This is a genomic window from Streptomyces sp. A0958 (assembly GCF_004795035.1).
In the GTDB taxonomy this organism is placed as follows: domain Bacteria; phylum Actinomycetota; class Actinomycetes; order Streptomycetales; family Streptomycetaceae; genus Streptomyces.
The window spans coordinates 1-112,156 of record NZ_SSBK01000023.1 but is presented as its reverse complement, the minus strand read 5'-3'; the positions used below and the strand labels follow the sequence as shown (position 1 = coordinate 112,156).

The window sequence follows — 112,156 nt, the reverse complement described above, 5'->3', positions numbered from 1 at the left end:
CCTGTTCCAACAGCGGAGCTCCTGTGGTGAGGATGTCTTGGAGTGACATTCCTCTTCTACAGCAGCTCCGCTGCCTCGTTCACCAGCCTTGACGAACGACCTCCACGCCTAACTGAACGGCGTTGCTTCTAGGCCCTCAGGCGCGTTCGGGGGGCTCCGGGACCGCTGCCGGGAACAGGCTCTCGGGCAGCGTGAGGTTCCATGCGGTGATCACCGGATGGCCGTGCTCCGTGCCGAGGCGGGACACGGCACCCGTCGCGAGCTGGAAGAGCGTGCCCTCGGCCGGGGTCAGGCCGAGGTAGCGGGCCGTCAGGACGCGCAGGAAGTGGGAGTGGGCGACGAGCGCGATGTCCTCGTCACCGGCCCACCCGGCGGCCTCCGCGACCTCGGCCAGCACCCGGTCGGCCCGGTCGCCGACCTCCGCCGGGGTTTCGCCGGGGTGGGCCGCGGGGCCGGCGGCGACCCCGTCCGTCCAGAGGTTCCAGCCGGGGCGGCCGCGGTGGATCTCCTCCGTGGTGATGCCCTCGTAGCCGCCGTAGTCCCACTCGCGCAGCTCGGGGGTGACGCGGGGCGCGGTGAGCCCGGCGAGTTCGGCGGTGCGCCGGGCCCGGACCAAGGGGCTGACCAGGGTGAGCGCGATGGCGCGGTCCGCGAGCAGCGGCGCGAGGGCCCGGGCCTGCCGTTCACCGAGGAGGGTCAGGGGCAGGTCGGTGTGGCTCGTGTGCCGTCCGTTGCGGGACCACTCGGTCTCACCGTGCCGGATCAGGATCAGCTCGCCCATGTGAAGGCCATCCGCTCTCAGTGCTGTTACCGCTCACGTGCTGTCGACGGTACGAACCCGCCGCTCCACGATCGCATTCCGGCCCCGGACCGGAAGGGCGGGCGCGCCCGGGAGTGCCCTGATACGGCTAGGGACTGTCCGGCGGCAGCCACGGGCGACCACCGACCGCCGACACGGCAGCCACCGGTGCTCCGCTGCCGGGGGGCGGTGGCTGCCGAGGGCCGGTGGCCGGTGGCTGCGGTGGCCGGCGGCCGCCCGTGGCCGCCCGTGGCCGCCCCGTGGCTGCCGCCGGGCCAATCCCGTTTCGCCTCCGCTCAGCCCCTGACCACGTCCACCTCCGTGTCGCCGACGACCACGACCTCGTACGGCCGGTCCGTGTCGGCGGTGACGCGGAGGATGCCGCCCTCGCGGACCACCTCGTACGTGGCTGCGGGGGCGCCCGTGAGGTCGGGGACGGTCACCGTGCGGGTGAAGTCGCCGGCGCCCTCGGGGGCGTACACGCGCAGCTCCAGGTTCTCGGTCCAGTCGCCGTCCGGGCGGGAGGTGTCCGCGCCGAGCGGCAGGACGGCGCCGGGGCGGACCAGCAGCGGGAGGCTGTCGAAGCCGTAGGTGCCGCGGTGCCAGGCGGGGCCCGTGACGGTCTCGCCGGTCAGCAGGTGGGTCCAGGTGCCCTCGGGGACGTAGTACTCGGTGTGGCCGTCCTCGCTGAAGACCGGGGCGACCAGGACGTCCGGGCCCAGGAGGTACTGGCGGTCCACCGTGCGGGCGGCCGGGTCGTCGGGGAACTCCAGGAGCATCGGGCGCATGGTGGGGACGCCGGTGCGGTGGGCCTCGACGGCCGCCCCGTACAGGTAGGGCATCAGGCGGTGCTTGAGCTCGGTGAACCGCCGGGCGACCGCGACCGCCTCGTCACCGAACTCCCACGGCACGCGGTAGGAGGAGGAGCCGTGCAGCCGGCTGTGCGAGGAGAGCAGGCCGAAGGCGAGCCAGCGCTTGAAGACCGCCGGGTCGGGCGTGCCCTCGAAGCCGCCGATGTCGTGGCTCCAGAAGCCGAACCCGGACAGCGAGAGGGAGAGGCCGCCGCGCAGGGACTCGGCCATCGCGCCGAAGGAGGACCAGCAGTCGCCGCCCCAGTGCACGGGGAACTGCTGGCCGCCGGCGGTGGCGGAGCGGGCGAAGAGGACGGCCTCGCCCTGGCCGCGCTCCCGCTCCAGGAGTTCGAAGACGGCCTTGTTGTACAGGTGCGTGTAGTAGTTGTGCATGCGCTCGGGGTCGGAGCCGTCGTGCCAGACGACGTCGGTGGGGATGCGCTCCCCGAAGTCGGTCTTGAAGCCGTCCACGCCCTGGTCGAGGAGCGTCTTCAGCTTGCCCTGGAACCAGGCGGTGGCCTCCGGGTTGCTGAAGTCCACCAGGGCCATGCCGGCCTGCCACATGTCCCACTGCCATACGTCGCCGTCGGGGGTGCGGACGAAGTAGCCGTTCGCCGCGCCTTCCGCGTACAGGGGGCTCTTCTGCGCGATGTACGGGTTGATCCAGACGCAGATCCTCAGGCCCTTGTCCTTGAGGCGGGCGAGCATGCCGGCCGGGTCGGGGAAGGTCTGCGGGTCCCACTCGAAGTCGCACCACTGGTACTCGCGCATCCAGAAGCAGTCGAAGTGGAAGACGGAGAGCGGGATGCCGCGCTCGGCCATGCCGTCCACGAACGAGGTGACGGTCGCCTCGTCGTAGGAGGTGGTGAACGAGGTGGTCAGCCACAGGCCGAAGGACCAGGCCGGGGGCAGGGCGGGACGGCCGGTGAGCGCGGTGTAGCGGGCCAGCACATCCTTCGGGGTCGGCCCGGCGACGACGAAGTACTCCAGCGTCTGGTCCTCGACGCTGAACTGCACCTGCCCGACCGCTTCGGAGCCGACCTCGAAGGAGACCTTCCCGGGGTGGTTGACGAAGACGCCGTAGCCGCGCGAGGAGAGGTAGAAGGGGACGTTCTTGTACGCCTGCTCGCTGCTGGTGCCGCCGTCCGCCTGCCACATGTCGACGACCTGGCCGTTCTTGACGTACGGGGTGAACCGTTCGCCGAGCCCGTGGATCGTCTCGCCGACGCCCAGCGCGAGCTGGGCGAACATGTGGTGGCCGCCGTCGCCGGTCGTGGCGAAGGCGGTCCCCTTGCGTCCGGCGGCGGTCAGGAGCCGGCCGTCCGCGTCGAGGAACTCCAGGCCGAAGCCGCCGGCGGTGGGGAGCCTGAGGGTGAGCGGGCCGCTGGTCAGCTCGGCGGCGCCGCCGTGGTCCCGGGCGGTGGCCGGGGCGTCGCCGGTGGCGCCGGGCAGGGCGAAGTCGGGGCCCGGGTGACGCTTGCCCGCCAGGTGGGTGACCCGGACACCGATGACGCCTTCGGCGGGGGCGTACGCCTCCACGGTGATCAGGGGGGCGTTCAGCGTGTCCCCGCGCCGTGTCACGTGCTGGACCGCGGCGTAGGCGGTGAGCCGGTCGGCGTCGAGGCGGAGGTCGCGGAGTTCGGTGGCGTACGAGGCGTGGACACCGTCTCGCATCTGCCAGAAGCCGTCGGTGAACTTCATGGGGGGTCCGTTCCTGTGGGTCCTGATTTTGATCGTACACAAAACAAATATTTTTCGAAGCGCTTCGATTCACCCGGCGAAGGCTGTGAATCCGCCCGAGTCAGGCCCTCGACACCCCTCGCGAGCGGGCATGTTGCCCCTATGTGACGCGCGTGTCACCAGGACGGTCTAGAAACGAGCGCCCGCATGCCGTATTAGTACTGGCAGCAAACAAATCGGTCGGACGGCAGCGCAGCCGCCCGGGCCCTTGCCGACAAGAGGCAGCAGAATGTCGAACCGCTTCACCCCCGGGGTCGCCGTCCCGCTCACCGTCGTCTCCGCGCTGATCGGCGGTGTGGTCCTGTCCGGCTGCGGCCAGCAGCGGGACCCGGACGTGTACACGGTCCTGAACTCCTCGACCGACGAGTCCTACCACCGCTGGGACGCCCAGACGCTGGCCCGGTGCAGCAAGCAGCTCGGGGTGACCATCGAGCAGCAGAGCGTCCCGGCCTCGCAGGTGATGACCAAGGCGCTGCGGATGGCGTCGTCCAAGTCGCTGCCCGACGTGCTCCAGCTGGACGCCTCCGAGATGCCGACGTTCGCCGAGGCGGGCGGGCTGATCCCGCTGAAGGACCTCGGCCTGACGACGCGGGACATCCCCGAGGGGATCGTGAACTTCGGCTCGTACGAGGGGACGTACTACGGGGCCGCGCGCACCGTGAACACGCTGGCGCTGTTCTACAACAAGGACACGCTCGACAAGGCCGGCCTGAAGGTCCCCACCACCTGGGCCGAGATGCGGGAGACGGCGAAGAAGCTGACCCAGGGCAAGCGGTACGGTCTGGCGCTCAGTGCGGGCGGCGCCGAGGACGGCGTCTTCCAGTTCACCCCCTTCATGTGGTCCAACGGCGGCGACGAGACGAAGCTCGACAGCCCCCAGGTGGCCGGGGCGCTGGACTACTGGAAGAGCCTGCTGAAGGACGGCTCACTGTCCAAGTCGACGGTCAACTGGACCCAGGCCGATGTGAACGACCAGTTCATGGCGGGCAACGCGGCGATGATGATCAACGGCCCATGGCAGGTCGAGACCCTGAACTCCAAGAAGGGGCTGAACTGGGGCATCGCCCAGATCCCGGTCCCGAAGGCGGGCGACGACTCGGTGGGGCCGCTGGGCGGCGGCGTGCTGACCGTGCCCAACACCGGGGACAGGGAGCGGGAGGAGACGTCCGCGAAGATCATCGGCTGCATGTCGGGCGAGCAGGAGCAGATCACCTACGCCATCAACAGCTGGATGGTCCCGGCCAACCAGAAGGCCGCCGCCGTGTGGCGTACGAAGGCGCCGGAGCTGGCGGCCCTCGCCGACCAGGTCGCCACGGCCCGTTCGCGTACCGCCAAGCTCGGCGCGCGGTGGTCGTCCGTCTCCCTCGCGCTGCAGAGCGCGTTCCAGTCCGCCCTGACCGGTGAGCCGAGCGAGGCCGCCCTGGCGCGTGCGCAGAAGCGCGCGACGAGCGGGAACTGAGGTATCTGAACCATGTCGACCACCACCGCTTCCGCAGCCGCAGTCCCGGCGCCCGCCTCGAAGAAGGCCGCGAAGCCGCCGAACCCGGCCCGCATCCGGCGCCGCAGGCGGCTCGCCCAGTGGGGCTTCATCGCCCCCGCCGTCGTTTTCATGGCGCTCTTCTTCGGCTACCCGCTCGTCCGCAACATCGTGATGAGCTTCCAGGACTACTCGCCGTCCACGTTCTTCACGGGCAAGTCCCCGTTCAACGGGACGGACAACTGGAGCAACGTCTTCAACGACGAGCTCTTCGGCAAGGCCCTGTGGCACACCGTCCTGTTCACGATCGGCTCCCTGATCGGGCAGTTCTGCATCGGTCTGGGCCTCGCCGTCTTCTTCAGCCGCCGCTTCCCGCTCAACGGCATCCTGCGGTCGTTGATCCTGCTGCCGTGGCTGGTGCCGATGGTCGTCTCGGGTGTCGTCTGGCGGCGCATCCTCGACCAGGACACCGGCGTCCTCAACTCGTTCCTCGGAACGATCGGCGTCGGCGGCGACACCCCGTGGCTGACCAGCACCAGCATGGCGCTGATCTCGGTGATCCTGGTGAACATCTGGATCGGCATCCCGTTCAACATGGTGATCCTCTACGGCGGCCTCCAGGAGGTCCCCAAGGAGCTGTACGAGGCCGCCTCGCTGGACGGCGCCTCCGCCTGGCGGACGTTCCGCTCCATCACCCTGCCGATGCTCCGGCCGGTGATCACCGTGGTGCTGGTGCTCGGCTTCATGTCGACGGTGAAGATCCTCGACCTGATCCTCGCGCTCACCGACGGCGGCCCCGCGGACTCCACACAGACCCTCGGCACCCTCACGTACCAGAACTCCTTCGTCCAGCTGGACTTCGGAGCCGGTGCCGTGGTCGGCAACATCCTGATCCTGATCTCCGCCGTCTTCGCGGTGTTCTACCTGCGGGCCAACCGCAACGAGGGGAAGTGACCGGCATGGCGAGCACTGTGCGTACCCCCGCCGCCCCCACCCGTCTCACCGGCCGGCCGAAGCGGCGCTGGGGCGCCATGGTCTTCGGCATCCTGGTGCTGTGCGTGATGCTGTTCCCGCTGTACTGGATGGTGAACACCGCGCTCCAGCCCGAGTCCGGGCTGCTGGAGGTCAACCCCTTCCCGCACAGCCTGGACCTGTCGGGCTTCCGCTCGGCCCTCACCGACCAGGGCGGCAACCTGCTGACCTCGCTGGCCGTCGCGCTCGGCGCGGTGGCCATCTGCCTGGCGATCTCGGCGCCCGCCGCCTACGGGCTCGCGCAGTTCAAGCTGCGCGGCACCAAGACCATCGTCTTCGGCACGCTGATCACCCAGATGGTGCCCGGCATCGTCATCGCCAACGCCCTGTACAGCGCGTACGTGGACCTCGGCCTGGTCAACTCCTACGCCGGTCTGATGCTGGCCGACGCCTCGCTCGGCATCCCGTTCGCGATCGTGCTGATGCGGTCCTTCATGGTCGCCATCCCGCGCGAGGTCATCGAGGCCGCCGAGGTCGACGGCGCCGGCCGCTTCCGTACGTTCGTGCGGGTGGTGCTCCCGATGAGCCGCAACTCACTGATCACGGCGGGACTGTTCTCGTTCCTGTACGCGTGGAGCGACTTCATGTTCGCGCTGACGCTGAACACCACGGACGACGTCAAGCCGATCACACTGGGCATCTACCAGTACATCGGCGCCCATGTCGGCGACTGGGGTTCGGTGATGGCCGCCTCCGTGCTGTCCGCGATCCCCGCCGCGGTCCTGCTCGTCCTCTCCCAGAAGTACATCGCCGCCGGAATCACCGGCGGCTCGGTCAAGTGAGGGTTTCCATGACTGACTTCCCCGTGTTTCCGCCCGGCTTCGTCTTCGGCGCGGCCACGGCCTCCTACCAGATCGAGGGTGCCGCCCAGGAGGACGGCCGCGGCCCGTCGATCTGGGACACCTACAGCCACACGCCCGGGAAGACGGACGGCGGTGACACGGGTGACGTCGCCTGCGACCACTACCACCGCTACCGGGAGGACGTGGCGCTGCTGCGCGAGCTGGGTGTCGGCTCGTACCGCTTCTCGATCGCCTGGTCCCGCATCCAGCCGGACGGCTCGGGACCGGTGAACCCCAAGGGCCTGGACTTCTACTCACGGCTCGTCGACGAACTCCTCGAAGCGGGCATCGAGCCGGCCGCCACGCTCTACCACTGGGACCTGCCGCAGGCCCTGGAGGACCGCGGCGGCTGGCGGGTACGCGAGACGGCCGAGCGGTTCGGCGAGTACACGGCGATCATGGCGGAGCACCTGGGCGACCGGGTGCCGCGCTGGATCACGCTGAACGAGCCGTGGTGCAGCGCGTTCCTCGGCTACTCGGTGGGCCGGCACGCGCCGGGCGCGAAGGAGGGGCGCGGCGCCCTGGCCGCCGCCCACCACCTGCTCGTCGGCCACGGCCTGGCGATGAAGGCGCTGCGGGCGGCGGGGGTCCGGGAGGCGGGCATCACGCTCAACCTGGACCGCAACGTCCCGGCCACCGGGTCGGACGCCGACCTGGCCGCGGTCGTCCGCGCGGACACCCAGCACAACCTGGTGTGGACCGAGCCGATCCTGGCCGGCCGCTACCCCGCCACCGAGGAGGAGACCTGGGGCGAGCTGATCACCGGGCAGGACTTCCGGCGTGAGGGCGACCTGGAGCTGATCTCCCAGCCCCTGGACTTCCTGGGCATCAACTACTACCGCCCGATCGTGGTCGCCGACGCCCCGCACCGCGAGCCGGACCCGGCGCTGCGGGTCGCCACCGACAACCGGTACCGCGAGACCGAGTACCCGGGTGTGCGCAGGACCGCGATGGGCTGGCCGGTCGTCCCGGAGTCCTTCACCGACCTGCTGACCGCGCTGAAGGAGACCTACGGGGACGCGCTGCCGCCGGTGCACATCACGGAGAACGGCTCGGCTGAGTACGACACCGTGGAGCCGGACGGGTCGGTGCGCGACGCGGACCGCGTCACGTACCTGCGTACGCATCTGGCGGCGCTGCGGGCGGCGATGGACGCCGGCGTCGACGTGCGGGGCTACTACGTGTGGTCGCTGCTGGACAACTTCGAGTGGGCGCTCGGGTACGCGAAGCGGTTCGGCATCATCCGGGTCGACTACGACACCCAGGAGCGCACGCCGAAGGACAGCTACCGCTGGTATCACGGGCTGATCGCGGCGCACCGGGCCTGATCCGCGGACACGGACACGACTTCGCCCTGCCGGCCGCGATGCGCGGCGGGCAGGGCGTTGTCATGCGGTCGCTCAGGTGCGCCGTCGGGCCCACGCGGGGCTGACGAAGGCGATGAGGACGGCGGCGACGCCGATCTGGAAGACGTGCCTGATCCAGTCGATGCCCCCGGTATCGCGTACGCCGAAGGCACTGGCGAGGGCGTTGCCGACGAGGGCTCCGACGATGCCGAGGAGAACCGTCAGCCAGAGGGGGATGGGCTGGCGGCCGGGAATGACGAGCTTGGCCAGCAGGCCGATGATGAGTCCCGCGATGATGGCCCACAGAAATGACACGACAACTCCTCTTCTTCCGCTGTCCTGAGAGTTTCGGGAAGCTAACGTCCGCTTGCCCGGCCCGCGCCGGTGTACGCATCCCGCTGTCAATGACTGGCCGCCGGTCCCCCGCAACGTCCGCATACCGGGGCGAAGACGCAGCGTTGGCCTCATTTCGCCAAACCCTTGGAGACGTGAGGGAGTCGTGAAAGGATCACCCTCAATTCCGTGGCGTGTCCCCGTATCCCGCGGCGCGTCACGCCTCGTCCCACCACCCATGGAGAACACACGTGGCCAAGATCTCTGGCCGTCGGACCGGACGGGCCGCCACCCGTCTCGCCGCCGCCGCGATAACCGCGGCCCTGGTCGGCACCGGCGCATCCGCCTTCGCCGCCGAGCCGGGCGACGCTCCCCTGTTCGGTCTCGCCGGTCTCGACAGCTCCGGCGCCTCGTACTACTACACGCCGAGCGGTGACGGCAGCCTCGAAAAGCGCGTCCCGCTCGACACCGGCTGGAAGGACGTCAAGTTCGTCGGCCGGGTGGACAACAACGCGGACAACATCGCGGACGGCCGCTGGCAGGTCGACACCAAGGGCGACATCTACTACTACGCCAACGACAACTCCGCGGCGAAGAAGGTCGGTTACGGCTGGGACATCTACAACACCCTGGTCTCCGTCGGTCAGTTCGGTGGCGCCGAGGGCGGTGACCTGCTCGGCCGCGACGCCAAGGGCGACCTCTACCTCTACCTGGGCTACGGCGACGGCACGGTCACCAAGCGCATGAAGGTCGGCTACGGCTGGGACATCTACACCGACATCGCCGGCAACGGCGACCTGAACGGCGACGGCAAGAACGACCTCGTCGCCCGCGACAAGTCCGGTGTCCTGTGGCTCTACAAGGGCACCGGCAACCAGAAGGACCCGTACGCCAAGCGCACCGAGATCGGCAGCGGCTGGAACGCGTACAACACCATCTTCGCCGCCGGTGACCTCAACATGGACGGCATCACGGACCTCGTCGCGCGCAACGCCAAGGGCGAGTTGTACCTGTACCGGGGCACGGGCAACGCCGCGGCGCCGTACAAGCCGAAGGCCATCATCGGCACCTCGGGCTGGAACACGTACCGCCTCTTCTTCTGATCCCGGCCACACGGTTACAGAGTCATGACGAAACGTGAAGGTTTCGCGTCCGAAATCGTGACACGATTCGGCTGAATCGGTGGCCCGCCGCCTCCGTGCGGCGGGCCACGTCCCACTTCACGATCCATGGAGTACTTGTGGCCAAAACCACTGGCCGGCACTACACACGCACAGCCGCTCGCGCGGCAGCCGCGGCGCTCACCGCCGCCCTCGTCGCCACCGGCACCTCCGCCGTGGCCGCCGACGCCCCGCAGCCGTCGCTCGGCGCGGCGGCGGACCAGCCGGCAGCGGCCTCCTCGGCCGCCACCGCCACCCCCTCGTTCGCGCTGTACGGCGTGAACTCCGCGGGTACCGCCTACTCGTACAATCCGAACGGCAAGGGCGGCCTCACCGCCCGCGAGGTCTCGGGTTCGGGCTGGCTCGGCGTCAGCGCGATGATGCAGGTCGACAACCAGGTCGACGGAGAGAGCGACGGCCTCTGGTTCCGTGAGACCAACGGGGACATGGGCTACCTGAAGTTCGACGCGTCTTCGGTCAAGATCGGCTACGGCTGGAACATCTACAACAAGCTCGTCTCCCCCGGTCAGATCGGCGGAGCCGCGGCGGGTGACATCCTGGCCGTCGACACCAAGGGCGACCTCTACGTCTACCTCGGGTACGGCGACGGCACGGTCACCAAGCGCATCAAGGCCGGCTACGGCTGGGACATCTACAGCGAGATCGCCGGCAACGGCGACCTGGACGGCGACGGCAAGAACGACGTCGTCGCGCGCGACAAGTCCGGCGTCCTGTGGCTCTACAAGGGCACCGGCAACCAGAACGCGCCGTTCGCCAAGCGCACCAAGATCGGCAGCGGCTGGAACACGTACGACCGTCTGATCTCCACGGGCGACGTCGACCTGGACGGGCGTACCGACCTCATCGCCCGCAAGGGCGGCGAGCTCTACCTGTACAAGGGCACCGGCAACGCCGCCGCCCCGTACAAGCCCAAGGCGAAGATCGGCACGAGCGGCTGGGACGGCTACAAGTTCCTCTTCTGAGCCGTCCGGTAGTTCCCTTCCGGAACATGAGAGAGGGCCGCACCCCCGTCGCCGGGGGTGCGGCCCTCTCGTCGTGCCACGAGCACGTTCCGTTCCGATCGGAAGTAAGGCTTTCGTGCCCATGGCCGTGACACGATGTGGTCGAATCTGTGTTCCACTCCCAACCGGGGGCGGACGCACGGTTCCTGACGACCCATGGAGTCTTCGTGGCCAAGACCACTGGCCGGCACCACACACGCACAGCCGCTCGCGCGGCGGCCGCGGCGCTCACCGCCGCCCTCGTCGCCACCGGCACCTCCGCCGTGGCGGCCGACGCCCCGCAGCCGTCCCTGCGCGCGCGGGCGGACCAGCCCGCGGCAGCGGCGGCAGCAGCCACTCCGCGTTTCAATCTGTGCGGCATCGACAGCAATCTGTTCCGCGTGTGCTTCGAGTCGACGCGCGAGGGCGGTTTCGTCCCCGACAACAGCGAAGAACGTGGCTGGAGCGGCATCCGTGCCGTGGTCAAGGTCGACCACACGGGGGACGGCCGGCCCGACGGGATCTACACCTTCGGAAATTCCGGCAGCGTCAACTACCGCCCACCCAGCGAGCTCTGGGGCGACGACGTCGGCTACGGCTGGGACATCTACAACATGACGTTCTCCCCCGGCAACATCGGCGGGGACGTGCCCAGCGACATCCTCGCCCGCGACTCGAAGGGCGACCTCTACCTCTACCTGGGGTACGAGAGCGGCAAGCTGGCCAAGCGCACGAAGGTGGGCTACGGCTGGGACATCTACACCGCTTTCGCCGGCAACGGCGACCTGGACGGTGACGGCAAGAACGACTTCGTCGCCCGCGACAAGTCCGGCGTCCTGTGGCTCTACAAGGGCACCGGCGACGCGGACGCCCCGTACGCCAAGCGCACCAAGATCGGCAGCGGCTGGAACACGTACGACTGGCTCATCTCCACCGGTGACGTCAACCGGGACGGCCGTTCCGACCTCCTCGCCCGCGACAAGTCGGGGGTGCTGTGGCGGTACGAGGGCACCGGCGACGCCGCCGCCCCGTACAAGCCCAAGGCGAAGATCAGTGGCGGCTGGAACATCTATTCCTTCCTCTACTGAGCGACCCGTCGGCTCCGGAACATGAGAGAGGGCCGCACCCCCGTCGCCGGGGGCGCGGCCCTCTCGCCGTACTGCCGCTGATCCCTACTTGCGGATCAGGCTGCGGAGCACGTACTGCAGGATGCCGCCGTTACGGTAGTAGTCCGCCTCACCGGGGGTGTCGATGCGGACGACGCCGTCGAACTCCACGCCGGTGTCGGTGGTGACCTTCACCGTGCGGGGGGTCGTGCCGTCGTTCAGCTCGGTCACGCCGGAGATGGAGAAGGTCTCCTCACCGGTGAGGCCGAGGGTCTCGGCGGTCTGGCCCTCCGGGAACTGGAGCGGCAGGACGCCCATGCCGATGAGGTTCGAGCGGTGGATGCGCTCGTAGGACTCGGCGATGACGGCCTTGACGCCGAGGAGCGCGGTGCCCTTGGCCGCCCAGTCGCGGGACGAGCCGGAGCCGTACTCCTTGCCGGCCAGGATGACCAGCGGGGTGCCGGCGGCCTGGTAGTTCTGCGAGGCGTCGTAGATGAACGACACCGGAGCGCCGTCCTGGGTGAAGTCGCGGGTGTAACCGCCCTCGGTGCCCGTCGCGATCTGGTTGCGCAGGCGGATGTTGGCGAACGTGCCGCGGATCATGACCTCGTGGTTACCGCGGCGCGAGCCGTAGGAGTTGAAGTCGCGGCGCTCGATGCCGTGCTCCGTGAGGTACTTGCCGGCCGGGGTGTCGGCCTTGATCGCACCGGCCGGGGAGATGTGGTCGGTGGTGACCGAGTCGCCCAGCTTGGCCAGGACCCGGGCGCCGGTGATGTCCTCGACCGGCGAGGTCTCCATGGTCATGCCCTCGAAGTACGGGGGCTTGCGCACGTAGGTGGACTCGGAGTCCCACTCGAAGGTGTCGCCGGTCGGGATCGACAGCGCCTGCCACTGGGCGTCGCCCGCGAAGACGTCCTGGTAGGACTTGTTGAACATGTCCTCGCCGATGGCGTTCGCCACGACGTCGTTGACCTCGGCCTCGGACGGCCAGATGTCCGCGAGGTGGACCGGCTTGCCGTCCTGGTCGACGCCGAGGGCGTCCTTGGTGATGTCGACCTTCATCGAACCGGCGATGGCGTACGCGACGACCAGCGGCGGGGACGCCAGGTAGTTCATCTTGACGTCCGGGTTGATCCGGCCCTCGAAGTTGCGGTTGCCGGAGAGCACCGAGGTCACCGCGAGGTCGTGCTCGTTGACCGCCTTGGAGACCTCCTCCGGCAGCGGGCCGGAGTTGCCGATGCAGGTGGTGCAGCCGTAGCCGACGAGGTTGAAGCCGACCTTGTCGAGGTACGGGGTCAGGCCCGCCTTGTCGAAGTAGTCGGTGACGACCTTCGAACCCGGGGCGAGGGTGGTCTTGACCCACGGCTTGCGGGTCAGGCCCTTCTCGACCGCCTTCTTCGCCACGAGCGCCGCGGCGACCATGACGTACGGGTTCGAGGTGTTGGTGCACGAGGTGATCGCGGCGACGGTGACGGCGCCGTGGTCCAGCTCGTACGTGGTGCCGTCGGGGGCGGTGACGGGGACCGGGTTCGTCGGGCCCGCGGCGCCGATGGCCGGGGAGTCGGAGGCCGGGAAGGACTCCTTGCCCGCCTCGTCCACGCAGTCCACGTAGTTGCGGACGTCCTGGGCGAACTGCGCCTTGGCGTTGGCGAGGACGATGCGGTCCTGCGGACGCTTCGGGCCGGCGATGGAGGGGACGACCGTGGAGAGGTCCAGCTCCAGCTTCTCGGAGAAGTCGGGCTCGGCGGACGGGTCCAGCCAGAGGCCCTGCTCCTTGGCGTACGCCTCGACCAGCGCGACCTGCTGCTCGTCACGGCCGGTCAGGCGCAGGTACTTCAGCGTCTCGTCGTCGATCGGGAAGATCGCGGCGGTGGAGCCGAACTCCGGCGACATGTTGCCGATGGTGGCGCGGTTGGCGAGCGAGGTGGCGGCGACGCCCTCGCCGTAGAACTCGACGAACTTGCCGACGACGCCGTGCTTGCGGAGCATCTCGGTGATGGTCAGCACGAGGTCGGTGGCGGTGGTGCCGGCCGGGAGCTCGCCGGTCAGCTTGAAGCCGACGACGCGCGGGATGAGCATGGAGACCGGCTGACCGAGCATCGCGGCCTCGGCCTCGATGCCGCCGACGCCCCAGCCCAGCACGCCGAGGCCGTTGACCATGGTGGTGTGCGAGTCGGTGCCGACGAGGGTGTCGGGGTACGCCTGGCCACCCCGGACCATGACCGTACGGGCCAGGTGCTCGATGTTGACCTGGTGGACGATGCCGGTGCCCGGGGGGACGACCTTGAACTCGTCGAAGGCGGTCTGGCCCCAGCGCAGGAACTGGTAGCGCTCCTTGTTGCGGCCGTACTCCAGCTCGACGTTCTGCGCGAACGCCTCGTTGGTGCCGAACTTGTCGGCGATGACGGAGTGGTCGATGACCAGCTCGGCCGGGGCCAGCGGGTTGATCTTCGCCGGGTCACCGCCGAGCTCCTTGACGGCCTCACGCATGGTGGCGAGGTCCACGACACACGGCACACCGGTGAAGTCCTGCATGATCACACGGGCCGGCGTGAACTGGATCTCCTGGCTGGGCTGAGCCTGGGAGTCCCAGCCGCCGAGCGCCCGGATGTGGTCGGCCGTGATGTTCGCGCCGTCCTCCGTGCGGAGCAGGTTCTCCAGCAGCACCTTCAGGCTGTAAGGGAGGCGCGCGGAGCCCTCGACCTTGTCCAGCTTGAAGATCTCGTACGACTCGTCGCCCACGCGCAGCGTGCTGCGGGCGTCGAAGCTGTTCGCCGACACGACAGTCTCCTTCATCAATGTGCGCGTAACTCCGCGCCGCGCCTCGCCACGGCGGACGCGGCGTGGTGCCGCCTCGGACCACCGGGCCATCCGCTAAGGTAAGGCTTAGTTAGGTAACCCTTACCGTGCGGCGGCCCGCTGTGCGCCTTCGGCATATATCTCGATGTCGAGATAACTCTAGTACATGACCGCTGACGGGTCATGTCCGGGCGCCCTGGTACGCCGCGCATCCGAGCGTGACACCAGAGCTACCTGCGTTTTTGCCCGCGACACGGATACCCGAACAGCCTCAGGGGGAGGTACGGCGACGGATCAGCCCCTTGCCGGCCGGGCCGCCGACGCCGGTGCCGCGCCCGCCCTTGGGGCCGGGGCCCTTGGGGCCGGGGACCTTGGGGCCGGGGACCTTGGGGCCGGGGGCCGCCACCGCGACGGGCCCGCCACCGCGACCGGCCCGCCACCGCGACCGGCCCGTCGAGGGCCGCTTGTCGCTGCCGTGCCGGTACACCACCTCCTCGCCCCCCTCACCACATCCGGCACACGCCTCTCACCCGAACGGCACACCCCCACACGGGCGCCATCTCATATCTGAGATAGCCTGCCGACATGTCAGATGACTACCTCGTACGTATCGGCAAGCTCATCCGTGACGCCCGTCAGCACCGGGGCTGGACACAGAGCCAGCTCGCCGAGGCGCTCGGAACCAGCCAGAGCGCCGTGAACCGCATCGAGCGCGGCAATCAAAACATCAGCCTTGAGATGATCGCCCGCATCGGTGAAGCACTCGACAGCGAAATCGTGTCGCTCGGCTACGCCGGCCCCATGCATCTGCGCGTGGTCGGCGGGCGCCGGCTCTCCGGCGCCATCGACGTCAAGACCAGCAAGAACGCCTGCGTGGCGCTGCTCTGCGCCTCACTGCTCAACAAGGGCCGTACGGTGCTGCGCCGGGTGGCCCGCATCGAGGAGGTCTACCGCCTCCTCGAAGTCCTGAACTCCATCGGCGTGCGCGCCCGCTGGATCAACGACGGCACCGACCTGGAGATCGTCCCGCCGGCCCAGCTCGACATGGACGCCATCGACGCGGACGCCGCCCGCCGCACGCGCTCCATCATCATGTTCCTCGGCCCGCTGCTGCACCGCATGGACGCGTTCAAGCTGCCGTACGCGGGCGGCTGCGACCTCGGTACGCGCACGATCGAACCGCACATGATCGCGCTGCGCCGCTTCGGCCTGGAGATCGCCGCGACCGAGGGCATCTACCACGCCCGGGTCGACCACTCCGTCACGCCCGGCCGCCCGATCGTGCTGACCGAGCGCGGCGACACCGTGACCGAGAACGCCCTGCTGGCCGCCGCCCGCCACGACGGCACCACGGTCATCCGCAACGCCTCCTCCAACTACATGGTCCAGGACCTCTGCTTCTTCCTGGAGGCGCTGGGCGTACGGGTGGAGGGCGTCGGCACGACGACGCTCACCGTCCACGGCCTGCCCTCCATCGACGTGGACGTCGACTACTCCCCCTCCGAGGACCCGGTCGAGGCGATGAGCCTGCTCGCCGCCGCCGTCGTCACGGAGTCCGAGCTGACGATCCGCCGGGTGCCGATCGAGTTCCTGGAGATCGAGCTGGCGGTCCTGGAGGAGATGGGCGTCGACTGCGACCGCACCGCAGAGTACGCGGCGGACAACGGCCGCACCCGGCTGGTCGACCTGACGGTCCGCCCCTCCAAACTGGAGGCGCCGATCGACAAGATCCACCCGATGCCGTTCCCGGGCCTCAACATCGACAACGTCCCGTTCTTCGCGGCCATCGCCGCCTCGGCCCACGGTCAGACCCTGATCCACGACTGGGTCTACGACAACCGCGCCATCTACCTCACCGACCTCAACCGCCTCGGCGGCCGCCTCCAACTCCTGGACCCGCACCGCGTCCTGGTCGAGGGCCCGACGAGGTGGCGCGCGGCCGAAATGATGTGCCCGCCCGCCCTGCGCCCGGCGGTGGTGGTCCTGCTCGCGATGATGGCGGCGGAGGGCACGTCGGTGCTGCGCAACGTGTACGTGATCAACCGCGGGTACGAGGAGCTGGCGGAGCGGCTGAACTCGGTGGGGGCGCAGATCGAGATCTTCCGGGACATCTGAGGCACCTCCGGAAAAGTTCCACCGCACCCCTCTTGACCTGCATAATGCAAGGCCAGAGAGGCTGCGGTGGCACCTCTGGGACTTTTCTGGGACTTTGGCCGGGGCTCGACGCGATCAGCCTCCCGCACTCGCGCCACGACGTCGGCCGGCATCTCGGTGTCGAACGACAGGTCCGTCCACGGCAAACTCTTTCCCTGTCATTCGATCGAGTAGAGGTCAGAACGCTGTGGCCGAGCGCTGTTGTCACGATCGGCTTGATCCACCTCCAGAGTGGTGAGGTCGTTCTCGATGCCGAGGACGGTCCCGTCGTCAGCGACGCCGACATACAGGTTTCCGCCCTCGCCGTTCAGGAAGCCGCAGACGGCCTTGACGATGTTATGCCGTAGCGACTTGTCGGCCTCTCGGGTATGGACGTTCCAGCGGGCGCTAGCCTTGAACTCGGTGCCCTGGGACTCGCCGGCGGCGATCATGTCGGCCGGGGTGGTTGGAACATACACAGGGCGTTCCCCTGTGAGGGTTTCGAACGCTTCCCGCACGACTTTGGCGATTAGCCGGCGCCGCCGTTCCAGGAAGGTGAAATAGTCAAGCTGTTCCCAGCCGACCGGGAGCGCGTGCCACCGTACCTGCCGCTCGAGCACCTTCGGGTCCATCGCATACGTGATCCTCGGCCAGTAGTCGCGTGGTGCGTCGGTGTTGGGCAGCTCGTCCGCCGGCCACGTCACGTAGGCCATGTTGGCGATGGCATTGACTTGGCGCCGGTCCGTGATACCCATTCCGGCGAGCGCCTTGCGGTGGAACAGGTTATCCCGGCCGACAGCCTTGGCGGGCTGGACTGAAGGGTCCAGCAGATCACGGATTCGTTGGTCGCCGAAGAGCATTTCGGCGTCGAGGATATTGAGCGCCGCCTGGTAGGCGAACAGCACTGGTGAACGCGATGAGGATGTGTCCAGCCGGTTCGGGAGGGAGATGTCCCAGTAGTCGCCGGTGAAGTTCGCAGTGATGATCCGGTCGAGTTCCGCGGTGAAGGCTCGGCCGTCACCTGGCAGCAGACTGCCGATCCGTCCCAGGTCAAACTCCATCTGTGACTCCGGCGAGTTGGAGTATCGGCCGGTGGTGTGCGCCATGAAGAACCACCGTGCGATCACGGGACGGAGTTCATCGACCGGCAGTCCGAAGTCGTGGCGCCCGATCAGCCAGATCGTGTAGCTGTACAGCAGGGCATTGTCGGAGGTGATCATCTTGCGACTGCGGAAGCCGGCTGCCGTGACGCACTGGAAGAACTCGTGCCAGCTGGTCAGGTCCAGGACCTTCGTGTGTGCTTGGGCGAGGCGGTTGAACTGCTCCTGCCGTCGAGTGGCGGTGACCTTGCCGGTTTCAAGATCCTTGCCTCGTAGGACGCTGTAGACGTGCTGCAGCCGGGCGCGCCTGAAGGCGACAGCGACAGCTACGCGCAACAGTTGGTCTGGGCTAGGGTCCAGAAAGGCGTTTCGAGGGCTCGGACCGGGGAGTCCTGCTACCACCGCGCCGCGACTGAAGCCTTCGAGCTGGCGGCGGCCCTTCTCTCAATGCACTGACATCAGGGTGAGAATGAAGTCGGACTGGTTGAGCTTCACGCCTTCGGAGTTGATGCGCACAAAGATGTCGGCGACCTGCTCCTCGTTGGCCGAAGCACCCAACTCCACAACCTGGAAGCGGAACTCGTGCAGGTCCCGGACCCTATCTACGCGTTCTTCGAGCTCATCCTTGGCAGCGTCCGACAAGGGCTGGCCGATGGCCTGTTCGAGCCGCTGGAAAAACTGCCGGACGGTGGGTTTGTAACCGCCCTGGGCCCATAGCGCGGTGATGTCCGGAATGAAGTGCGCGTCGCGCTCGATCGCCGCGTCCGTGACCTCGAACGTCTGGTCCTCTGGACGGAACGCGATGCGAACGTTGATCTCGTCGAAAGACTTAGTGACGATCTTGCGCCCAGTGAGGACAGCGAACAGGGCGGTGAGCCGCTGCTGCCCGTCAACAACCAACAGCTGAGGCGCCCGATCACCGGCTTCCGTTCCGATCTGTCGCGTCCCCACCTCAGCGCCGGTCTCCCAGAACATCAGGGTGCCGATCGGGTAGCCCCGATACATCGAGTCGAAGAGATCGCGGGTCTTCGCCGCGGACCAGACGAACGGGCGTTGGATGTCGGGGAGTCCGATACGGCCGCCTTCGATGTTCTCGATCAGATGCCGGAGCGTGTAACCGGTGTCGCGATACAAAGTGGGTGGCACAGCCGAGGGCTCCTAACGCCCGAAGGCAACTGGCCGGCGGAACGACCAGAGCGTGGGAACAGCATCAGACTTCTACCACGCGGGTACACCACAGCGCAGGGCCAACGGCGCTCCCCCCAAGGACGAATTCACGGCAGCGGGACCCAACCAGGCCAATCTTGAGGGGGCACAGGGATAAGCCTCGTCGTGCGTCACGCGATCTCGTCGAGAGGACATCGCACGAACGTTTCGCGGACCGCGGTACCGAATCGACGGACGCGGCAACGAGTAACCCTCACGTCGACATCCCTGCGGGGTGTCCGGGGCTGCCTGCCCCGATCGCAGCGGGGCGTCCCATGCGCAGGGCTCGCACGTCGGTTCTCAGCCAGCGTACAGTCCGATCCAGCCGCTCACCTCCCTGACCTGCTTCAGCCCCAGCAGAGGACGCGGCCGCCCGTCCTAGACTGTCCGCATCCGCGTACGCCGTCGGCCGGACGCGGCCTCCCCGTGCGTCCGGCTCCTCCGGGACCGCCCGCACCGCCGACAACAGCACGATCAGGTTCGACAGGGGTGGGGGCACGGCCGTGTACGAGCTGAACGAGGAGACGGACCCGGCGCTACTCGGCCCGTTCGAACTGCTCGCCGTACTCGGCCAGGGCGGAATGGGCCGCACCTACCTCGGGCGCAGGCTCCCGCTGGAGCATCTGGGTCCCGAGCTGGAGGCCGGGTATCACCTGACGGAGCTGGACGAGTCGGCGCAGCCGGTGCTGGCGGCGGTGAAGGTCATCAAGCCGTCGAAGCTGCGGGACAGTTCCGAGCACTCCGAGGAGGAGACCAGGGCTCGGTTCGCGCAGGAGATCGAGACGATGCGTACGGTCGCCAGCGCCCGGGTCCCGGCGTTGCTCGGCGCCGATGCCGAGGCCGAACAGCCCTGGCTGGCCATGGACTACGTCCCCGGCCCGACCCTCCACAAGCTCGTCCACGCCTGCGGCCCGCTGGCCGTGGGACCGTACGGGGCGCTCGGACTCGCCCTGGTCGACGCGCTGCGCGCGATCCACGGCGCCAAGCTGCTGCACCGCGACCTCAAGCCGGGCAACATCGCCGTCGGCCCGGACGGTCCCGTCGTGCTCGACTTCGGTCTCGCCGTGCTCACGGAGCGGGACAGCGACGCGGCTCTCACGAAGACGGGTACCGGCTTCGGCACCCCGTCCTACATGTCTCTGGAGCAGGCGAGGGACGCCAAGCACGTCACGGAGCCGGCGGACATCTACTCGCTGGGGGCCGTGCTCTTCTTCGCTGCCACGAAGCGGCCGCCGTACCCGTACGGTCCCATGCCCACCGCCCCGAAGTGGGACGGTGTGTACGGGCCGTGCCTGCCGCTGCTGGGCCGGATTCTCGTACAGACGGCGGAGCAGCGGCCGTCCCTGGACGAGATCGCGAGCGACCTCCGCCAGCTGCTCATCGATCACGGGCTGACGGAAGAGGCCGCCGCGGACCAGCTGCGGAGCCTGGTGGCGGAGTCCGGGCTGACTCCCGAGCTCCCGGCGCGGGCGCTGTCCGATCTGCCGGACCCCGGGGTCCGGCAGGCGGCCCAGCAGGCCGTGGACGACGGGGGCGCTCCGGACAGCCCATGGGCACCCGACCTGTTCGACGAGTTCCTGGAGGCCGAGGCGCAGGTCCCGGCGCCCCTCGCCCCGGCTGCCGAGCCCGCGCCCGGTCCCGCCGGATACGTGCCGACCGTGGTGGACCCCGCGGCGCAGCCGCCTCCGGAAGCCGTCGCGCCGGTGCCGGCGCAGCCCGGGGTGACCAGCTACGACCTGGCACCCCCGCAACCGCACGCGGTGCCCGAGTCCGAGGTGGTGCCGCGCCTCGCCCGGGACGCCGCCGAGCGGCTCCGCAGGGCGTACGCGCACAGTGGACACCTCTGACCGGCCGCACGGGCGCCTCCCGGGCCTGGCGCAAGCAGCGTTCCCAGGCCGTCTAGGCTTCAAAAGGGCCCCGTAGCCCCCTCCTCACCGGTAGGAACAGAACCTCGTACGTGCCCGGGTCCGGCGCGCGTCCCGCCGGCCCGTCGAAAGGAACCACCCGCCATGCCCGACGCAGCGTCCGAACTCTCCTCGGGCCCACCCCCCGCGGGCACGGTGATCGAGGTACGGGACGAGGAGTGGCTGGTCCGCAGCAGCGGCCGGACCCCCTCCGGCGAGATCGTGATCGAGGCCACCGGCGCCTCCGAGCTGGTGCGCGGGCACCGGGCGCGCTTCCTGACCTCGCTCGACGGCATGCCGCGCGTCCTGCGCCCCGAGAACACCAGGCTCGTCCACGACGGGTCAGAGAGCTTCCGCCTCAGCCGGCTTTTCCTTGAGGCCGTGCTGCGCAAGACCCCGCTCCCCCAGATCGAACGCCGCCTCGCGCTCACCGAGGGCTTCCTGCTCGATCGCATGGACTATCAGCTGCGCCCGGCCGAGAAGGCTCTCGCGAACCCGCTGCGGCCACGCCTGCTGATCGGTGACGTGGTCGGCCTGGGCAAGACCCTGGAGATCGGCATCCTGCTGGGCGAGCTGATCCGCCGGGGACGCGGGGAGCGCATTCTCGTGGTCACTCCGGCGCCGGTGCTGGAGCAGTTCCAGCACGAGATGTGGACCCGTTTCTCGCTGCCCCTCGTCCGCCTGGACAGTGTCGGCATCTCCCGGATCGAGCGGAAGATCCCCGTCGGCCGGAACCCGTTCACGTACTACAAGCGCGTCATCATCTCGATGGACACCCTGAAGAACGCCAAGCGTTACGGGGCCTGGCTCCAGGGCATCGAGTGGGACGCCGTCGTGATCGACGAATCCCACAACCTGATCAACCGGAGCAGCGACCGCCGCGTGCTGGCCGAGCTGCTCGCGAAGCAGACGGACGCGCTGGTCCTCGCGAGCGCCACCCCGCACAACGGTGTGATGCGGGACTTCACCGGTCTGGTCCGTCTGCTGGACCCGATGGCGGTCACGGACGAGCAGCACCCGAAGGCGTCGGAGCTGCACCACCTCATGCTGCGCCGTACGAAGGTGAGCACGGAGGTGGCCAAGGCGTTGCACGACTCCTGGGCGCCTCGCGGCGCGTCGGAGCCGATCCCGTGCGCGGCGGGCGAGCTGGAGGAGCGCGTCTTCGCCGAGCTGACCGGGAGCTGGCTCGGGAGCCCGGACCCGCACGGGGCCGATCATCTCTTCCCGTACGTGCTGCTGAAGTCCTTCCTGTCCTCGCACCGGGCGCTGTTCGCGACGGCCCGCAAGAAGCTGTCCGGTCTGGGGTACGCCCTGCCCGAGGGCCACAAGCACGTCACCGATCCGCCGCTGACCGGCGCCGAGGCGCACTCGCCGGTGCCGGAGGTCGCCTCGCTGGTACGGCTGACGGAGCTCGCCCGCGAGATCGAGCGGGCGTCGACGGCCGGACCCGGTCCCACAGCCACGGCCAAGCTCGCCGCCCTCGTCTCCTACCTCCGGAAGATCGGGGTCGGTCCGGGCGGCCGGACCCGCGCGGTCGTGTTCTCCGAGCGCCGCGAGACCCTCAACTGGCTCGGGACGGTGCTGCCCGCGCTGCTGGGCTGGCGAAAGCGTGAGGACGGCGAGGCAGCCGTCAAGGTGATGCACAGCGAGGTCTCGGACACGGTCCAGATGGATTACGTGGACGAGTTCGCGCGGGCCGGCAGCGACGTACGGCTGCTGCTGACCGGCGACGGCGCCTCCGAGGGTGTCAACCTGCACCGTCAGTGCCACCACCTCGTCCACTGGGACCTTCCCTGGAGCCTGATCCGTGTCGAGCAGCGCAACGGCCGCATCGACCGTTACGGGCAGACGGAGAACCCTGAGTTCCGGGCGCTGATCCTGCGGAGCGAGGTCGGGGGCGCCCTGGACGACCGTACCGTCGCGGAGAAGGTCCTCGCCCGCGAGGCCCGGGTCCACGAGGTGCTCGGTGCGGTGGAGGCCGCCACGCGGGAGGACGACTGGGACAAGGAGGAGCGCCGCGTGATGGAGGCGCTGCTCCGCGAGGCCCCTCCGGAGGAGGCGGTCGCAGACCTGGAGGCCGTCGATGTGGAGGCCCTTGCCCAGGGCGGGGGTCTCGGCGAGGAGTTCCCCGTCGCCCGGCGGACGATGAGCGAGTTCGGCACCGGCCCCGCACCGGCGGACGAAGACGGCGCGGGCCCGGGCACGGGCTTCGACGCCGAATTCGACTTCGATCTGGACATGGACCTGGACGACTACGGGTCCGACGCGCAGGACGAGCCCGTCCCGGCGCAGGACGGCCGGGGCCCGGCTCCGGAGGAGCCGGGCGTGCCGACCGTGGACGAACTGCGCCTCTTCGACACCGCACCGGAGCGCAACCGCCTCCTGTACGTACGCACCGGGCTGGAGGAGCTCGCCCGGCTGGAGTCCCTCCGTCTCGACGCCACCTTCCACGGCACCGACCTGAGCTTCGACACCCCCGAGGACCTGGCCGACCGGCTCGACGTCCTGCCGTCCGGCTATCTGCGTGACCAGAACATCGCCCGCCGGATGAAACTGACCTTCAGCCGTGAGGACGCGGCCGACTCCCTCAAGAGAGCACGGGAGGACTCGAACTCGACCTCCCTGTGGCCGGACGCCCACTACGTCGGCGAGCTCCACCCCGTCGTCGAGTGGATCACCGACAAGGTGCTCGTCCAGCTCGGCCGTCAGCAGGCCCAGGTCCTCCAGGTCGACCCCGCCCGCGCCTCCTCGCCGGTGGTCCTCACCCAGGGCGTGTGGTCCAACGCCGAGGGCCGCCCGACCCTGGTCGCCTGGCGCGCGATCGACCGGCTCGACGGGCCGGAGCCGCGCGTCCGGGAACTCACGCCGCAGTTGCTCGCCGACCTGGGCATCGGGCCGGACATGCCCGACCACTACACCCCGGGCCCCCTGGAGAACCTTCAGCGGCTGGTCCCGGAGGCGGTGGCCGTGACCCGCCGCGAACTCGACGGTCTGCGCGAGATCGCCGACCGGGAGGTCGACGCCCCGCTGCACGCGTACGAGAAGCAGGTCAACGACTGGCGGCAGGAGCTGCTTCCGGGCTTCACCCGCTCCACCCGCGACGAGGCGGCGGACCGCCTGGCCGGGGCGGCCGCCCGGCTGCGGACCTCGGGCGAGCCGATGATCCGGGTCCTGGCCGTGCTGGAGCCCGGCGCATGAGCCCTCGTCCCCTCGACCTCCCCACCATGAACAGCGAGCAGGAGCAGCAGGCGTGACGTTCGACTCCCTGATCAACGAGCGCGAGTACCTCCCGTCCTTCTACCTGGACGACATCCTGCCGAAGCAGCTCGCGAGCGGCCCCCTCAAGCAGTGGTCGGCGCGCGAACGCCAGGGTGAGGCCACGCCCCGGCAGAACCTGCGCGATCTGACCCGCCCCTACATGGACGTCCGGGCCGTGCTCGCCCCGGACGCCGAGAAGTACAACGGGCTGCCGTACGCACCGGCGGTCGCCGCGCAGGCGGCGGCCGCGGCCGTGCTGAAGGCGGTCGGCCCGGACACGGAACCGCCGGCCTTCCAGCCGCTGCAGGAGCCCGAGGCGGAGGCCGACAGCACACCCGAGGGCGAGTGGCGGGGCGCGCTGGACGGCTGGCACGAACGCCTGCTGAAGGCGCTGGGCTTCGACCCGCGTCCCGGGCACTTCACCGCCCGCACCCCGACCGGTCCGATCGCCGTGCCCGTGGCCCACGCGGAGCCCGGCGTCGTCGTCCTGGCCGGTGGTTTCGCCGAGGACCTGGACGCCACACGCGGCGACGGCCCGGCGAACCTCCTCGCCGCACCGGTTCGTCTCTCGGCCTCGAAGACCCTGACGACCGTCCGCGAGCTGGCCTCCTGGGTACTGAACGCGGACAACGCCCCGCGCTACGCGCTGCTGCTGTTCGGCGGGGTGCTGATCCTCGCGGACAAGCAGCAGTTCTCCCGTGGCCGCTACCTCGCCGTGAACCTGGACACCGCCCTCCCCCGCAAGGCGGCCAAGGGGGCCAAGGCCAACGAGATCGACCTGATCGCGGCGGTCTTCGCGGCCTCGTCCCTGCGCCCGGCCGAGGACGGCTCGGACGACGAGATCGCCAAGCTGGTCGCCGAGTCCCGGGACCACTCGGTGGGCGTGACCGCGGAACTCCGCGTCGGCCTCCAGAAGTCCGTCCAGCTCATCGCGAACGAGGTGCTCGGGCGGGCGCGCACGGAGTTCGGGGTCCACCCGGATGACCTGCCGGAGTGGCTGCCCGGCGCCCTGCCGGAGCACGGCGACCTGCCGCGCCTGCTCACCGAGGAGTCGCTGCGCTACCTGTACCGCATCCTGTTCCTGCTGTACGCCGAGGCCCGGCCCGAGCTCGACATCCTGCCGGTGAAGAGCGAGGCGTACGCCTCCGGATACAGCGTGGCCCGGCTGCGTGAGCTCGTGGTCCAGGAGAAGCTGGGCAGCGCGTCCCGCGACGGGTTCCACTTCCACGAGTCCCTCTCCCTGCTCTTCGAGAAGGTGTTCAACGGCCACCCGGTGGCGAACACGGTCACCGACCGGAGCGCGCCCGTCGAGGAGGCCCCGGAGCTGGCCGAGGACGACGGCCACGAGAGCGTACGCATCGAGGCGCTGCGCTCACGGCTCTTCGACCCCACCTCGATAAAGCTGGTCGGGCAGCGGATCGACTACCCGGAACCGACCCGTCGCGACGGCTCACCGGCCCCTGCGACCCCCCTGGACCTGCGCCTGCGCAACAAGGTGCTGCACCAGGTCCTGCGCCATCTGACCCTGGTCGAGGGCAAGGGCAAGGGCCGGGGCGGGTTCATCAGCTACGCCAACCTCAGCATCAACCACCTCGGCGCGGTGTACGAGGGCCTGATGTCGTACACCGGTTTCATCGCCGAGAAGCCGATGTACGAGGTCGCCAAGGGCGGCAACCCGGAGGGCGGGTCCTGGCTGATCACGACCGACCAGGTCCGCAGCGGGCTCTACTCGGACGCGCCGGGCGACAGCGTCTTCGTCAAGGAGGACGCCGTCAACCCTGAGACGGGCGTGCCCGACTCGGTGGTGCACGAGGTCGGTTCGTACGTGTACCGGCTGGCCGGCCGGGATCGGCAGACCAGTGCCTCGTACTACACACCGGAGTCCCTGACCCGGGCGACGGTTGAGCAGACGCTGCGCTTCCGCCTCGACGACGAGGGGCGCATCGACCCGCGCGAACCGGAGAAGTCCGGCGTCACGGCGGCGGAGGTGCTGCGCTGGCGGGTGTGCGAGCCCGCTCTCGGCTCCGGCGCGTTCCTGAACGAGGCGGTCAACCAGCTGGCCGAGCTGTATCTGAAGCTGGCGCAGAAGGAGCGGGGCGAGCAGATCGACCCGGAGGAGTACCCGCGCGAGTTCCAGAAGGCCAAGGCGTACATCGCCCTCCACAACGCGTACGGCGTCGACCTCAACAGGACCGCGGTGGAGCTGGCGGAGATCTCTCTGTGGCTCAACACCATGTACCCGGGGATGCGGGCGCCCTGGTACGGGCTGCACCTCCACCGGGGCAACTCGCTGATCGGCGCGGCGCGCAAGGTGTACCCGGGGAAGTCGCTGGGTGACGGCGGCTGGCTGAAGTCCTCCGGCCGCCAGGCGCCGAAGGCGGTCCCGCTGACGGAGGCGCTGGGGGGCAGCGGCGTGCACCGGCCGGTGCACCAGTTCCTGCTACCGGCGCTCGGGTGGGGCTCGGTCGGCGACTCGGTGTCGGTGCGGAAGGCCACCGGGAAGAGCGTGGTGGCGGGGGCGGTGGCGGAGTGGCTGGACCCGTCGCTCATCGAGGCGATGCGGAAGTGGCGCTCGGCGATGCGGCGGGCGCCGAAGGGTGAGAAGAGGGCGTCGGCCTCGGTTTCGGCCTCCGCTTCGGGGAAGGCCGCGACGAGCCAGGCGACCGTCCTGAAGCGGGAGGAACGGACCGGGCAGGGGGCGCTGGACCTGGGCCTGGACATCTGGGAGCAGTCGGGCTTCGACTTCGCGGCGGCGTCGGCTGCTGACGCCGCGCCCGCGCCCGCGCCCGCCAAGCGTGTCGCCTCTTCGGCGGCCGGTACGAACGCGGACGACGGCTCTTACGGGCAGACGGGCCGCCTGCGGGCGCTGGCCGAGCGGGTGGAGTACCTGTGGGGCCTGGTCCGGCTGCGGCTTGAGCTGTCGGAGCAGGAGATCTCGCGTGACATCCCGGTGTGGGGTGCGGAGGGGGACGGCAAGCGGTCGGCGCCGGTGATGGACCGGGAGGCCGTGCTTGAGGCGCTGGAGGCGCCTGGCAGCCCGTACTGGCGGCTGAAGCAGGTCATGGACGCGTGGTGCGCGCTGTGGTTCTGGCCGCTGGAGGAGGTCGCGCTTTTGGACGGCACGGCGCCGGACTACTTCAACGGGGCGCAGGACCTGAAGAAGCTCGGCAAGGGCGCCATGGACCGGAAGGTGGCGTTGCGGAACCTGGACGAGTGGATCGAGTTCGCGGAGTCGGTCGTCGGCCGGGTTGACGTGGAGCCGGGGAAGGATGCCGGTTCGCTGTTCGAGATGCCGAAGGTCAACGGGCTCAAGGGACTTGATGAGTTCGAGCGGACCCTCGACGACAAGATGACCGAGATCTCGGGGTGGGTGGACTTCCTGAGCCTGGGCGACCTGTTCCCGTGGCACGGGACGGCGGTGCGCATCGCGAGGGAGCGGGGGTTCCTGCACTGGGAGCTGGACTTCGCGCATGTGTTTGCGGGGGGTGGGTTCGACTTGATGGTGGGGAACCCGCCGTGGGTGCAGCAGGAGTGGAAGGAAGGCGGGGTCCTCGCGGAGTTCGAGCCGTGGTTCGAGCTCGCGGAGAAGCCGAGTAATGAGGCGTGGGCTGATCACAAGGCCGCAGTTCTGGGCGGGCAGACGGCCCAGTCGGCGTTCCTGGGAGAACTGGCAGACTCGGCAGCGTTGTCGTGCTACTTGGCGTCGGTGGACACCCATCCGGAGCTGGTGGGGACGCAGCCAGATCTGTATCGGGCGTTCATGTTGCTGGTGTGGCGGGCGACGGGAGAGCGTGGCGCGGCAGGGCTCATTCATCCGACGACCCACTTGACCGGCTCCAAGGAAGGAATTCTCCGAAAGGCCGCCTACCGTCACCTGCGCTTGCACGCAGACTTCGTGAACGAGCTCTACCTCTTCACCCTCCCGGTCGGTCACAGCACGCACTTCAGCGTGAACGTCTACGGAAGCGGCCGAGAGATCCGCTTCCAGCACCTCAGCTGGCTGGCGCATCCTCTGGTGCTCTCCGAGTCGCTACGGCACGACGGCAGAGGTGACGCACCCGGTGTCAAGTACAACGGCGCTTGGGACACTCGACCGCACGCGAAGCGCGTAGTCACGGTGAATCAGTCCACGCTTACCAAGTGGCAGAAGTTGGCAGGGGAGGAAAACCCACCGCCTGTCGAAGAAACCAAGTTGCTGTTTCCTGTCACTACGTCCGAGGAGTCGGCAATTGCTGCCCTCGCCAGGTGGCCACATCGGCTCGGCGCATTGCGTCCACGCATCAGTTCTGGGCTCCACGAAAAGAGCGACCGGACCGCTGGCTACTTCACCTGGGACTCCGGCCCGGCAAATAGCTGGAGCGACGTCATCCTTCAGGGGCCATTTTTCGGCATCGCCACGCCTTTCGCTAAGCGGCCAATCGATGGAGCTCGCACTTCAGTCCAAGTGGAGCCCTGGGCTGCAATGAACCTTCACGATGACGAGATTCCGCGAACTAACTACCGCCCAGCAGGATCACGTGCGCGCTTTGTCGCGACACAAGCTCGTTGGGTGGACTACAAACGCCTCGCACAACTGAAGGCTTTCCCGGCAGCGGTTCATGCTGCGGAGGGCGACATCTTGGCAGCCAGGCCGGAGCTGAGTGACAGCTCCCGAGAGGAGGCTGTCGATGCCCTGCTGAGGGAAGCGAGCACCCGCCCCTACACGGATTTCTTTCGCGTCGCATGGCGAGAGATGGTCCCATCGAACACTGAGCGAAGTCTCTTTGCCAGCGTGGTACCGCCCGGTGCAACTCACGTCAATGCTGTACTTAGCACCGCGCTGGCTTCAAACCTGCAAACTGCGCTCGTTGCAGGGTTTTTGGCTTCGCTGCCCCTCGATTACGCTCTCAGAGCCTCAAGTCGTGGCCACCTAAACGTCTCAGATGCAGAGACCATGCCGGCCCCTACTTCGTGCCACCCCCTCGCTCAATCGCTCCTCCTCCGCACCCTCCGCCTCAACGCCCAGACCAACGCCTACGCCCCCCTCTGGGAAGAGCTCTACGACTCAGCCTGGCAGCAGGACACCTGGGCCGCCGCCACCCGTTGGCCCGACGACACGCCCTCGCTCGCCGAGGGCGTCGGCCCCGCCTGGACTCGCGACGCCCCCCTCCGCGCGGAGTTCGCCCGCCGCGCCGCCCTCGTAGAGATCGACGCCCTCGTAGCCGTATGGCTAGGCATCAGCGCCGACGAGCTCGTCGCCATGTATCGCGCCCGGTTCCCCGTACTTCAGCAGTACGAGGAGAACATGTGGTTCGACGCGACGGGACGCCGGATCGCCAAGGCGCACCAGCAGCACGGGTACGGGCAGCCGAAGGACGCCTGGAAGCAGCTCAGCTCCCACGAGAGCTTCCCGCTCGAAGCGAACGTGCCCGACGGGTACGAGGGGCCCCTGTACCAAGCCAACCGGGTCGAGGAAATGCGGGCCGCGCACGCGGAGTTCACGCGTCGGATGCGGGCCGTCGGGTGGGAGCCCGGGGACACGGAGCCGCCGGAGTCCACCGAGCAGTAGGCCGGGCCCGAACGCAGTCCGCCCCGCCTCCCTCAGGGAGAACGGGGCGGACAAGCGGGCCGCGCTATGGAACCATGGGCGGGGTCAGAACTCGGCGGGGTAGTCGTCGATCCTGATCACGCGGGCGAGGTAGAACCCGCGCTCCCCCTTCTCCGTAGCGGTCTCGTGGAACTCGACGAGGCCGAGGCCGCGCGGCATGGCCGACACACACGCTCCGGGAAGTCCCGGGAGTGGCCGGCCGCTGGGAGGAAGCACGCCCAGCTCCAGGGCCTCGCGCATCTCGACCATGACGGAGGAGACGGCCGACATCACGTCGGCGGGAGTGTCGAGGCTGAAGAGGACCTCTTCGACCTGCGGCGAGAGGGTCAGCGGGTCTTCCTCCTCGGGACCCTCGCACCAGTCATCCTCAGCACTCACCGCCCATGCTCCCGCAGCTCCCGCATGACCGTGGACGCCGAGCGCCCCGGGGCCGTGCCCGCCTTCACCGCAGCGGCTGTACGCGCGGTCTGCGGGTCTCCTGCCACCTGGACGAGCAGCCACCAGTTCGTGAGCACCTCCCCGATCGTCTCGGGGGTCGCTTCACCCATCTCGCGGTAGAACTCCATGCGCTGCGCAGCAGGCAACGCGGCTGCTACGGCGTTCTGCGTGCGCGGGATCGGCTGCGGGTCGGAGTGGATCGGCTGCGTAGTCACGGTGACCTCCAGGGTGGGCCCCGCCAGCGTATCCGGCGGAGCCGTGGACGTGTCGGGGCCGACGCGGAGTGCCTTGGCCCAGCCACGGTGGAACGCGAGCACCGTCACCGCCCCGCGCGGACTCACTCGGCACCGTCCCGGTCCCCGCCGCGCCCGCTCGGGAAGAGGTCGATCACGTCCGGCACCGGCGGGAAGTGGGGGGCGCACTTCGGGCACGCGTACATGTTCCATCCGGGCCCGGAATTCTGGTGCACCTCGGCCACGACCACGGGTGCGTCCGTGACGAGGTAGCAGCGCACGCAGAGGCGGACCGGTTTCCGCGCGGGCGTACGGGGAGTCGACTCGCTCACCAGGCCGCCCCCGCCGCGTGCACGTCCCGGGCATCCAGGTCGATACCGAAGTCCGCCGCCATCACGAGGCTGAGCCGCCGCAGATGCTGCCGGGCGCGCTCCTCCTGCCGCTCGTACGCGGCGAGGTAGGGGCGGACGAGGGCGCTGTCCTCCCCGGCGAGCCGTTCCCCGAGCCCGTACGGGGACCTCGGCCGGGTGGCGCGTTCCTGAGCGCGTTGTCGGGCCGGAACGCCGGTCGGGCCGACTCCTTCCGGCCGCCGGACGGAGGTCGGGGCGGTCGGCTGCGGGCCAACCCCGCGTCGTCCTGAACCAGGCGCCAGCACGCCCAGCAGCCACGCAAGCAGCGCGGCGATAAGGTTTCGCATAGCCGAAGCTCCAATCTTCGGTGTGCCCCTGAGCGATCCCTACGCCGGATCTCTCAGGGGCGTTTTCGTGTGCACACCCAGTCTAGGCACACTGTGCACAGCGTGCACAGTGTGCTTCCCAAAGTGCGGCTTGCGCAGTGTGCACAGACGATGGAGATGTGATCTATGAATGGCAGCGGGTGGCCAACGACATCGAGCGACGCATCCGCGCTGGAGAGATCCCGCCGGGCGGACGAGTCGAGAACGAGCGCGAACTGGCGGACGTCTACAACGTCAGCGCGGGAACCGTCCGTCGCGCTGTCCGAGAGCTGCGCGAGCGCGGACTCGTCGAGACCCTCCCCGCAAAGGGCTCGTACGTCGTAGACGTACTGCCCCCCGCGGACTGACCCCCGCCCCGGCCGATTCCGGACCCACTGTCCGACCCCGGACGTAAAGTGGGCGGGGCCGGGGGCGGATGATCACCCGCGGCCGACGTCACACGTCGCAAGGCGCGTCCGGGAGCGCCCGGAGCAGGACACAGGGGGAGGGCCGGCGGGCACCATGCGTCCCACACTCGCCGCGCAGGCGCTGCGCGACACCACGGTCGAGTATCTGACCACCACGTTCGCGCTCGCCGAGCCCGACACCCAGAGGGCCCTCACCGAGTTCCTCACAGACCCGGCCGACGGGCTCTTCCGCGGGCCGTACCACCGGCTCCGGCGGCCGTTCCGGGCGGCCGAGGACGGTTGGCAGCAGCACCTCGACTGGTACAAGGGCGGTTTCTGGCCGTACGCGCACCAGGCAGAGGCGTTCGCCCGGCTGACGACCAAGGGCGGGCGCGTCCCGCAGGCGACCCTCGTCACGACCGGCACGGGCTCCGGCAAGACGGAGGCGTTCCTCGTCCCCGTCATCGACCACTGCCGGCGGGCCAAGGCGGCCGGGAAGCACGGGATCAAGGCCGTGCTGCTCTATCCGATGAACGCGCTCGCGGGTGACCAGGCGGACCGAATCGGCGAGCTGCTGGAGGACGAGCGGCTCCGGGACGTGACCGCCGGGCTCTACATCGGTGAGGCCAGCTCCACGAAGAACGGTTCCCCGTACGGGCGGGTCGCCGTCGACCGGGCGGAGATACGGCGGAATCCGCCGGACATCCTGATCACGAACTACAAGATGCTGGACCTGCTGCTCCAGCGGCAGCAGGACGCCCCGCTGTGGGCCGACGCGGACCTCGCGTACATCGTGATCGATGAGTTCCACACGTACGACGGGGCCCAGGGCACCGACGTCGCCATGCTGCTGCGGCGGCTCGGCGTGGTCGTCGGAGCGGCCGAGGAGGGGCGGCCGCTGGGCTCGATCTGCCCGGTGGCCACCTCGGCGACGCTCGGTGAGTCGCCCGTGCGGGACCGGCAGGACCAGGGCGGTGCGGGCGGTTCCCGGGCCATGCTGAACGTGGCGTCGCAGGTGTTCGGGGTGCGCTTTCCGGACGACGCCGTGGTCGGGGAGGACCGGCGGGAGCTGAACTCCTTCCTCTCCCCCGTGGACGTGTGGTTGCCGCTGCCCTCGCCTGCCCAGGTCGCGGCCCTGCCCGATCCGCCCGCGCGCGACGGCGGGCTCGACGAGGTCTCCCGGCTTGTGCTGGGCTGCGACACGTCCGACGCCCGCGAGATGGGGCGCCGCCTCCTCGCGCACCCGCTCACCCACGACCTGCTGACCGCCGACGTGGACCAGCCGCTCACGGCCGGGGAGATCCTGGCGGCCTTCCCCGCCGGCTCCGCATGGCGGGTGACGGCGGCGCAGGACCCGGAGACCGCCGCCAAGGCGCTGGCCCGGTTCATCGCGCTGATCTCCGTGGCGCGTGACCCGGGGGCTCCCGCCGGCCAGGACCGGCCGCTGCTGCTCGTCGAGACGCACCTGTGGGTGCGTGCGCTCTCCCGGGTGCTGCGCTTCGTCGCGCCGCAGCCCGCCTTCTCGTGGACGGACGCCGACCGGGCGGCCTCCGCCTCCGTGACATCCGCCGCGCAGGCGGACCGGAACCGCGTCGTGCCGCGGGCCGGGCGGCTGCCGTCGGCGTACTGCCGGCACTGCGGCCGCTCCGGCTGGAGCGCCGTATGCCCCGAGCGCAACCCGACCTCCCTCGTCTCCGCGCCCGACGACGTCTACCGGCTCAGCGCGGGCGGCGGGGCAGGCAAGGCCCGGGTGCGGGCGCTCATCGCGGCGACGCCCGCCGAGGCGGCGAACCAGGCGCGGCAGGCACTCGGCCGGAGCATGCGGCGCGGGAAGCGGGCGGCGGTCCGCGAAGCGACCGTGCTGGTCCTGGAGGACAACGGGGAGGCGCTGCGCCGGATAGACCCCGACGAGGTGCTGCGCCCCGACGGATCGATCGCCGAGGCCCCGGAGAACGGGGTGTTCGTCAAGGCGTGGTTCGACAACGCCGACCAGGACGCGTACGCCAAGCAGGACCGCTGCCCGGCCTGCGGGCAGGCCCAGGGCATCCGGTTCCTCGGTGCCGGTGTGGCCCCGCTCGCCTCGGTGGCGGTCACCCAGCTGTTCACCGGCGGGGAGCTGCCGAAGAAGGACGCCGACGGCAACGACGCGCGCAAGACGCTGATCTTCAACGACTCCGTGCAGGACGCGGCGCACCGGGCCGGATTCGTCGCGTCGCGCGCCTGGAAGTTCTCGCTGCGTTCGCTCGTGCAGGAACAGCTGGCACAGCGCTCGGCGGAGGAACCGGACTTCGCCGACGAGGGCGTGCCGCTGAACGAGCTGATCGCCGCGCTGGTGAAGCGGGCCTCCGTGGACAAGGAGAAGCTGCTCGCGTCCGTCGTGCCGCCCGACCTGCACGACGTGGACAAGGTGAAGCGGCTCCTGGCGGGCAAGAAGCGGCTGCCCAAGGGGACGTGGGAACTGGTCGGTGAGCGGCTGGCGTTCAACACCCTGCTGGAGTTCGGACTGAACTCGCGGGCGGGCCGCACCCTGGAGCTCACCCGCACGGTGGCGGCGGAGGTGTATCTGCCGGACCCGACAACCGCTGCCGAGCTCGCGGAAGGGCTATACAGGGAGCACCTGCGCCGGCAGCTGCCCGTGGACCCCGAGGAAGCGGCGGAGGACGACGGACCCGCCGGGGAATCCGCTCCTCCGGTCCTGCCCGCTTCCGGGCCGGACCGGCTGCGCCGCTTCGAGGGGTTCGTCCGCGGACTCCTGGAACACGTGCGGACCAGCGGCGGCATCCGGCACAAGTGGCTGGACGAGTTCATCAACGCCGAGGGGCGCAACCGCTACCCCGTCTGGGGCGGACGCCCCGAAGGGATGCAGGCCTTCGGCTGGAACTCGGACGCGCCCGCCTTCGTCCTGGTGGGGTCGCGATCGGGCCGTACGGACTTCGAGCGGGCCGACACCAAGGAGAGCTGGTACGCCGACTTCGCCGCACGCTGCCTGGGCATGGACCGGGCCCTCGCCGCCGGCTACCTCGCCGAGCTGCTGCCGCGGCTGGCCGACCCGGAGATCGGCGCCCTGGCCCGCCGGCGTACCGGCCAGGAGGCGGCGGGCCGGGGAAACCAGGACCACGGGACCTACGGGCTCACCCCCGGGCACATCCGGGTGCGGCCGCTGACCGACGAGCAGACTGCGCACGCGGCGCTGGCCTGCCCGGAGTGCGGCTGGACGCAGACCGTGCCGCCGGAGCGGGTGCCGGTGTGGCAGGGCCTGCCCTGCCCGCTCAAGGGCTGTGAGGGGCAGTTGGCGGTGCCCTCGACCGAGGCGCCCGGCAGGGCCGGCCGGGACTACCGGGCGGACTACTACCGGCAGCTGTACCGGGACGCGGGGCCGTACAGCGTGGTCGCCGCCGAACACACCGGGGTGCTCACCCGCAAGGAGCGCGAAGAGGTCGAGAAGGGCTTCCGGCAGGGCGTCCGGCACACCGACCCCAACGTGCTGTCCTGCACGCCCACCCTCGAACTGGGCATCGACATCGGTCAGTTGGAGGCGGTCGTTTTGGCCTCCCTGCCGCCGACCACCGCCGGATACGTCCAGCGCGTCGGCCGGGCCGGCCGCTCGACGGGCAACGCGCTCATGGTGTCGCTCGCCGACACCAGCCCGCGCGCCCTCTACCACCTGGCCGAGCCACGGCAGTTGATCGCGGGGCGGATCCTGCCTCCCGGCTGCTTCCTGTCGGCGGGCGAGCTGCTGCGCCGCCAGTACGTCGCCCATCTCGTCGACCTGGCCGCGCGCGGGCGCCTGGAGGGCGTGACCCCGCTGCCCGACCGGGTGACGGCCCTGTTCGGGCGGGTCGGCTGGCTGCGGCGGTTCTCCCAGGCCGTGACCGGGCGCAGGGATCTGGCCGACGACTTCCTGAAGCTGTTCCCGGAGATCGACGGTGTGCCCGACTCCGGGGTCTCCCGCGATGCCCGTGCGTCGCTGCACCGCTATGCGGCGGGGAAGCTGGCCGAGGCCCTGCGGGACGCCGAGGAGGACTGGGAGGCCGAGCGGGCCGAGCTCGTGGACCGGCGCGCCCGGATCAACGAGGCGGCCGAGGCCCTGCACGAGAACGTGGAGGACGAGGCACGGGAGCAGCGCAACCTCGCCCGGGAGGCCAGGGCCGTCGGGGGGCAGCTCCAGGAGTTCGCGCAGGCCGGGGCTCAGGCGTTCCTGGTCCAGCGGGGTCTGCTGCCGAACTACAGCCTGGTGGAGGGCGGTGTGCGCCTCGAGGCCGCGCTGACCCGCAAGGAGCCCGCCAGGCGTACCCGTGATGCGGCGGGTGCCGACGCGGAGAAGGCTCCCGCGTCGCAGTGGCGCACGGAGAGCCGGACCTACACCCGGCCGGCCGAGTCCGCGCTCACCGAGCTCGCCCCCGGGAACTCGTACTACGTCCTCGGCTACCACCACACCATCGACGGTTTCGATCTCGGTCCGCGCCCCAAGGACGGCGAGGACGAGGCCCGTCCGGCGGTGGCCGCCTGGCGCGTCTGCCGGGAGTGCGGGCACGTCCGCACGAAAAACGCCGAGACCGACACCTCGCCCTGCCCCCGCTGCGGCGGCCCCGGCATCGGCGGCCGGGCCGCGCTGCACCACGTGATCGTCCCGCACAAGGTGACCTCCCGGGACAAGCGGGACGACGCCCGGATCATCGACGACGTCGACACGCGCACCCAGCGGCACTACTCGACGGCCACGGCGGTGGACATCGACCCGGCCGCGATCAAGGAGAGCTGGCGTCACACGGGGGCCACGTTCGGCGTCGACCACGTGCGCGAGGCGGTCATCCGGAGGTTCAACCTCGGGCCCGCCAGGGCGAACCGCCGCCCCGACACGTACTTCGCCGGCACCGAGGTCACCGTCACCCCCTTCGTGCTCTGCCCGCTGTGCGGGGGTGCCACCGACCGCGATCCCGGCCACGCCCCCGTACAGGAGGAGCTGTCCGAATCCCTCGCCGGACGGCCGGAGCTCGCCCACCACCGCCCCTGGTGCCCCACCCGGCGCCGCGGCCGGGCCGTCCAGGCCCAGGACCGGCGGGTGATCACCGCGACCGAGCACCGCACCGAGGCGCTGCGCATCCTGCTGCCCGCCGCGACCCTGCACGTGCCGGAACGCCTGGCGTCCTTCTCCGCCGCCCTGCACCTGGGGCTCGCACTGCGCTACGGCGGCGACCCCGCGCACATCCGGTCCACCCCGAGCACGGAACCGGACCGCGAGACCGGGCTGACCCGCAACTACCTGGTGCTCTACGACTCGCTGCCCGGCGGCACGGGCTATCTGCAACGGCTCGTCGAGCGCGTGGGCGACGAATTCCGGGCGGTGCTGGCGGCGGCGCAGGAATACCTGCGCGCCTGCCCGTGCGAGAACGGGCCCCGGCGCGCGTGTCACCTCTGTCTGCTGGGATACGCGCCGGAGCGCGAATATCCGCTCCTGGACCGCCTCGAAGCGCTGTGGATGCTCGACGACGTGCTCGGTGCGGACGGGCACAGCCGGTGGGACGTCAAGCCGCTCCGCAAGGACCGGGCGGGGCGCGCGGAGGCTGAGGAGGAGGACCGCAGGCGCTTCGCCCGGCAGGCCCAGAGCGATCTCGAGCGGCGGTTCATCGACTGCCTCGACCGCTGGCTCGACGATCCCGCGAACAAGGCCGACGTGGAGCACGAGGAGACCCCGACCGGACGCCAGGGCAAGCAGTTCACGCTACGCCGTCGGGACGGCTCCCCGATCCGCTGGGAGTCCGTCGCACAGAAGCCGCTGCACGCCCAGGGCACGGTGCCGGACCTGCTGCTGCGCCCCGTCGCGGGTGAGACCACGTCGGACGGGGCGCCGCCCGTGCCGGTGGCCGTCTACCTGGACGGCTACCGGTGGCACGCCTCCACGGCGACGAACCGGATCGCGGGGGACGCCGCCAAGCGGGCCCGGCTCCGGGCCGACGGCATGCTGGTCTGGCAGATCACCTGGGACGACGTCATGGCCTGGGACAAGGAGCTGCGGACCCGGGCCGGCCGCGGTGCGGCGGCGGACGGGGACGAGGGCGCACAGGCCCTCACCCCCGCCCTGGCCGGGCCGTCGGCGCAGGCCGCGTGGCCGCCGTACGCCGTCGACGGGGACGCCACACCGGGCGGCCGGGCCCGGGCCAACTGGGCGCGGCAGCGGCAGGACCCGGCCGAGATCGACCGGCTGTTCGCCGGTGCCGTCCCCGCCCTCCTCGCCTTCCTCGCAGACCCCGACCTGCGGCGCTGGCACGCGCTGGCCCGGCTGTGCGTGGGGGGTCTGCTTCCGTTGGCGAAGCGGGAGGAGGTGGTCGACGCCTCCCCCGAGGCGGCCGTCGCGTGGATAGAGGCGACGCTGCGGGGCGACGCCCGGCCGCCGGTGAGCGGTCAGGGGCTGAAGCTCTACCCCGTACGCGACGGCTCAGGCCTGCCGCTGACGTTGATCGGTGACGCCCGGACGAAGCCGCAGGGGCTGAGCGCACTGGCCGTGCTCGACGACCGTGCGGAGGCCGTCGCCGGGGACAGCGACACGCACCGGCGGCGCTGGAAGGCGTGGCTGTGCTGGGGCAACGTACTCCAGTTCCTGGATCCGGCCGGGACCGGCCGGGCCGACGGTCTGCAACTCGCCCGCAGCGAGTTGGACTCCTTCGACGCGGGACTGCTGGCGGCCACGGCCGTACGAGCCGGCGGGCTCCTGCCGGCCCTGCGCGAGGAGCTGCCGGGCACGGGGCTCGTGCTGCCGGAAGCGGAGCGGGAGGACCCGGGCGCTGCGCCGGAGGCGGCGGCCGAGGCGGCTCCCCGCACGTCGCCGCAGGCCGACGGTGCGCGTGCGGTGCCGACGGAGCTGGAACGCGCCGCGTGGGATCTCGTCCTTCGTGAGCTGTCGTACGTGGGCGACCCGGCGATCGAGGTCCTCGCCACGGCACTCGCCGAGCGCGGCCAGGTGCGGGCCGCCGAGGCGGGCTGGGACGCCCCCGGTCTCTCCAGGCCGCTCGAACTCGCCTGGCCGGACCGCAGGATCGCGGTCGTCCTGGACGAGGACGCGGCCGACGACGCGTACATGGAGCAGTGTCACGCGGCCGGGTGGCAGGTCCGGGCGCCGGGCGGCTGGGACGAGAAGGAGCTCGCCGCCCTGCTGGACGACCGGCGGGAGAGCGTATCCGGAGAGGGAGGGGACCGGTCATGAGCCAGGGAGTCCGGACACAGGTCACGGTCACACCGCAGGCCAACGAGGACATCCGGCGCCTCGACGCGGCCACGAAGAACGCGGTGGGCGACTTCGTCCGCCGGCTGCGCACCGACCGGTCCAACAGGGCGCTGCGGCTGGTCTTCCTGCGGGAGACGGGCGGAAACGGGCGTCTGTTCCTCGCCTCCCTCGACGGCAGTCGCATGGGGCTGCTCCTCGAGACCGAGGAGAACCGCTTCAGTCTGCTGGCCCTCCGGATCGGGCCGGCGGCACGGGACGAACTCGCCCGGCTGACCGTGGAGATCAACGCGGTCTCCGGCGGTGTCGAGCTCGTCGACCAGAGCGAGGTCAGCGCCCAGGTGGTGGCGATGCCCGCACGGCCGGAGCCCGATCCGGCACCGGATGCCGTGCCGGCGGAAGCCCCGGCCGCCGAAGAGGCCGCCTCGCCTTCCGAACCCGTGCCGACCGCTCTCCCGGTCCCGCTCTTCGCCCGCTACGGCGACGGGGAGCTGGTCGAGCTCGGTGTCATCGCCTCCCTGCTGCCCGCCCTGCGGCGCATCACCGACGGCCGCCAGCTGGAGGCCGTGCTCGGTCACAACCTCCCGGGGCTCACCCGGGAGGTGCTGCTGGCGCTGCACGACGGCATGGAGCCGTCCCAGGTGCGCGCGTTCGTCACCGACCAGTGGCGGGCCGACGGACGAGTCGACCCACAGGACTGGGCGCAGGCCGCTCGGCGCCCCGTCTCCCAGGTGAGCACGGAGGACGCGGCGGTCCTGGACGCGCTCGGGGACGGTTTCGAGGCGTGGCGGCTCTTTCTCCATCCCGAGCAGCGCCGGCTCGCCACCACGTCCTTCAAGGGATCGGCGAAGGTCACGGGCGGGCCGGGTACCGGCAAGACCGTCGTGGCGCTCCACCGGGTCCGGTACCTCGTCGACCGGCTCCCCCCGGGCCGGACCCGGCCCGTGCTGCTGACCACGTACAACACGAATCTCGCCGCCGACCTGAGGGAGCGCCTGCACCGGCTCGGCGGTGACGCGCTCGTGCGCCGGGTCGACGTCAAGTCCGTGGACCAGGTCGCCCGGGAGGTGGTCGAGCAGCATCCCGGTTCGGTGCTCGGTACGCCCATGGGCGACGAGGAGGCCATGGCGCTCTGGCACCGCGCGTGCACGGAGGTGGGTGTCTTCGACTACGACGCCGACTTCCTGGACGCGGAGTTCAAGCACGTCATCCTCGCGCAGGGCTGCGGAACGGAGCGTCTGTACTTCCGCGCGGAACGCAAAGGCCGGGGAGTGCTGCAACGGGCCGACCGGAAAAAGGTGTGGGAGCTGGTGCAGACGTACCGCTCGCTGCTGGACGGTCCGCCCCGCCGCACCACGTACGCGCTGATCGCCGACGAGGCCGCGCGGATCGAGGGGCGCCACATGGCGAAGGCCGTCGAGCAGGCACGCTACAAGGAGGAGCACGGCGGCCTGGACCTCGTCCATCGTGAGGCCGGAAGTGGCATGTGGCTCAAGCCCCGCTACCGGCATGTGGTCGTCGACGAGGCCCAGGACCTGTCGGCCTCCCACTGGCGGATGCTGCGGGCGATGACGGCCCCCGGGCCGGACGACATCTTCCTGGTCGGTGACGCCCACCAGCGCATCTACTCGCACCAGGTGGTGCTGGGCCGGCTCGGCATCAACACCCCTGGACGGGCCTCCCGACGGCTGACCCTGAACTACCGCACGACGCGGGAGATCCTGGGCAGCGCCCACGGCCTGGTCCACGGTGAGAGCTTCGACGATCTCGACGACGGGGCCGACACCCTGGACGGGTACCGGTCCGTACTGACCGGGCTGGCTCCTCAGTACTGGCGTGCTCCCGACTGGGAGACCGAGATGCGGGCGATCGCCGCCCTGCTCAAGGAACGTCACGAGCGCTACGGCACTCCGTACGCCGCCATGGCCGTCAGCGTGCCCGACAAGGACGCCGTCACACAGCTCGCCTACACGCTGGCGTGCAAGCCGTTCCTGATTCCCGCGAGCGAGATCGGCCGGGAGGGCCCCCGCGACGTCGACACCGTGCACATCGGCACCATGCACCGGTTCAAGGGGCTGGAATTCCAGCGGGTGTTCCTGGCGGGTGTCAGCGAAGGCTTGATTCCCCATCAGCGCATCGAGACCTTCAGGCTGAGCAGTCCCGACCGGTATCGCCAGGAGGAGCAGCGAGCCCGCTCCCTGCTCTTCGTGGCGGCGACCCGGGCACGGGACGAGTTGATCGTCACCTGGCACGGCAGAGCAAGCCGTTACCTGCCCCGGCAGGCCGACCGCAACGCCGGCCGCGCGTCGTCCCTGTTGCGGGAGGACGGTCCGCCTTCGGGTTCAAACGCGGCCTGACGCCACATGACCTCAGGTCAGGCCCTCTTGTCCGCAGGTTACAGAAGCGCCACGCATTTCGCTTGCGAGGTCATCGGAAACGCTTCGACGATTTCCACGGACTCGCGACGCCGGCCAGTCCCCTGCGGCAAGGGGGTCGTCCGCTCCACGGTGCTCACATCAAAATGGCCCGCATGTAGCCCAGAGAACGCGGTCGTGGGCTGCAGTAGCCCCTGGGACTTTGCTGGGACTTTCGACCGCACCAACGTGTACGCGCAGGAGACACCTGAAAGATGATTAATGCAGGTCAACGTTCTGCCGCCGCGTATCGTCGCAGGCCATAGAACTGCGTGGTGTCTTCCGGGACATCTGAGACGCGGAGACCGCCGCGCTCAGTCCGGCCTGCTGTTCAGCGGGGCAGAAGGTGGCGCGGCGGTCGGCCCAGACCGTGCGCTCGGTGGGTACGCAGTCGGCGCTGTGAGCCTTTCGGCTACTGCCGCTCTCCGGCCGTCATAATGAAGTCATGGCCACCGACCCACAGCACCCTGCTTCGGCACCGAGCGGGCCCCAGGGCGCGGTCGCCGAGGATCTCGCACTGTACCGGGAGAAGTTCCGGCGGCGACTACCCGAGTCGTTGGACGAGCTGCACGGCCCAGCCCAGGGCGTCGTGCAGCTGCCGTTGCACGTGGCCTGGTCGGGAATGACCTTGTACGACCTGAGCAAGCCTCGCCAGCGAATGGGCCTGTACCGCACGGTCCTTCACGAGGGCTTGCGCGACGATCTCCCCGAGTACCTCAACCGGTATCTACTGCTCCAGATGTGGCCGGTGCTCCGCACCCTCGTCGGTCGCACTGTGCGCGCCGTGTGGGAAGACGCCTTCCCCCAGCTTGCGGCCCGCATCCGGACAGCCGCATGACGGACATGCCAGAGCTCCACCGGCGGCTCCTGGCGGATGGCGCGCGGGCGGCGGACAAGGCGGGCCAGGGCGTGGTCACCGCGTTCGGGCAGAGCTTGAAGACGTTGCGGCTGCGGGCGGGCATGGAGCGGGAGGAGTTGGGTCGACGGCTGGGGTACTCGGCGTCGAGCATCGCCTCGTTCGAGCAGGGGCGCAGGATTCCTCCGCCGCGCGCGATCGACCGCGCGGATGACGAGTTGGACGCGGACGGTCTGCTGACCGTGTGAAAGGAGCAGGTGGAGAGGGCGCAGTACCCGGTCTTCTTCCAGGGCATGGCCCAGTTGGAGAAGCAGGCGATCGAGCTGCTGTGCTGCGACACCCTGGCCGTCAACGGCCTTCTGCAGACAGAGGAGTACACGCGGGCAGTACTCGCCATGTGACGCCCCGCTCTCGATACGGAGATCATCGAGCAGCGCGTGACTGCCCGACTGATCCGGCAGGCGATCTTCGACCGCCGTCCCGCGCCGCTCCTGAGCTTCGTCATGTGCGAGTCGGTACGGCGCCGCCGGTTCGGCGGCAACGACGTACTGCGGGGCCAACTGGAGCATCTCCTGCTGATCGGTCAGCGGAGGAACGTAGAGCTCCAGATCATGCCCCTCGACTCCGAGGAAAACTCGGGCGTGGACGGTCCGTTCACTGTCGTCACACGCGAGGACGGCAAGAAGTTCCTGTACGTAGAGGCTCAGGGCACGAGTTCGCTGGAGACCGATCCGAAGCAGGTGGCTCTCGCCGCCGCGCGCTATGGGATCACCGTTCACAGGCTCTCCAGCGTCCAGGCCTGGTTGGCCGCGCCGCCGCAGGTCCAGATCTGGAGCTGGTTGCCGTCCGTCGTGCTCCAGTCCGTGACGTCGAGGCACTTGCCGGAGCCCGTGTTGATCAGGCTGCCGTTCGCGCCGGTCGTCCACGCCTGGGCACCGGAGCCGTTGCAGTCGTAGAGCTGGACCTTCGTGCCGTTGGCCGTGCCGGCCGCCGCGACGTCGAGGCACTTGCCGAGGGCGCGGAAGGTGTTACCGGTGCGGGTCCACCGCTGGGCGCTGGTGCCGTTGCAGGTGTAGAGGTCGACCTTCGTACCGTTGGCGCTGTTGGCGCCGGCCACGTCGACGCACTTGTCGTCGTAGCCCCGGATGGCGGTCGTGCCGGACGGCGGGTCGACCGGGCCGCCGCCGCCTGTGATCGCCTTGAAGGTGTTGGTGAACTGCCAGGTGCTCTGCGGGGTGCCGCTGGAGCCCTGGTTGTCGCGGCCGAGTGACCAGAAGGTCAGCTCCTGAATGCCCTTGCTCGCGGCGAAGGCTTCCAGTTCCTGGGCGTCCTGGGTGGTGAAGACCTCGGCGGCCGTGTCGTTGACGCCGATCATCGGGCAGTTGCCTTCCATCGCCCACAGCTCGGCGGAGGACTTGTCGGTCCAGATCTGGCCGAGCTGGGTGTGCAGGCCGTTCGCCGCGCTGATCGCGGCCTGGCCCATGTCCATGGCGGGGCCGTAGTCCATGGTCATGATGTTGACCAGGTTGACGTCGAGGTTGTGGCTCTTGGCGTTCTTCAGCAGCGCGATGCCGTTGGACTCCAGGCCGTTCGGGCTGACCGGGAGCGTGTAGTCGACGTCGAGCTTCCGGCCCTGCGCCCTGTACTCCTGCTGGAGGTTGGCCAGAGCCTGGTTTCGGCGGTCGTTGGCGGCGGTGTTGTTGAGTGTGCTGCCTTCGATGTCCAGGTCGATGCGGGTCAGGTTGAGCTGGTCGATGACCTTCTTGTACTGGGCCTGCATCGCGGACACCGAGCTACAGGAGGCCAGTTCGGAGCCGCTTGCGCCGCCGAAGGAGGCGATGACGTCGCCGCCGACCGCGCGCAGGCTGTTGATGGCGTTGTTCCAGCCCGCGTCGGTGACCGGGGTGTCGCCGTTGATCGTGGCGTTGCAGGTGCCCTGGCTGACGATGAAGGCGAGCGTGTAGTACTTGTTGCCCGTGGCGTTGTACGCGTTCATCAAGGTGGACGGGCTGTTCCACATCTCCGCGTACGGGGCCGCGTAGTGGGCGGGGAAGCCGGGGCCGGGGTTGGCGGCGGCGGAGGCGGGGGCGGCCGTGGCGACCAGGGTGGCGGCGGCCAGGGGCAGGACGCCGAGCACGGCGGCGAGCCATCTGCTGCTGGATCTGGGCATGAGCGTTCCTCCGTCTACGGGTAGGTGGTGAGGTACGCGACGCTGTTGCTGGGCGTGACCGTCGCCCCGGTGTTGTTGATGATGTGGTTGATGGTCCCCGCGCCCCCGAGGACCACGGTCACCATGTCGTGGAACTTGACGCCGGAGGTCTGCGGCGCCTCGAAGGAGTGGTCCTCGACCACCGCGGGGTTGACGTTGAAGTAGGCGTAGCTGCCCAGCCCCCACGCCTCGTGGCTGGTGACGGAGGCACCGACCTTGTAGGCGGGGTAACCGTTGGTGTTCCCGTTCTTCCAGGCGCTCTGGTTGGGCGGGTCGTAGGGCAGTTCGTTCTGGAAGAAGTACGTGCGGCCGCCGTTGCCGTTCCAGATGACCTGGGTCTTCTGGAAGTGCTCCACGAACAGGCCGTACGCGGTCACGTTCTGGCCGTTGACGACGAGTCCGGTGTCGGCCGTGTTCGTGTTCCACCCGACCGTGCCGCCGTTGCCGTGGTCGGCGCGCCAGATCCAGGTGTGGTCGATGATCGTGTTGCTGGTGTTGACGACCAGGGACTGGGTGGCCTTGCCGACGGTGGCGCCGCCGATACGGAAGAACACGTCGTTGAGCGTCGTCGGGTTGGCCGCGTGGCTCGCCGACGAGCCGTCCGGCCCGATCCGCATCAGGGTCTGGGAGTTGGTCGTACCGGCGTCGACCAGGACGCCGGCGATCTTGACGCCGTCCACGTCGGCGGTGGTCAGCGCGGTGATGCCGTTGTCGGGGATGAGGGTGGCCAGGCCCATGCCGAGCACCACGGTGTCGGGGCGGGTGACGTTGAGCGTCTGGTTGAGGTGGTAGACGCCGGGGGTGATCAGCAGGTTCTTGCCGGCGGCCAGGGCGGCGTTCATGTCCGCCGCGCTCGCTCCGGGCTTGGCGATGTAGAACTGGTCGAGCGGCAGCGAGCTGCCGGCCTGGGTCTTGCCGCTCCAGGTGGTCGCCGACGCGTTGGCCTGCGCGGCGGGGACGAACACCTTCCAGGCGCCCGCGTCGTCGACGTAGAGGAAGGGCTTCTCACGGTTGACCGGCGCGGCGGAGACGGTGGTGTAGGTCGGGAAGGACTGGGCGGGGGCGCCTGAGTCGCCGACGAAGACCATGTTCCAGTTGGAGCCGGACCAGGAACCCATCTGCGTGTTCTTGGTGAGGAACTGCTGCTGGCTGCCGGACTGGATCTGGCCGTCGATCTTCGAGTCGGAGATGAAGCCGCCGCTGGACCAGCCGCCGTCGTCCAGCTTGAGGTTGCCGCGCACGTGCATCCGCCGGTACGGGGCGGCCTGTGAGACCGCCCAGCGGTCGCTGCCGCCGTTGGGGGTGACGGACAGGTTCTCCGCGTCGCGCCAGAAGTTCTGGGTGGCGTTGCCCTGGAACCAGTCGGCCTCGGCGTGCACCGCCCCGTTGATGTTCACCGCGTCCGGCGACAGGCCCAGGCCGGCGACCTGGGTGTAGAAGCCGACGTTGACGTCGGCGCTGTACGTACCGGGCTTGAACAGGACGGCGTAGCGCTGGGAGCCGAACTGGTTGGACTGCTGCTGGTTGAAGATGCTGTTCAGCTTGGACTGGATGGACGAGGCCGACATGGAGGGGTCGAAGACCACCGTGTTCGGGCCGAGGTCGGGGTCGTTGCCCGAGGGCGGCGTCGTGGGGTCGGTGGGGGCGCCGGAGCCCGAGTAGTTCCACTTCTGGTTGCCGGTGCCGGCGCAGTCCCAGATCTGCAGGCGTGCGCCGTCGGCGTTGCTGTTGTCCTTGATGTCCAGGCACTTGTCGGCAGCGGTGTTGACCAGGTCACCGGCTGCGGTCAGCCGCCACTTCTGGGTGGCGACGGTGCCGTAGCAGGTCCACAGGTGCACGGCCGTGCCGTTGGCGGTGCCGCCCGCGACCAGGTCCAGGCACTTGCCCTTGGCGGTCAGCGAACCGTCGCTGTTCAGCGTCCAGCTCTGGTTCTGGCTGCCGGGGTAGCACGTCCACATCTGGGCGGGCGTTCCGTCGGCGGTCGAACCGTCGGTCACGTCCAGGCACTTGCCGTTGCCGGTGCTGGTGAGGGCGCCCGGGGTGGCGGCGCCGGCGGTTGCGGTGTCCAGGGCGACCAGTGCCCCGGCGGCGGCCAGGGTCGCGGTCAGGGCCATGGCCAAGGGGGCGGTCCGGCGTCTGCGACGCTGTCGTGAGTGAGGCATGGGGGGCCTTCCTGAAGAGGGAGCGGGCGGCTGACCTGTTCTGCACGGAACGGACGCGGCGTCGTGCGGTGCTCACTGCATGTTTTTGCTGCGGTGTTCGCTGCGGTCTTCGCTGCTGGTTCTGCTGCTGGTTTTGCTGCGGATTCGTTGCGGTCTTTACGGCAGGTGCATGACAGTTTTTCGTTACTGCCTTTTTTCAAGCCGTGAAGTTATGGCCGTCGCCGTCCACCCGTCAACCCCTCCGCCTCAAGTGGGTTACGGCCGTTCACGTATGCGCTGGTCGGAAGCCGGGTGACCGGCCGAACTCGGTTCGGGGCTTCACCTCTTGTAGGCGGGCGCGAGCGAATCCGAGGTGAGGCGCTTCCCGTACGCTCCCCGAAACCCCAGGTCAGCGAGGGGAGATGAGGTGCCGGAGGGGTGGCCGCGCCTTCTGCCAGGAAAGTTTCCTGTCAGAGACCTTGACGCGATGTCGTGTACACGCACAGACTCCGATCAGCTCGGCCATGGGGCACGGGGGCCGTCCGTCCGGGTGGCGCCGTCCGCTGGAAGGCCCAACGGCACGTGTCGTCCGGCGGGGCGTACGCGGCGGCTGGCCAGGATGCCGCTATGAGACCACCCATGCCCAGGCGCTTCGCCGCGCTGCGTTCACGCGCCCGTGCCGCCGGTGCGGCCTGCGCCGTCCTGGCGACCGTCGTTCCCGCCTTCACCCTCGGTCTCGGCGCGGCGCCGGCCGCCGCCGCGACCCTGCCCGGCGGCCTGGGTCCGTGTGTGCCGGGAGACTGTCCCGAACCGTTCCCGGGCATCAACAACGGGGACTTCGCGGGCCGGGACAACGGGATCAACATCTTCGTGGGCGACGACTTCCTCGTTCGGGGCCGGGCGGCGGAGGCCGAGGGCCGGGTCGTGGTGCTGGACGACTTCGACCAGAACAAGGACCCGGAGGCGGGCGGTTCGTACAACCTCGGGATCGTCGGGGTCGGGTCGCGGGTGCCTCCGCCCGACGGTGAGGACTTCCTGACGACCGGCGGGGACGTGACGATCGCCCCCGGGCAGACCCTCGACACGACCGGCGGCGTCCTCGGCGAGCAGGGCGTCGTGCGCTACGCGGGTACGCAGAGCGGCACCGTCTCCGGGACGCTCGTCCACGACACGGGGGCCATGGCGCCCTACGCGGGACTGCGCGATGAGCTCACGGCGGCCAGCCAGTGCTACGCGCGCCCCGGCGGAACGCTCCGGACCTCGACGGGGACCGCGGTCAACCAGGGCACGCAGACGCTCTTCACCGGTGACGGGACGTCCGCGTTGCAGGTCTTCGACGTCGACTTCGACATGGCCACGGCCTCCGGCGGCCAGCAGGGGGTCGTCTTCGAGAACATCCCCGACGACGCGACGATCCTGGTGAACGTCATCGGGGCGGACCGCACGATCAACACGTACAGCGGTGGCATCGACGACGCGACCGATCCGCTGAACGCCTACCGCGAGCGCCTTCTGTGGAACTTCCCGGACGCCACGAGCGTGGATCTGGTGGGGACAGGTCAGTTCCAGGGCAGCTTCCTGATGGGCGAGCAGTCCTCGATGACCACCGTGACCCTTCCTGGGGTGAACGGCAGGTTCTTCACCACCGGCTCGGTGACGCACACCAGCTCCGCGACCGGGGGCGGCGGTCAGGAGTTCCACGCCTACCCGTTCAACGGGGACCTCCCGGACTGCGGCGGGCCGCAGCCCGTCACGGGTGAGGTCCGGGTCCTCAAGTCGGACGCGGACACCGGCGACCCGCTCGCCGGAGCCGGCTTCGAACTCTGGCGCGAGACCAACGGCATCGACGGCCTCCAGACCACCGGCACCGACCCCGACACCCTCGTCACCACCTGCACCACCCCCACCAACGGCATCTGCGCCGAAACCACCACCCCCGGCACCTACTACTGGCGCGAGACCGAAGCACCCGACGGCTACGACCTCCCCGACCCCGCCGTCTTCGGGCCCCTCACCCTCACCGAGGACAACGCGGAGACCGGCGTCCAGACCGAAGCCGTCAACAGCAGGGAGCCGGTGCCGCCGGTGACCGGTTCGCTGACCCTGGACAAGACCGACGCGAAGAACGGGCGGCCACTGGCCGGGGCCGTCTTCGAGCTGTGGCGCGAGAGCAACGACGTGCCGGGGCTGCAGACGACCGGGACGAACCCCGACACCCTCTCCGACGCCGGATGCTCCACCGACAGCGCGGGACAGTGCACCTTCGACGATCTGCCGCTCGGTGAGTACTACCTGCGCGAGATCGCCGTCCCGGAGGGCTACGTCCTGCCGGCGAACCCCGTCTCCGGGCCGTTCGAGGTGACGGAGGCCAACAGCTCGGAGGGCGTCACGGTCGAGCTGGCCAACGAGCGCGGCGAGCCGTGCAAGGGCAAGGACTGCAAGGACGACACGCACGAGTCCGCACACGCCTGATCCGGTCACCCGCCCGGCTGCTCATCGATGGGCGGCCGGGCGGGTGCGCTGATTGGCTGGCAGCACTTCGGTTCCCGATCCGCCAGGAGGTCCGGCAGTGCGTACCCCCAGCCTCACCGGTGCCGTGGTCGCCGCAGCGGCCACGGCGCTGCTGTGCACCGCGGCGCCCTCGGCCGCCGCCCCGGTGCGCGACACCGCGTGCACCGCACCGGCCGGCCCGTACCAGCGACAGCTGGAGCAGCACCTCGGCCTGCCCGTGGACGGCCGCCAGTCCGACGCCGACTGCCGGGCCATCCGGGCCTTCCAGAGCGCACACGACCGGCCGCACGCCGACGGGTTCGCGGACCTCGGCACGTACCGCACCGTGCTCGTGGTCGAGGCGACGCCCGACCCGAACGCCGCCGGCCGCTGCCCGGTCGAGTCCTCCCGGGTGACCTGCGTGGACATGGACCGCCAGCTGCTGTGGGTGCAGCAGGGGAAGAAGGTCGTCTTCGGGCCCGTGCCCGTGCGCACCGGCCGCGACGCGCAGGAGACGCGGCCCGGCCGGCACACCATCTACTGGCGGGACCGCGACCACGTCTCCACGATCTACGACAACGCCCCCATGCCCTACTCCCAGTTCTTCGACGGCGGGCAGGCGCTGCACGGGCACCCCGGCGACCTGTACGACGGCGGGGGCTCCGCAGGCTGCGTCAACCTCACCGTGGACGACGCGGCGAAGCTGTGGGACCTGCTCGCCCTGGACGACGTCGTCTACGTATGGGGAGTCAAGCCCGGCACCGGCGACTGAGGCCGGCGGGTCAGTCCTCGCCCTCCAGGTTGCCTTCCGTCTCCAGGAACACCTGGCGCAGTGCTTCGAGCACCGCCGGGTCGGGCTTGGCCCACATGCCGCGGGACTCGGCCTCCAGCAGGCGTTCCGCGATGCCGTGGAGGGCCCAGGGGTTGGCCTGTTCGAGGAAGGCGCGGTTGGTGGGGTCCAGGACGTAGGCCTCGGTGAGCTTGTCGTACATCCAGTCCGCGACCACGCCCGTCGTGGCGTCGTAGCCGAAGAGGTAGTCGACGGTGGCGGCGAGTTCGAAGGCGCCCTTGTAGCCGTGGCGGCGCATCGCCTCGATCCACTTGGGGTTGACGACGCGGGCGCGGAAGACCCGGGAGGTCTCCTCGGTCAGGGTGCGGGTGCGGACGGTCTCGGGGCGGGTCGAGTCCCCGATGTACGCCTCCGGGGCGCTGCCCTTGAGCGCGCGGACCGTGGCGACCATGCCGCCGTGGTACTGGAAGTAGTCGTCGGAGTCCGCGATGTCGTGCTCGCGGGTGTCGGTGTTCTTCGCCGCGACCGCGATGCGCTTGTACGCCGTCTCCATCTCCTCCCGGGCCGGGCAGCCGTCGAGGTCGCGGCCGTAGGCGTAGCCGCCCCACGTCGTGTAGACCTCGGCGAGGTCGGCGTCGGTGCGCCAGTCGCGGGAGTCGATGAGCTGGAGGAGCCCGGCGCCGTACGTGCCGGGGCGGGAACCGAAGATACGGGTGGTGGCGCGGCGCTCGTCGCCGTGTTCGGCCAGGTCGGCCTGGGTGTGGGCGCGTACGTGGTTGAGCTCGGCGGGCTCGTCCAGCGAGGCGGCCAGGCGGACCGCGTCGTCCAGGAGGCCGACGGTGTGCGGGAAGGCGTCGCGGAAGAAGCCGCTGATGCGCAGGGTGACGTCGATGCGCGGGCGGCCCAGCTCCTCGGCGGGGATGGCCTCCAGGCCGGTGACGCGGCGGGAGGCGTCGTCCCAGACGGGGCGGACGCCGAGCAGGGCGAACGCCTCGGCGACGTCGTCGCCGGCGGTGCGCATCGCGCTCGTACCCCACAGGGACAGGCCGACGGAGACGGGCCAGTCGCCGTTGTCGGTGCGGTAGCGCTCCAGGAGGGAGTCGGCCAGGGCCTGGCCGGTCTCCCAGGCGAGGCGGGAGGGCACTGCCTTGGGGTCGACGGAGTAGAAGTTGCGGCCGGTCGGCAGGACGTTGACCAGGCCTCGCAGCGGGGAGCCGGAGGGCCCTGCGGGGACGAAGCCGCCGTTCAGCGCGTGGACGCAGTGGTCGAGTTCGTCCGTGGTGCCGGCCAGGCGGGGCACGACCTCGCGGGCGGCGAAGGTGAGGATGTCGGCGACCGCATCGGGGTGTCCGGCGGCCACCTCCGCGACGGCGTCCTCGGCCCAGTCGGCGTCCTCCATCGCCTGGACCAGGGCGCGGGCCCGCTCCTCGATGTCGTCGGCGGCGGTGCGGGTGGCGGCGGACTCGTCCAGGCCCAGGGCCTCGCGCAGGCCGGGCAGGGAGGCGGTGCCGCCCCAGATCTGACGGGCCCGCAGGATCGCGAGGACCAGGTTGACGCGGGCGGGTCCGGCGGGGGCGCCGCCCAGGACGTGCAGGCCGTCGCGGATCTGGACGTCCTTGATCTCGCAGAGCCAGCCGTCGAGATGCATGATGAACTCGTCGAAGCCCTCGTCCTCGGGGCGTCCTTCGATGCCCAGGTCGTGGTCGAGCTTCGCGGCCTGGATCAGGGTCCAGATCTGGGCGCGGATCGCCGGCAGCTTCGCCGGGTCCATCGCGGCGATCTGGGCGTGCTCGTCCAGGAGCTGTTCCAGGCGGGCGATGTCGCCGTAGCTGTCGGCGCGGGCCATCGGCGGCACCAGGTGGTCCACGAGCGTGGCGTGCACCCGGCGCTTGGCCTGGGTGCCCTCCCCCGGGTCGTTGACGAGGAACGGGTAGACGAGCGGGAGGTCGCCGAGCGCCGCGTCGGGGCCGCAGGCGGCGGACAGGCCGGCGTTCTTGCCGGGCAGCCACTCCAGGTTGCCGTGCTTGCCGAGGTGGATCATCGCGTCGGCGCCGAAGCCGTTGTCCTCGGCCCGGGCGGCGATCCAGCGGTAGGCGGCCAGGTAGTGGTGCGAGGGCGGCAGGTCGGGGTCGTGGTAGATCGCGATCGGGTTCTCGCCGAAGCCGCGCGGCGGCTGGATGAGGACGAGCAGGTTGCCCCGGCGCAGGGCGGCCAGGACGATGTCGCCCTCCGGGTTGCGCGAGCGGTCCACGAACATCTCGCCGGGGGCCGGGCCCCAGTGCTCCTCGACGGCTTCGCGGAGTTCGGCCGGGAGCGTGGCGTACCAGCGGCGGTAGTCGGCGGCCGGGATGCGGACCGGGTTGCGGGCCAGCTGCTCCTCGGTGAGCCATTCCTGGTCGTGGCCGCCCGCCTCGATCAGGGCGTAGATCAGCTCGTCGCCGTCGCCGGAGGCCAGGCCGGGGACCTCCTCGTCACCGAAGTCGTAGCCCTCGGCGCGCAGCCGGCGCAGCAGGGCGACCGCGCTGGCGGGGGTGTCGAGTCCGACGGCGTTGCCGATCCGGGAGTGCTTGGTCGGGTACGCGGACAGGACGAGCGCGAGGCGCTTGTCGGCGTTCGGGATGTGGCGCAGCCGTGCGTGGCGGACGGCGATCCCGGCGACGCGGGCGGCGCGCTCGTCGTCGGCGACGTAGGCGGGCAGGCCGTCCTCGTCGATCTCCTTGAAGGAGAACGGGACGGTGATCAGGCGCCCGTCGAACTCGGGGACGGCGATCTGGCTCGCGGCGTCCAGCGGTGAGACGCCCTCGTCGTTGCCCTCCCAGTCGCTGTGGGAGCTGGTGAGGCAGAGCGCCTGGAGGATCGGCACGTCGAGGCCGGTGAGCGCGCCCGCGTCCCAGGACTCGTCGTCGCCGCCGGCCGACGCCTCGGCGGGCCGGGTGCCGCCCGCCGCGAGGACGGTGGTCACGATCGCGTCGGCGTCCCGCAGGGCGTCGATGAGTTCGGGTTCGGGGCTGCGCAGCGAGGCGACGTACAGCGGCAGGGCGCGGGCGCCCTCGGCCTCCACGGCCCGGCACAGGGTCTCGATGAACGCGGTGTTGCCGCTCATGTGGTGGGCGCGGTAGTAGAGCACCGCGACGGTGGGGGCGCCGTCCTCGGTCGCCCGGGGCGTGCGCTCCAGCGGGCCCCAGGAGGGTGCGGCGGCGGGGGGTTCGAAGCCGTGGCCGGTGAGCAGGACGGTGTCGGAGAGGAACCGGGCGAGCTGTTCGAGGTTGGCGGGGCCGCCGTGGGCGAGGTAGGCGTGGGCCTCGGCGGCGATCCCGATGGGGACGGTGGAGGCGGCCATCAGCTGGGCGTCGGGGGCCTGTTCCCCGGTGAGGACCACGACGGGGCGGCCGGTGGCGAGGACTTGGTCGAGGCCGTCCTGCCAGGCGCGGACACCGCCGAGGAGGCGTACGACGACGAGGTCGGCGCCGTCCAGCAGTCCGGGCAGGTCCTGCAGCGGGAGCCGGGAGGGGTTCGCGTACCGGTAGCTGACCGGTCCGTCGGAGGCGCGGGCGCTGAGCAGGTCGGTGTCGGACGTCGACAGGAGCAGGATCATGCGGCGTCTGGCCTTCCTCGGGGTGTCCACGCCCCGGGCGGTGTCGAGAGCTCCCCTGCCCGGCGAGCGTGCCGAGTGGTGCGGGGAAGGGAGTTCCTGACTCGCTCGGCCGGGTGGGACCAAGCTCACAGTGGCGGGACCGCGCCGGAATCGCACCGGGCTTCCTCCCCTGTCGCCGTCTGTGGCGACGACGGACCGGATGGTCCGCTGGTAGGGATAGTAAGGGCTTGGGGCCGACGATGGGTCATACGGATCGGATGAGATGGTCGGTATGCTCGCCGCCATGCCGCCCCCAGCCACCCTGCCCGCACAGCCCGGAGACGCCGTTTCCCGGGCCCGTGGCGACGCCTGCCCCGGTGCGCTGCGGCTTCACCGGGCGGACGACGGGGCTCTGGCGCGGGTCCGGGTGCCCGGTGGTGTGCTGAGCGCGGGCCAGGCGGACGGGCTGCGCGAGTTGGCCGGCCGGCTGGGCGATGGTGAGGTGCATCTCACTTCGCGCGGCAATGTGCAGCTGCGCGGCCTGGGCGAGGAGTGCGGGGGTGAACTGGCCTCCCGGACGAGCGAAATGGGGCTTTTGCCCTCCGAACGGCATGAGCGGGTCCGCAATGTGGTGGCCTCCCCGCTGTCCGGGCTCGACGGACGCGGCGAGCGGGAGGTGCGCCCGTGGCTGTCCGCGCTGGACGCCCTGGTGTGCGCGAGCGAGGAGGCGGCCGGTCTGTCGGGCCGGTTCCTGTTCGCGCTGGACGACGGACGCGGCGATGTGGACGCGCTGGGCGCCGATGTGACGCTGCGGGCGCGGGGCGACGGGGACGCGGATCTGCGGATCGGGGCCCTGGAGTCCGTCGCCCGGGTACCGGCGGACGAGGCGCCCCGGGCGGCCCTCCTCGCCGCGGAGGTGTTCCTGGAGGCGGCGGCCGGTTCCGGCGCGTGGCGGGTGACGGATCTGCCCGGGGGTGCCGGGCCGTTGTCCGATGCGGTGGTACGGCGGTTGCTTGCGGCCGGGCTGCCCGTCGCCCGCGAGGTCGTACCGGTGGCGGAGGGGGCTCCCCCGGCTCTCGGCGTGGTGACCGGCCCCGGGGACACGGACGCGCTGTCGGTCGGGCTGCCGCTCGGGCGGGCCGGCGCGGCGCAGTGGCGGACGCTGACGGACCTCGCCCGGCGGTACGGCAGCGGCGAACTGCGGCTGACCCCGTGGCGCGGAGTCGTCGTCCCCGGCGTCGAGCGGGGGCGGGCCGCCGAACTGCTCGACGTGCTGGACGCCGCCGGGCTCGTCACCGGACCCCGCTCGCCGTGGACCGGGGTGGGCGCGTGCATCGGGCGGCCCGGCTGCGCGAAGTCCCTGGCCGATGTACGGGGCGACGCGGCGGCGACCGTGGGGGCCGGGGCGGCCGTGGGAACGCTTCCGGTCCACTGGTCGGGGTGCGAGCGGCGGTGCGGCCGTCCCCGGGGTGCGTGGGTCGATGTCGTCGCCGGCCCGGACGGCTACCGGGTCTCCGTCGTACGGGACGGCCGGCGCGACGCGCCCCCCTGCGTCACCGACGACCCGTCCGTACTCGCCACCGCCGTGGCGACGGCCCGCGCCACCGGCACCTGACAGGTCCCTCCCCCGCCCGCCCCCAGCCCAACTCGACTGCTTTCTGCCCGATTTCAGCCCGTTTCCCCGCCCGATGAAGAGAGCGACAGCACTGTGCACCAGTACGAGAAGGACGGACCGGCCATCTATCGCCAGTCCTTCGCCACCATCCGGGCGGAGGCGGATCTCACCGGCCTGCCCGCGGACGTGAGCCAGGTCGCGGTCCGGATGATCCACGCCTGCGGGATGGTCGACCTCGTACGCGACATCGCCTTCACGCCGGACGCGGTCTCCCGTGCCCGCGCGGCTCTGCGGGCGGGCGCCCCCATCCTGTGCGACGTCGCCATGGTCGCCAGCGGTGTCACCCGCAAGCGGCTGCCCGCGGACAACGAGGTGGTGTGCACCCTGTCCGACCCGGCGGTGCCCGGCCTCGCGGCCGAGCTGGGCACGACCCGCTCGGCGGCCGCCCTGGAGCTGTGGCGCGACCGTCTTGAGGGTGCGGTCGTCGCCGTGGGCAACGCGCCGACCGCGCTGTTCCGGCTCCTCGAAATGATCGAGGAGGGGGCCCCGCGCCCCGCCGCCGTCATCGGTGTGCCGGTCGGCTTCGTCGGCGCCGCCGAGTCCAAGGACGCCCTGGCCGCGCACCCGTCGGGGCTCGACCACCTGATCGTGCGCGGCCGGCGCGGCGGAAGCGCCATCGCGGCCGCCGCCCTCAACGCGATCGCCAGCGAGGAAGAATGAGCGTGAGCGAGCAGCAGACGGGACGGCTCTACGGGGTCGGGCTCGGCCCCGGCGACCCGAACCTGATGACCCTGCGGGCGGTGGAGATCATCGCCGAGGCGGACGTCGTCGCCTACCACAGCGCCCGGCACGGGCGGTCCATCGCCCGGTCCATCGCGGCGAAGCACCTGCGCGCCGACCATATCGAGGAGGCCCTGGTCTATCCCGTCACGACGGAGACCACGGACCACCCGGGCGGCTACCGGGGCGCGATGGAGGACTTCTACACCGAGGCGGCGGCCCGGCTCGCGGTGCACCTCGACGCCGGCCGCACGGTCGCCGTACTGGCCGAGGGCGACCCGCTCTTCTACGGCTCGTACATGCACATGCACAAGCGGCTGGCCGACCGCTACCCCACCGAGGTGATCCCCGGGGTCACCTCCGTCAGCGCCGCCGCCGCCCGGCTCGGCACCCCGCTCGCCGAGGGCGAGGAGGTCCTGACGATCCTGCCCGGCACCCTGCCGGAGGAGGAGCTGACCGCCCGGCTGGCCGCCACCGACGCCGCCGTGGTCATGAAGCTGGGCCGTACGTTCCCCGCCGTCCGCCGCGCGTTCGAGGCGTCCGGCCGGCTGCCCGAGGCCCGCTACGTCGAGCGCGCCACGATGGCCGGGGAGCGGCTGGGCGAGCTGGCGGAGACCGACGCCGGTTCGGTGCCGTACTTCGCGGTCGCCGTCCTGCCGAGCCGGATCGACGCCCGCCCCGAACGCACCCCGGGCGGCGGCGAGGTGGCGGTCGTCGGTACGGGTCCGGCGGGCCCGCTGTGGCTGACGCCCGAGACGCGCGGGGCGCTGGCCGCCGCCGACGACCTGGTCGGCTACACCACGTACCTGGACCGGGTGCCGGTCCGGCCGGGCCAGATACGGCACGGCTCCGACAACAAGGTCGAGTCGGAGCGGGCCGAGTTCGCGCTCGACCTGGCCCGGCGCGGGCGGCGGGTGGCCGTGGTGTCCGGCGGCGACCCGGGCGTGTTCGCGATGGCGACGGCCGTGCTGGAGGTGGCGTCCCAGGAGGAGTACGCGGACGTGCCGGTGCGGGTGCTTCCGGGGGTGACGGCCGCCAACGCGGCCGCGGCCCGGGCGGGCGCGCCGCTGGGCCACGACTACGCGACGATCTCGCTCTCCGACCGGCTCAAGCCCTGGGAGGTCATCGCGGAGCGGCTGCGGGCCGCCGCCTCGGCGGACCTGGTGCTCGCGCTGTACAACCCCGGTTCCCGCAGCAGGACCTGGCAGGTCGGCAAGGCCCGCGACCTGCTCCTCGAACACCGCTCGCCGGACACGCCCGTGGTCCTCGGGCGGGACGTCGGCGGGCCGGCCGAGAGCGTACGGACCGTGCGCCTGGCCGATCTCGACCCGGCCGAGGTCGACATGCGCACGATCCTGATCGTCGGCTCCTCGCAGACCCGGTGGGAGCGGCGGGGCGAAGGGCGGCACATCGTGTGGACGCCGCGCCGCTATCCGCCGGACACGCCCTGACCCGGCTGCTCCCGCAGCCAGGCCACGGCCTCCTCCGGGCTGCCGGCCACCGCGCCCCCCTCGGGGGCCGGTGGCCGGCGGACCACGACGACGGGGATGCGCGCCTCGCGGGCGGCGGTCAGTTTGGGGGCGGTGGCGGCGCCGCCGCTGTCCTTGGTGACGAGGACGTCGACGCGGTGGCGGCGGATCAGCTCGCGCTCCCCTTCCAGGGTGAAGGGGCCCCGGTCGAGCAGGGTCTCCATCCGCGCCGGGTACGGGGGTTCCGGCGCGTCCACGGACCGCATGAGGAACCACAGCTCGTCCAGGTCCGCGAAGGCGGCGAGGCCCATGCGTCCCGTGGTGAGGAACACGCGCCGCCCCAGCTCCGGCAGCGCCCGCGCCGCCTCGGCCAGGGAGCCGACCGGGTGCCAGTCGTCGCCGTCGCCGGGCACCCAGCCGGGCCGGCGCAGCATGAGCAGGGGAACATGGGCGGCGGCGGCCGCGGTGGCCGCGTGGAAAGAGATCGTCCCGGCGAAAGGGTGAGTGGCGTCGATGAGCGCGTGGACCTGGTGCGAGCGGAGCCATTCCGCGAGCCCGCCGGCTCCGCCGAAGCCGCCGACGCGGACCTCGCCCGGCGGAAGCTTCGGCCGGGCCACCCGCCCGGCGAGGGAGCTGGTGACCCTGCTCCCGGCGGGCAGCTCCGCCTCCAGCAGCTCGGCGAGACGGCGGGCCTCCGTCGTCCCGCCCAGAATCAGTACGTGCATCGGAACCATCCATGAGTGAAGCGAAAGGCGGGCGCGCCGCCCAACTCAAACACACCGGGCTGCGGCCCGGCTGGACGACCGGTGCCTGCGCCACCGCCGCCGCCACCGCCGCGTACACGGCGCTGCTGAGCGGTGACTTCCCCGACCCGGTCACCATCACCCTGCCCCGGGGCCAGACCCCGGCGTTCGCCCTGGCCGTGGAGGAGCTGGCCGACGGGCGGGCGACGGCGGGTGTGGTGAAGGACGCGGGCGACGACCCGGACGTGACGCACGGCGCGCTCGTACGGGTCGGGGTGCGGGCGCTGCCGCCGGGCTCGGGCGTGGTGTTCCGGGCCGGTCCCGGCGTGGGCACGGTCACCCTGCCGGGGCTGCCGCTGGAGGTCGGTGAGCCGGCGGTCAACCCGGTGCCGCGCCGGATGATCCGCGAGCACATCGCCGAGGTCGCGGCGGCCCACGGCGGTTCCGGGGACGTCGAGGTGACGGTCGGGGTGGACGACGGCGAGGAGATCGCCCGGTCCACCTGGAACCCGCGCCTGGGCATCCTGGGCGGTCTGTCCATCCTGGGGACGACCGGTGTGGTGGTGCCCTACTCCTGCTCGGCGTGGATCGACTCGATCCGCCGGGGCGTGGACGTGGCGCTGGCGGCCGGTCACACCCATGTGGCGGGGTGCACGGGGTCCACGTCGGAGAAGACCGTGGTGGCCGAGTACGGGCTGCCGGAGATCGCGCTGCTGGACATGGGCGACTTCGCGGGCGCGGTGCTCAAGTACGTACGCCGTCACCCGGTGGAACGGCTCACGGTCTGCGGCGGGTTCGCCAAGCTGTCGAAGCTCGCCGCCGGCCATCTCGACCTGCACTCCGGCCGCTCCCAGGTCGACAAGGCCTATCTGGCGGAGCTGGCCCGGCGGGGCGGCGCCGACGAGGCCCTGGCCGCCGAGGTGGCCACCGCCAACACCGGCCTGGCCGCGCTCCGATCGTGCCAGGCGCGCGGGGTGCCGCTGGGCGATCTGGTGGCCGTCGCGGCGCGGGACGAGGCGCTGACGGTCCTGCGGGGCGCCCCGGTGGCCGTGGACGTCATCTGCGTCGACCGGGCGGGCACGGTCGTGGGGCGCAGCTCCGTACGCTGACCCGCCGCGCCGCCCGGCCGGGGCCGGGGCGCCGTCAGCAGACGTGCCGGTCGCGGGCGGGCGAGTAGAGGTGGCTGTCGCGGAACTGCTCGGCGCCCAGGGTGCGGCCGACCATGATGACGGCGGTACGGATCACACCGGCCGCCTTCACCTGCTCGGCGATGCCGACCAGGGAGCCGCGCAGGATGACCTCGTCGGGCCGCGAGGCCAGGGCGACGACGGCGGCCGGGCAGTCGGCCCCGTAGTGCGGGAGCAGTTCCTCCACGACGCGGTCAACGTACCGGGCGGCGAGGTGCAGGACGATCAACGCGCCGCTGCGCCCCAGCGTCGCCAGGTCCTCGCCCTCGGGCATGGCGGTGGCCTGCTGGGCGACGCGGGTGAGGATGACGGTCTGGCCGACGGTCGGCACGGTCAGCTCGCGCTTGAGCGCCGCGGCGGCTGCCGCGAACGCCGGTACGCCCGGGATCACTTCGTAGGGCACGCCCGCCTCGTCCAGCCGCCGCATCTGCTCGTTGACCGCGCTGAACACCGACGGGTCGCCGGAGTGCAGCCGCGCCACGTCGTGCCCGTCCCGGTGCGCGGCGACCAGTTCGGCGGTGATCTGGTCGATGTCGAGCTGCGCGGTGTCCACCAGGCGCGCGTCGGCGGGGCACTCCGCCAGGAGTTCGCGGGGCACCAGGCTGCCCGCGTACAGGCACACGCCGCAGGCGGCGAGCGTGCGCGCGCCGCGCACCGTGATCAGGTCGGCCGCGCCCGGGCCCGCGCCGATGAAGTACACGGTCATCTGTCGTCTCCTGAGGGTTGTGCGGGGGCGCCGGCCGGGCTTTGACCGGTGGGGCTGTTCGTGGGTGTGCGTAGGGACCACTGGGTGACCGGCATCGCCTGGCGCCAGCCGGTGAACCCGCCGACCGGCACCGCGTGCGCCACGGCGAGGCGGACCAGGTCGCCGCCGTGCAGGCGGTGCTGGGCCGCGAGCACCGCCTCGGACTCCAGGGTGACGGTGTTGGCGACCAGCCGGCCGCCGGGCGGGAGCGCCTGCCGGCAGGTGTCGAGGAGGCCGGGTGCGGTGAGGCCGCCGCCGATGAACACGGCGTCCGGAGCGGGGAGTCCGGCCAGGCAGTCGGGGGCCCGCCCGGTGATCACGCGCAGGCCTGGGACGCCGAGCCGGGCGGCGTTGTCCGCGATGCGCGCCGCCCGCACCGGGTCGCGCTCCACGGTGACCGCCCGGCAGGAGGGGTGGGTGCGCATCCACTCGATGGCGATCGATCCGGAGCCGCCGCCGACGTCCCACAGGAGTTCGCCGGGGGCGGGGGCGAGCACGCCGAGGGTGACGGCCCGCACGTGCCGCTTGGTGAGCTGGCCGTCGTGTGCGTACGCCTCGTCGGGCAGGCCCGGTACGGCGCCGAGGCGCAGGGCGCCGGGGGCGCTGCGGCACTCGACGGCGATGACGTTCAGGGCGTCGCCCGCCGGGTGGGTCCAGGCGTCCGCCGTGCCCTGGACGCACGCCTCGTCCTCGCCGCCGAGCTGTTCCAGCACCCGCATCCGGCTGGGGCCGAAGCCGTGGTCGCGCAGCAGTTCGGCGACCGCGGCCGGTGTGGTGGCGTCCGCGCTGAGGACCAGCAGCCGGCGCCCCTCGTGCAGGGCGGCGGCCAGCCGGGCGGCGGGGCGGCCGACCAGGGTGACGACCTCGGTGTCCTCCAGCGGCCAGCCGACGCGGGCGCAGGCGTAGGAGACGGACGAGGGGTGCGGCAGGACGCGCAGCCGCTCGGCGCCCAGCACCTCGGTGAGGGCGCGGCCGATCCCGTAGAACATGGGGTCGCCGCTGGCCAGTACGGCGATGCGGCTGTCCGCGTGCGCGGCGAGCAGGCCGGGGACGGCGGGGCGCAGCGGGGAGGGCCAGGGCACGCGGCGGCCCGCGCACTCGGGCGGGAGCAGGGCCAGTTGGCGTCCGGCGCCGATCAGGACCTGGGCAACCCTCAGTTCCGCGCGCGCCGCCTCGGGCAGACCCGCCCATCCGTCGGCTCCGATCCCGACCACGGTCACGACGGGTGGGAGGGGGTGCGAGGGGGGCTCGGGGGTCACGGACGGTACCTCGGGTCTCGGGGGCTGACGCACCCGAACTCTACTGTCCGCCCCGGGCCGCGCCCCGGACAGGTCGCGGGCCGCGCACGGCCTGCGGCCGGTGTGCGCGCCTCACGCCCGGCTGCCGCTCGGACCTTCCTCCAGGCGCATATGCACCTGCCATGTGGTTTCCCATGGAAACATGTAAATGCGACCCCAGAACACCTATTCTGTGGCACATGCTGTCCTCTGCCACCGGGTGGTCCGCTCACCGGCCCGGCGGCATCGGCCTATCGCGTTCCCAAGGAGTCCCGCCCTCATGCCCTTCACCCCCGCCCTCACCCGCCGCCGCGCCGCGGCGGCCCTCGTCGTCGTGGGACTGCTCACGCCGCTCACCGCGTGCGGCAGCGACGACGACACGAAGGACTCGGCCACCGGCTCCAGCGCCTCGGCGCCCGCTTCCGGCGCGCCGGCGGCCGACCTGACGGTCCTCGCCGCCGCCTCGCTCACCGACGTGTTCAAGACGGCGGGCGCGGCGTACGAGAAGGAGAACCCCGGTACGAAGGTGACGTTCTCCTTCGCCGGTTCCCAGGAGCTCGCCGCCCAGGTCAAGCAGGGCGCGCCCGCCGACGCCCTGGTGACCGCCGACACGAAGACGATGGACGGGCTGAAGGCGGACACCGGGGCGCCCACCGTCATCGCCAAGAACCGCCTCGTCATCGCCACCGGCAAGGGCAACCCGGAGAAGGTCGAGAACCTCAAGGACCTCTCCGACACCAAGCTGAAGGTCGTGCTCGCCGCGCCCGAGGTGCCGGTGGGCCGCTACAGCAAGCAGATCCTGGACGCCCAGAAGAGCACCGTGAAGCCGGTCTCCCAGGAGCCGAACGTGCGGGCGGTCCTGAGCAAGGTGGAGCTGGGCGAGGCGGACGCCGGTCTGGTCTACAAGACCGATGTCGCCTCGGCCGCCGGCAAGGTCGACTCCGTCGACATCCCGGACGAGCAGAACGCGGTCGCCTCCTACCCGGCGGCGACGCTGAAGGCCGGCAAGCACAGCGCCGCGGCGGAGGCGTTCGTGAAGTGGCTGTCGACGCCCGAGGCGCAGAAGATCCTCGCCGACGCGGGTTTCCAGCAGCCGTAACGCAGGCGGGGTGCCCGGCCCGTGCTCGGGCCCGGGCACCCCTGCCCTCCAGCCTCAGGGAACCCCGATGAACCATCCCCTCAGCCGCGCCACGCGTCCTCGCGCGCCGATCGTGCTGGCGGTCCCCGCACTCCTGGCCGTCGCCTTTCTGCTGCTGCCGCTGGCCGGCATCCTCGCCCGCACCTCCTGGGGCGAGCTGGGCGGGCACCTCACCAGCGAGGGGACCACGCAGGCGCTGACCCTGTCGCTGATCGTCTCCGGCTGGGCGCTCGCCCTCTCCCTCGTCCTCGGGGTGCCGCTGGCCTGGCTGCTGGCCCGGGTCGACTTCCCCGGCAAGGTCTTCGTCCGCTCGCTGGTCCTGCTGCCGATGGTGCTGCCGCCCACGGTCGGCGGTGTCGCCCTGCTCCTCGGATTCGGGCGGCGCGGGCTGCTGGGGCCCTGGCTGGAGGACTGGTTCGGCATCACGCTGCCGTTCCACACCTCCGGTGCGGTCCTGGCCGCGACCTTCGTCGCCATGCCGTTCCTGGTCATCAGCCTCGAAGGGGCGCTCGGCGGTCTGCGCCCCCGCTACGAGGAGACCGCGGCCTCCCTGGGGGCCTCGCCGGTACGGGTGTTCTTCACCGTCACGCTGCCGATGGTCGCCCCCGGGCTGGCCGCCGGCGCCGCGCTGACCTGGGCGCGCGCCCTCGGCGAGTTCGGCGCGACCATCACCTTCGCGGGCAACCTCCCCGGTACGACGCAGACGCTGCCCCTCCAGGTCTACCTGCTGCTCCAGGACAGCCCGGAGGCCGCCACCTCGGTCTCCCTGCTCCTGCTGGTCATCGCCATGGCCGTGCTCCTGGCCCTGCGCGGGCGCTGGACCGGCGGCGCCGCCCGCCCCCGTACGCCCCGGCCGCAGGACGCGGAGGACGAACCGGCGGCCGTGCGCAAGCCGGTGGAGGCCGCCCCGCAGCCCGCCGCCGACCGGGAGAACTGGCCGCTGCACGCCGAGGTCACCGGGTTCAATCAGCTCACCCTCGACGCGGAGGGCGGCACCACCATCGCCGTCGTCGGGCCCAACGGCGCCGGCAAGACCACACTCCTGCGCGCGCTGCTCGGCCTCACACCACGCGCCCACGCCCGGCTCCGGCTCGGCGACACCGACGTCACCGCCCTGCCCGCGCACCGCCGAGGCGTGGCCTGGGTCCCGCAGGACGGCGCCCTCTTCCCGCACATGAGCACCCTGGCCAACACCGCCTACGGGCTGCGCGCCCGGGGGGTGCCGCGCGCCGAGGCCCGGCGCAGCGCCCAGGAGTGGCTGGACCGGCTCGGGGTCGGCCACCTCGCCGCGCGCCGGCCGGCCCAGGTCTCCGGCGGGCAGGCCCAGCGGGTGGCGCTGGCCCGGGCCCTGGCCGCCCGCCCCCGCCTCCTGCTGCTCGACGAACCGCTCGCCGCGCTCGACCAGACGACCCGCTCCCAGGTCCGGCACACCCTGCGCCGCCACCTCGAAGGCTTCGGCGGCGTGTGCCTGATCGTCACGCACGACCCGGTCGAAGCCGTCGCGCTCGCCGACCGGGTCCTCGTCCTGGAGGAGGGCCGTACGCTCCAGGACGCCCCGCCCGCCGATGTCACCCGCAACCCGCGCTCCCCCTGGGTCGCCCGCATGCTCGGCCGCAACGCCTGGCCCGGGACGACCACCGCCGACGGCCTGGCACCGGCGGGCGGCGGGCACCTCGTCGTCGCCGACGCCCTGCCCGCCGGGGCGCCCGCGCTCGCGGTGATCGCCCCGGAGGCCGTCTCCGTGCACCGCGAGAAGCCCACCGGCAGCCCGCGCAACGTGTGGCCGGGGACGGTGCGCGAGATCACCTCGGGCGGCAGCCGGCTCCGGGTCCTGGTCGGGTCGGACCGGGCGCCGGACCTCGTCGCCGAGATCACCCCGCAGTCCGCGGCGGAGCTGTCGCTCGCCGACGGGGTGGAGGTGTGGACCAGCGTCAAGGCCACGGAGGTCACCCTCGTGGCGCTCTGAGGCCGGCGGTCGTCGCCCCCTTGGCGCGGAGCCTGGCCGGAGTCGGGAACGGCTCGTCGCGCCGGTGTGGCCCCGGCCGATCATGGGCGTTGACGCTCGCCGCAGACCGGGCGGGCCGCCGGTGTGTGAGCATGCGGCACGATTGGCGGCCTCCTGAGCGCTCGCCCGCCGCGCGGCCCGTCAGTCGAGGCGTACCACCTGCCCGCTGCGGCGTGCGCGTTCCGCCGCCCAGACCACCAGATGCGACCGCAGGGCCTCGTCCGGGCCGGTGTTCACCAGCTCCCGGTCGTCACCGGCGACCGCCGCGAGGAAGGCCCGGATCAGCTCGTCGTCCGCGCCGCCGTGCCCGTCCGCCGCCGACGCCCCGCCCTCGGGGTCGAAGTCGAAGACCTCGCGGGTGTCGGTGAGGAAGTCGTGGAGGGTGAGCGTGCGGCCGTCGCCGTCGAGCGAGCCGCGGGTGCCGAACACCCGGGTCTTGCGGAAGTCGAGGCCGGTGAAGGCGGTCATGGTGAAGGAGGCGGTGGCGCCGCCCTCGTACTGGAGGTTCACCACCTGGTGGTCCACGACGTCGTTGCGCCCGTTGTAGACGCACTCGCCGTACGGCCCGTCCTCCAGCGCCTTCGTCAGTCCGGCGCTCGTCACGTCGTCGGTGAGGACGCCGAGCGGCCACTGTTCGAAGACGGGGTCGCCGAGGAAGCGCTCGTAGATGCGCGGGGCCGAGTAGACGCAGGTGCGTTCGACGGGGCAGGTGACGCAGCGGTCACCGGCGCCTTCGGGCTTGTTCTCCGGGCGGAAGTGGAACAGGCTGCCGAAGGACGAGACCTTCTCCACCGGTTTGCCCACCACATGGCCGAGCCAGTCGATGTCGTGGCACGACTTGGCGAGCAGCATGGACGACGACTCGGCTTCGACGCCCCACTTGCCGCGCACGTAGGAGTGCGCCTGGTGCCACCAGCCGACGGGTTCGAGGTGTTCGACGCTGACGACGTCACCGATCCGGCCGCTGTCGATGAGCTGCTTGAGCTTGACCGAGTACGGCGTGTAGCGCAGGACGTGGCACACCGCCAGGAGGATGTCGTTGCGCGTCGCCGCCTCGACGATGCGGCGGGCGTCCTCCTCCGAGGGCGCCATCGGCTTCTCCAGCAGCAGGGCGTAACCGAGGTCGGCCAGCGCCACGGCCGGTTCGACGTGCATGCGGTCGGGGGTGGCGACGATCGCCGCGTCGGCGAGGCGCGGCCGGGAGGCGAGTTCGGCCCAGTCGGTGAAGACCCGGTCGTACGGCAGCGCGAACTCGTCCGCGAGGGCCTGGCGGCGTGCGGGGTCGGGGTCGGCGACGGCCGTGACGACGGCGGCACCTTGGTCGGCGGCGATGCGGGCGTAGGAGGCCCCTCGGGCCCCGGCTCCGACGATCGCGAGGGTGACGGTCACGTACGCAGTCCCTTACTTGACGGCACCCTGGAGGATGCCCTTGATGAAGTGGCGCTGGAAGAAGAGGTAGATCAGCACGATCGGTGCGATCACGATGAGGGTGCCGGCCGACAGCAGCGGGATGTTCTTGCCGTACTGTTGGACGAACTTGCCGAGGCCGGAGGGGGCCGTGCGCATCGCCGGGTCCTGGATGAGCACCAGGGCCAGCAGGAACTGGTTCCACGCCCACATGAAGTAGAGAAGGCCCAGTGTGGTGAGTGCCGGGACGGCGGTCGGCAGCAGGACGCGGGTGAGGGTGCGCCAGCTGTTCGCGCCGTCCACGGCCGCGGCCTCCATCAGCTCCTTCGGCAGCGACTCGAAGTGCGTACGCATCCAGAAGACGCCGAAGGGCATGAACAGCCCCACCAGCGGCAGGATCACGGCCCAGTAGGTGTTCAGCAGGCCGACCGAGTCCAGGTCGTAGTAGAGGGGGATGACGATGGCCTCGTACGGCAGGGCCAGTCCGAGCATCAGGAGGGCGAACAGCGGCCCCTTGGCCTTCAGTCGCATGGTGGCCAGGCCGTAGCCGGCGAGGGTCGCGAGGACGAGGGCGATGGGGACGACGCCGAGCGCGATGACGGCGCTCGACTTCAGCAGCGAGCCGAATCCGGCGGTGGACCAGGCGGTGGCGAAGTTCCCCCACTGCGGGTCGGACGGCCAGGACAGGCCCGGCGAGAGGTTGCTCTGTGGTTGGAGCGCCGCGCTGAACAACGCGAGGAAGGGGAACAGGACGGCTGCGGCGGCGACGATGAGCGCGAGCCTGGGCAGTTGCTTGGTCATCGGGGGTACTCCAGTGAGATGCGCGGCATGCCTCAGCGCTCCCGCGACAGCCTGTTGAGGCCGTACATGACGGCACAGGTGATGAGGGAGAGCACCGTGGCCAGGGCGCAGGCGGTGCCGACCCGGCCGGCGGTGAAGACGAGCTGGTAGACCTGGACACCCGGGACCATCGTGGAGTAACCGGGCCCGCCACCCGTCATCACGTACACGACGTCGAATCCGGCGAGGGCCGAGATGACGGTGACGTTGCAGGCGACGCCGATCTCCTTGCGCAGGCCGGGCACGGTGATGTGCCAGAACTCGCGCAGTCTGCCGCAGCCGTCCAGCCGGGCCGCCTCGTAGAGCGACGGTTCGATCTTGCCGATGCCGGACAGCAGGAGCAGGAAGCACAGGCCGGTGGAGACCCAGGTGCCGATCAGGCCGACGGCCGGGAACGCGTACGTGAAGTCGCCGAGCCAGGCGCGGGCCAGGGAGCCGAGGCCGATGGCGCGCAGCACCTGGTTGAGCGGGCCGTCCTCGCCGTAGATCCACTTCCAGACGACGCCCACCGCGACGAGCGGCAGGATCTGCGGGAGGAAGATGATGGTGCGGATGACGGGCATGGCCCGCCAGGGCACGGCCGAGGTGAGGGCGGCCAGGATGAGGCCGAGGATGACCGGGACGACCGTGTAGAAGACGATGAAGCCGAACGCGTGGCTCAGGGCGGCGCGCAGGGCCGGTTCTTCGAACACCGCGGTGTAGTTGGAGAGTCCGGCCCAGGAGGCGACGCCGATTCCGTTCCAGTTCCAGAACGAGAGCCAGAAGCTGTGCAGCCAGGGCGCGATGACGAAGAGGCCGTAGAAGACCAGGGCGGGGGCCACGTACAGCAGGGGTACGAACCGGCCCTTGCGGCGCGGGGCGGCTGCCCCGCGCCGGGCCCCGGCCACCGACCGCTCGGTGCGCACGAGTGTGTCAGCCATGCGTCTTGGACCACTCGTCCTGGACCGCCTTGACGAAGCCGTCCGTGTTGGTGCGGCCCGCGAGGAGTTCCTGCGTGGTGGCGGTGAGCTTGTCGTTCATGGTCGCGGTGGCGTTGTTGTTGAAGCCGACCAGACCGTTGTCGTCGTTCACCCTGCCCCAGGCCGCGACGATGTCCTTCATCACGGTGCCGTCCTGCGGCTTGGCCGCGGTGAGGTCGGCGGGCATGAAGCCGGCCTTGAACTCGGCGGCCGATGCCTCGGGCGAGTGCAGGAAGTCCAGGAAGAAGGCCGCGGTGTCCGCGTGCCGGCTCTTGGAGGAAATGGCGTAGGCGACGGAGGTGCCGATCGCCGTGGCCTTCGGTGAGGGGAACGCGATGAAGCCCGCGTCCTTGCCGAGCTTGTCGCCGATCTTCTCGGCGTCCCAGTTGCCGTCGACGAAGTAGACGCCCTGGCCCTTGGTGAACTTGTCGACGGCCGTCTGAAGGTCGGTGCCGTTGGCGCCGCTGGGCAGGTAGCCCTTCTTCTTCCAGGCGGTGAGCTTGTCGGCGGCGGTGCGGTTGCCCGGGGTGTCGAAGGTGGCGCCCTTCTGGCCGAAGGTCCAGCGCGCGGCCTGCTCGGCGCCGTCCGCCGACTGGCCGATGAGCTGGATGGGGAAGGAGGCGTGGCCCTGCTGGTTGCCGAGTTGCAGCGGCAGCTCACCGGCCTTCTTCGCCTTGGCGAGGGCCGCATCGAACTCCTCCAGCGTGGCCGGCGGGGTGGTGATGCCCGCCTTGGCCGCCTTCGCCTTGTTGTAGTAGACGCCGACGAGCGAGAAGCCGGCCGGGGCCGCGTACAGGCCGCCCGTGCCGAGCGTGCTGCCGTCCTCGGCGACCCGCCACTGGTTGAGCTGGGTGCTGGGGTAAGTCTTGTCCCAGTCGTACGCCTTCGCGTACCGGGACAGGTCGATGACCAGGCCGTCCTTGACCGTGGTGCCGACCGAGTTGAGCAGGGCGATGTCGGGTGCCTGGTCGGAGGCGAGCGAGAGGTTCAGCGCCTTGTTGTAGTCGTCGACGTTGTTGTCCTCGTAGTCGATCGTGACCTGGGGGTACTTGGCCTCGAACGCCTTGATGACCGACTTGACCGCCGCTCCCGACTCGGGCGTGGAGACCAGCTTGAGCGTGACCTTCTCGTCGCCCGCACCCTTCTTGACCGGGCCGGACGGCTCCGCCGCCGTGGTGTCGGACGAGGCGCCGGGGGCGCACGCGGTCCCGCACAACGCCACCAGGACGGCTCCTGCCAGGACTCTGCTGATCTTCATCGCGCTGCTCTCCTGTGAACACGGGAAGGAATCGCTGGTGTGGCAGGATGTCGAGCCGAGGTTGCCAGCCAGCGAGTTTCGAAGGAAACTTTCCTTCGAAAGGATCAGACACGTCACTCCGCCCGTCAAGAGGGAAAGGGCGGGTATGTCGATCCGTGACATGGAAAGCACGCAGCGAGTGGGGGACATGAAGAACTCGGACGTCCTGCCGGGCGGGGACCAGAGCGCTCTGCGCCACCTCAACACCAGCCGCGTCCTGCAACTGCTGTACGAGGGGACGCCACTCACCACCAACGCGATAGCCCAGGTCACCGCCCTCTCCCGCCCCACGGTGCGCGGCATCGTCACCGCGCTGGTGACCGACCGCCGCCTCACCCTCGACGGCCAGGACGCGACACGGACCGGCGGCCGGCCCGCCCAGCGCTACGCCTTCGACTTCGACGCCGGGCGCCTGGCCGGCATCCACATCGACTCCGACGGCATCGGTGTGCGCATCACCGATCTCGGCGGGACACCGCTGGCGGAGACCCACCGACCCACCCCCGCCGCGCTCGACCCCGACGAGCGCCTGCGGGAGGCGGCCGGCCTGGTGCGCGAGCACCTTCCGGCGGACGGCCCGCCCCTGTGGGCCGCCGGCGTCGGGACACCGGGGATCGTGGACGCGCGGGGCTCCGTACGGCTGAGCGTGGCCATCCCCCAGTGGTCGGGCGTCCACCTCGCCGACCAGCTCCACGAGTTGCTGCGCTGCCCGGTCGTGGCGATGAAGGACACCAACCTGGCCGTCCTGGCCGAACACCGGACCGGCGCCGCCCGCGGCACGTCCGACGTGCTCTACGTCCACCTGGACAACCGGCTCGGGGTGGGCATCCTGGTCGACGGCCGGCCGTTCACCGGGCGCACGGGGGCGGCGGGCGAGATCGGCAGGCATCCGAGGCTGGGCTGGAAGGACACCCCCGCCAAGCTCGGCGGCGACCCGGGAGAGGCCGGCCACATGGTGTTCACCCGCGCCCGGCACGGCGACCCGGCCGCCCGCGCCACCGTCGACAGCTACGCCCGCGCGGTGGCGGACGGCATCGGCGCCATGGTCCTCGCCGTCGACCCGCAGTTGATCGTGCTCGGCGGGGCGCTGGCCGGAGCGGGCCCGGCCGTCCTGGAGGCGGTACGCGAACAGCTCTCCGGCATCTGTTACGAGGTCCCGCCCCTGACCCTCGGCGCGCTCACCGCGGGCGCGGTGGCCGTGGGGGGCGTGGAGGCCGCCCGGGACCTGGCGCGCGGCCGGCTGTTCGCCACGGACCAGCCCGGCGGCTGAGACGCGCGACGGCGAACGGGTACGCGCGACGGCGGCCGGGGACGGAAGGCGGCTCACGTCCGCACGACTGTTGACACCGGGTACCTCTGACGGCACATTACGCAGGAAATTTTCTTTCGAAAGCGCCCGGTTGCATGGCCTGCCTTAGCAGCGGCAGCCGGGGCCTGCCGAACTCCGTCCCGAAGGAGCCAAGTTGAGACACCGCCGTCTGCGCACCCCTCTGGTGGGGGTGCTGGCCGCCGCGCTCGGCGCGCTGGGCACGCTCACCGGTGCCCCGGCCGCATCGGCCGCCGACTTCCCCGCCAATCCGGTGGCCAAGCCCGGGTACACGCTGGACTTCCAGGAGGAGTTCGACGGCAGTTCCCTGGACACGGACAAGTGGCTGCCGTACTACCTCCCGCACTGGGCCTCCGACCGCGAGAAGGCCAAGGCGCGGTACACCGTCGCGGACGGGGTGCTCACCGAGCGCGTCGACCAGGACACGCCCGCCTGGAACCCCGCCTACGACGGCACCGTGAAGATCTCCAGCATCCAGACGTACGACAAGGACTGGTGGCACCGCTTCAACTACGCGATGCCCAACGACCACCACGAGGCCGACTTCAACGGCTACACCACGCAGTACGGCTACATCGAGACCCGCGCCAAACTCTCCGACACCGGCGGCGGAGGCCACCAGGCACTGTGGCTGGTCGGCACGAAGGACACCAGCAGCGCGTCGGCCAACGCCGAGATCGACATGATAGAGACGTTCTTCAGCAAGCCGGACACCTGGCGCATCGCCGCGTACGGCTGGGGCGACCCGAACTTCCTCGGCTCCTGGGTGTCGCACGAGGACCCGGTGCCCAGCGGTGAGCCCACCGAGGAGTACCACGTCTACGGCATGGACTGGACGCCCACCCAGCTCGACTTCTACTACGACAACCAGCTGTACAAGACCATCAACGACGCCCCCAACATGCCCATGGGCATGATCATGGGCATCTACACGGACGCCGGGTCGGGCCGGCACAACGACGTCTGGCCCAAGTCCTGGAGCGTGGACTACCTGCGCGTGTGGAAGAAGGACGGCGGATACGGCGACAGCGGGTACGAGAGACTGAAGAACCGTCAGACCTCGCAGTACCTGCACATCGAGAACAAGACCGGGAAGGCCGAGTACGGCAGCGTGCCCGCCACCGCCTGGAGTTCCCAGTGGGCACCGGAGACCACGGCGGCCGGCTACACCCGCTTCCGCAACCGGTGGACGGGCGACTACCTGCGGACGTCCGCGTCCGACGGCTACGTCCACTACGGCGCGGCTGCCTCCGGCGCGACCGAGGCCGACTGGACGGAGGAGTCCGAAGCCGGCTACCTGCGCCTGAGGAACCGCGCCTCCGGCGGCTACGCGCACACCGAGGGCCTGACCGGATACGTCGAGCAGGGCAACGTCCCGGCGGGCTACTGGACGAGCCAGTGGACGCCCGAACCGGCGCCGTGAGCCACCGCTGACCCACCACGGCGCGCCCCGGCCACCGGGGCGCGCCCCCACCCAGGAGCTCCGCCCATGCGCCCACGCCGCCACCCCCTCCGTCTCGCCACCCGCCTCGTCCTGCCCGCGCTCGCCCTGCTGCTCTCCAGCGGCTGCGACGCGGGGGCCACGGACCCGGCGCCCTCCCCCACCGCACCACAGGCCGGACCGCCCACCGGCCCGGAGAACCGGTCGCTCTGGACGCTCATCGGGGACGGGGGCGAGTCCCTCGCGACCCTGGCGGACGACGACCCCGACGTCACCGCGATCCGCCGGACCGTGGTCCTCCACTCGGGCACGGTCGACGACCGCAGCAGCACGTCGGTGGCCGGGAGCGTGAAGAGCGAGTACGCCTTCTACGGCGCCGCGTTCCGCGAGTCACTGGAAGCCCAGGACTACGGCGCCAAGGTGACCGCGCTCTTCCGGGACAACAAGCTGACCACCCGTCAGGAGAAGGTCGCCTGGTACCGGTCCACCGTCTACCGGGACCGCAGGACCGCCAAGGCCGAGATGGACACCGTCTTCGAGTTCACCGCGGGAGACCCGGGTTACCTCAAGAAGGGCGGGCTCGCGGTGGGTACCCCGTACACCGAGCACCGCACGGTGAGCCTGGCCAAACAGGGCGGCACCTGGGTCATCACCGGCATCCGGCGCACACCGCTGGAGCGCCCGGCCCCGCAGCCGACCGGTCAGTAGGGGGCCCTGTCGGCGCGGGCGAGGCCGGTACGGCCCCCGCGCGCCGGAGCCGTCAGTGCCGGCCGTCGTCGTGCGGCTCGGCGGTGACCTCGCCGTGCGCCCGCCACGGCTGGGCGAGCAGGACGAGGGCGAGGCCGGCCAGGGCGAGGGCAGCGAGCATGATGACGGCCATGGGGGTCGCGGTGTCCTCACCGAAGAGGCCGACGAGCGGGGAGGCGGCGGCGCCGAACAGGAACTGGAGGCCGCCGATGAGCGCCGAGGCGGCGCCGGGCGCTTCCCGGCCGAGGTTTTGGCCGATGCTCATGGTAGCGGGGAAGATCAGCGCGACGCCGGACATGGCGACGAACAGGCAGATCCAGCTGACGGCGAGGCTCTGCCCGGTCAGGGCCGGGATCACGAGCAGGGCGGCAGCCCCGGTGCCGGAGACGGCGAGCCCGGTGATCAGGAGCGTGTTCAGGCGGACCCGGGCGGCGAGCCGCGCGAAGGTGACCCCGCCGATCAGCATGCCCACGGCGTTCGAGGCGAAGATCAGCGAGTAGACGGTGGGCGATACGCCGTGCACGTTCTGGAAGACGAAGCTGGAGCCGCTGATGTAGGCGAACAGCGCCGCCGAGGTGAAGCCGAGCACGAGCACGTACCCCATGAAGGCGCGGCGGGTGAGCATCGTGCCCATCGTGCGGAACGTCCCGGCGAGGCCGCCGCCGTGCCGCCGCTCGGGCGGCAGGGTCTCGGGCACCTTCCTGACCACGGCGATCAGCAGCAGCGCGCCGAGCACGGCGAGGACGACGAAGACGGCGCGCCAGGTCGACAGCGAGAGGACCGCGCCGCCGACGACGGGCGCGGCGATCGGCGCGATGCCGAGGATCTGCGAGAGCAGCGCGAAGTAGCGGGGCACGTCCGCGCCGCGGAAGCAGTCGGTGATCACCGCGCGGGCGAGCACCATGCCGGCGGCGCCCGCGAAGCCCTGGAGGAAGCGGGCCGCGGTGAGCAGTTCCACGTTCGGGGCGGCGGCGCACAGCAGGGAGAAGAGGACGAAGCCGCCCGCGCCGGAGAGCAGGAGCCTGCGGCGGCCCCAGCCGTCGCTGACCGGGCCGATGAGCAGCTGGCCCACCACCATGCCGATCAGGAACGCGGTGAGGGTGAGCTGTACGGCCGAACCGCTCGCGTGCAGCGCGGCGCCCATGGTGGGGAAGCCGGGCACGTACATGTCGGTGGCGAGCGGGGCGACGGCGGTGAGCGCACCGAGTACGGCGATCAGGGCGGAGACCTGCCCGGGGGAAACGGGCGGTGCGGCTTGGCGTATTGCCTCGTCGGAGGCGGGGGGACGGGAGAGCATGGCGAAAAAGATAACCGATGGTTTACTGGTTAACAAAGAGGTGGTTCGGTAAGCTCACCGCGACGAAGGAGTGCTGGTGCAGTCCCATCCCGACGGCGTACGCGATGCGTGGGTCAGCCACAATCCCGGGCTCGACGTCTCCGCCATGGAGGTCGTGGCCCTGGTCAAACAGGTGTCCGCGCTGTTCGACCGTGCCCTGGAACCGCTCTACGAGGGCGCCCCGCTCACCGCCCCCGAGGCGGACCTGCTCATTCCGCTGCGGTACGCCACCGAACCCGCCATCGCCCGCCGGCTGGCCGACGACATGGGGATGTCGCGGGCCGGGGTCAGCAAGACGCTGGCCAAGCTGGAGAAGCGCGGCCATATCGAGCGCACCCCGAACCCGGCCGACCGGCGGGCCGTGCTGGTGACCATCACGGAGTCCGGCAAGGCGGCGATCGACGCGATCTTCCCGCGCCAGGTGGGCGTCGAGTCCGAGCTGCTGGCCGGGCTCGGCGAGGACCGGGCCCGGGTCGCCGACGCGCTCGCCCTCCTCGCCCGGGTGCTGGAGGACGGGACGTCCCGCCGGGTGCGCGGTACCGGGCGCGACCTCGGGCTGGGGCTCGCCAACATCCGCCCGGCCGGTTCGCCGTAGGCCCTGTCGTCGCCGGGCGCCGGGTCAGCGTTCCTCGGTGAGCAGTTCGTCGAGTTCGTCGAAGAGCAGTTCGTCGTGGTCGACCTGCCCGGTCCGGTAGGCGGAGCGCGCGACCAGGTGCGCCGCCACCGGTCCGGTCATCAGCTGGAAGAAGCCGATCAGCGCGAGCGTGGCGAGGTCCATGCCGCTGCGCAGCCGCAGCGCGACCCCGGCCAGCACGATCAGCATGCCCAGGGCCTGCGGTTTGGTCGCGGCATGGCTGCGGGAGAGGACGTCCGGCAGCTTCAGCATGCCGATGACACCGAGCAGGCAGATGGCGGCGCCGATCAGCACCAGGGCGGCACCCGCCGTGTCGAGGATCTGGAGCCAGACGCTCATGGCCCCTCCTCCTCGCCGTGCCGGGCCCGCTCCCCGTGCAGGTGACCCGGCGGCCGGTCGCGTACGGCGATGAAGCGCGCGATGCCGACCGAGCCGGTGAAGCCGAGGAAGGCCAGCACCAGCATGATCGGGAAGTAGAACGGCTCGCGCGCGAAGGCGGACTTGGCGCCGAGCCCGGCGATGATGAGCGCGGCGCAGACGTCCAGTGCGATGGCCCGGTCCAGCATCGAGGGGCCCCGCCAGATGCGCGCCAGCAGGACCGCGCCCGCGACGACGGTCACGACGACGGCCGCGACGAGCAGGACCCGGTCCACGGTCTCCGGTGCGCTCATGTGCCCTCCTCCTGGTCTCCCGGCCGCTCGCCGGTGCGCGGCCGGTCCGGGGGTGGTGCGGCGACCCGCTCGATCTCGTCGCGGGTGCCGAAGGCCCGTACCATCAGCTCCTCCATGCGCCAGACGGACCGCCTGGCCGCCGCCAGCTCGGTGGGCCGGCCGTCCAGGATGTGCACGAAGACGGTGGCGGTGGCGCGGCGCACCTCGACGACCGAGCTGTCGGGCACGTTGGACACCCCGACGGCGACGGCGGTGAGCATCAGGTCCGAGCGGCAGCGCAGCGGTACGGCGATGACGGCCCCCCGGCGCGGGTGGCGGCCGTGGATCTGCCGGGTCACCTTCACGCCGGAGGTGTACATGTCGTAGAGCAGATAGCCGGCCAGCCGCAGGATGCCCCAGGGGTGCAGCCGCAGCCCGAGGTCGACCTTGGGCAGCGGGAACGCCAGGCAGACGGCCACCGCGACCACGGCTCCGGTCAGCAGGTTGGCCCAGTTGAGGCTGGACCAGAGCATCACCCAGATGACGGTGAGCCAGGCGATGAGCGGGAGGTCGAGCACGCGGCGGCGGCCGAACGCGGCGCTGAAGGGCGGCAGGTCCTTGTTCCGGAAGGAGAAGGTGACGAGGCGTCTCATCGGCCGAGCACCTCCTCGATGTAGGGGGTACGGGCGAGGAGTTCGGCGGCCGAGCGGTCGGTGTACGAGGTCAGCGGTCCGGCGAACACGGTGAAGGCGAGACCGAGGGCGACCGCGGCGGCGGTGGCCCAGGTCATCGGGCGGGGCAGCACGCTGGTGGTGGTGACGGCGTGGCCGTGGAGGGTGGCGGCGACCGCGAGGCCGGCCGGCTGGTGGCGCAGGCGTACGCCCTCGTCGCCGGTGCCGGGCATCCGGTCGGGGCCCTCGTCGCCGTCGTCGTCGCTGTCGTCGTCGTCCGACTCCAGGACCGTGCCGGCGGCGGCCTGCCCCGGGGGTGCGGCCCGCCAGAAGGCCAGGTTCCAGACCTTGGCCATGACGTACAGCGTGAGCAGGCTGGTGGCCGTGGCGCCGATGACGAGGGTCCAGGCCCAGACCCCGCCGTCGGCGACGCCCGCGCGCATGAGGCCGAGCTTGCCGATGAAGCCGGAGAGCGGCGGGATGCCGGCCAGGTTCATCGCGGGGACGAAGAAGAGGACGGCGAGCGCGGGGGCCGCGCGGGCGATGCCGCCGAGCCGGGTCAGTTCGGTGGTGCCGCCCCGGCGTTCGATCAGCCCGGCGACCAGGAACAGCGTCGTCTGGACGGTGATGTGGTGGACGACGTAGACGATCGCCCCGCCGTACGCCTGCCGGGTGGCGAGGCCGATCCCGAAGATCATGTAGCCGATGTGGCTGATGAGGGTGAAGGAGAGCAGCCGCTTGAGGTCGGTCTGCGCGACGGCCCCCAGGATGCCGACGGTCATCGAGGCGAGCGCGGCCGCCATCAGCAGGTCTCCGAGCCGGTTGCCGGGGAAGAGCAGCGTCTCGGTGCGGAGCATGCAGTAGACGCCGACCTTGGTGAGCAGCCCGGCGAAGACGGCGGTGACGGGGGCGGGCGCGGTGGGGTAGGAGTCGGGGAGCCAGGCGGCGAGCGGGAAGACGGCGGCCTTGATGGCGAAGACCGTCAGCAGCATGGCCTGGATCAGCGTCTGGACGCCCTGCGGGATGTCCGCGAGGCGCCCGGCGAGCTGGGCGAAGTTGGCGGTGCCGGTCGCCGCGTACGTCATGGCGATGGCGGTGAGGAAGAGCATCGAGGAGAACAGCGAGATGATCACGTAGGTCGAGCCCGCCCGGATGCGGGGGCCGGTGCCGCCGAGGGTCAGCAGGACGAAGCTGGCGACGAGCATGATCTCGAAGCCGACGTAGAGGTTGACCAGGTCGCCGGCGAGGAAGGTGCAGGAGACCCCGGCGACCAGGATCAGGTAGGCGGGGTGGAAGACCGCGACGGGCGTCTCCTCGTCGCGGTCGGCCATGCCCTGGCCCAGGGAGTAGACGAGGACGCACAGGGTGACGGCCGAGGAGATCGTCAGCATGAGGCCGGAGAGCCGGTCGGCGACCAGGGTGATGCCGAGCGGCGGCGCGAAGTCGCCGAGGTGGACGGAGAGCGGGCCCTCGGTGTCGGCGGCGATCATCAGGGTGACCGAGAGCCCGAGGACGGCGGTGAGCACGGCGACGCTGATGAAGCGCTGGAACCGCTTGAGCCGGGTGCCGAAGGCGAGGCTCAGCCCGGTGGCGCAGAGCGGGAGCAGCACCGGCAGCGGGACGATCGCGTTCATCCGGTGCCTCCTGGGTTCGGGTCGCGGGGGCCGTCGTCGCCGGGGCCGTCGTCGCGGGGGCCCGGGCCGGGGTCGGTGGCGTCGTCGGGGCCCGGGCCGGGGTCGGTGGCGTCGTCAGGGCCCGGGCCGGGGTCGGTGGCGTCGCCGGGGCCCGGTCCGGGGTCGGTGGCGTCGCCGGGGCCCGGTCCGGGGTCGGTGGCGGTGGTGGCGGTGGTGGCGTCGTTGGCGGTGGTGGCGTCGTTGGTGTCCGTGTCGGTGGCATCGTCCGTGTCGGTGGCGTCGGTGGTGTCCGCCGCCGCGTAGTCCTCCGGGTCCGCGCCGAGGACGTCGTGCCACAGGTCGCCGGTGGCGTCGCGGCCCCTGGCCTGGAGGGCGCGGTCGGCGCGCAGCCGGGCCCGCAGCCGGCGGCGGTCCTCGCGGTAGCGGCGGCGGGCCTCGGCCGTGCGGTCGCCGTCGGCCCGGAAGCGTTCGCGCAGTTCGTCGCGCTCCCCCAGCACCTCGGCGCGCAGCACGATGCGCCGGTCCTCCAGGTCGTCGTGGACCTCGTCGGTGCCGGTCAGCTGGTGGGCGCGGTAGGCCATGGCGAGGAGGAAGGCGGTGGTGGCGAGGGTGATGACGATCGCGGTGAGGGCGATGGCCTGGGGCAGGGGGTCGGTGACCCGGCCGAGATCGACGCCGTACAGCAGCGGCTCGCGGCCGGCCGACCCGGTGGCGGACAGGATGAGCAGGTTGATGCCGTTGCCCGCGATGACCGCGCCCAGCAGGATGCGGGTGAGGGGCCGGGTGAGCATGAGAATGCCGCCGACCGCGCACAGGACCGCGGCGGTGGCGAGGAGCGAGGCGCTGACGGTCATGGGGTGGCCTCCCCGGTGTCGTGCTCCGGTCCGGGCGTCCGGCCCGCCGCCTTCTCGGCGGCTGCCCGCTCGATCTGGCGGTCGATCTTCGCGCCGAGGGCCCGCACGATGTCGAGGACGACGCCCAGGACCAGCAGGTAGACACCGCAGTCGAAGATCACCGGCGTACCGAACTCGTAGTCGCCGATCAGCGGCAGACGGCCGTGGTACGTCCAGGCGTGCAGGACCGTTCCGTCAAAGAGGCCGAGCAGGGCCACCCCGGTGGAGAGGAAGAGGCCGAGGCCGGTGAACAGGCCGGGTTGCAGGGGCGCGGCCTCGGCGAGTTCGAAGCGGCCGCCGGCCAGGTACCGGGTGATCAGGGCGAGGCCCGCGACCAGGCCGCCGACGAAGCCGCCGCCCGGCATGTTCTCGGCGCAGAACAGCAGGTACACCGAGAGCACCAGGACCGGGTGGAACAGCAGCCGCGTCACCACCTCGAAGACGACGGACCGGTGCTCGGGCGCGAGGGTGCCGCCGGCCGCCAGCCAGCCGCGCTCGGGCGCCCCCTCGTCGCCCCGGGGCACGCCGGTCAGCGGGGCGGCGGTCACCGACCAGGCGGTGTGCCCCCGTACCTCCGGGGGCGCCACCGTTCCCTCGGCGCGGCGGTGCAGGTAGATGAGGCTGGTCACGCCGACCGCGGCGGCGGCGAGGACGGCGGACTCCCCCATCGTGTCCCAGGCGCGCAGGTCGACCAGGATCGTGGCGACCACGTCCTTGAGGCCGTGGTGCGCGGTCTCCTCGACCATGGCGGCGCCCGCCGGGGGCGCGGTGCGCGCGGCGGCGGCGACCCACACCACCACGCTCACGGTCGCGGCGGCGGCCAGGGCGACCGGGATGCGGGTGGCCCGCCGCCAGCTGCTCACCGACTCCTGGAAGTGCACCGGCATCCGCCGTAGCACCAGTACGAACACGATCATGGACACGGTTTCCACGCAGAACTGGGTGAGCGCCAGGTCCGGGCCGCCCTGGACGACGAACAGCAGCGCGGTCCCGTATCCGGTGAGTCCGGCCAGCACCACGGCCTTCATGCGCCGCCTGACGGTCAGGCAGAGCAGGGCCGCCGCGCAGGTCAGCGCGGCGACGACGCCCTGTAGCGGTACGTCCCAGAGCCGGGGCGGGGCCGCCCCGTGCCAGGGCCGGTCGGCGATGAGCACGGCGAGCTGTCCGGCGAGCATCACCAGCAGGGTGGTGGCGAGGTACACGGAGAGCGAGCCGCGCTGGACGAAGCCGGTGACCTGGAGGGAGAGGCGTTCCAGGCCCAGCAGCACATGCCCGAAGACGCTGTCGGCGGTGGGCCAGGCGATGCGCCGGGAGAGCCGGGTGACCGTGTCGCGTGCGGCGAAGAGGACCGCGCCGCCCGCCGTGGCGACGGCCGAGAGCAGCAGGGCGGTGCCCCAGCCGTGCCAGAGCGCGAGGTGGTAGGGGTGGGCGGAGGCGGGGAAGGCGTCGGCGTAGGCGCTCAGCAGCCGGTCGGTCCATCCGACCCCGGGCCCCAGTACCAGCGCGCACAGGGCGAGCACGGCGGGCGGGGCGAGGAAGGCCGGGCCGACCCGGTGGACCGGGGTGTCGGGCACCCCCGGCTTGCGCAGGAAACCGCCCCAGAGGAACCGGACGGTGTACGCGACGGTCAGCATCGACCCCACCACCGCGACGCCGAGCGCCCAGCGGTCCGCCGCGTCGCCGTGCAGCAGCGCCTCGAACGCCGCCTCCTTCGCCGCGAAGCCGAGCAGCGGGGGCAGCGCGGCCATGGAGGCGGCGGCGAGCACGGCGACGGCGCAGACATGGGGCAGCGCGCGTCCGACACCGGAGAGTCTGCGCAGGTCACGGGTGCCGGCCGCGTGGTCGACGATGCCGGTGACGAGGAAGAGCGGGGCCTTGAACAGGGCGTGCCCGAGGATCATGGCGGCGGCGGCCAGCGCCAGGTCGCGGTTGCCGATGCCGGCCAGCAGGGTGAGGAAGCCGAGCTGGCTGACGGTTCCGTAGGCGAGGACGATCTTCAGGTCGTTCAGCCGCAGCGCCCGCCAGCCGCCCAGGAGCATCGTCGCGGCGCCGAGGACCATCACGACGGGCCGCCAGGCGGGGACGTCCGCGAAGCCGGGGGCGAGCCGGGCGACCAGGTAGACGCCGGCCTTGACCATGGCGGCGGCGTGCAGGTAGGCGCTGACGGGGGTGGGTGCGGCCATGGCGTTGGGGAGCCAGAGGCTGAACGGCCAGACCGCCGACTTGGACAGGGCCCCGCACAGGATGAGCAGGACGGCGGCCTCGACGGCGGCGCCGGCCGGGGGCGGGTCGGTGAGGATCGCGGAGATGCGGTAGGTCCCGGCCTCCTGACCGAAAATCAGGAAGCCGATCAGCATGGCGAGTCCGCCGAGCGTGGTGACGGTCAGCGCCTGGAGGGCGGAGCGGCGGCTGTGCCGCTGCTCGCTGTCGTACCCGATGAGGAGGTACGAGAAGACCGTGGTCAGCTCCCAGAAGACGTAGAGCGAGATCAGGTCGTCGCTGAGGACGAGGGCGAGCATGGCCCCGGCGAAGGCGAGCAGGTTCCCGGCGAATCCGGCCAGCCGGGGGGTGTCGTCGCTGAAGTAGGAGGCGCAGTACAGCAGGACGAGCGTGCCGACGCCGGCCGCGAGCAGCACCATCAGTTCGGCGAGGGCGTCCAGGCGCAGGTCCACGGAGACGCCGTAGTCGGGCATCCACGCCCACGACCAGGTGACCGAGGCGCCGGACGCGGCCGTGTCCCACTGCGCGAGGGCCCAGCAGGTGGTGGCGGCGGGCGGCAGCGCGAGGACGATGAAGGCGCGCGCGCCCAGCCATCGCACCAGCGGGCGCGCGCAGGCCGCGAGGACGAAGTGGCAGACGATGAGTGCGGTCATGCGGCAGGAGGGTGGGGCGCGGCGGCGGGTGGGGTGACACAGAAGGTCACATAACGGGCAAAGGGCACTGAATACAGATATCTCCCCGGCCCCGCCTCACCCGTACGGCGCGCCGCGTCCAGGGCGGTCGACCGGATCAGCCTTTGTCGCCGGTGCGGTGGTGCCGCGGGGCGCCACCCCGGCCTCGGTGGCGGCCGCGCGGTCCGTCGCCGGGCGGTTCCGCGCGTTCATGGTGATCGTGTGCTTGATCGGTAGCGTAGATGTGAGCCCACTTCCTCTTCTTTTTTGCATTGTGACTACTATCTATCCGACCTAGTTCTCAACGGATTTGACCGGTCGTGAGACTGGCATCATCGTCAAGGAGCATGCCCTGCGCACGCGCGCGTCACGGCGGAGCAGCTCGACCACAATGTCGCTGCGGACGGCCCTGCTCGTACTGGCCATCGTCCCCGGTACAGCCCTGACCGCCCTCTGGGCCGTCACCAGTGGTCAGACTCTGCTCGACTTCCAGAAGCAGGCGGCTCAGGGGCAGTTGGCCCAGAAGGCCGGCCAGCCGTCCAACATCGTGTACTACAACCTCCAGGAGGAGCGGCGGCTCAGCGCCGAGGCGCTGGCCCGCGGTGGGGGTGTCACCGACGCACTGCGCAAGCAGCGCAAGCTGACCGACGAAGCGATCGCCGACTTCCAGTCCCTCTCCGACACCGACACCGACGACGCCCCCGGCGAGGTACGGGACGCGGTCGGCGAGGCCCGTGCGGCGATCACCCAACTCCCGGCCCAGCGCACGCTCGTCGACGAGGGCGGCAACGACCAGCAGAAGGCCGTGTACCGCTACTACACGGACCTGATCGCCGTCGACCTGAAGCTCTTCACCGCTCTCAGCCACGTGGACAACGGCCGGATCACCACGATCTCTCAGCCGCTGGTCGACCTCTTCTGGGCCAAGGAGATGACCTCACGCTCGGACGCCCTGCTCGCGCGCGGCTGGGCCAGGGGCAAGCTGAGCACCGAGGATCTCCAGGAGTTCCGGCAGGCCGTCTCCGGCCAGTCCTTCCAGTACGCCACCAAGGTCGTCCCCTACCTCCCTGCGGACGAGAAGGCCGTGTGGAAGGAGATCTCGAACAGTTCCGCCTGGAAGACCAAGACCCAGGTGGAGGCCCGGGTGCTGCGGCCGGCCGATCCGGACGCGGCCGGCTTCGTCGACCTCGGCGCGAAGGAGGCGGACTGGCGCGGCGCGATGGACGAGGTCACGCCTCAGCTGGTGAAGCTGATGGAGGCCCGCACCGACGTGGTGGTCGATGAGGGCAAGGGCAGTGTCGTCTCCCTGCTGATCAAGGTCGTCCTGACCACGGTCGTCGGCCTCGCCGCCGTCGTCGCGGTCATCTGGTTCACCTGGCGCCTCTCCCGCAATCTGCGCCGCCGGATCAGTCGGCTGCAGGAACGGGCCGAGGAGCTGGAGAGGGCGCTGCCCGACGTCGTCGAGCGGCTCGGCAGGGGCGAGCGCATCGATGTCGAGGCCGAGGCCCGTGCCGTCGGACACGGCGGCGAGGACGGTACGGCGGACGAGCTGGCCCAGCTCGGCAACGCGCTCGACCTGGCCCGCGCAAGTGCCCTGCGGGCGGCCGTCGAACAGGCCGACCAGCACCGCGGCTTCGAGCGGCTGCTGCAGCGCATCGCACGACGCACCCAGCAACTGATCGGCCAGCAGCTGAAGAAGCTGGACGAGCTGGAGCGCAAGCACGAGGACCCCGAGGTGCTGGACGGCCTCTTCGACCTCGACCACCTCACCGCCCGGCTCCGGCGCTACGAGGAGAACCTCGTGATCCTCGCGGGCGGCTCCCCGCACCGGCGTTGGCGCAAGCCCGTACCGCTGCTGGACGTCATGCGGTCCGCCCAGGGCGAGGTGCTGGACTACCGGCGCGTCGTGCTGGACCTGGACGGCTCGCCGTGGCTCGCCGAGCGGGCCGTCGGGCCGGTCTCGCACGTGCTCGCGGAGCTGATCGAGAACGCCCTCACCTTCTCCGGACCGCCCAGCCCCGTCGAGGTCAGGGCGGCCCGGGTGAGCCGGGGTCTGGCCATCGAGGTCGAGGACCGCGGGCTCGGCATGGAGGAGGACCAGCTCGCCGCGGCCAACGAGCTGATGAGCCGGCCGCCCCGGATGGACGTGCTCGCGCACGCCGACGACATCCGGCTGGGGCTGTACGTGATCGCACGCCTCGCCGACCAGCACGGGCTGCGGGTGGAGTTCCGCCAATCGGCCTTCGGCGGCACCCGGGTCGTCGTGCTCGTCCCCGACGCGCTCACCGTCCCCGGCCCGCACTCCGGTCCGGTGGCCGTCCCGTCCCTCGGCGCCGAGGACACCGCGCCGGCCCCCGCCCCACTCCGCGACACCGACGCGCTGCCCAGCCGGGGGCGCGGCCAGGCCCTCGCCGGGGTCACGGCCCTGCACGCTTCGGGCCCGCCGTTCGAGACCGCCGGCCCGCCCGGCCCGGTGCCAGTGGCCCAGGAGCCCTTCCGCGACCGGGAGGAGCAGGCACCTCCGGCCCCCGCCGGTCATCCGTTCGGCGACCTGGAACACCCTGACACGCCCTATGACGGCGCGTACGACCACACCACGGCCGATTCCCCGTACGACGGCACGGACGGCCACGCGTACGGTCACCGGGACGACACCGCGTACGGCGGCGCTCCCCAGGACACGTACGCGGACGCCGGGCAGCCGTACATGACGGCCGAGGGCCAGTACCCCGTGCCGCACCAGCCGTATCCCGCGCCCGATGAGCCGTACGAGGCTGTGCGGCAGCCCCACCCGGGCACGTACGCGACGGGCGGCGCGCTGGACGCGGCCGGCTTCCCGCTCCCCTGGTCCCGGCAGCCGGAGCCGGTCGCCGAACACCCCGGCCCGCCACAGGCCGGACCCGACCGCCCGGCTCCCCCCGCGGCGGGCACCGCCGGTGCGGGAAGCGGGCCGGGGCGTTCCGGCCCGCCGGCGACGCCCGCCGGGGAGCCCCCGTTGCCGCGCCGGGTGCGCCAGGCCAGCCTCGCGGACGAACTGCGGATCGACCCTGCCTCCCCGTCCGCTGCGACCCGGCCGTCGAGCCGGTCCGAGAACCCGCCGCCCCGGGCGACCCCCCGCCGCGCCGGTGCCGCCATCGGGGCCTTCCAGCGCCGGTCCCGCGCGGCCCGCGCGACCGACGAACCGCCGACGCAGCCAGCTCCTTCCGCCCACCTCTTCACGAGAGAAGAACGGACATGACACGCACAACCGCCACTCGCCAGGACCTCGACTGGCTGCTCGACGGCCTGGTGGACTCGGTGGCCGAGACCCGGAACGCCGTGCTGCTCTCCGACGACGGGCTGGTGGTGAGCCACTCGCGCAGCGTCGAGCGGGCCGACGCCGAGCGGCTGGCCGCGATCTGCACCGGCCAGCAGAGCCTGGCCCGCGGTGTGGGCCAGCTCTTCGACGGCGGCGGCGTGCACCAGGTGATCGTCGAACTGGCGGATCTGTGGCTCTTCATCATCTCGGCGGGCCAAGGCACGCACCTGGCCGTCGTCGCCTCGCAGGAGGTGGACGCCGAGATCATGTCGCTCGCCATGCACAACCTCGTCCTGCAGGTCGGCCAGAAGCTCAGTACCCCGGCGCGGAGCGACTTCGACGCCTTCGGCGTCGGGGACAGGCCGCGGACGTGACCCCGGATTGGCTGCGCGGGGAGAACGGGTTCGACGACGAGGAGGACGCGGCGGGCACGATGGTGCGCCCGTACACGATCACCAGTGGCCGTACCGCCCCCGGGCGGGACGATCTCACCCTCATCACCGTGCTGACGACCGCGCACGATCCGCGGGACGACCACGGCGCGGCGGTCCGTCCGGGCCGGCTCCAGCCGGAGCACTGGTCGATCCTGGAGCGCTGCCGGCGTCCCGCGGCGGTCGCCGAGGTCTCCGCGGAGCTCGACCTGCCGGTCTCGGTGACCAAGATCCTTCTGGCGGACCTGGTCGCCACCGGCCTCCTGATCGCCCGGGCCCCGCTGTCGGTGGCCCGGGCGTCCGGCGGCGCCGACATGAGCGTACTGGCCGCTGTTCGCGACGGACTCCGGAGACTCTGAGCCAAAATGACCACCAGTCAGGCGGCGCCCACCGCCGTGAAGATCCTGATCGCCGGCGGCTTCGGCGTCGGCAAGACCACCCTCGTGGGGGCCGTCAGCGAGGTCGCTCCCCTGCGCACCGAGGAATACCTCACCAAGGCCAGCGTCGGCGTCGACGACCTGGCCGGCGTCGGACAGAAGGACACGACCACCGTGGCCCTGGACTTCGGCCGGATCACGGTCAGTCCCGAGCTCGTCGTCTACCTGTTCGGCACCCCGGGCCAGGAGCGCTTCTGGTTCATGTGGAACGACCTGGTCAACGGAGCCCTCGGCGGTGTCGTGATCGCCGACACCCGGCGGCTGGAGACCAGCTTCGCCTCGATCGACTTCTTCGAGAGCCGGGACATCCCGTTCGTCGTCGCGATCAACTGCTTCCACGGCCACAACACCCGCACCCCGGAAGAGATCAGGGCCGCTCTCGACCTCGACCCGCACGTCCCGCTGCTGGTCGGTGACGTACGCGAGCGGCCGTTCGGCCGTGACGTGCTGCTGGCCCTCGTGGACCACCTGATGAGCCTGCCCGTGGCAGCCGGCTGAACCCCCGCCCCGTCCTACCCTGCCTCCTACTTCTCGCTCTGGAGAGATCCGACATGGCAACACCCCTGCGCGTCCTGATCCACGGCGGCGGCATCGGCGGGCTGACGCTCGCCACCGCTCTGGCCCGGCACGGCCACACCGTCGAGGTCGCCGAACTCCGCGACGAGCTCGACGCCCTGGGCGTGGGCATCATCCAGCCGTCCAACGCCCTGCACGTCATGCGCGAGATCGGGGTGCTCGACGACTGCCTCAAGGCGGGCTTCGAGTGGGAGGTCCTGACCATAGCCGACCCGGCCGGCAACACTCTGGCCGAGATACCGCAGCCCCGCATGGGCGATGCCCCGTCCAACAACGGCATCCCCCGCCCGGCGCTCGCCCAGGTGCTGGGCGCCGCGGCCACCTCGGCCGGCGCCACGATCCGTTTCGGCACGACCATCACCGAACTCAGCGACGACGGCGAGGGCGTGGACGTCGTCCTGTCCGACGGTTCGGCCGGCCGCTGGGATCTCGTCGTCGGCTTCGACGGCATCGGCTCTCCGCTGCGCACCCGGCTGTACGGGGACCGCTACGTCCCCGAGTACACGGGCTTCGCCAACTGGCGCGTCACCATGCCCCGCCAGGAGCAGGTGCGGGGCGTCGTGATGGGCACCGCGGGCCAGGCCGCCAAGGCGCTGCTCACCCCGATCACGGACGAGCTGATGTATCTGGGCGCGGTGTTCGCCGAGTCCGAGGACTTCCGGCCGGACGCGGAGAAGGCCCACGAACAGCTGAAGGAACGGCTCGCGATGTTCTCCGGTCCGGTCGCCGAGGCGCTCGCCGCGGTCACCGGTCCGGAAGCGGTGGTGTACTCGCGGATCTCCCAGGTGACCGTCGAGGAGCCGTGGCACGTCGGCCGGGTGGTGCTGGCCGGTGACGCCGCGCACGCGAGCACCCCCCACATCGCTCAGGGTGCGGCGATGGCCGTGGAGGACGCGCTGGTGCTCGCCGAGTCCCTGGAAGCCGACGCGGATGTCGCGGCCGCCCTCGACACCTGGGAGGCCCGGCGCCGTCCCCGCGCCATGTGGGTGCAGGCCATGTCGCGTGCCGTGCTCAAGCAGGAGACGGGCGGGGAGACGACGCCCGAGGAGGACGAGCTGCTGAAGGTCGGCATCCCGGGCGCGGCCCACGTGCTGGTGCAGCCGTACTGACCCGCTGATCCATGTTCGGCGGACCGGCGCCTCCGGCTGCCGCACGCCCCGGCCGGGCCCGGACTTCCGGGCCCGGCCGGGGCTTCTTCGCAGGAACACGAGCAGACTCCCGGTGGCGGTGACCGCGTGCGAGAAGCCGGTGGCGGGCTGCCGCCTCGTGAACGCGGGAGGCCGAGCGCGAAGGCGCCGACGGCTGGACGCCGAGGTCGGCGCGTTGAGCTTCTCGGTGCCTGCCGGGTCAGTGACGAACGTCCCCTTCGTACCGGCCCACAGCCTCTTGTCCGCGTCGCGCTGCTTCGTAAGGTTGAGTCAAGAAGTCTTGAGCACGGAAACGTCTGAGCCCAGGACACCATCCGCGCTCACCCGATCGGACCCCCCGTGCCCCCCGACGGTCCTCCGCCCCCCTTCTGGCGCATCACCCTGCCGCACTCCACGGCCGCCGTGCCGATCGCCCGCGCGCTGATCCGTACGGTCCTGGCGGACATCGACGCCCCCGCCGACAGCGACACCGCCGAGCTGCTGACCGCCGAACTGGTCGCCAACGCCGTGGAGCACACGCCCGGTGACGAGCCCATAGAGCTGGTGGTGGAGCTGCTGGCGAGCGGTTGCCAGGTGGAGGTGCACGACGGCGATCCGGCCCCGCCCGGGGATCTGTCCCGGCCGGAGCCGGGCTGCGTACCGGACCCGTGGCAGGAACACGGCCGGGGGCTGCTGCTGATCCGTACCCTCAGCTCGTCCTGCGGCCACCGCACGACGGAGCGCGGCAAGGCGGTCTGGTTCACCCTGCCGCCGAAGTGAGCCGGGCCCGGACCAGGCCCTATGAGCCGGGCGCCAGCCTGGAGCGGCTGCGCCCGTAGCCGGCGTACACGAGGGCCCCGACGGCGAGGAACACGGCGAACTGCACCCAGGTCGTCCAGCCGGTGCCGTACATCAGATAGACGCAGAAGCCGACGCCCAGGAGCGGGCTGACCGGGTAGAGCGGGACGCGGAAGGAGCCCTTCACCTCCGGGTTGCGGCGGCGCAGCACGATCACGGCGGTGTTGACGGCGACCATGGTGGCGAGTGTGCCGATGGTGGTCAGGTTCACCACCATGCCGAGCGAGGAGAAGGCCGCGGGGACGGCGAAGACGACGGCGACGATCCAGGTGTTGGCGACCGGGGTCGAGGTGCGGGGCGAAACCCGCTCGAAGACCCTCGGCACGAGGCCGTCGCGGGACATCGACATCAGGATGCGGGTCTGCCCGTACATCACCGCGAGGACGACCGAGGCGATGGCGACGACCGCGCCGAACGCGATGACACCGCCGCCGACGGACGAGCCGGTGACCTGGTCGACGATCAGCGAGAGAGCCGCCGGTTTGTCGGAGACGGCGTCCGGGCCGAGCGCGCCGAGCGCGGCGAGGGCGACCGCGCAGTAGAGCAGGGTGACCAGGCCGATGCAGATCATGATCGCGAGGGGGATGTTGCGGCGCGGGTTCTTGACCTCCTCGCCGGCGGTGGTGATCGCGTCGAAGCCGATGTACGAGAAGAACGCCAGGGACGCGCCCGCCGTGACGCCGCCCGCGCCCTGGGCGGCGAACGGGGTGAGGTGGCCGCGCTCGAACGCGGTGAAGGCGATGACGCAGAACAGGGCGAGGACCGTGAGCTTGAGGACGGCCATCGCGGCGGTGGCTCCGGCGCTCTCACGGACGCCGCGCACCAGCAGGGTGGCGGCCATCATGACCACGATCACGGCGGGCAGGTTGATCACGCCGCCGTCACTCGGTCCGGCGGAGAGCGCGGCGGGCAGCTGGTGCCCGAAGAGGCTGTCGAGGAGTTCGTTGACGTACTGGCTCCATCCCACCGCGACGGCGGAGACCGAGACCCCGTACTCCAGGAGCAGGCACCAGCCGACGAGGAAGGCCAGGCGCTCGCCGAGCGTGACGTAGGCGAAGGAGTACGAGCTGCCGGAGACGGGGATCGCGCTGCCCAGCTCGGCGAACGAGAACGCGGTGAAGACGCAGGTGACCGCCGCGAGGACGAAGGAGACCACGACGGCGGGACCGGCCTCGGCCACGCTGTCGGACAGGCCCACGAAGATGCCGGTCCCGACGACGGCGCCGATCCCGAAGCACACCAGCTGGAACAGGCCCATGGTGCGCCTGAGGCCGTGGCCCTCCAGGTCGGCGCCCGATTCGGCGATCAGCCGGTGGGGGTCCTTGACGCGGTGCGGCGGGCCGGGGAGGCGCAGGGGGCTCACGGCGGGGTCTCATCTCTGGCGGAACGCGTGGGGGGTGGTGCGGCTCGGGCGGTGGGGGCCGTCGCGCGCACGAAAAGGGGGTTCGAGCGTGCGAGCTCGAACCCCACCAATCGGAACCATCATAGGCACTCGCATGCATGTTCACCCAAATGGGTGCATGGGCATGCGGATGCCCGTGCGGGTCAGTCCTTGGCCATCGTCGCCACGAGGACGGCCTTGATCGTGTGCATACGGTTCTCCGCCTCGTCGAAGACGACGGAGTGCGCGGACTCGAACACCTCGTCGCTGACCTCCAGCTCGGTCAGCCCGTGGCGCTCGTGGATCTCGCGCCCCACCCCGGTGCCGAGGTCGTGGTACGCGGGCAGGCAGTGCATGAACTTCACTCCGGCGTTCCCGGTGGCCCGCAGGACGTCCATGGTGACGGCGTACGGCGCGAGGGCGGCGATGCGCGTGTCCCACACCTCCTTGGGCTCGCCCATCGAGACCCAGACGTCGGTGGCGACGAAGTCGGCGCCACGCACGCCCTCGGCCACGTCCTCGGTGAGCGTGACCCTCGCCCCGGACGTCTCGGCGAGCGCGCGGGCCCGCTCGATGACCGTCGCGGCGGGCCAGTAGGCCTCGGGCGCGACGATGCGCACGTCCATGCCGAGCAGGGCTCCGGTGATGAGGTAGGAGTTGCCCATGTTGAACCGGGCGTCGCCGAGGTAGGCGAAGGCGATCTCCTCCAGCGGCTTCGCGCTGTGCTCGGTCATCGTGAGGACGTCGGCGAGCATCTGGGTGGGGTGCCAGTCGTCGGTGAGCCCGTTGAAGACCGGCACCCCGGCGTACGCGGCCAGCTCCTCGACGACCGCCTGGCTGTCTCCCCGGTACTCGATCCCGTCGAACATCCGGCCGAGGACGCGCGCGGTGTCCTTGACCGACTCCTTGTGCCCCATCTGGGACCCGGAGGGGTCGAGGTACGTGGTGGAGGCGCCCTGGTCGGCGGCGGCGACCTCGAAGGCGCACCGGGTGCGGGTCGAGGTCTTCTCGAAGATCAGCGCGATGTTCCGGCCGCGCAGCCGCTGCGTCTCGGCCCCCGACTTCTTGGCGGCCTTGAGCTCGGCGGCCAGGTCGATCAGGCCGCGGAACTCCGCGGCCGTGAAGTCCAGCTCCTTGAGGAAGTGGCGGCCTGCGAGGTCTATGGCCATGGTGACTGCTCCTGGGTCGGGCGGGGGGACGCATACGGTAACCCTGGAACTCTATACGACGCAATGCATCGCTATACAGAGGCTGCCGGCGCTCGTCATACGGCGTCCCGCACCACCGGGCAGCTCATGCAGCGGGGCCCGCCCCGGCCCCGGCCCAGCTCGCTGCCGCGGATCTCGATGACCTCGATGCCCTCCTGGCGCAGGTACGTGTTGGTGGTGGCGTTGCGCTCGTAGGCGACGACGACGCCCGGTTCGACGGCCAGGACGTTGCAGCCGTCGTCCCACTGCTCCCGCTCCGCCGCGTGCACGTCCTGGGTGGCGGTGAGCACCCTGACCGAGTCGAGGCCGAGCGCGTGGGCGATGGCGGTGTGCATCTGCTCGGGCGGATGGTCGGTGACCTTGAGGTCGCGCGGGCCGTCGCCGGGCTCGATCGTGTACGAGCGGAGCATGCCCAGGCCCGCGTACTTGGTGAAGGTGTCGCCGTCGACCATGGTCATCACGGTGTCCAGGTGCATCAGGGCCCGGCTCTTGGGCATGTCGAGCGCCACGATGGTCCGGGCCGAGCCGGCGTCGAACAGGCCCCGGGCCAGCATCTCCACGGCCTGCGGTGTGGTGCGCTCGCTCATGCCGATGAGGACGGCGCCGTTGCCGATGACGAGGACGTCGCCGCCCTCGATGGTGGAGGGGTAGTCGTCCTGCCCCTGGGACCAGTGGTGGAAGGCGCCCGCCTCCGGGCCGGTGAACAGCGGGTGGTGGCGGTAGATCGCCTCGAAGTGGACGGTCTCGCGCTGCCGGGCCGGCCAGCGCATCGCGTTGATGGAGACCCCGTCGTAGATCCAGGCCGAGGTGTCCCGGGTGAAGAGGTGGTTGGGCAGCGGCCCGAGCAGGAAGTCGTCCAGATCCATGACGTGGAAACGCACCGAGGTCGGCTCCCGGTACCGCTCCAGGAACTCCCGCTTGGTCATGCCGCCGACCAGCGCCTCGCACAGTTCGGCGGCGGGCAACTCCTCGAAGGCGGCCCGCAGATGCTCGGTGGCGAGCGGGCCGTACTCCTTCTCCGCGAAGACCCGGTCGAGCACGAGCCGCCGGGCGACGGGGATCTCCAGCGACTCGCGGAGCAGGTCGCCGAAGAGGTGCACCTCCACTCCGCGGTCGCGCAGCACCTCCGCGAATCCGTCGTGCTCCTGCCGGGCCCGGCGCACCCAGAGCACGTCGTCGAAGAGCAGCGCGTCCTTGTTGGTCGGCGTGAGCCGTTTCAGTTCCAGATCGGGGCGGTGCACGATGACGCGGCGCAGCCGCCCGGCCTCGGAGTCGACATGGAATCCCATGCCCACATCCTCACCGCGCGGCGCGCCGTTCACCCGGCGAATCGCCAGCCTGTTCTTCCGTCGCTCGGAGCCGGGGGTCCACCGGCTCCGAACTCGGAGCCGGGGGTCCACCGGCTCCGAACTCAGAGCCGGGGGTCCACCGGCTCCGACTCCAGGGCCAGGACGGCGAAGACCGCCTCGTGGACCCGCCACAGCGGCTCCCCCTCGGCGAGCCGGTCCAGCGCCTCCAGGCCGAGGGCGTACTCGCGCAGGGCGAGCGAGCGCTTGTGGGCGAGGAAACGGCCCCGCAGCCTCTCCAGGTTCTCCGGGCGGGTGTACTCGGGACCGTAGATGATCCGCAGGTACTCCCGGCCGCGCACCTTGATGCCGGGCTGGACCAGCCGGTCCTTGCCGTCCCTGACGAGCGCGCCGAGCGGCTTGACGACCATGCCCTCGCCGCCCCGGCCGGTCATCTCCAGCCACCAGTCGACGCCCGCGCGGGCCGATGCCTCGTCGGCGGTGTCGACCACGAGCCGCCGGGTGACCTGGAGCAGGCCGCTGGGGTCGTGCTCCACCAGCCGGTCCAGCCAGGCCAGCTGCTCGTCGTGGGGTACGGAGGCCAGGGAGCGGCCCCGCACGGCGAGGATCTGGAACGGCGCCAGGCGCACGCCGTCCAGGCCCTCGGTGCTCCAGCAGTAGCGGCGGTAGGCGTCGGTGAACGCGGCCGCGTCCTCGGCCCGGTCCCGCTGCCGGTCCGCGAGCGCGCCCACGTCGATGCCGCGCGCGGCGGCTGCCGCGAGCGCCCCGGTGGCGGCGGGGAACACCGCGCCGGACGCGGCGCCGACCGCCGCGTACTGCGAGCGGAGCAGACCGCCCGCCTTCAGGGACCAGGGCATCAACTCGGCGTCGAGCAGCACCCAGTCGGTGCCCCACTCCTCCCAGAGCCCGGCGGCGGTGACGGCCGCGCGCAGCCGGCCGAGCACGGTCTCGGTGAGCGCGGAGTCGTCCAGGAACGGGCGTCCGGTGCGGGTGTACAGCGCGCCGGTCGGGCCGCTCCCGCCGAGGTCGCCGGTCCCGAAGCGCTCCCGGGCCGCGGCGGCGTCCTTGCAGACCAGGGCCACGGCGCGCGAGCCCATGTGCTTCTCCTGGCACACGACCCTCTCCACGCCGTCCGCCCGGTACTGGGCGAACGCCTCGGCCGGGTGCTCCAGGTAGCCGTCCTCCCGGGAGGTGGCGGTGGGCGCCATGGTCGGTGGGAGGTAGGCGAGCAGCCGGGGGTCGACCGCGAACCGGCTCATCACCTCCAGGGCGGCGGCCGCGTTCTCCTCGCGGACGGCGAGGCGGCCCATGTACCTGGTCTCCACGATGCGGCGGCCCCGTACGTCCTCCAGGTCCAGCGGCCGGCCCTCGCGCCCGCCGGGCGCCTCGGTGACCAGCGGCTTGACCGGCTCGTACCAGACCTGCTCGGCCGGTACGTCGACCAACTCGCGCTCCGGCCAGCGCAGCGCGGTCATCTTCCCGCCGAAGACGGCTCCGGTGTCCAGGCAGATGGTGTTGTTGATCCAGGAGGTGTTGGGGACCGGGGTGTGGCCGTAGACCACAGCGGCGCGGCCCCGGTAGTCCTCCGCCCACGGGTAGCGCACGGGCAGGCCGAACTCGTCGGTCTCGCCGGTGGTGTCGCCGTAGAGCGCGTGCGAGCGGACCCGGCCGGAGGTGCGTCCGTGGTACTTCTCGGGCAGGCCGGCGTGGCAGACGACGAGCCGGCCCCCGTCCAGCACGTAGTGGCTGACGAGTCCGTCGATGAACTCCTCGACCTGCCCCCGGAACCCGGGGTCCTCGGCGTCCACCCGCTCCAGCTGCTCGACGGTCTCGGCGAGGCCGTGGGTCAGCTGGACCTTGCGGCCCTTGAGGTAGCGGCCGAGCTTGTTCTCGTGGTTGCCGGGGACGCACAGCGCGTTGCCGTCCGCGACCATGGACATCACACGGCGTAGGACGCCGGGGCTGTCGGGGCCCCGGTCGACCAGGTCGCCGACGAAGACCGCCGTACGGCCCTCGGGGTGGGCACCGTCCACGTAGCCGAGGTTGCCGAGCAGGGTGTCCAGCTCGGAGCGGCAGCCGTGGATGTCGCCGATGATGTCGAAGGGGCCGGTGAGGTGGCGCAGGTCGTTGTAGCGGCGCTCCAGGACGACTTCAGCGTGCTCGGCCTCCTCCTCCGTGCGCAGGATGTGGACCTTGCGGAAGCCCTCGCGCTCCAGGCCACGCAGGGAACGGCGCAGCTCGCGGCGGTGGCGCTGGACGACGCGGCGGGGCATGTCGGCGCGGTCCGGGCGGGCGGCGTTGCGGGCCAGGCAGACCTCCTCGGGCAGGTCGAGGACGACCGCGATGGGCAGCACGTCGTACTCGCGGGCCAGCCGCACCAGCTCGCGCCGGCTCTCGGGCTGGACGTTGGTGGCGTCCACGACGGTCAGCCGGCCGGCGGCCAGGCGCTTGCCCGCGATGTAGTGCAGGACCTCGAAGGCTTCCTTGCTGGCGCCCTGGTCGTTCTCGTCGTCGGCGACCAGGCCGCGGCAGAAGTCCGAGGAGATGACCTCGGTCGGCTTGAAGTGGCGGCGCGCGAAGGTGGACTTGCCGGAGCCGCTGGCCCCGATGAGCACGACGAGGGAGAGGTCGGTCACTGGCAGGACGCGCGGGGCGCGCCCGGCGGACGCGGTGGGCTCGGTGGACGCGGTGGGGTCGGACGGCTCGGAGCGCTCGGTGAGCACGGTGGGCTCGGTGGACGCGGTGGGGGCAGCGGGGGCGGACGGCCCGGCGGGGCCGGTGGGCTGCGTGGGCTGCGTGGGCTGGGACGGCCCGGTGGGCTCGGTGGGCTCGGTGGGCTCGGTGGGCCTGTTGCGCTCGGTGGGCCCGTTGCGCTCGGACGGCCCGGTGGGGTCGCTGGTGTCGTGGGTCCTGGTCATGCGGCTTTCGCCTCCTTCTCGGTCTCGTCGGTCCTGGTCATCGTGAACACGGCCATCTGGGTGGGCGGGCCCACCTCGGGGTCGTCGGGGCCCACGGGTACGAACTCCACGTCGTACCCGTGCCTGCCGGCCACTTCGCCCGCCCAGTCCCGGAATTCGGCCCGGGTCCACTCGAAGCGGTGGTCGCCGTGGCGGGCGTGCCCGGCCGGAAGGGTCTCCCAGCGGACGTTGTACTCGACGTTCGGCGTGGTCACGAGCACGGTGCGGGGGCGCGCCGAGCCGAACACGGCGAACTCCAGGGCGGGCAGCCGCGCCAGGTCGACGTGCTCGATCACCTCGCTCAGCACCGCCGCGTCGTACCCCTTGAGCCGCTTGTCCGTGTAGGTGAGCGAACCCTGCCGGAGCGTCACCCGGGCGGCCTGCCGCTCCCCCATCCGGTCCAGCTTCAGCCGGCGCGAGGCGATGGTCAGGGCACGCATCGAGACGTCCACGCCGACGATCTCCGTGAAACGCGTGTCCTTCAGCAGCGCCTGCACCAACTGCCCCTGCCCGCACCCGAGGTCCAGCACCCGGCCCGCCCCGGCCGCGGTGAGCGCCGCCAGGATCGCGTCCCGCCGCTGCACGGCGAGCGGCACCGGCCGGTCCTCGGTGTCGGCGCTCTCGTCGACGGCGTTGTCGATGCTCTCGACGTCGAGGTCGTCCGACTCCGCGAGCCGCACCAGCTCCAGCCGCTGCATCGCCTGCCGGGTCAGTCCCCAGCGCCGCGACAGGTACCGGCTGGTGATGAGCTTGTGCTCGGGGTGCTCGGCGAGCCAGCCCTCACCGGCCCGCAGCAGCTTGTCCACCTCGTCCGGCGCCACCCAGTAGTGCTTGGCGTCGTCGAGCACCGGCAGCAGCACGTACAGCTGGCGCAGCGCGTCCGCGAGCCGCACCTCGCCCTCCAGCACCAACCGTACGTACCGCGAGTCGCCCCACTCCGGGAACTCCTCGTCCAGCGGCACGGCCACCGCCTCCACCCGCGACCAGCCGAGCGGCCCGAAGAGCTTCCGCACCAGCTCGGCACCACCACGGGCCGGCAGGGCGGGCGCCTCGATCCGCAGCTCCATCGGGGCCGCGGCCCGCTCGGGCATCGCCTTGCAGGCACCGCTCAGCGCGGACTTGAAGACGGTGCTCATCGCGACGGACAGCAGCGACGAGGCCGCGTAGGGGCGGTCGTTCACGTACTGGGCGAGCGCCGCGTCGGGGGCACCGCCCCGGCCCTTGCCCTTGCCCCGCCGCACCAGGGCGACGGCATCCACCTCCAGGAGCAGCGCCGCTGTGCACCGCTCCTCGGACGCCTCGGGGTAGAAGACGTGCGCGGTGCCGTGGGAGGTGGAGAACGTCTGCGCCTTCTCGGGATGCTTGTGCAGCAGGAAACCGAGATCGGTGGCGGGACGCTCCGGGGTGCCGGTTGTACTGATCGTCAGGAACACGCGTTTGAGTATGGTCCGGTCGGTCCCCTCCCTCCAGGCAATTTCGCCCTCACCCTTGCCCCGCCCCCTGTCCCCCCTCCCCTCCCCTCCCCTCCCCTTCCCTCCCCCGCCGCCCGCCGCCCGCCGCCCGCCGCCCGCCGCCCGCCAATGTCACTCCGGTGTCCGCCCAGGGCCGCCGTCTCCCTCCCCCAGCACGGCGGCCAGCTCCGCGATCGTTGCCGGGCCGACCCGGCAGCAGCCGCCGACCAGCCGGGCGCCGGCCTCCTGCCAGGCCCTGGCCCGGCCGGGGTCGAACGTGGCGCCGCCGGCCCAGCCCCGCTCCGCGGCGTCCCAGCGCTCGCCGCTGTTCGGGTAGACGACGACCGGCTTCCCGGTGGTCTCCGCCGCCGTCCGGACGGCGGCGTCCGCGTCGGCCGGGTCGCAGCAGTTCACCCCGACCGCGATGGCCTGGTCGCACTCCCCGGCCAGGGCGAACGCCTCGTCCAGCGGCTGCCCGGCCCGGGTCCGGCCCCCGGCCACGGTGTAGGAGAGCCAGACCGGCAGCCCGTACTCCCCCACCACCCGCAGCAGCGCCCGCGCCTCGTCCATGTCCGGCACCGTCTCCAGGGCCAGCACATCCGGCCCGGCGGCGGCCAGCGCCTCGATCCGGGGGCGGTGGAAGCGCTCCAGCTCCCGGAGCGTGAGTCCGTAGCGGCCCCGGTACTCCGCCCCGTCCCCGGTCGCCGCCCCGTACGGGCCGACCGAGGCCGCCACCCAGACGTCCCGCTCCACCGCACCGGCCGCCCGCCTGGCCAGCTCCACGCTGCGGGCGAGGAGCCCGGCCGCCTCAGCCCGCCCGATCCCGCGCCGCTCGAACCCTTCGAAGCTCGCCTGATAGCTGGCCGTGATGAGCACCTGCGCACCCGCCCGCACATAGGCCGCGTGCGCCGCCTCGATCTGCCCGGGCCCGTCGACGAGCAGCCGCGCGGACCACAGCGCGTCGGACAGATCGCAGCCCTGCGCCTCCAACTGGTTGGAGAGCCCGCCGTCGAGCAGGACCGTCTGCTCGGCGAGCGCGGCGGCGAGAGGGCGGGACGGCGCCCCGGCCGCCGGGCCCGGACCGCGGGCGGGTGACATCAGCAGCTCCTCGCTCAGGCGTCGCGGGTGTCGCGGGTGTCGCGGGTCACCGCAGACCTCTCCGGTGTCCGGCGTCCCAGGTGGCTCAGGTCAGCTGGGACTGGACCTGCGCCGAGATCAGCTCCAGGTGATCCAGGTCGTCGAGGTCGAGCACCTGGAGGTAGATCCGCGACGCCCCGATCGCCGCGTAGCGGCCGATCTTCTCGACCACTTCGGCGGGCGACCCCGCCAGTCCGTTGGCCTTCAGCTCGGCCACGTCACGGCCGATGACGGCGGCCCGGCGGGCGACCTCCGCGTCGTTCCGGCCGACGCAGACCACCAGCGCGTTGGAGTACACCAGGTCGTCCGCCCCGCGGCCCGCCGCCTCGGCCGCCTCCCTGACCCGGCCGAACTGCTTCTCGGAGTCCTCCAGCCCCGCGAACGGGATGTTGAACTCGTCGGCGTACTGGGCGGCGAGCCTCGGGGTGCGCTTGGCGCCGTGCCCGCCGATCAGCACCGGCACCTTGGCCTGCGCGGGCTTGGGCAGCGCGGGCGAGTCCGCCAGCTGGTAGTACGTGCCGTCGTAGCTGAACGTCTTGCCGACCTCGGTCGCCCACAGTCCGGTGACGATCGCCAGCTGCTCCTCCAGCCGGCCGAACTTCTCCTTGGGGAACGGGATGCCGTACGCCTTGTGCTCCTCCTCGAACCAGCCCGCGCCCAGGCCCAGTTCGACGCGCCCGCCGGACATCTGGTCGACCTGCGCCACCTGGATGGCGAGGACGCCGGGGAGCCGGAACGTGCCCGCCGTCATCAGCGTGCCGAGGCGGATGCGCTTGGTCTCCCGGGCCAGCCCGGCCAGCGTGATCCAGGCGTCCGTCGGGCCGGGGAGCCCGTCGCCCTGCCCCATGCGCAGATAGTGGTCGGACCGGTAGAAGGCGTCGAAGCCGAGGTCCTCGGTGGCCTTGGCGACGGTGAGAAGGGTGTCGTAGCTCGCCCCTTGCTGGGGCTCGGTGAAGATTCGAAGATCCATGCCTCCATCCTGCACCCACGCGCCCCGCTCGTCCCTCTCCCGCCCCCTTCCGCACGCCGCCGCCGTTCCCCGGACGGGCCAGTCATTGGATGCCGGTGATCGGGCCGACCGGGCCGACCGGCCCGTGGGTCATCCCGTGCGGGCCGTCCCGCTCCCTGCCGCGTTCCAGGTCCTCCCGCTGCTCCCGGTCCCGCTCGTCCAGCAGCCGGAGCATGCCGCGCACCCGGTCCGTCGACTCGTCGGCTGCGTCGATCGCCTCCATGCACTGCCAGTACAGGCTCTGTTCGTCGGTCTCGCACGCCACCCCGACCAGGGCTATCCCCACCTCTCCGAGCAGCGCGCCCAGGCCGGTCAGGGCCGCGCGTGGATCGGCGACCTCGGAGAGGTGTGCCGCGCGGGCGACCCCGGCGCGTGCCGCCGGGTGGTCCAGCGCGCCGCTGCTCCGGCCGCCGATCTCGCTGAGGGCGCGCGCCTCGCCCCGTAACTCCTTGGGGCCGCTCGCGGCCAGCCGGCTGCCGACCGCCTGCGCCAGGGCCTGGGCCTGCCAGGCCTCGGCGATGATGTCCGGTGTGCCCCGGCTCTGTGCCAGGGCCTGCCTGATGACCGCTACCAGCCGCTCCGCTTCCATCGACTGCCCCCGTTCGACGCGAAAACCCGCTCACCACTTCATTACCCACAGTGAGGGCGGTGGTACCGAAAGGCCAGAGGATTTCGGAAATCTGTGGACACTCAATCGAGTGTGGATAAATCGATCACTCCGAAGAGTGACGATCTTCGCGTGCCGCTGACCCCGGAACCGGAAAACGCCCCTCGTTCCGCTCGATCTTGGCCGTCAGCGCCGCCAGTACATCGATACCCAGCACCTCGCAGAACTGGAGCAGGTACGCGAGCACATCCGCGACCTCGTCGGCCACCCTGGGCGCGGTCGCCGGGTCCTCCATCACCCGTGCCGACTGCTCGGGCGTCAGCCACTGGAAGATCTCCACGAGTTCGGCGGCCTCGACGCTCAGCGCCGAGGCCAGGTTCTTCGGGGTGTGGTACTGCTCCCAGTCGCGTGCGGCCGCGAAGGCGGCGAGCCGTTGCTGCAGGGCGCGTACGTCGAATTCCGTCACGGCACCAGGTCTACCAGCCGCCCCGGCCGCTCATCGGACCGGGACGGCACCCCCTCGTACAGGCCCCGGGGGCAGGCCCTAAGCCCCCGGTACCCCCGCCGCAGTCGTGCCCTCGACCTCCATGCCGACGGGCGACAGCAGGAAGACGTTGCGGTCCACCCGGTGCATCCCGCTGCCGAGGCCGAAGACGACGCCGCTGGTGAAGTCCAGGACGCGCTTGGCCACATCGCCCTCCGCGCTCGTCAGATCGAGCAGCACCGGCACCTGGGCGACCAGGTATTCGGCGACCTCGCGGGCGTCGGCGAACACCTGGACCCGCAGTACCACCATGCGCCGCTGCTCGGCGCTCTCCCCCTCGTCCGGGAGGGTGTGGTGATCCACCCGGGAGGGCCACTCGTTGCGGCTGCGCAGCGGTACGACCTGGGCCAGCCCCTCCCACTGCTCGTCCGTGACGTCGTACCTGTCGTACCTGCTCACCGGACCACTCCGTCCGCACATCGGTCGGCGTTGTGCCGGCTGCGCTCACTGTTCATCGGGCGATTGTCCCCTCCCTCACCCGTTCGGCCTACGAGCGACACGGCTCAGGAGTCGATCGACGCCGCCGGAATCATGCCCTGGGTTCCTGCGGGAGCGGCGGGCGGGCTTGCGGTCACCGTGGTGTCGAGCGGGGTGAACCGGATCGGCAGGTGCGCCAGCGCGCGGTGGAACGGTCCGGGCCGCCACAGCAGTTCGGCGGCCGGCACGGCCAGTTCCGCGTCGCACAGGAGGCTGGTGACCTGTTCGATGGCCGTCATCGCGATGAGCAGGGCGGGCTGCTTGGCGGGGCAGCGGTGGGGCCCGGCCGACCAGGACAGGTGGGCGCTGGCCCCGGAGCGGACCCCGTCGTCGGAGACGGGCGGGACGGACTGGGTGTTGGCGGCCGCGTAGGAGACCAGGACGAGTTGTCCGGCGCGCAGCCGCACCCCGTGGAACTCGGTGTCGTGGCGCGGGTAGTGGGCCGCCAGGTTGGCGAGCGGCGGGTCGCGCCACAGCACCTCGTTGATCGCCTCGTGGGCCGTCATCGCGCCGCCGTGCAGCGATCCCGCGTACCGCTCGTCGGTGAGCATGTGGAGGATCGCGTTGCCGATGAGGTTGGTCATGGGGTCGTTGCCCGCGCTCATCACCAGGGAGATCTGGCGCACGGTCTCGTCGTTGTCGAGCCCGGCCGGGTGGGCAAGGAAGTACGAGGTCAGGTCGCGGCGCGGCCTCGCGCGCCGGTCGGCGACGAGGCGGGTGACGACGTCGATGAGGTCGGCGTACGCGGCGGCGGCGTCCTCGGCCGAGTTCATCATCCCGGCGATCCCGTCGACGATGCGTTCGCCGTCCTCGGGGTCGGCGCCGAACCAGGTGACGAAGATGTGCATCGGGAGCCGCCGGGCGTACTGGGCGATGAGGTCGCCGCTCCCGGTGGCGGCGAACCTGCCGATCAGCTGCCGGGCGACGCGGGCGACCTCGGCGCGCAGCACGTGCGGTTCGATCAGGGCCAGGCTGTCGTTGATGGCCTCGCGGTAGCGGGCGTGCACCGCGCCGTCGCTGAACAGGGCGGTGGGGCGGTGGCCGAGCACGGGCAGCACCGGTGAGTCGGGCGGAATGGTCGCCTGCCAGGCGCGCGGGTCCTTGCTGAAGGTGTGGGTGTCGCGCAGCAGGTCGATGGCGGCCTGGTAGTCGGTGACGAGCATCGCCTCGACGTCGGGGGCGATCCGTACCGGTGCGAGTGGGCCGTGCTCGCGCAGGGCGCGGTAGTGGCCCTGTGGGTCGGCCGCGAAGGCGGGGCCGAACAGCGCGAGGGGCCGCGGCGGCGGTGCGTACGTGGTCATGAGGCGTCCTCGGGCTGCGGCATGCGGGTCAGCACGTGTTCGGCCAGTGCGATCAGGGCGTCGATGCTGCCGCGGCGCTCGCGCGCGTCGCACTGGATCAGCGGGGTCGTGTCGTCCAGGTCGAGGTGCTTGCGCAGGACCTCGTCGCTGTGCGCGGGGGCGTCGGGGAAACGGTTCACCGCGACGGCGTACGGCAGCCCCTGCTCCTCGACCATGTCCATGACGGGGAAGGAGTCGGCGAGCCGCCGGGTGTCGACCAGGACGAGCGCGCCGAGCGCGCCCCGGGCGATGTCCTCCCACAGCGGCAGGAACCGCTCCTGGCCGGGTGTGCCGAACATGTACAGCACCAGGTCGTCCGGTACGGTCAGGCGCCCGAAGTCGATGGCGACCGTGGTGGTGGTCTTCTCGGGGAGCCCGGCGGTGGAGTCGACCCGCGTGCTGGACTGGGTCATCGCCTCTTCGGTGTGGAGCGTGGCGATCTCCGAGAGGGTACGGATCAGGGTCGTCTTGCCCACGCCGAAGGGACCCGTGACGACGAGTTTCATCAGGGTCCGGGCGGCGGCCGGCAGGTAGCCGACGCCGGTCCGGTCAGGGCAGGGAGCGGAGTCCAACGAGCAGCCTCTCGACGAGCGACCGGTCGATCTCCCCGGCACTGGGTATCGGCGGTCGGGTGAGCAGAAGTCCGGTGGCCGCGAGGTCCGTGGCCAGGAAGACGGTGGCGCTGACCGGGAGGTCCAGATGGGCCGCGCACTCGACGACGGTGAGCGCACCCGGTTCCAGCAGGGCGCAGAGTCTGCGCGCTTGCGTTCCGGCGTCGTCGGGTACGGCGGCGTCGGTGCGCACGAGGACGGCGAGCCGGTCGAGCGCGGGGCCGGCGGGCCGGGTCCGGCCGCCGGTGACCAGATAGGCGGGGATCAGACGGCGTGCTGGGCCGGGGGTCATGGCCGGGTGGCGGTGTCCGGCTCGCGGGCGGCTGCGTGCATCGCCCGGGTGAGCGCGGTGACCTGCACCTGCATCTGATAGGCGATGTCGCCGAGTTTGGCGCCGGGTTCGGCGAACAGGGCGAGCGTCGTGTTGCGTCCCGCCGGTACGACGATGGCGAAGCCGAGGTCCGATTCCACGACCGTCTGGGCCAGTTGCGGGGCCTCGACGTCGGTGAAGGCGGTCGTGAAGGCGCGGGCGGCTGCGTGCAGCGTGGCGGTCATCGCGGCGACCCGTTCGCCGGAGGCCCGGTCGAGGCCGGGTGACGCGCCTTCGACGAGGCCGTCACCGGTGGCGACCACGGCATGCTGGACTCCGGGCAGTTCCAGCAGCGGGGTCAGCACCCATGCGAGGTCGCCTGAGGTGGGGCTGGGGGCGCTCACGTCTCGTCGTCTCCTTGGTCGTCCTGGTGGTCGTGGGCGCCGGTGTCCGGTGCGGGGTTCCGCCCGGTGACGCTCCTGCCGTTGAGGGTGCCCTGCTGGAGGGCCGCCCAGGAAGCCCCGGCCGCTTCCGGTGTACGGGGCACCTGTCCGGCGGACGGCTCCGGGGCCTTGGCGGCGGCCGTCGCGGGCGTACGGCGCGGTGCGCGCCGGCGCCGGCTGGGCAGTTCCGTGGGCTCGGCCGGGCTCTGCGGCGGTGCGCCGGCCCCGGTCCGGGCGGCGGTGGCCGATTCCGCCGGGGCGGCGGCCGATACGGGCGCCGGGGCGAGGGCGGAGAGGTCGCGGTCCTCGTCCAGCACGGTCAGCAGGTGGGCGGGGACACGCAGCATCGTGCGCATCCCGCCGAACGGGGATGCCTCGATGTGGCAGTCGAAGCCGTACTGCACGACGAGCCGGCCGACGACCGCGAAGCCGGTCTGCGGCGGGTCGCCCAGCTCGGTCAGAAGCACCACGGAGGGGCCGGCGAGCAGGGCGCGGGCCCGCTCCAGCGCGTCCTCGTCCATGCCGATGCCCGCGTCGTCCACCACCAGGAACGCGCCGCGGCCACCGCTCTGCTGGATGGTGACCTGGACGTCGGTGTCCGGGTGGGAGTACGCGGTGGCGTTGGCCAGCAGTTCGGCGAGGGCGATGGCGAGGGGTTCGGCGGCCCGGGCGGCGAGGGCGAGCCGTTCGTCGCGCAGGTGGTTGGCGACCTTGATCCGTTCGTAGCCGGCGACCCGCGACTGGGCGCCGAGCACGATCTCGACCAGCGGGGAGTTCTGGCGGGCGAGGCCGGGCCAGGCGTCGCAGAGCACGGCGGTGGACTGGGTGCGGCGCAGCGCCAGTTCGTTGCGGAAGTCGAGCTGGAGGATGCGCGGGTCGTCGTACTCGTGCTGGAGCTCGTGCAGCAGTTGCTGGGACTGGTTCAGCAGGGACTGGATCTTGGCCGATGTGCCGCGCATCGCCGCGCGGGCCGCGGCGTCGACGCGCCCGCGCTCCTCCAGGACGGCGGTGCGCGCGGCCTGGACGGCCTCGGTGAGCAGGAGGGCGGCGCCGCCGTCGACCTCGGTCGCCTCGCGCAGTCCGGGGACCGTGGCGCTGGGGTGGGAGAGGGCGAGGGCGGCGGCGGGTATCCGCTTGCGCGCGAGCTGCCGGATCTCGTCCAGGAGGGCGGCGGTGCGGGCCTCGGCGGCCTTCGCCTGGCGTTCGGCGAGTTCGGCGCGGGTCACGGCCTGCTGTTCGAAGAGGCCGGCCCGGTACGCGCGTGAGGCCGCCACCACCGCGAGGACGACGGCGATCACTGCCACGATCCATGCCATGCCGCTACCGCGTTTCTGTCGTCGGGTCGGTCCGCCGGCGCGCGCGGCGGACCGTGCGGTCAGCCGGCTCTGCCTGCCGTCTCACTGGCCTGCTCCACTTCCTGTGCGACCGTGGCGACGTCGGTCATGACCTGGACCACGCTGGGCCGTTCGGAACCGTCGAGCTGCCGGTACTCGCTGCCGATGGTCACCACCAGCCGCTCGGGGAGCCCCAGGCCGGGGTAACGCCCTTCGGCGATGACCCGGCGGGCCGCGTCGATGGACGGCACACCGGCGGCGTGGAAGGCGTGGGCGCGCTCGCGGACGTATTCGAGGTAGCCGATGTGCTCCCGCACCCCGGCCCGGTCGAGCACGGGGCCGTGGCCGGGGACGACGGTCTCGGCGCCGGTGGCCAGCACCTGTTCGCAGGCCCCGATGATGTTGCTCAGCGGGCCTTCCCAGTGGATCGGGTGGTCGCCGGGCTGCTCCGGGGACGACGAGAAGATGATGTCGCCGCTGAACACGACGGACTGGGCGGGCAGGTGGACCATCAGGTCGCCGGTGGTGTGCGCGGGTGCGAGCGAGGTGATCTGTACGGGGTAGTCGCCCAGGCTCAGTTCGAGTTCGCCGGTGAAGTAGGTGGTGGGGCTGACCGGTTCGGTCTGCGACCAGTCGAATGGGCCGAAGTGCCGTCCGAGGTAGGAGCCGAGCGGGGTGGACCGGTCGCCGCCGGTGACGAGCGCGTGCTGCTGTTGCGGCGAGGGCTCGTAGTGGATGTGTTCCCTGGCCTCGCGCGTCACGATGATCTCGGCGTCCGGGAGCACGCCCGCGCCCCAGAAGTGGTCGCCGTTGGCGTGCGTGACGATCACCCGGTCGACGCAGACGCCGGCGGGCAGCCGCTTGGTGCTCTCGGCGAGGAACTGGCCCGCCAGGACCGGATCGTACGGGGTGTCGATCCAGAGCGCGCCTCGGGGCGAGACCAGCAGGCCGCAGTTGGCCAGCCCCCAGCCACGCTTCGGCGGGAGCCATGCGTACAGGCCCCGGCCCAGGTCAACGATGTCCCCAACCGTGATCGACATGGACGCGATTATGCCGACCACTTTCCGGCCGTGCGTTCGAACCCTGTCATCTGGGCGCGCGATTGGCGTGAAACAGCCCTTGACCCGCCTAGGAGGTCACCGGCCGGTGACCGTACGAGAGCAGGCGGACCGGTCACCGTACGGCATTTTCCGGATGTGACGGGAGGAAAGGCGCGGGTTCGGCCGCCTCCGTCACCGGCACGCGACAGGTCGCCGTCAAACCGGAAGTGGCCGATTACCCACCGAGCATGGCCGAAAACAGCCGCCACAGCTCCCCGGCGGAACCGCGCGGGGCGGGCCGCCGCCGGGGAGCTGTGACCCTAGGGGACGTTCCACTGCTGGTTGGCGCCGCCGGCGCAGTCCCAGAGGGCCAGCGCGGTGCCGTCCGTGGTGTCGCCACCCGGGACGTCGAGGCAGCGGCCGGACGCCTTGTTGACGAGGGTGTGCGCACTCGTGCTGTACGTCCGCTGCCGGGCCGTGTCCGTCACGGCCCCGCCCGCCCCCGTACCGGCGCAGTCACGCACCCGTACGGCCGCGCCGTTTCCGGTGCCGTCGGCGGTCAGGCAGTGGTCGGACGGCAGCCGCAGCGTGCCGTCGGCCGCCCGCACCCAGGCCTGGTTCGCGCCGCCCGAGCAGGGGTGGATATCGGCCACCGCCCCGTCCGCGACGCCCCCGAGGGCCTCCAGGCACTTGCCGGCCTGCCCGGTCACCTCGCCGCGCGCCGAGTTGCCGATCGCCAGGTTCTGGACCGTGGAGTCGGCGGAGACATCGGTCCGGGTCATCGACGCGCAGGCGTTGTCGCTGCTCGACGTACCGGAGACCGAGGCGGTGACCGTACCGCCGTTGCCGGTCGGCACGCCGAACCGGGCGTCGCTGAACGGCTGGTCGTAGCAGGTGGCACGGGGGTCGTTCCACTCGAAGTACTCGGTCCAGTCGACCATGCCTGTGGGCGAGACGGCGGTGGCGGGGGTCTTGATGGAGCCGAGCTTGTACGAGGCGCCGGTCGCGGTGTCGGCGACGGTGGCGCCGAACCAGCCGTCGCCCTCGGCGGCCACCTTGAACGTGTAGCGGTGGCCCGCGGTCCAGTCGAGGTTCATCCGGCAACTCATGCCCTCGCCCTCGCCGCCGAAGGCCAGGCACCAGCTCCCCTCGGAGCCGTTCCTCGCCTCGGAGACGTCCCAGACGGAGAACAGGAGCGTTCGTTTCGAGCCACCGTTGGACTGCATCCCGAGGTAGGCGCCGCTGCCCCGGTCGAAGCCGAACTGATGGCTCCAGAAGACGTTGGCCCGGTATCCGGGGTCGTGCTGGACGGTGGTGGACCAGGTGACGTCGGTCAGGACCGGGGCGCAGGAGAAGGCGTAACCGGTGTAGGTGCCGGGAGTCGTGCCGAGCTCCACGGCCTGTGCGGGAGCGGCCGTGCCGAGCAGCGCGAGAGCGGCTGCCGCGGCGGATGCGGAGGCGGAAGCGATGGCGGTGCTGAACAAGTGGCGCAGTCTCATGCGGTGCACCTGCTTCTGGTGGGGGGAAGGGGTCCTTGCTCCTGCACGCACCGGCTCCGGCCGTCCGGCCGGGCGGGCCCGGACGGCCGGAGCCGGTGCGTGTCGTGCGGTGAAACCCTCCGGAGCAGGGTCGTGGGGGCCTTGCTCCGGTCTTTCCCGGTCAGGTCCTCAGGAACGGACCTGGCCGCCTTCGAAGTACGCGACCAGCTCCGCGTCGAGGGCCGGCACCTCGTGGGGCGCACCGCCCTCGCGCAGGGAGCGGGTCGCGAGGACACCGGCGGCGACGCTCATCCGGGCGGCGACCGGGGAGGTGTCGGTGACGCCCCCGTCGCGCACGAACCGGCAGAACTCCTCCATGATCCGGCCGTCGCCGCCACCGTGGGAGCCCTTGGCCTCCGGAACCCGGTAGGTGATGTCGGCGTCGGCGCGGTAGCCGCTGGGGCCGGTGTTCCAGACCTTGACCTCGTCACCGGGGCCGTCGCCGAAGTTCTCCAGCCGGCCCTCGGTGCCGATGACCGTGTAGTTGCGCCAGTAGTCGGGGGTGAAGTGGCACTGCTGGTAGGCGGCCACGACACCGTTGTCGAGCTGCATGTTCATCACCGAGACGTCCTCGACGTCCACGATGTGGTGCAGGTCCTTGCGGGCGGTGGGCGGCCAGTCGAACTCGCGCAGCCAGTTGTCGGGGCGCGGGGTGTCCGGCGCGCGGCGCGGCAGGCCCCCGTAGACGAGCAGGTCGCCCAGCGCGTTGACGCGCCGCGTGTAGCCGCCGGCCAGCCAGTGCAGCACGTCGATGTCGTGCGCGGCCTTCTGGAGGAGCAGACCGGTGGTGCGGGTCCGGTCGGCGTGCCAGTCCTTGAAGTAGTAGTCGCCGCCGTAGCCGACGAAGTGCCGTACCCAGACGGCCTTGGGCTCGCCGATGTCACCGCGCGCGATGATGTCGCGCATCAGCCTGACGACACCCATGTGGCGCATGTTGTGGCCGACGTAGAGCCGGGTGCCGGTCTCGTACGCGGCGCGCAGGATGTTGTCGCAGCTCTCGACGGTGATGCCGAGGGGCTTCTCGACGAAGACCGCCTTTCCGGCCCGCAGGGCGTCGACGGCGATGGCCTCGTGGGTGTCGTCCGGGGTGGCGACGACGACCGCGTCCAGGTCGTCCCGGCCGAGGAGGAGCTTGTAGTCCTCGACCGCGATCTCGGCGCCGAAGTGCTCGGCCTCGCGCCGGCGCACCTCCGGGTCGAGGTCGCAGACGGCGGTGATCGCCGATCCCTTCCCGGGGTGGTGGGCCGACATCGCGATGGACCGGCGCAGGCCGAGCCCGATGACACCGAGTCGCAGGTCTGACACGGGAGTCCCTTCTAGGTGGTGCGGGTCGTGCGGGCGGAGACTACTTACCTGCCGGCGGCGCATCGGACTCGGCTCACCGGCGAGCGACGCCTCGAACTCGGCGCGACTGGACGTAGGCGCCCAGGGGCCGCTGCTCCTACGCGGCGACATACACATAGTTCACGACCGCGCACCCGGATGGCAAGAGTTGTTCGTTTCTCGGAGTTAATGAACATCTACGGGCAGGCAGTAGCCACTTCACGGGGTTGCGCACGCAGAACGGCGGGCCGCCGCACACGGGTGTGCGGCGGCCCGCCGTGGGTGAGGGGGGCGGGTCAGACGGCTACGACCGTGACGCCGGCCTCCGTGAAACGGGCGGACGCCTCGGGCGCGATGCCCCGGTCGGTCACCAGGAAGTCGACCAGAGCGAGGTCGCAGACCCGCGCGAACGCCCGCTTGCCGATCTTCGAGGAGTCGGCCGCGACCACCACACGCTGGGCCTGCTGGGCGAGCAGCCGGTTGATGCTGGCCTCGCCCTCGTGGTGCACGTACGCGCCGCGTTCGGTGTCGATGGCGTTGACGCCGAGGACGGCCACGTCCAGCGTGATCTCGCCCAGCACCCCGCTGGCCAGCGGGCCGGTCAGCTCGTACGACTGGGGCCGGGCGACCCCGCCGGTCACCACGATCTTGATCTGCGGCCGGATCACCAGCTCGTTGGCGATGTTGAGGGCGTTGGTCACGACCGTCAGCGTCGGCTGCCCGGCCGCCCCGCCCGCACCCTCGCCCACCAGGTCCGAACGGACGGCGAGCGAGCGGGCGACCTCGGTGATGGTGGTGCCGCCGGTGAGCCCGACCACCTCGCCGACCGCGACCAGTTCGGCGACGGCGCGGCCGATGGCCTGCTTCTCGGGGGCGTTGCGCCCGGTTTTGTAACGCAGGGCCAGCTCGTAACTGACGCCGTGGGCGACCGCGCCGCCCCTGGTCCGGGTGAGCAGTTGCTGCTCGGCGAGCTGGTCCAGGTCCCGCCGGATGGTCGCGGCCGACACGTCCAGCGTCTTCGCGGCGTCCTCGACGTCCACCCGGCCGTGCTTACCGACGAGTTCCAGCAGTGCGTTCCACCGGGAATCCCTGGACAAGAGACTTCTCCTTCACAGGTCCGGGCCTTGTGCGCCCATCCCCTTGGACGCGATCACCGGACAGGGCGCAAGCGTCGCACAAGGCTCCGGCGAGTCAAGTCCTCTGCAAGGCCACTGCAAGGGAAATGCTTGATACTGCTCACACATCGCGGGTAGCGTGCGTAAACGAGCATCCCATCCCCAGTACGGAGTGCAAAAGTGTCATTTGTCGAGACCGAGATCGCCAGTCAGCCGGAGTGCTGGCGCCGCGCCGCGGAGCTGGCCCCGAGTCACGCGGCCGTGCTGCCCGCACCCGGCGAGCGCGTCGCCGTGGTCGGCTGCGGCACCTCGTTCTACATGGCTCAGGCATACGCCTCGCTCCGTGAGGAGTCCGGGCAGGGCGAGACCGATGCCTTCGCCGCGTCGGAGTTCCCCGCCCGCCGCCGCTACGACCGGGTCGTGGCGCTCACCCGCTCCGGCACGACGACCGAGGTGCTCGAACTCCTCGGCTCGCTGCGCGGGACCACGCCCACCGTGGCCGTCACGGCCGACCCCGAGACCCCGGTGATGACCGTCGCGGACGCGGTCGTCGTCCTCGACTTCGCCGACGAACAGTCCGTCGTCCAGACCCGGTTCGCCACCACACTGCTGACGCTGCTGCGCGCCCACCTCGGCCTGCACACCGACGCGGTCGTCGGCGACGCGGAGAAGGCGCTCGCCGAGCCCCTGCCGGAAGGGCTCGTGGACTGCACCCAGTTCACCTTCCTCGGCCGCGGCTGGACGGCCGGCCTCGCCAACGAGGCGGCGCTGAAGATGAAGGAGGCCTCGCTCTCCTGGACCGAGTCGTACGCCGCGATGGAGTACCGCCACGGCCCGATCAGCATCGCCACCGACTCCACCGCCACCTGGATGTTCGGCACCGCCCCCGAGGGCCTGCGCGAGCAGCTGCTGGAGACCGGCGCCCGCTGGGTGGAGAGCGACCTCGACCCGCTGGCCGACCTCGTCCGTGTCCAGCGCCTGGCCGTCGCCCGCGCCACGGCCCGGGGCCTCGACCCGGACAGCCCGCGCCACCTGAGCCGTTCGGTGGTCCTGGCGGACGCCTGAGCGACCGTCGGCCGCATGGACCTCGTGGAACGCACCGTCCGGGTGCCCGCGCCCGCCGGCGCGGGCGCCCGGACGGGCTTCCACGCCGCGCCCGCGCACGGCACCCGGCCCGGGGCGCCCGTCCTCGCCGGGTCCGGCCCGAGGGCCGGTCAGGACTCCTCGAAGTAGGCGTCCAGGACCGCGTCGAAGCCTTCCGTCCACTCCTTGAGATTGCTGCGGGCCGCCGCCTCGACCTCTCCGTTGAACCAGCGCTTGGTCGACAGGTGGACGGTGACCGTGAACCTGCGGCCGAAGCGGGCCGGCTTCAGTTCGACCGCGCCGATCTCGTCCCAGCCGAAGTCGGCCTGCTGGTCGTCCAGCGTGAACCGGACGCCCGCGCGGCCGGCGGAGATCGAACCGCGCCGGTCGCTCACCTCGAACGAGGGCCCGTCGGCGGCCTCTTCCCCGTTCTCGTCGTTCTCGGCCTCCTCCTTCTCGACCTCCTCGACCTCCTCGTCGTCCGCCGCCGGCCCGTCAGTGGGCTTCGCGTCGTCGGTCGCCGGCTCCGTGACGGCGTCGGCGACTGCGGGCTCCTCGGTGCTCTCCGGCTCCTCCTCCGCCGTCGCGGCGGGTCGGGGGACCGTGAGGCCGGGGATGTACGCCGGGTCGGTCCCTGCGGCGTACGCGGGCTGAGTGTTCGGATCTATGCGCTGCTCCACGGCGGGCAGTATGGCCGACGAACCTGTACGGGGCCAGTAAGAGCGTGTCGAGGGGCGGGCCCGGCTGCCCGGCCCGCCCCTCACCCGAAGGTCGCCGCGCCCCGTGTCAGCCGGTGGTGCAGACCTCGTCGCCCAGCGCGAAGGCGGCCGGGGCCCGCGGCGAGCCCCGCATCCGCGTCAGTACCGGGCGGCTTCCTCAGTACCAGCCGGTGGAGCCGGGCTGGTCGCAGAGTTCGAGCACCACTTCGCCGGCCTCGGAGGTCCTGCCGCCGACGGGCCGGACCCGGTCGCCGACGTTCACGAGGTGCGGGGCCGCGCCCACGATGCGGCACCGGTAGACGAAGCCCTCGGGAAAGCGGACCAGGGACTCGTTGCGCATCACCCGCGAGTAGCGGTTCACGACGTTGGAGCGCACGACGACGCCGTATCCGTCGCTGTGTTCCGATTCGAGGTCGCTCGACGCGCAGACGGGACACAGGAGTTTGCGGAAGGAGGCCGTGCCGCACCACCGGCACACCTGGTAGACCAGCCCCTCCCGGCTGTGCGGCTGAACTGCTTCGCGGGCCGGCGGCCCCACGTCGATTCCGGTACTGAACACGTTCCGCCTCCCGCGCTCGACTCGGTGCGCCGCACCCTCGGCGACGGCACACCGGCACCGTATGGCACTTAGTTCCATGAAGTAAAGGCACTGAGTGCCGCGAAGAGGTGATGTGGCTCTCGTCGCGCCGTCACGCGCCGCCGAGCGCGGACTCGATGTGCTGCACCACGCGCCACATCGGCGCCCCCTTGCGCGCGACCATGACGATCACCTCGTCCTCGCTCACGGGCGCGGGTGCCGGCGCCGATGTGACGGAGCGTTCGTCCGCCTCGCTCCACACCGCGCGCACGAGTTCCAGCGCCCGGTCCACCTCCGCCCCCGCGTCCCCCACACCGCCCGAACGCAGCCAGGACCGCAGCCCGTTGTTGTGGGCCGCCACGACCGATGCCGCGATCACCTCGGCCCGCAGCGCGGCGTCCGGTGCGGCATCCGGGTCCTCGGCCCATCGCCGCTCCAGGTAGCCGGCGAGGGTCCGCTCGTAGCGGCGCACCACGGAGAGTTCGTAGGTGCGCAGTCCGGGCACCTCCCGGGTGAGCCGGTAGCGCTGTACGGAGAACTCCGGCTTCTCCGCGTACATCCGCAGCACCAGGCGTGCCGCGTCGCACACGGTGGCGACCGGGTCGCCGTCGTCCGCGGCCGCGAGGAACGCGGTCATGTCCGCGAGGCACCGCTCGTGGTCGGGGAAGACCGCGTCCTCCTTCGAGGGGAAGTAGCGGAAGAACGAGCGCCGCCCCACCCCGGCCCTCGCGACGATGTCGTCCACCGTGGTCCGCTCGAACCCGCGCTCCATGAAGAGCCCGAAGGCCGCCTCGGCGAGCACGTCACGCATGGGGGGCTTCTTGGCCGGTCCGCGGTCATCGGTCATGCCGGAAACGTAACACCGAAAGCACCTCGCCGACACTGGGTACCTTTACGAAGGGTACTGAGTGCCATAGGATTCCCGCAGGACACCACCAGGTACAGGGAGAGCCGGCGTGAGCTTGAGGATCGTTGTCTGTGTGAAGTACGTGCCCGACGCGACCGGTGACCGGCATTTCGCCGATGACCTGACGTTGGATCGTGAGGATGTCGACGGTCTGCTGTCGGAGCT

Annotated in this window: 85 protein-coding genes, 2 pseudogenes and 1 riboswitch; of the genes and pseudogenes, 37 read left to right on the top strand and 50 right to left on the bottom strand. The window is 71.4% G+C overall.

The window, feature by feature from the left end:
• Positions 1 to 136 precede the first annotated feature (136 nt).
• A complete protein-coding gene (locus E6P78_RS22185; RefSeq protein ID WP_136205387.1) occupies positions 137 to 781 on the bottom strand; it encodes a histidine phosphatase family protein in 645 nt (214 codons plus the stop codon).
• Positions 782 to 1,095: 314 nt separating this feature from the next.
• Positions 1,096 to 3,351 (bottom strand): alpha-xylosidase, encoded by a 2,256-nt coding sequence (gene yicI, locus E6P78_RS22180; protein WP_136205386.1) that lies wholly within the window; start codon positions 3,349 to 3,351, stop codon positions 1,096 to 1,098.
• A 268-nt stretch (positions 3,352 to 3,619) separates the two neighbouring features.
• Here yicI and E6P78_RS22175 point away from each other — a divergent pair, with 268 nt between their 5' ends.
• Genes E6P78_RS22175 through E6P78_RS22160 form a run of 4 tightly spaced genes read left to right on the top strand, consistent with a single transcriptional unit; the run spans position 3,620 to position 8,069 of the window.
• Entirely contained in the window at positions 3,620 to 4,849 is a 1,230-nt protein-coding gene (locus tag E6P78_RS22175) for a sugar ABC transporter substrate-binding protein (RefSeq protein WP_136205385.1), read from the top strand.
• A 12-nt stretch (positions 4,850 to 4,861) separates the two neighbouring features.
• A complete protein-coding gene (locus E6P78_RS22170) occupies positions 4,862 to 5,821 on the top strand; it encodes a sugar ABC transporter permease (RefSeq protein WP_136205384.1) in 960 nt (319 codons plus the stop codon).
• 5 nt (positions 5,822 to 5,826) lie between these two features.
• On the top strand, positions 5,827 to 6,681 hold the full coding sequence (locus E6P78_RS22165; protein ID WP_136205383.1) for a carbohydrate ABC transporter permease: 855 nt from the start codon (positions 5,827 to 5,829) through the stop codon (positions 6,679 to 6,681).
• 8 nt (positions 6,682 to 6,689) lie between these two features.
• Positions 6,690 to 8,069: a GH1 family beta-glucosidase gene (locus E6P78_RS22160; RefSeq protein WP_136205382.1), complete on the top strand. Its 1,380-nt coding sequence runs from the start codon at positions 6,690 to 6,692 to the stop codon at positions 8,067 to 8,069.
• A gap of 72 nt (positions 8,070 to 8,141) precedes the next feature.
• Here the strand turns inward: E6P78_RS22160 and E6P78_RS22155 are convergent, their stop codons facing one another.
• Complete coding sequence (locus tag E6P78_RS22155) at positions 8,142 to 8,402, bottom strand: GlsB/YeaQ/YmgE family stress response membrane protein (protein ID WP_136205381.1); 261 nt, start codon at positions 8,400 to 8,402, stop codon at positions 8,142 to 8,144.
• Positions 8,403 to 8,671: 269 nt separating this feature from the next.
• Here E6P78_RS22155 and E6P78_RS22150 point away from each other — a divergent pair, with 269 nt between their 5' ends.
• The 3 genes from E6P78_RS22150 to E6P78_RS22140 all read left to right on the top strand — a co-directional run bounded on the left by E6P78_RS22150 (position 8,672) and on the right by E6P78_RS22140 (position 11,669).
• On the top strand, positions 8,672 to 9,523 hold the full coding sequence (locus tag E6P78_RS22150) for a VCBS repeat-containing protein (RefSeq protein ID WP_136205380.1): 852 nt from the start codon (positions 8,672 to 8,674) through the stop codon (positions 9,521 to 9,523).
• 137 nt (positions 9,524 to 9,660) lie between these two features.
• Complete coding sequence (locus tag E6P78_RS22145) at positions 9,661 to 10,563, top strand: VCBS repeat-containing protein (protein ID WP_136205379.1); 903 nt, start codon at positions 9,661 to 9,663, stop codon at positions 10,561 to 10,563.
• A gap of 206 nt (positions 10,564 to 10,769) precedes the next feature.
• Entirely contained in the window at positions 10,770 to 11,669 is a 900-nt protein-coding gene (locus E6P78_RS22140; protein ID WP_136205378.1) for a VCBS repeat-containing protein, read from the top strand.
• A gap of 84 nt (positions 11,670 to 11,753) precedes the next feature.
• Here the strand turns inward: E6P78_RS22140 and acnA are convergent, their stop codons facing one another.
• Together acnA and E6P78_RS32890 are read right to left on the bottom strand one after the other, a co-directional pair.
• Positions 11,754 to 14,468: an aconitate hydratase AcnA gene (acnA, locus tag E6P78_RS22135; RefSeq protein WP_136205377.1), complete on the bottom strand. Its 2,715-nt coding sequence runs from the start codon at positions 14,466 to 14,468 to the stop codon at positions 11,754 to 11,756.
• A 289-nt stretch (positions 14,469 to 14,757) separates the two neighbouring features.
• Positions 14,758 to 14,976 (bottom strand): hypothetical protein, encoded by a 219-nt coding sequence (locus tag E6P78_RS32890; RefSeq protein WP_168712678.1) that lies wholly within the window; start codon positions 14,974 to 14,976, stop codon positions 14,758 to 14,760.
• 95 nt (positions 14,977 to 15,071) lie between these two features.
• Between E6P78_RS32890 and E6P78_RS22125 the strand changes: the two genes are divergently transcribed.
• Positions 15,072 to 16,601 (top strand): UDP-N-acetylglucosamine 1-carboxyvinyltransferase, encoded by a 1,530-nt coding sequence (locus tag E6P78_RS22125; RefSeq protein WP_136205376.1) that lies wholly within the window; start codon positions 15,072 to 15,074, stop codon positions 16,599 to 16,601.
• A 197-nt stretch (positions 16,602 to 16,798) separates the two neighbouring features.
• Here the strand turns inward: E6P78_RS22125 and E6P78_RS33080 are convergent, their stop codons facing one another.
• Entirely contained in the window at positions 16,799 to 18,055 is a 1,257-nt protein-coding gene (locus E6P78_RS33080) for an RNA-binding domain-containing protein (protein WP_206307876.1), read from the bottom strand.
• 108 nt (positions 18,056 to 18,163) lie between these two features.
• Positions 18,164 to 18,865 (bottom strand): DUF262 domain-containing protein, encoded by a 702-nt coding sequence (locus E6P78_RS33075; RefSeq protein WP_206307875.1) that lies wholly within the window; start codon positions 18,863 to 18,865, stop codon positions 18,164 to 18,166.
• Positions 18,866 to 19,428: 563 nt separating this feature from the next.
• On the opposite strand from E6P78_RS33075, the gene E6P78_RS22115 reads away from it, so the two are divergent.
• The 3 genes from E6P78_RS22115 to E6P78_RS22105 all read left to right on the top strand — a co-directional run bounded on the left by E6P78_RS22115 (position 19,429) and on the right by E6P78_RS22105 (position 29,635).
• Positions 19,429 to 20,772 carry a serine/threonine-protein kinase gene (locus tag E6P78_RS22115; RefSeq protein WP_136205375.1) on the top strand — a complete coding sequence of 448 codons (1,344 nt, stop codon included), beginning with the start codon at positions 19,429 to 19,431 and terminating at the stop codon, positions 20,770 to 20,772.
• Between the two features lie 162 nt (positions 20,773 to 20,934).
• A complete protein-coding gene (locus E6P78_RS33895; RefSeq protein ID WP_136205374.1) occupies positions 20,935 to 24,027 on the top strand; it encodes a DEAD/DEAH box helicase in 3,093 nt (1,030 codons plus the stop codon).
• Positions 24,028 to 24,079: 52 nt separating this feature from the next.
• Entirely contained in the window at positions 24,080 to 29,635 is a 5,556-nt protein-coding gene (locus E6P78_RS22105; protein ID WP_136205373.1) for a DNA methyltransferase, read from the top strand.
• A gap of 84 nt (positions 29,636 to 29,719) precedes the next feature.
• Here E6P78_RS22105 and E6P78_RS22100 read toward each other — a convergent pair whose 3' ends face one another.
• The 4 genes from E6P78_RS22100 to E6P78_RS22085 all read right to left on the bottom strand — a co-directional run bounded on the left by E6P78_RS22100 (position 29,720) and on the right by E6P78_RS22085 (position 31,042).
• A complete protein-coding gene (locus E6P78_RS22100; protein ID WP_136205372.1) occupies positions 29,720 to 30,052 on the bottom strand; it encodes a hypothetical protein in 333 nt (110 codons plus the stop codon).
• Positions 30,049 to 30,327 (bottom strand): hypothetical protein, encoded by a 279-nt coding sequence (locus E6P78_RS22095; RefSeq protein ID WP_136205371.1) that lies wholly within the window; start codon positions 30,325 to 30,327, stop codon positions 30,049 to 30,051. Before E6P78_RS22095 ends, E6P78_RS22100 begins: the two co-directional genes overlap by 4 nt.
• Positions 30,328 to 30,449: 122 nt before the next feature.
• A complete protein-coding gene (locus E6P78_RS22090) occupies positions 30,450 to 30,677 on the bottom strand; it encodes a hypothetical protein (RefSeq protein ID WP_136205370.1) in 228 nt (75 codons plus the stop codon).
• Positions 30,674 to 31,042, bottom strand: coding sequence for a hypothetical protein (locus E6P78_RS22085; protein WP_136205369.1), 369 nt, complete (start codon positions 31,040 to 31,042; stop codon positions 30,674 to 30,676). The genes E6P78_RS22090 and E6P78_RS22085 overlap by 4 nt, the downstream gene beginning before the upstream one ends.
• Before the next feature lie 158 nt (positions 31,043 to 31,200).
• Between E6P78_RS22085 and E6P78_RS22080 the strand changes: the two genes are divergently transcribed.
• The 5 genes and pseudogenes from E6P78_RS22080 to E6P78_RS22060 form a co-directional block, all read left to right on the top strand.
• Complete coding sequence (locus E6P78_RS22080) at positions 31,201 to 31,428, top strand: winged helix-turn-helix domain-containing protein (protein WP_240799316.1); 228 nt, start codon at positions 31,201 to 31,203, stop codon at positions 31,426 to 31,428.
• Positions 31,429 to 31,582: 154 nt separating this feature from the next.
• Complete coding sequence (locus E6P78_RS22075; protein ID WP_136205367.1) at positions 31,583 to 38,668, top strand: DEAD/DEAH box helicase; 7,086 nt, start codon at positions 31,583 to 31,585, stop codon at positions 38,666 to 38,668.
• Positions 38,665 to 41,043, top strand: a complete 2,379-nt coding sequence (locus E6P78_RS22070; RefSeq protein WP_136205366.1) for an ATP-dependent helicase — start codon at positions 38,665 to 38,667, stop codon at positions 41,041 to 41,043. The genes E6P78_RS22075 and E6P78_RS22070 overlap by 4 nt, the downstream gene beginning before the upstream one ends.
• Positions 41,044 to 41,545: 502 nt before the next feature.
• Complete coding sequence (locus E6P78_RS22065) at positions 41,546 to 41,938, top strand: hypothetical protein (RefSeq protein ID WP_136205365.1); 393 nt, start codon at positions 41,546 to 41,548, stop codon at positions 41,936 to 41,938.
• A 5-nt stretch (positions 41,939 to 41,943) separates the two neighbouring features.
• Positions 41,944 to 42,726 (top strand): annotated as a pseudogene (locus E6P78_RS22060) (helix-turn-helix transcriptional regulator); the annotation flags it as partial.
• A gap of 5 nt (positions 42,727 to 42,731) precedes the next feature.
• Here E6P78_RS22060 and E6P78_RS22055 read toward each other — a convergent pair.
• Together E6P78_RS22055 and E6P78_RS22050 are read right to left on the bottom strand one after the other, a co-directional pair.
• Positions 42,732 to 44,126, bottom strand: coding sequence for a chitinase (locus E6P78_RS22055; protein ID WP_136205364.1), 1,395 nt, complete (start codon positions 44,124 to 44,126; stop codon positions 42,732 to 42,734).
• Between the two features lie 14 nt (positions 44,127 to 44,140).
• Positions 44,141 to 46,279, bottom strand: a complete 2,139-nt coding sequence (locus tag E6P78_RS22050; RefSeq protein ID WP_136205392.1) for an RICIN domain-containing protein — start codon at positions 46,277 to 46,279, stop codon at positions 44,141 to 44,143.
• Between the two features lie 666 nt (positions 46,280 to 46,945).
• Here E6P78_RS22050 and E6P78_RS22045 point away from each other — a divergent pair.
• Positions 46,946 to 48,778 (top strand): choice-of-anchor A family protein, encoded by a 1,833-nt coding sequence (locus tag E6P78_RS22045; protein ID WP_240799315.1) that lies wholly within the window; start codon positions 46,946 to 46,948, stop codon positions 48,776 to 48,778.
• 97 nt (positions 48,779 to 48,875) lie between these two features.
• Entirely contained in the window at positions 48,876 to 49,568 is a 693-nt protein-coding gene (locus E6P78_RS22040; protein ID WP_136205362.1) for a L,D-transpeptidase, read from the top strand.
• A 10-nt stretch (positions 49,569 to 49,578) separates the two neighbouring features.
• Here E6P78_RS22040 and cobN read toward each other — a convergent pair whose 3' ends face one another.
• The gene (cobN, locus tag E6P78_RS22035) at positions 49,579 to 53,181 is read right to left on the bottom strand and encodes a cobaltochelatase subunit CobN (RefSeq protein ID WP_136205361.1); all 3,603 of its coding nucleotides are present in this window, start codon (positions 53,179 to 53,181) and stop codon (positions 49,579 to 49,581) included.
• A 90-nt stretch (positions 53,182 to 53,271) separates the two neighbouring features.
• Positions 53,272 to 53,348, bottom strand: a riboswitch (cobalamin riboswitch).
• A 104-nt stretch (positions 53,349 to 53,452) separates the two neighbouring features.
• On the opposite strand from cobN, the gene cobG reads away from it, so the two are divergent.
• The 3 genes from cobG to E6P78_RS22020 all read left to right on the top strand — a co-directional run bounded on the left by cobG (position 53,453) and on the right by E6P78_RS22020 (position 57,006).
• Complete coding sequence (gene cobG / locus E6P78_RS22030) at positions 53,453 to 54,775, top strand: precorrin-3B synthase (RefSeq protein WP_206307878.1); 1,323 nt, start codon at positions 53,453 to 53,455, stop codon at positions 54,773 to 54,775.
• Positions 54,776 to 54,868: 93 nt separating this feature from the next.
• On the top strand, positions 54,869 to 55,495 hold the full coding sequence (locus tag E6P78_RS22025) for a precorrin-8X methylmutase (protein WP_136205359.1): 627 nt from the start codon (positions 54,869 to 54,871) through the stop codon (positions 55,493 to 55,495).
• Positions 55,492 to 57,006: a precorrin-2 C(20)-methyltransferase gene (locus E6P78_RS22020; RefSeq protein WP_136205358.1), complete on the top strand. Its 1,515-nt coding sequence runs from the start codon at positions 55,492 to 55,494 to the stop codon at positions 57,004 to 57,006. Before E6P78_RS22025 ends, E6P78_RS22020 begins: the two co-directional genes overlap by 4 nt.
• Here the strand turns inward: E6P78_RS22020 and E6P78_RS22015 are convergent.
• Positions 56,985 to 57,749 (bottom strand): cobalt-precorrin-6A reductase, encoded by a 765-nt coding sequence (locus E6P78_RS22015; protein ID WP_136205357.1) that lies wholly within the window; start codon positions 57,747 to 57,749, stop codon positions 56,985 to 56,987. The genes E6P78_RS22020 and E6P78_RS22015 overlap by 22 nt on opposite strands.
• A gap of 11 nt (positions 57,750 to 57,760) precedes the next feature.
• Here E6P78_RS22015 and E6P78_RS22010 point away from each other — a divergent pair, with 11 nt between their 5' ends.
• A complete protein-coding gene (locus E6P78_RS22010; protein WP_136205356.1) occupies positions 57,761 to 58,876 on the top strand; it encodes a cobalt-precorrin-5B (C(1))-methyltransferase in 1,116 nt (371 codons plus the stop codon).
• 34 nt (positions 58,877 to 58,910) lie between these two features.
• Here the strand turns inward: E6P78_RS22010 and cobM are convergent, their stop codons facing one another.
• Together cobM and cbiE are read right to left on the bottom strand one after the other, a co-directional pair.
• Positions 58,911 to 59,660, bottom strand: coding sequence for a precorrin-4 C(11)-methyltransferase (cobM, locus tag E6P78_RS22005; protein WP_136205355.1), 750 nt, complete (start codon positions 59,658 to 59,660; stop codon positions 58,911 to 58,913).
• Positions 59,657 to 60,958, bottom strand: a complete 1,302-nt coding sequence (gene cbiE, locus E6P78_RS22000) for a precorrin-6y C5,15-methyltransferase (decarboxylating) subunit CbiE (RefSeq protein WP_136205354.1) — start codon at positions 60,956 to 60,958, stop codon at positions 59,657 to 59,659. The genes cobM and cbiE overlap by 4 nt, the downstream gene beginning before the upstream one ends.
• 298 nt (positions 60,959 to 61,256) lie before the next feature.
• On the opposite strand from cbiE, the gene modA reads away from it, so the two are divergent.
• On the top strand, positions 61,257 to 62,075 hold the full coding sequence (gene modA / locus E6P78_RS21995) for a molybdate ABC transporter substrate-binding protein (protein ID WP_136205353.1): 819 nt from the start codon (positions 61,257 to 61,259) through the stop codon (positions 62,073 to 62,075).
• Positions 62,076 to 62,142: 67 nt separating this feature from the next.
• On the top strand, positions 62,143 to 64,080 hold the full coding sequence (locus tag E6P78_RS21990; RefSeq protein ID WP_136205352.1) for an ABC transporter permease: 1,938 nt from the start codon (positions 62,143 to 62,145) through the stop codon (positions 64,078 to 64,080).
• 180 nt (positions 64,081 to 64,260) lie between these two features.
• Here E6P78_RS21990 and E6P78_RS21985 read toward each other — a convergent pair whose 3' ends face one another.
• Genes E6P78_RS21985 through E6P78_RS21970 form a run of 4 tightly spaced genes read right to left on the bottom strand, consistent with a single transcriptional unit; the run spans position 64,261 to position 68,583 of the window.
• Complete coding sequence (locus E6P78_RS21985; protein WP_136205351.1) at positions 64,261 to 65,508, bottom strand: Gfo/Idh/MocA family oxidoreductase; 1,248 nt, start codon at positions 65,506 to 65,508, stop codon at positions 64,261 to 64,263.
• Positions 65,509 to 65,520: 12 nt separating this feature from the next.
• Complete coding sequence (locus E6P78_RS21980) at positions 65,521 to 66,327, bottom strand: carbohydrate ABC transporter permease (protein ID WP_136205350.1); 807 nt, start codon at positions 66,325 to 66,327, stop codon at positions 65,521 to 65,523.
• A gap of 32 nt (positions 66,328 to 66,359) precedes the next feature.
• On the bottom strand, positions 66,360 to 67,286 hold the full coding sequence (locus E6P78_RS21975) for a sugar ABC transporter permease (protein WP_136205349.1): 927 nt from the start codon (positions 67,284 to 67,286) through the stop codon (positions 66,360 to 66,362).
• Complete coding sequence (locus E6P78_RS21970; protein WP_168712677.1) at positions 67,279 to 68,583, bottom strand: extracellular solute-binding protein; 1,305 nt, start codon at positions 68,581 to 68,583, stop codon at positions 67,279 to 67,281. Before E6P78_RS21970 ends, E6P78_RS21975 begins: the two co-directional genes overlap by 8 nt.
• 160 nt (positions 68,584 to 68,743) lie before the next feature.
• On the opposite strand from E6P78_RS21970, the gene E6P78_RS32885 reads away from it, so the two are divergent.
• The 3 genes from E6P78_RS32885 (at position 68,744) to E6P78_RS21950 (ending at position 72,098) form a co-directional block, all read left to right on the top strand.
• A complete protein-coding gene (locus E6P78_RS32885; protein ID WP_168712676.1) occupies positions 68,744 to 69,892 on the top strand; it encodes an ROK family protein in 1,149 nt (382 codons plus the stop codon).
• A 193-nt stretch (positions 69,893 to 70,085) separates the two neighbouring features.
• Positions 70,086 to 71,372 (top strand): glycoside hydrolase family 16 protein, encoded by a 1,287-nt coding sequence (locus E6P78_RS21955; RefSeq protein WP_206307874.1) that lies wholly within the window; start codon positions 70,086 to 70,088, stop codon positions 71,370 to 71,372.
• A 66-nt stretch (positions 71,373 to 71,438) separates the two neighbouring features.
• Positions 71,439 to 72,098 (top strand): hypothetical protein, encoded by a 660-nt coding sequence (locus E6P78_RS21950; RefSeq protein WP_136205347.1) that lies wholly within the window; start codon positions 71,439 to 71,441, stop codon positions 72,096 to 72,098.
• Positions 72,099 to 72,150: 52 nt separating this feature from the next.
• Here the strand turns inward: E6P78_RS21950 and E6P78_RS21945 are convergent, their stop codons facing one another.
• Positions 72,151 to 73,434, bottom strand: coding sequence for a multidrug effflux MFS transporter (locus E6P78_RS21945; protein ID WP_136205346.1), 1,284 nt, complete (start codon positions 73,432 to 73,434; stop codon positions 72,151 to 72,153).
• Between the two features lie 76 nt (positions 73,435 to 73,510).
• Between E6P78_RS21945 and E6P78_RS21940 the strand changes: the two genes are divergently transcribed.
• Positions 73,511 to 74,068, top strand: a complete 558-nt coding sequence (locus tag E6P78_RS21940) for a MarR family transcriptional regulator (protein ID WP_206307873.1) — start codon at positions 73,511 to 73,513, stop codon at positions 74,066 to 74,068.
• A 24-nt stretch (positions 74,069 to 74,092) separates the two neighbouring features.
• Here the strand turns inward: E6P78_RS21940 and mnhG are convergent, their stop codons facing one another.
• The 6 genes from mnhG to E6P78_RS21910 are packed head-to-tail and all read right to left on the bottom strand — an operon-like array spanning position 74,093 to position 80,828.
• Complete coding sequence (gene mnhG / locus E6P78_RS21935; RefSeq protein WP_136205345.1) at positions 74,093 to 74,446, bottom strand: monovalent cation/H(+) antiporter subunit G; 354 nt, start codon at positions 74,444 to 74,446, stop codon at positions 74,093 to 74,095.
• Complete coding sequence (locus tag E6P78_RS21930; RefSeq protein WP_136205344.1) at positions 74,443 to 74,778, bottom strand: MrpF/PhaF family protein; 336 nt, start codon at positions 74,776 to 74,778, stop codon at positions 74,443 to 74,445. Before E6P78_RS21930 ends, mnhG begins: the two co-directional genes overlap by 4 nt.
• The gene (locus E6P78_RS21925) at positions 74,775 to 75,410 is read right to left on the bottom strand and encodes a Na+/H+ antiporter subunit E (RefSeq protein WP_136205343.1); all 636 of its coding nucleotides are present in this window, start codon (positions 75,408 to 75,410) and stop codon (positions 74,775 to 74,777) included. The genes E6P78_RS21930 and E6P78_RS21925 overlap by 4 nt, the downstream gene beginning before the upstream one ends.
• Positions 75,407 to 77,062 (bottom strand): Na+/H+ antiporter subunit D, encoded by a 1,656-nt coding sequence (locus E6P78_RS21920; RefSeq protein WP_136205342.1) that lies wholly within the window; start codon positions 77,060 to 77,062, stop codon positions 75,407 to 75,409. Before E6P78_RS21920 ends, E6P78_RS21925 begins: the two co-directional genes overlap by 4 nt.
• Entirely contained in the window at positions 77,059 to 77,916 is an 858-nt protein-coding gene (locus E6P78_RS21915) for a Na(+)/H(+) antiporter subunit C (protein ID WP_240799314.1), read from the bottom strand. Before E6P78_RS21915 ends, E6P78_RS21920 begins: the two co-directional genes overlap by 4 nt.
• Entirely contained in the window at positions 77,913 to 80,828 is a 2,916-nt protein-coding gene (locus tag E6P78_RS21910; RefSeq protein ID WP_136205341.1) for a Na+/H+ antiporter subunit A, read from the bottom strand. Before E6P78_RS21910 ends, E6P78_RS21915 begins: the two co-directional genes overlap by 4 nt.
• 409 nt (positions 80,829 to 81,237) lie before the next feature.
• Here E6P78_RS21910 and E6P78_RS21905 point away from each other — a divergent pair, with 409 nt between their 5' ends.
• From E6P78_RS21905 to E6P78_RS21880, 6 genes are all read left to right on the top strand, one after another.
• Complete coding sequence (locus tag E6P78_RS21905; protein ID WP_136205340.1) at positions 81,238 to 84,084, top strand: nitrate- and nitrite sensing domain-containing protein; 2,847 nt, start codon at positions 81,238 to 81,240, stop codon at positions 84,082 to 84,084.
• A complete protein-coding gene (locus tag E6P78_RS21900; RefSeq protein WP_136205339.1) occupies positions 84,081 to 84,518 on the top strand; it encodes a roadblock/LC7 domain-containing protein in 438 nt (145 codons plus the stop codon). Before E6P78_RS21905 ends, E6P78_RS21900 begins: the two co-directional genes overlap by 4 nt.
• A gap of 59 nt (positions 84,519 to 84,577) precedes the next feature.
• Positions 84,578 to 84,934 (top strand): DUF742 domain-containing protein, encoded by a 357-nt coding sequence (locus tag E6P78_RS21895; RefSeq protein ID WP_240799317.1) that lies wholly within the window; start codon positions 84,578 to 84,580, stop codon positions 84,932 to 84,934.
• 6 nt (positions 84,935 to 84,940) lie between these two features.
• The gene (locus E6P78_RS21890) at positions 84,941 to 85,510 is read left to right on the top strand and encodes an ATP/GTP-binding protein (RefSeq protein ID WP_136205337.1); all 570 of its coding nucleotides are present in this window, start codon (positions 84,941 to 84,943) and stop codon (positions 85,508 to 85,510) included.
• Positions 85,511 to 85,563: 53 nt separating this feature from the next.
• Positions 85,564 to 86,697, top strand: a complete 1,134-nt coding sequence (locus tag E6P78_RS21885; RefSeq protein WP_136205336.1) for an FAD-dependent monooxygenase — start codon at positions 85,564 to 85,566, stop codon at positions 86,695 to 86,697.
• 378 nt (positions 86,698 to 87,075) lie between these two features.
• Positions 87,076 to 87,495 carry an ATP-binding protein gene (locus E6P78_RS21880; RefSeq protein ID WP_136205335.1) on the top strand — a complete coding sequence of 140 codons (420 nt, stop codon included), beginning with the start codon at positions 87,076 to 87,078 and terminating at the stop codon, positions 87,493 to 87,495.
• Positions 87,496 to 87,514: 19 nt separating this feature from the next.
• On the opposite strand, the gene E6P78_RS21875 is transcribed toward E6P78_RS21880, so the two are convergent.
• The 19 genes from E6P78_RS21875 to E6P78_RS21780 all read right to left on the bottom strand — a co-directional run bounded on the left by E6P78_RS21875 (position 87,515) and on the right by E6P78_RS21780 (position 108,687).
• Entirely contained in the window at positions 87,515 to 88,936 is a 1,422-nt protein-coding gene (locus tag E6P78_RS21875; RefSeq protein ID WP_136205334.1) for an amino acid permease, read from the bottom strand.
• A gap of 182 nt (positions 88,937 to 89,118) precedes the next feature.
• A complete protein-coding gene (argF, locus tag E6P78_RS21865; RefSeq protein WP_136205333.1) occupies positions 89,119 to 90,123 on the bottom strand; it encodes an ornithine carbamoyltransferase in 1,005 nt (334 codons plus the stop codon).
• Positions 90,124 to 90,218: 95 nt separating this feature from the next.
• Positions 90,219 to 91,451 carry an arginine deiminase gene (locus E6P78_RS21860; RefSeq protein ID WP_136205332.1) on the bottom strand — a complete coding sequence of 411 codons (1,233 nt, stop codon included), beginning with the start codon at positions 91,449 to 91,451 and terminating at the stop codon, positions 90,219 to 90,221.
• A 122-nt stretch (positions 91,452 to 91,573) separates the two neighbouring features.
• Positions 91,574 to 94,387: a polynucleotide kinase-phosphatase gene (locus tag E6P78_RS21855; RefSeq protein ID WP_240799313.1), complete on the bottom strand. Its 2,814-nt coding sequence runs from the start codon at positions 94,385 to 94,387 to the stop codon at positions 91,574 to 91,576.
• On the bottom strand, positions 94,384 to 95,859 hold the full coding sequence (locus tag E6P78_RS21850) for a 3' terminal RNA ribose 2'-O-methyltransferase Hen1 (RefSeq protein WP_136205331.1): 1,476 nt from the start codon (positions 95,857 to 95,859) through the stop codon (positions 94,384 to 94,386). Before E6P78_RS21850 ends, E6P78_RS21855 begins: the two co-directional genes overlap by 4 nt.
• A gap of 150 nt (positions 95,860 to 96,009) precedes the next feature.
• A complete protein-coding gene (gene mmuM, locus E6P78_RS21845; RefSeq protein ID WP_136205330.1) occupies positions 96,010 to 96,975 on the bottom strand; it encodes a homocysteine S-methyltransferase in 966 nt (321 codons plus the stop codon).
• A gap of 85 nt (positions 96,976 to 97,060) precedes the next feature.
• Positions 97,061 to 97,984 (bottom strand): LLM class F420-dependent oxidoreductase, encoded by a 924-nt coding sequence (locus E6P78_RS21840; protein WP_136205329.1) that lies wholly within the window; start codon positions 97,982 to 97,984, stop codon positions 97,061 to 97,063.
• An 82-nt stretch (positions 97,985 to 98,066) separates the two neighbouring features.
• On the bottom strand, positions 98,067 to 98,612 hold the full coding sequence (locus E6P78_RS21835) for a DUF6099 family protein (protein WP_136205328.1): 546 nt from the start codon (positions 98,610 to 98,612) through the stop codon (positions 98,067 to 98,069).
• Between the two features lie 124 nt (positions 98,613 to 98,736).
• The gene (locus tag E6P78_RS21830) at positions 98,737 to 99,096 is read right to left on the bottom strand and encodes a nucleotide pyrophosphohydrolase (protein WP_136205327.1); all 360 of its coding nucleotides are present in this window, start codon (positions 99,094 to 99,096) and stop codon (positions 98,737 to 98,739) included.
• 78 nt (positions 99,097 to 99,174) lie between these two features.
• On the bottom strand, positions 99,175 to 99,594 hold the full coding sequence (locus E6P78_RS21825) for a cell division protein SepF (RefSeq protein WP_206307872.1): 420 nt from the start codon (positions 99,592 to 99,594) through the stop codon (positions 99,175 to 99,177).
• A gap of 83 nt (positions 99,595 to 99,677) precedes the next feature.
• Positions 99,678 to 100,952: a cytochrome P450 gene (locus E6P78_RS21820; RefSeq protein ID WP_240799312.1), complete on the bottom strand. Its 1,275-nt coding sequence runs from the start codon at positions 100,950 to 100,952 to the stop codon at positions 99,678 to 99,680.
• On the bottom strand, positions 100,949 to 101,563 hold the full coding sequence (locus E6P78_RS21815) for an ATP/GTP-binding protein (RefSeq protein ID WP_136205325.1): 615 nt from the start codon (positions 101,561 to 101,563) through the stop codon (positions 100,949 to 100,951). The genes E6P78_RS21820 and E6P78_RS21815 overlap by 4 nt, the downstream gene beginning before the upstream one ends.
• Positions 101,541 to 101,894: a DUF742 domain-containing protein gene (locus tag E6P78_RS21810; RefSeq protein ID WP_136205324.1), complete on the bottom strand. Its 354-nt coding sequence runs from the start codon at positions 101,892 to 101,894 to the stop codon at positions 101,541 to 101,543. Before E6P78_RS21810 ends, E6P78_RS21815 begins: the two co-directional genes overlap by 23 nt.
• On the bottom strand, positions 101,891 to 102,316 hold the full coding sequence (locus E6P78_RS21805; RefSeq protein WP_136205323.1) for a roadblock/LC7 domain-containing protein: 426 nt from the start codon (positions 102,314 to 102,316) through the stop codon (positions 101,891 to 101,893). The genes E6P78_RS21810 and E6P78_RS21805 overlap by 4 nt, the downstream gene beginning before the upstream one ends.
• Positions 102,313 to 103,671, bottom strand: coding sequence for an ATP-binding protein (locus E6P78_RS21800; RefSeq protein WP_136205322.1), 1,359 nt, complete (start codon positions 103,669 to 103,671; stop codon positions 102,313 to 102,315). The genes E6P78_RS21805 and E6P78_RS21800 overlap by 4 nt, the downstream gene beginning before the upstream one ends.
• Positions 103,672 to 103,730: 59 nt before the next feature.
• Positions 103,731 to 104,729 (bottom strand): MBL fold metallo-hydrolase, encoded by a 999-nt coding sequence (locus E6P78_RS21795; RefSeq protein ID WP_136205321.1) that lies wholly within the window; start codon positions 104,727 to 104,729, stop codon positions 103,731 to 103,733.
• 320 nt (positions 104,730 to 105,049) lie between these two features.
• A complete protein-coding gene (locus tag E6P78_RS21790) occupies positions 105,050 to 106,228 on the bottom strand; it encodes a ricin-type beta-trefoil lectin domain protein (RefSeq protein ID WP_136205320.1) in 1,179 nt (392 codons plus the stop codon).
• Between the two features lie 168 nt (positions 106,229 to 106,396).
• Complete coding sequence (locus tag E6P78_RS21785; RefSeq protein WP_136205319.1) at positions 106,397 to 107,572, bottom strand: Gfo/Idh/MocA family oxidoreductase; 1,176 nt, start codon at positions 107,570 to 107,572, stop codon at positions 106,397 to 106,399.
• A gap of 314 nt (positions 107,573 to 107,886) precedes the next feature.
• A complete protein-coding gene (locus E6P78_RS21780; RefSeq protein WP_136205318.1) occupies positions 107,887 to 108,687 on the bottom strand; it encodes a DeoR/GlpR family DNA-binding transcription regulator in 801 nt (266 codons plus the stop codon).
• Positions 108,688 to 108,885: 198 nt separating this feature from the next.
• Here E6P78_RS21780 and E6P78_RS21775 point away from each other — a divergent pair, with 198 nt between their 5' ends.
• Both E6P78_RS21775 and E6P78_RS32880 read left to right on the top strand, forming a co-directional pair.
• Positions 108,886 to 109,770, top strand: coding sequence for a sugar isomerase (locus E6P78_RS21775; RefSeq protein ID WP_136205317.1), 885 nt, complete (start codon positions 108,886 to 108,888; stop codon positions 109,768 to 109,770).
• 15 nt (positions 109,771 to 109,785) lie between these two features.
• Positions 109,786 to 109,938, top strand: a complete 153-nt coding sequence (locus E6P78_RS32880) for a hypothetical protein (RefSeq protein ID WP_168712675.1) — start codon at positions 109,786 to 109,788, stop codon at positions 109,936 to 109,938.
• Here the strand turns inward: E6P78_RS32880 and E6P78_RS21770 are convergent.
• From E6P78_RS21770 to E6P78_RS21760, 3 genes are all read right to left on the bottom strand, one after another.
• Entirely contained in the window at positions 109,920 to 110,468 is a 549-nt protein-coding gene (locus E6P78_RS21770; RefSeq protein WP_136205316.1) for a hypothetical protein, read from the bottom strand. The two genes, E6P78_RS32880 and E6P78_RS21770, sit on opposite strands and share 19 nt — an antisense overlap.
• 196 nt (positions 110,469 to 110,664) lie before the next feature.
• Entirely contained in the window at positions 110,665 to 111,066 is a 402-nt protein-coding gene (locus E6P78_RS21765) for a zinc ribbon domain-containing protein (RefSeq protein WP_136205315.1), read from the bottom strand.
• 130 nt (positions 111,067 to 111,196) lie between these two features.
• Complete coding sequence (locus E6P78_RS21760; RefSeq protein WP_136205314.1) at positions 111,197 to 111,931, bottom strand: TetR family transcriptional regulator; 735 nt, start codon at positions 111,929 to 111,931, stop codon at positions 111,197 to 111,199.
• Between the two features lie 109 nt (positions 111,932 to 112,040).
• Here E6P78_RS21760 and E6P78_RS21755 point away from each other — a divergent pair.
• Positions 112,041 to 112,156, top strand: a pseudogene (locus tag E6P78_RS21755) (electron transfer flavoprotein subunit beta); the annotation flags it as partial.

Coding starts and splice junctions, on each gene's coding strand:
- E6P78_RS21890 (WP_136205337.1), top strand. CDS start 84,941: ATGACCACCAGTCAGGCGGCGCCCACCGCCGTGAAGATCCTGATCGCC.
- E6P78_RS21860 (WP_136205332.1), bottom strand. CDS start 91,451: ATGGGATTCCATGTCGACTCCGAGGCCGGGCGGCTGCGCCGCGTCATC.
- modA (WP_136205353.1), top strand. CDS start 61,257: ATGCCCTTCACCCCCGCCCTCACCCGCCGCCGCGCCGCGGCGGCCCTC.
- E6P78_RS21910 (WP_136205341.1), bottom strand. CDS start 80,828: ATGACCGCACTCATCGTCTGCCACTTCGTCCTCGCGGCCTGCGCGCGC.
- E6P78_RS21990 (WP_136205352.1), top strand. CDS start 62,143: ATGAACCATCCCCTCAGCCGCGCCACGCGTCCTCGCGCGCCGATCGTG.
- E6P78_RS22160 (WP_136205382.1), top strand. CDS start 6,690: ATGACTGACTTCCCCGTGTTTCCGCCCGGCTTCGTCTTCGGCGCGGCC.
- E6P78_RS21795 (WP_136205321.1), bottom strand. CDS start 104,729: ATGTCGATCACGGTTGGGGACATCGTTGACCTGGGCCGGGGCCTGTAC.
- E6P78_RS21970 (WP_168712677.1), bottom strand. CDS start 68,583: ATGAAGATCAGCAGAGTCCTGGCAGGAGCCGTCCTGGTGGCGTTGTGC.
- E6P78_RS21825 (WP_206307872.1), bottom strand. CDS start 99,594: ATGTGCGGACGGAGTGGTCCGGTGAGCAGGTACGACAGGTACGACGTC.
- E6P78_RS21925 (WP_136205343.1), bottom strand. CDS start 75,410: ATGAGACGCCTCGTCACCTTCTCCTTCCGGAACAAGGACCTGCCGCCC.
- E6P78_RS21760 (WP_136205314.1), bottom strand. CDS start 111,931: ATGACCGATGACCGCGGACCGGCCAAGAAGCCCCCCATGCGTGACGTG.
- E6P78_RS21975 (WP_136205349.1), bottom strand. CDS start 67,286: ATGGCTGACACACTCGTGCGCACCGAGCGGTCGGTGGCCGGGGCCCGG.
- E6P78_RS22065 (WP_136205365.1), top strand. CDS start 41,546: ATGGCCACCGACCCACAGCACCCTGCTTCGGCACCGAGCGGGCCCCAG.
- E6P78_RS21820 (WP_240799312.1), bottom strand. CDS start 100,952: ATGACCACGTACGCACCGCCGCCGCGGCCCCTCGCGCTGTTCGGCCCC.
- E6P78_RS21920 (WP_136205342.1), bottom strand. CDS start 77,062: ATGAACGCGATCGTCCCGCTGCCGGTGCTGCTCCCGCTCTGCGCCACC.
- E6P78_RS21895 (WP_240799317.1), top strand. CDS start 84,578: ATGGTGCGCCCGTACACGATCACCAGTGGCCGTACCGCCCCCGGGCGG.
- cobM (WP_136205355.1), bottom strand. CDS start 59,660: ATGACCGTGTACTTCATCGGCGCGGGCCCGGGCGCGGCCGACCTGATC.
- E6P78_RS22170 (WP_136205384.1), top strand. CDS start 4,862: ATGTCGACCACCACCGCTTCCGCAGCCGCAGTCCCGGCGCCCGCCTCG.
- E6P78_RS21885 (WP_136205336.1), top strand. CDS start 85,564: ATGGCAACACCCCTGCGCGTCCTGATCCACGGCGGCGGCATCGGCGGG.
- E6P78_RS22125 (WP_136205376.1), top strand. CDS start 15,072: ATGTCAGATGACTACCTCGTACGTATCGGCAAGCTCATCCGTGACGCC.
- E6P78_RS22020 (WP_136205358.1), top strand. CDS start 55,492: ATGAGCGTGAGCGAGCAGCAGACGGGACGGCTCTACGGGGTCGGGCTC.
- E6P78_RS21835 (WP_136205328.1), bottom strand. CDS start 98,612: ATGGAAGCGGAGCGGCTGGTAGCGGTCATCAGGCAGGCCCTGGCACAG.
- E6P78_RS21905 (WP_136205340.1), top strand. CDS start 81,238: ATGTCGCTGCGGACGGCCCTGCTCGTACTGGCCATCGTCCCCGGTACA.
- E6P78_RS21900 (WP_136205339.1), top strand. CDS start 84,081: ATGACACGCACAACCGCCACTCGCCAGGACCTCGACTGGCTGCTCGAC.
- E6P78_RS21855 (WP_240799313.1), bottom strand. CDS start 94,387: ATGACCAGGACCCACGACACCAGCGACCCCACCGGGCCGTCCGAGCGC.
- E6P78_RS22070 (WP_136205366.1), top strand. CDS start 38,665: ATGAGCCAGGGAGTCCGGACACAGGTCACGGTCACACCGCAGGCCAAC.
- E6P78_RS22075 (WP_136205367.1), top strand. CDS start 31,583: ATGCGTCCCACACTCGCCGCGCAGGCGCTGCGCGACACCACGGTCGAG.
- E6P78_RS21800 (WP_136205322.1), bottom strand. CDS start 103,671: ATGGCATGGATCGTGGCAGTGATCGCCGTCGTCCTCGCGGTGGTGGCG.
- E6P78_RS21930 (WP_136205344.1), bottom strand. CDS start 74,778: ATGAGCGCACCGGAGACCGTGGACCGGGTCCTGCTCGTCGCGGCCGTC.
- cobN (WP_136205361.1), bottom strand. CDS start 53,181: ATGATCCTGCTCCTGTCGACGTCCGACACCGACCTGCTCAGCGCCCGC.
- E6P78_RS21840 (WP_136205329.1), bottom strand. CDS start 97,984: ATGGATCTTCGAATCTTCACCGAGCCCCAGCAAGGGGCGAGCTACGAC.
- E6P78_RS22055 (WP_136205364.1), bottom strand. CDS start 44,126: ATGCCCAGATCCAGCAGCAGATGGCTCGCCGCCGTGCTCGGCGTCCTG.
- cobG (WP_206307878.1), top strand. CDS start 53,453: ATGCTCGCCGCCATGCCGCCCCCAGCCACCCTGCCCGCACAGCCCGGA.
- E6P78_RS22185 (WP_136205387.1), bottom strand. CDS start 781: ATGGGCGAGCTGATCCTGATCCGGCACGGTGAGACCGAGTGGTCCCGC.
- E6P78_RS22175 (WP_136205385.1), top strand. CDS start 3,620: ATGTCGAACCGCTTCACCCCCGGGGTCGCCGTCCCGCTCACCGTCGTC.
- E6P78_RS21980 (WP_136205350.1), bottom strand. CDS start 66,327: ATGACCAAGCAACTGCCCAGGCTCGCGCTCATCGTCGCCGCCGCAGCC.
- E6P78_RS32880 (WP_168712675.1), top strand. CDS start 109,786: ATGGACCTCGTGGAACGCACCGTCCGGGTGCCCGCGCCCGCCGGCGCG.
- E6P78_RS22045 (WP_240799315.1), top strand. CDS start 46,946: ATGCCCAGGCGCTTCGCCGCGCTGCGTTCACGCGCCCGTGCCGCCGGT.
- E6P78_RS32885 (WP_168712676.1), top strand. CDS start 68,744: ATGGAAAGCACGCAGCGAGTGGGGGACATGAAGAACTCGGACGTCCTG.
- mnhG (WP_136205345.1), bottom strand. CDS start 74,446: ATGAGCGTCTGGCTCCAGATCCTCGACACGGCGGGTGCCGCCCTGGTG.
- argF (WP_136205333.1), bottom strand. CDS start 90,123: ATGGCCATAGACCTCGCAGGCCGCCACTTCCTCAAGGAGCTGGACTTC.
- E6P78_RS22165 (WP_136205383.1), top strand. CDS start 5,827: ATGGCGAGCACTGTGCGTACCCCCGCCGCCCCCACCCGTCTCACCGGC.
- E6P78_RS21810 (WP_136205324.1), bottom strand. CDS start 101,894: ATGACCCCCGGCCCAGCACGCCGTCTGATCCCCGCCTATCTGGTCACC.
- E6P78_RS21945 (WP_136205346.1), bottom strand. CDS start 73,434: ATGCTCTCCCGTCCCCCCGCCTCCGACGAGGCAATACGCCAAGCCGCA.
- E6P78_RS21950 (WP_136205347.1), top strand. CDS start 71,439: ATGCGCCCACGCCGCCACCCCCTCCGTCTCGCCACCCGCCTCGTCCTG.
- E6P78_RS22015 (WP_136205357.1), bottom strand. CDS start 57,749: ATGCACGTACTGATTCTGGGCGGGACGACGGAGGCCCGCCGTCTCGCC.
- E6P78_RS21790 (WP_136205320.1), bottom strand. CDS start 106,228: ATGAGACTGCGCCACTTGTTCAGCACCGCCATCGCTTCCGCCTCCGCA.
- E6P78_RS21915 (WP_240799314.1), bottom strand. CDS start 77,916: ATGACCGTCAGCGCCTCGCTCCTCGCCACCGCCGCGGTCCTGTGCGCG.
- E6P78_RS33895 (WP_136205374.1), top strand. CDS start 20,935: ATGCCCGACGCAGCGTCCGAACTCTCCTCGGGCCCACCCCCCGCGGGC.
- E6P78_RS22085 (WP_136205369.1), bottom strand. CDS start 31,042: ATGCGAAACCTTATCGCCGCGCTGCTTGCGTGGCTGCTGGGCGTGCTG.
- E6P78_RS22050 (WP_136205392.1), bottom strand. CDS start 46,279: ATGGCCCTGACCGCGACCCTGGCCGCCGCCGGGGCACTGGTCGCCCTG.
- yicI (WP_136205386.1), bottom strand. CDS start 3,351: ATGAAGTTCACCGACGGCTTCTGGCAGATGCGAGACGGTGTCCACGCC.
- E6P78_RS22010 (WP_136205356.1), top strand. CDS start 57,761: ATGAGTGAAGCGAAAGGCGGGCGCGCCGCCCAACTCAAACACACCGGG.
- mmuM (WP_136205330.1), bottom strand. CDS start 96,975: ATGTCACCCGCCCGCGGTCCGGGCCCGGCGGCCGGGGCGCCGTCCCGC.